Source organism: Micromonospora sp. ZG13 (assembly GCF_059359355.1).
This window is the reverse complement of the sequence record NZ_JCADBQ010000004.1, coordinates 227,400-341,522: the sequence shown is the minus strand read 5'-3', so window position 1 is coordinate 341,522 and position 114,123 is coordinate 227,400. Positions and strand designations below refer to the sequence as shown.

The following is a 114,123-nucleotide window of genomic DNA, read 5'->3' as shown; positions in this document are numbered from 1 at the left end:
GAGCCGCGCTCGTACACGCGCATGAGCACGTGGCCGTCGGTGTCGTCGACGGGCTCGCCGGGCGCCGTGAACTCCACGTTCACCCCGGCGGGGAAGACCGTCGCGTCGACCTCGGGGGCCCGGGTGAGGTCGAGCGCGCTCAGCTCCAGCCCGGCCGGCAACGCGCAGACCAGGTGCGGGTTGCCCACGTCCACCGCCGTACCGGGCAGCGTCAGCCCGCCGAGGGTGGCCGTCGCCGTGTCGTACAGCCGGGGGCGGCGCATCTCGACGGCGATGGCGTCGGCCGTGACCAGCGCGCGCACGACGCCGGCCCGGGTCGCCACGGGCAGCGCCCCCTCCGCCGGCTCGGCCAGCCCGGAGGCGACCAGGTAGCGGACGAAGACCCGGGCGCCGTTGCCGCACATCTCCGCGAACGACCCGTCGGCGTTCCAGTAGTCCATGAACCACTCGGCCTCGCCCGCTGTCGCGGCGCCCTCCGGGTGCGCGGCCGCCCGGACCACCCGCAGCACGCCGTCGCCGCCCAGCCCGCGCCGGCGGTCGCAGAGGGCCGCGACCAGCCCGGGTGTCAGGTCGAGCCGGTTCTCCGGATCGGGGAGGATGACGAAGTCGTTGCCGGTGCCGTGGCCCTTGGTGAACTGCACGCCCCCATCATCCCGCACCGGCGGGCAGCAGGCGCAGGGCGGCGGGGACCAGGTCCGGCGCGGCCGAGTCCAGCCAGTGGATCCGCGGGTCGCGCCGGAACCAGGAGCGCTGCCGCCGCACGAAGCGCCGGGTGGCCCGCACGGTCTCGTCGTGCGCCCCGGCCTCCGTCAGCTCCCCGGCCAGGAGACGCAGCACCTGCTGGTAGCCGAGCGCGCGGCTGGCCGTACGCCCCTCGGGCAGGCCCCGCCCGACGAGGTCCCGGGTCTCGGCGACCAGCCCGTCGGCCCACATCCGGTCCACCCGCAGGGCGATCCGCTCGTCCAGCAGCGCGGTGTCCAGGTCCACCCCGAGCTGCACGGACGGGTAGTACGGGGTGGGTTCGGGCAGCGCGGCCGTGAACGGCGCCCCGGTCAGCTCGATGACCTCCAGGGCCCGCACGATCCGCCGGCCGTTGCCGGGCAGGATCCCCGTCGCGGCGGCCGGGTCGGCCTCGCGCAGCCGGGCGTACAGGGGCGCGGGGCCGACCTCGGCGAGTTCCCGTTCCAGCCGCTCGCGCACCGCCGGGTCGGTGCCGGGGAACTCGAAGCGCTCCAGCACCGCCCGCACGTAGAGCCCGGAGCCGCCGACCAGCAGCGGCACCCGGCCCCGGGCCAGGACGTCGTCGACGGCGGCGCGGGCCAGCCGCTGGTACTCCGCGACGCTCGCCGGCTCGGTGACGTCCCAGATGTCCAGCAGGTGGTGCGGCACCCCCTCGCGCTCGGCCGGGGTGAGTTTGGCGGTGCCGATGTCCATGCCCCGGTAGAGCTGCATCGAGTCGGCGTTGACGACCTCGCCGTCGAGGGCGTGCGCGAGCGCGATGCTCAGCGCCGACTTGCCGGCCGCCGTCGGCCCGACCACGGCGACGACCGTCCCGGCGGGCGGGCGGGCGGTCACGCCGGCGCCCAGGAGGAGACGAGGTAGGCGACGCCGTAGGGCGCCGAGTAGTGGCGCAGCTCGCCGCGCCAGTCGCCGCCGGTCGCGCGGACCGCGCCGGCCAGCACCTGCCAGGGCGCGCGCCCGGCGACCTTCAGCTGCCCCGACAGGACCGGGTCCAGGTCGAGCAGGGCCTCGGCGTCCGCGTCGGCCAGGGCGCGGGCGACCGCGTCGTCGTACGCCTCGGCGCGCGGATCGTCGTAGCCGGGCGACTTCGGGCCCCGGCAGGCCGACCCGTCCCCCGTCACCAGCAGCGCGGTGCGCGGTTGCGTCGCCGCGCCGAGCGCCGCACCCAGCTCGGCGCACTGCGCCGGGGAGGCGTCGGCCGCGACGGACCGGGCCAGCCGGGGCAGCTCGGTGCGGGAGCGCCCGAGCAGCCACGCGCCGATGGTCAGGCTCAGCGGCAGCCGCTCGCCGCCGGCGCAGTTCACCTTCCACAGCCGCACCTGCCGGTCGAGGCCGTACGACCGCAGCGAGCCGTGGTCGGCCGCGTTGAAGCGGGTGGTCTCCGGCCCGCCGCCGACGAGGACGACCACCTCGGGGTCGGCGGCGAGCAGCCCGGCGACCGCGGCGTCGCAGGCGGCACGGAGCTCGTCCAGCTCGGGCGCGGCGGCGCCCGCCAACTCGGGGACGATCAGCGGCGGATGGGGGCAGACGGCGGCGGCGACCAGGGGCACCAGGCAACGGTATCGGCACGACGGCGCCCACCACCCCGCACCCGCCCCGGGAACGCCCGGCACGTCGCAAAGGCCGCACGGCGGATTGCGACACTCCCCCCAGGGAGCCCGTCCGCGGGCGGTAGGACACCGTATGGTCACGGTCGGCGATAGGCGCTCGACGGGAACGGGGTCGCACCTGTGACAATGCCGAGGGAAACTTTGCTGCGCCGTGGCGGCGATCGCGGGACTGCTCCCCGACGCCGGGAGAACGAGGATGGGCACATGAGCGACTGGACTGCCTTCGGACGGGTGGACGCGGACGGCACCGTGTACGTCAAGACCGCCGACGGCGAGCGGGTGGTCGGATCCTGGCAGGCGGGAGCGCCCGAGGAGGGGCTGGCCCACTTCGCCCGCCGCTTCGACGACCTGGTGACCGAGGTCAACCTGACGGAGGCCCGGCTCAACTCGGGTGCCGCGGACGCCGGCCATTCACTGACCACCATCCGGCGGATCCGCGCGTCGCTGGCCGAGGCGCACGTCGTCGGCGACATCGACGCGCTGGCGGCCCGGCTGGACCGGCTCGCCACGGTCGCCGAGGAGAAGGCCGGCGAGGCCAAGGCCGCCCGGGAGGCCGCCCGTGGCGAGGCGCTCGCGCGCAAGCAGGCCCTCGTGGAGGAGGCGGAGAAGCTCGCCGCCGAGTCGACCGGCTGGAAGACCGCCGGGGACCGGCTCAAGGAGATCCTCGACGAGTGGAAGACCATCCGCGGGGTCGACAAGAAGACCGACGGCGAGCTGTGGAAGCGCTTCGCCGCCGCGCGGGACGGCTTCACCCGCCGCCGGGGCGCCCACTTCGCCTCCCTCGACGCGCAGCGCAAGCAGGCGCAGACGGTCAAGGAGGAGCTGGTCGCCGAGGCCGAGAAGCTCAAGGACTCCACCGACTGGGCGGCCACCGCCAACCAGCTCAAGGAACTGATGAACCAGTGGAAGGCCGCGCCGCGGGCCTCCAAGGAGGCGGAGCAGAAGCTCTGGGAACGGTTCCGGGGCGCGCAGGACGAGTTCTTCACCCGGCGCAGCGAGGTCTTCTCCGCCCGCGACAACGAGCAGCGCGGCAACCTGGAGCGCAAGCAGGCGCTGCTCGCCGAGGCCGAGGCGCTGGACGTCGACGGCGACCCGAAGGGCGCACAGGCCAAGCTGCGCGAGATCCAGGCCCAGTGGCACGAGGCCGGTCGGGTGCCCCGCGAGGCGGCGGCCGGGCTGGAGCGCCGGCTGCGCGCGGTCGACGAGAAGGTCCGCGAGGTGATGGACTCCGCGTGGCGGCGCACCACCAAGGAGGACAACCCCCTGCTCGCCCAGATGCGGGCGCAGGTCGCCGAGGCCGAGGAGCGGCTGGCCCGGGCCCAGGCGGCCGGGGACGCCCGGCGGGTCAAGGAAGCCGAGCAGGCGCTGGCCTCGAAGCGGCAGTTCCTCCAGCTCGCCGAGCAGGCCGGCTGAGCCGTACGCCCCGGCTGGCGATCGCCGCCCTCGCGCCCGGGCGCCCGGCGAGCGCCACGCACCGAGTCGCCACGGAAGCCCCGGTCCACCACGGACCGGGGCTTCCGCCTGTCCGGCCCACTGCCCGGGCAGCGGGTGCGGCCACGGTGGTCGCCCGTCCGCCCGGGGACGGGGCGGTTGACGCATCGAGGCGGGCTGATCAGAATGAGCGGCGGAGCCAGGTCCGGCACCGGCGCGAGGGCGCCGACGGCGCACGCCGCGTCGTCGGGGGACGCCGGTGGTCCCGCGAGCGGCCGTATCCCACGTGGCACGTCCCGTCGCGCCCTGTCCGCGTACCGCTGAGGGCAGCCCGACGGACGTCGCCCGGTTCCCGCCCGCGCCGCCCAGGCGGCGGCGGGCAGTTCGAAGTGGAGCTCGCATGCACCGACGCAGCGCCCTCGGCGGCGCGATCACCGCGCTCGCCACCGCCGCGGCCGGCGTCCTCGTCGCCGCCGCCGTCAGCACCGCCCCGGCCGTCGCCGCCCCCGCCGGCACCGGCACCGGCTACCTGCACACCAACGGCAACAGGATCGTCGACAGCACCGGCGCGACGGTACGCATCACCGGCATCAACTGGTTCGGCATGGAGACCGACAACAAGACCTTCCACGGGCTGTGGTCCACCAACCCCTGGCGGGGCCAGATCGACAAGATGGCCAGTCTCGGCTACAACACGCTGCGCGTGCCGTACTCGAACGACGCGTTGAAGCCGGGCGCCACGGCCAGCGGCATCAACGACTTCGTCAACCCGGACCTGGTCGGGCTCTCCCCGTTGCAGATCCTCGACAAGGTCATCGGGTACGCCGGCGGCAAGGGGATGCGGGTCATCCTGGACCGGCACCGGCCGACGTCGGCCGGCCAGTCCCCGCTGTGGTACACCCCGACGGTCTCCGAGGCGACCTGGATCAACGACTGGAAGATGCTCGCCCAGCGGTACGCGGGCAACACCACCGTGATCGGGGCGGACCTGCACAACGAGCCGCACGCCGAGGGCACCAACCCGGCGGCCACCGGCGCGTGCTGGGGCTGCGGCGATCCGGCCCGGGACTGGCGGCTGGCCGCCGAGCGGGCCGGCAACGCGATCCTGTCGGTGCAGCCGAACTGGCTGATCTTCGTGGAGGGGGTGAGCTGCCCCAGCGGCGGCCTCTCCAACGTCTGGGACAACGACCCGAGCAACGACGAGGACTGCGGCTGGTGGGGCGGCAACCTGACGAAGGCCAAGGACTTCCCCGTCCGGCTCGACGTGCCGAACCGGCTGGTCTACTCGCCGCACGAGTACGCCACCTCGGTCTTCGAGCAGAACTGGTTCAAGTCCCCCGACTTCCCGGACAACCTGCCGGGCATCTGGGACAAGTACTGGGGTTACCTGCACAAGCAGAACATCGCGCCGATCATGATGGGCGAGTTCGGCAGCACCCTGGCCGATCCCCGGGACCGGGTGTGGCTGGAGAAGCTGATGGCCTACACCGGCACCGGGCTCGACGGGATGTCGTTCACGTACTGGTCGTGGAACCCGAACTCGGGTGACACCGGCGGCATCGCGCTCGACGACTGGACCAGCATCAACACCACCAAGCAGGCCATCCTCCAGCCGTACCTGATCCCGCCGGTCGGCGGCGGGGGCGGCCCGACGCCGACGGCGACGCCGACCTCGACGCCGTCGCCGACCGGGGGCTGCACGGCCGCGTACCGGCAGGTCAACGCCTGGCAGGGCGGCTTCCAGGGCGAGCTGACGGTGACGAACACCGGCACCGCGACGGTCAACCCGTGGCAGGTCACCTGGAGTTGGCCGACCGGAGTGAGCCTGGCCAGCGGCTGGAACGCCACGGTGACCCAGTCCGGCACCACGGTGACGGCGGCGGCCCCGACCTGGGCGGGGGCGCTGGCACCGGGCGCCTCGGTGACCGTCGGCTTCACCGCCAACGGCTCGTCCGCCGCGCCCGGCACGGTCAAGCTCAACGGCGCCGCCTGCTGATTCCACCTCCGGTCGCCCGGACGGCGGCCGCTGACGCTCCGGCCGGGGCCCGCGCGGGCGGGTCCCGGCCGGTCGCGGGTCAGTGCGCGGCGCAGCCGGTCGTCGGCGCGGGCGACGCGGCCGGCGCGCCGATCGTCGGCAACCCGAGCAGCACCCCGGGCGTACGCGGGGCGCGTCCCGCCTCGGCCGCGTCGCCGGCCCGGGTGCGCCGGTGCGACAGCGGCTCGCCGTCGGCGTTGAGGTGGTGCGGGGCGGCGTAGGTGACGGTGGTGTGCACGACGTCGCCGGGACGGATCAGCCCGGCGTCGCCACGCTGGCCGTTCGCGCCGGTGGCGAAGTGGACCAGGCGGCCGTCGCGGGCGCGGCCGGACATCCGGCCCGTGCGCTCGTCCTTGCGCCCCTCGCCGACAGCGACCAGCACCTCGACGGTCTCCCCCACGAGCTTCCTGTTCTCCGCCCAGGTGATCTCCTCGACGCAGGCGATCAGCCGCTCGTAGCGCTCCTGCACGACCTGCTTGGGCAGTTGGCCGTCCATCGTGGCGGCCGGCGTGCCGGGGCGCTTGGAGTACTGGAAGGTGAACGCCGACGAGAAGCGGGCCTCGCGGACCACGTCGAGGGTGCGCTCGAAGTCGGCCTCGGTCTCGCCGGGGAAGCCGACGATGATGTCGGTGGTGATCGCCGCGTCCGGCATCGCCGCCCGGACCTTCGAGATGATGCCCAGGTAACGCTCGGCCCGGTAGGAGCGGCGCATGGCCCGCAGCACGTCGTCGGAGCCGGACTGCAGCGGCATGTGCAGCGAGTGACAGACGTTGGGGGTCTCGGCCATCGCGGCGATCACGTCGTCGGTGAAGTCCTTCGGGTGCGGGCTGGTGAACCGCACCCGCTCCAGCCCCTCGACGTCGCCGCAGGCGCGCAGCAGCTTGCCGAAGGCCAGCCGGTCGCCGAACTCGACGCCGTAGGAGTTGACGTTCTGCCCGAGCAGGGTCACCTCCAGCACGCCCTCGTCGACGAGCGCGCGGACCTCGGAGAGGATGTCGCCGGGGCGGCGGTCCTTCTCCTTGCCCCGCAGGGAGGGCACGATGCAGAACGTGCAGGTGTTGTTGCAGCCGACGGAAATCGACACCCAGCCCGCGTACGTGGACTCGCGCCGGGTGGGCAGCGTCGAGGGGAAGACGTCGAGGGACTCGAGGATCTCCACCTCGGCCGCCGCGTTGTGCCGGGCCCGTTCCAGCAGCACCGGCAGCGACCCGATGTTGTGCGTGCCGAACACCACGTCGACCCAGGGCGCCTTGCGGACGATCTCGCCCCGGTCCTTCTGGGCGAGACAGCCGCCCACGGCGATCTGCATCTGCGGGTGCTTGGCCTTGACGGGGCGCAGGTGACCGAGGTTGCCGTAGAGCCGGTTGTCGGCGTTCTCCCGGACGGCGCAGGTGTTGAACACCACCACGTCCGGGTTGTCGTCGGCCTCGGCGGCGCGCACGTAGCCCGCGCCCTCCAGCAGGCCGGAAATGCGCTCGGAGTCGTGCACGTTCATCTGGCAGCCGTAGGTGCGCACCTGATAGGTGCGCGGGCTGCTCGCCGCTGCGGTAGTCATGACCCCGACAGCGTATCCGCCGCCCGCCGACCAACCCGAACGAGGAGGAGCCGTGTGCCGGAGCATCAAGACCCTGCGTGAGCCGTACACCGAGGAGGTGACCCCGGCCGACGTGGACGCCGCGGCGTTGCAGTACGTCCGCAAGATCTCGGGTTTCCGCAAGCCAGCCGCCCACAACGCCGCCGCCTTCGACGCGGCGGTCGCCGCGGTCGCGTCGGCCACCGCGACCCTGCTCGCCCAGTTGGAGGTACGCGGCGGCCGCTCCGCCGGCCCGGCGAGCTGACCCGCCGCCGGGCCCCGGGCCTTGCTGGCACCACGGCAACCGGCGGGTCAGGCGGCGGCGAGCGCCGGGAGCACCGAGTCCGGCGCCCAGCGCGAGCGGTGGCACTGCGACCAGCCGCGACAGCGGGGATCCGCCTCGGTGCACAGGCGCTGGTTGGTGAGCAGTTCGCCGTCGTCGGTCTCCCGGACGTCGAAGTGCACCGGCCGGATCGTGCCGTCGGGCGCGACGAGCAGGTGCCGCCCGGCGTCGAGCGTGTCGTCGCGCAGCAGGCAGTTGCGGTCCAGCAGCCGCGCCAGCGCGGCGACGCTGCCGTGCTCGGAGAGCCGTTCGGGCACCCCGTAGCAGTCCACGATCGTGGCGAACTCGCCCGGCGCCTGCCAGACGTCGCAGATCACCGCGTACGTCGGCAGGCGGGTGGGGTCCGCCGCCGCCAGGGGCATCACCACCCGGCCGAGCGCCTCGGCCAGTGCCGGGTAGACCTCCACCGGCCGCACCTGCTCGATTCTCCAGTTCCACAGCTCGGTCATGCCGCCTCCTCGCTGTGCTCGTCCCACCGGCCTCCGGATCGGGCCTTACTGACGATGGTGGGGGGCATATGACCTCAGCCGGGGGCAAGTTACCGGTCTGTGACCATTCCGGGCAAAATTTCCTCGAGCGCCATTGCTCGGAGTAGCGGGAAGGTGACAGTTTATCGGGTACGGTGGCCCGCTCCGTACGCCACACGCCGGCGGAAGAGATCCTTCCGCCCCGGCCCCGAAGACCGCCCCGCAGCCGACGACACGGGCGGGCGTCATCCGGTTGCCGAAGCCGCCGCCAGGAGCCGGGCGGGGCCGTCCTCAGCGCACGACCACGCGGTGCTCCCCAGGCGGCAGCAGCTCGCCGACCACGGTGGCGCCCGGCAGCTCGCCGGCGACCAGCAGGCCGCCCGAGGTCTGCGCGTCGGCCAGCAGCAGCCGGTCCTCCTCGGCCACCCGGCCGAAGTCGGTCCACGGCGTGACCCACTCCAGGTTGCGCCGGCTGCCGCCGCTGACGTGCCCGTCGCGCACCGCCTCCCGGGCGCCGGCCAGGTAGGGCACCCGGGCCGCGTCGATCGCCACCGTCAGCCGGCTCGCCCGGGCCAGCTTGGACGCGTGCCCGAGCAGGCCGAAGCCCGTCACGTCGGTGCCGCAGCGCACGCCGGCCGCCACCGCCGCGCGTGCCGCGTCCCGGTTGAGCGTCGTCATCGCCGCGACCGCCTCGGGGAAGCTCTCGCCGGTGGCCTTGTGCCGGGTGTTGAGCACCCCAACGCCGAGCGGCTTGGTCAGCGACAGCGGCAGACCCGCACGGCCCGCGTCCAGGGTGATCAGCTCCTCCGGCCGGACCACCCCGGTGACGGCCAGGCCGTACTTGGGGCCCTCATCGTCGACGCTGTGCCCGCCGGCGAGGTGGCAGCCGGCGTCGCGGGCCACGTCCTGCCCGCCGCGCAGCACCTCCCGGGCCAGCTCCAGCGGCAGCACGTCGCGCGGCCAGCAGAGCAGGTTCAGCGCGACGAGGGGGGTCCCGCCCATGGCGTACACGTCCGAGAGGGCGTTGGTCGCGGCGATGCGCCCCCAGTCGTACGCGTCGTCGACGACCGGGGTGAAGAAGTCGGCGGTGGTGACCAGGCCCGTGCGCTCGTCGAGCCGGACCACCGCGGCGTCGTCGCCGTGGTCGAGCCCGACGAGCAGCTCGGCGGTGCCGGTGGCCGGGCCGAGCCCGGCGACCATGGCCTCCAGCTCACCCGGGGGGATCTTGCACGCGCAGCCGCCACCCCGGGCGTACCGGGTCAGCCGTACCGGTTCCGTCATCCCCACATGATCTCCGGGCCGCCCCTCCCCCGCCATCGCAGGCGGGCCGCGGCGCGGTCAAAATCGGACTCTTGACCCTCATCCGAACTGGTGTTATCGCTCCGTGACCAACTGAGTTGCGTACCGCCACATCCCCCCGCCTACAGTTGCCCAACCGGGGGTCGTCCGACCCCGCGCGACGACAGGGACGGTGAACGACGTGACGACGGGCGAACCGCTCATCGTGCTGGACTCGGTCAACAAGTGGTTCGGGCCGCTGCACGTGCTGGACGACGTCTCGCTGTCGGTCGGGCGCGGCGAGGTGGTCGTCGTGATCGGCCCGTCGGGCTCCGGCAAGTCGACGCTGTGCCGCACGATCAACCGCCTCGAACCGATCAACTCCGGCACGATCACCTTCGACGGGCAGCCGCTGCCGGCCGAAGGCAAGGCGCTGGCGAAGCTGCGCAGCGAGGTCGGCATGGTGTTCCAGTCGTTCAACCTCTTCGCGCACAAGACGATCCTCGAGAACGTCACCCTCGGGCCGGTCAAGGTCCGCAAGGAGAAGCCGGCGGCGGCTCGCGAGCGCGGCCTGGCCCTGCTCGACCGGGTGGGCATCGCCAACCAGGCCGACAAGTTCCCGGCCCAGCTCTCCGGCGGCCAGCAGCAGCGGGTGGCGATCGCCCGGGCGCTGGCCATGCAGCCCAAGGCGATGCTCTTCGACGAGCCGACCAGCGCGCTGGACCCGGAGATGGTCGGCGAGGTGCTGGACGTGATGACGTCCCTGGCCAGCGAGGGCATGACCATGGTCGTGGTCACCCACGAGATGGGCTTCGCCCGGCACGCGGCGAACCGCGTCATCTTCATGGCCGACGGCCAGCTGGTCGAGGACGCGCCGCCGGCCGAGTTCTTCGCCAACCCGCGCAGCGAGCGGGCCAAGGACTTCCTCTCCAAGATCCTCACGCACTAGGCGTCCGTACCTGGAGCGCGCCGTCCCCCGGCGGTTCCGTCCACAAAGGAGATCAACATGCGTATCACGCGCGTAGCGGCGCTCGCGGCGGCCGCCACCCTGGCGCTCGGCATGACCGCCTGCGGTGGCGACGACGCCGACGAGGGCACCGGCGCCGGCAGCAAGTCCTTCGCCGCCGGCAGCACGATGGAGCGCCTGAACAAGGCCCAGGCCATCAAGATCGGCACCAAGTTCGACCAGCCCGGCTTCGGCCAGAAGGGCCTCTCGGGCAAGCCGGAGGGCTTCGACGTCGAGGTCGCGAAGATCATCGTCAAGGAGCTGGGCATCCCCGAGGACAAGATCGAGTGGGTCGAGGCCCCCTCGAAGGTCCGCGAGGACGTGATCGTGAACGGCACCGTCGACCTGGTCGCCGCCACCTACACGATCAACGACAAGCGCAAGGAGCGCATCGCGTTCGCCGGGCCCTACTACGAGGCCGGCCAGAACATCATGGTGAAGAAGGACGACACCACCATCACCGGGCCGGACTCGTTCAAGGACGGCGCCAAGAAGGTCTGCTCGGTCACCGGCTCCACGCCGGCCGAGGAGATCAAGAAGTACGTCAAGGACGTCGCCACCCAGCTGGTGCTCTTCGACACCTACGACAAGTGCCGCGACGCCCTCAAGGGCGGCCAGGTCGACGCCGTCACCACGGACAACGTGATCCTGCTCGGCTACATCGCCAAGGACGAGGCGTCGTTCAAGCTGGCCGGCGAGAACTTCACCAAGGAGCCGTACGGCCTCGGGGTGAAGAAGGAGGACACCGACTTCCGCAACTTCGTCAACGACACGCTGGAGAAGGCGTTCGCCGACGGCAGCTGGAAGAAGGCCTGGGACGACACCGCCGGCAAGTTCGGTGCCGAGCTGGGTTCCGCGCCGACCGTCAACCGCTACTGATCTGATCCGTTGATCTGGAGGGTGGGGAGGAAGACCGGCCCGTGAGTGTGCTCATCGACAAGTTCGACGTCTTCGCGGGTGGTTTCTGGCTCACCCTCCAGATCTGCGTACTCGCCGCGGTCGGCGCCCTGATCCTGGGCGCCGTCCTGGCGGTGCTGCGGATCTCCCCGGTGCCGCCGCTGCGCGCGGTCGGTACCGGCTACGTCAACGTCTTCCGCAACATGCCGCTGACCGTGGTGATGTTCTTCGCCGCGTTCGGCCTGCCGGCGCTCGGCTCCAACGCCGACTTCCTGCGGATCCCGGTGCTCGACTCGTTGTTCAGCCGGCTCGGCACGGATCTGCCGTACTTCCGCTTCGCGCTGGTCGCGCTGGTGCTCTACACCGCCGCGTTCGTCTGCGAGGCGCTGCGCTCCGGGGTGAACGCCGTGCCCGCCGGTCAGGCGGAGGCCGCCCGGTCGCTGGGGCTGACCTTCGGGCAGAACCTGCGGTACGTGGTCCTGCCGCAGTCCTGGAAGGCCTCGGTGGTGCCGCTCGGCTCGGTGATCATCGCGATGATCAAGAACTCGGCCCTGGTCGGCTTCTTCGGCGTCGTCGGCGACCTCTCGCAGACCGCCGACCAGCTCACCTCGGCCGAGGGCTACGCCTTCGTCCCCGTCGCCATCGGCATCTCGATCGGATACCTGATCATGACCGTCCCCCTCGGTGCGCTCCTCGACCGGATCGAGAAGCGGCAGGCGGTGGCCCGATGAGCCAGCAGAGCGTGCTCTACGACGTCCCCGGCCCCCGGCAGCGCCGGCTCACGCTGATCGGCAGCGTGGTGGCGACGGTGCTGCTGCTCGTCGCCGCGTACTTCCTGATCTACCGTCCGCTGGACGACAAAGGCCAGTTCTCGATGGAGCTGTGGGGGCCGCTGATCGACCCCTCCAACGAGAACTTCTCGCTGGTGTGGGACCGCATCGGCCTCGGCTTCAAGAACACCCTGACCGCCGCCGCGCTGGCGATCGTCTCCTCGCTGGTGGTCGGCACCCTGCTCGCGGTGCTGCGGATCCAGCTCAAGAGCCTGACCCGGCGCCGGTTCACCGGGCTCGCCACGCCGCTGTCGTACCTGCTGCGCGGGCTGAGCACGCTGCTGTCGGCGGTCACCCGGGTCTGCGTCGAGGTCTTCCGGGGCCTGCCCGTGGTCATCACGATCTTCTTCGTGGCCCGGGGCTTCCCCGAGTTCGGCGTCTCGTTCGACACGCTGTGGTACCTGGTCATCGGCCTGACCATCTACAACTCCGTGGTGATCGCCGAGATCCTCCGCTCCGGCATGGAGGGCCTGCCCGGCGGGCAGGCCGAGGCCGCAGCCGCGATCGGGCTCTCCCCGGCGCAGACCACCCGGATGATCCTGCTGCCGCAGGCGTTCCGGATCATGCTGCCGGCGCTGATCAGCCAGCTCGTCGTGGTGCTCAAGGACACCTCGCTCGGCTTCATCATCAGCTACGAGGAGACCCTGAACATCGGCAAGCAGATCATCGGCGTACTGGACAACCCGATCCAGGTCTACGTCGTGATCGCGGTCATGTTCATCGTGGTGAACTACGCGCTGTCGAAGCTGGCCCAGTACGTGCAGCGCCGGCTCTCCCGGGGCCGCAAGACCGCCGGCACCCCGGCCCAGAACCCGCCCCCAGCCGCGCTCAGCGCGCAGGCGGAGGGCACCGGCCGCGCCTGATCCACACCTGACGACGAAGGGCCGGCCCGATGATCGGGCCGGCCCTTCGTGTCGACGCCGTCAGCGGGCGATCTCGGTCACCCGGGACTCGCGGACCACGGTGACCCGGATCTGACCCGGATAGGTCAGCTCCTCCTCGATCTGCTTGGCCACGTCCCGGGCCAGCACGGCGGCGCCGATGTCGTCCACGTCGTCCGGCTTGACCATCACCCGGATCTCCCGGCCGGCCTGCATGGCGAAGACCTTCTCCACGCCGAGCTTGCCGGCCGCGATCTCCTCGATCCGCTCCAGCCGCTTGACGTACGCCTCCAGGCTCTCCCGCCGAGCCCCCGGCCGGCCGCCGGAGCAGGCGTCGGACGCCTGGGTCAGGACGGCCTCGATGGTCTGCGGCGGCACCTCGTTGTGGTGCGCCTCGATGGCGTGGACGACGTCCTCGCTCTCGCCGTACTTGCGGGCCAGGTCGGCGCCGATGATGGCGTGGCTGCCCTCCACCTCGTGCGTGAGCGCCTTGCCGATGTCGTGCAGGAACGCCGAACGCTTGATGATCGGCACGTCGAGCCGCAGCTCGGCGGCCATGATGCCGGCGATGTGCGCGGTCTCCACCAGGTGCTTGAGCACGTTCTGCCCGTACGACGTCCGGTAGCGCAACCGCCCCAGCAGGGTGACGAGCTCCGGGTGGATCTCGGTGATCCCGACCTCGACCAGGGCGTCCTCGGCGGCCCGCTGGCACAGCTGGTCGACCTCGTGGCGGGCCTGGTCGTAGACCTCCTCGATGCGGTGCGGGTGGATCCGCCCGTCCAGGACCAGCTTCTCCAGCGTCAGCCGGCCGACCTCCCGGCGCACCGGGTCGAAACAGGAGAGCAGCACCGCCTCGGGGGTGTCGTCGATGATCAGGTTGACGCCGGTGACCGACTCGAAGGCGCGGATGTTGCGGCCCTCGCGACCGATGATCCGCCCCTTCATCTCGTCGCCGGGCAGGTGCAGGACGCTGACCACGCTCTCCGCGGTCTGCTCGCTGGCGACCCGCTGGATGGCGTCGACGACGATGTGCCGGGCGCGCTGCTCGGCGGTGCCGCGCGCGTCGGACTCGATGTCGCGGACCAGCAGCGCGGCCTCCCGCTTGGCCTGGACCTCGATCGCCTCGATCAGCTCGGCCCGGGCCGCGTCGGCGGTCAGGCCGGCGATCCGCTCCAGCTCGCGGCGCCGCTGCTCCTCCGCCTCGGCGAGCTCGGCCTCGCGCTCGGCGAGCGCGGCCTCCCGGGCCGACAGGGCCGCGCTGGCGGCGGTGAGCTGCCGTTCCCGCTCGGCGAGGCGCTCCACCTCCTCGGTGTGCAGCCGCTCGCGCTCGTCCATCCGGGCGGCCCGCCGCTCCACCTCGGCGGCCTGCTCCCGGGTGGTGGCGGCGAGCACCGCGACCTCCCGCTCGCCGCTGCGGCGGGCGGTGGCCCGCAGCTGCTCCGCGTCGGCCTCGGCCTGCTTGTGGGCCCGTTCCAGGACGGTGTCGGCCTCCGCCCGGGCGTCGTCGAGCACCCGGCGCGCCTCCGCCCGGGCCGCCTTGGCCTCGGCCTTCGCGGCGGCGGCCTCGGCGCGCGCCGCCGCGGCGGCGGACTTCGCCACGTCGATCGTGCTGTTGGCCTCGTCGGCGGCGGTACGCAGGGCCGCGAGGGACTGCTCCTGCCGGTCCTTCTCGGCGATGAAGGCGGGATCCTCCGGTGCCGGCGCCGCACCGAAGCGGCGCAGCGCCCGTACGCCGAGCAGCACCGCCCCGAGCACGACCACGGTCAGGACCAGCACCACGGCCAGGATCACGACGTCGAACCCGCTCATGCCGGCGCCCCGTCCCGCGACGCGGCTGAAGCGGAAGGGCCGCGAAGCGGCCCGGAAGGCCGAGGCGCTCGGAGTGCCCCGACGGGCCCGGGCTCCTGCCCGGCGACCGGCCCGCTCATGTCGGCACCCCGATGCAACTGCGCCGCCTCGCCATGGCCGCCTCCCCTGAACGTCGGGACCGCAGCGACCGTGCCGATGGGCACGCACCCTGCGGCTGTGGACGCCCGACCGGAGCGACTGGCCGTGGGGTAGCTTCCGTCGACGGTGCCCGCACGGGAGCATCGCCGACGGCCGGGTGCAGTTGTCGCGCCAGCGTCGGACCGGCCAGTCCGAGCTGTCGCCGATGACCGATCGGATCGGTCAAAGTGATGCTGTTCCGTTACGCGATCTATGTTGTGCGCTTAGCCTGCGCTTGGTCGGGCAATGTGAGCCTGTATGGCGAGGCTAGGTCTCCCGGGGTGCTCCGGTCAAGAACTCATGATCAAACCCCCCGAACGGAGAGAAGTTGCCGCGTCACGCAACGCTGATGCACGCCCGGACACGGGCGGACAAAACGGCAGCCGGTCAGCTCGCGCGGCACGTCGGCCCAGCTCAGCCGGGCGCGGCCGCGTCCGCACCCGCCGAGGCCCCTGTGACGGACTGTGACGCACGTATCCGCGCCGACACACCCACCGGTCCCCGCCCCTCACCTCACGGCGCCGAGCCGGCTGGAAGGGGTCAGCGGGCACCCGCCGTCAGGGCCGCCGTCACCAGGGCGGCGTTGTCGGGGGCGGTCGAGCCGTCGGGCAGCGACAGCGTGTCCTCGAGCCCGACGCGGCTGTGCAGGCCCCGGCGTACCGCCTCGGTCAGCACCGACCAGGTCGCCGGCCCCTCGGCGTGCAGCAGGACCCGCGGACCCCCGGGCGCGGAAGGCAGCGCCGCCAGCATCGCGGCGGCGTCCGCCAGCGCCACGGCCGGGTCCTCGGCCATGCACTCGATCAGGATCCGCCCGGCCGGCACCCGCCACCGCGCGTACGCGGCGACGGCGTCCAGCGTCCAGAGCCCCGCCTCGACCATGACGCCCCGCTCGTGCAGCGCCTGCGCCACCGCCTCCGCGCCCGGCTCGTGCGCGTTGACCGAGGCGAAGTCGGGCAGCGCCGTCCAGGCCCGGACGGCGGCCACCCGGGCGGCCGGCTCCGGCTCGATCCAGGCCCCCGTGCTCACCCCGACGGGCAGCCCCGGCCGGGCGGCCCGGATCGCCTCCAGCGCGGCGGCGATCACCGACGGGTGCAGGGACTCCCGGCCGTCGGCGTCCCGGGGGTGCACGTGGACCGCGTCGGCGCCGAGGCCGGCGCAACGGGCCGCGTCGGCCGCCAGCTCCGCCGGGGTGACCGGCACCGCCGGGTGCTCGGCACGGGTGCGGGCCCCGTTGAGACACGCCTTCAGCATCGAAGTCTCCCCTCCGCCGTCGCCGGGCTCAGCGGGCTCGGCACCACACGCCCGCCGCCCCGCTCAACCGAGGGGGCGGCTGTCGCGGTCCAGCTCGCCCTCGGCGTCGGCGAGCGCGTCGGCGTCGATCTGCTCGGCGAAGTCGGCCGCCTCGGCGCTCTGTGCGGCGAGCGCGTCCTTCACCGCCCGGATCGCCACGCCCGGCGGGTAGCCCTTGCGGGCCAGCATGGCCACCAGCCGCCGGAAGACGGCGTCCGGCTCGCCCCGGGCGGTGCGCAGCTTCCGCTCGACCAGGACGCGGGCGGTCTCGGCCTCGGTCTCCTCGTCCAGCTCGCCGAGGGCCTCGCTCGCGACCTCGCCGTCCACCCCGCGCTGGCGCAGCTCGTTGGCCAGCGCCCGGCGGGCCAGGCCCCGGCCGGAGTGCCGGCTGGCCACCCAGGCCCGGGCGAACGCGGCGTCGTCGATGATGCCGACCTCGTCGTAGCGGTCGAGCACCTCCGCCGAGACCTCGTCGGAGACGCCCCGCTTCGCCAGCGCCCCGGCCAACTCGGCCCGGGTGCGGGGTCGGACGGCGAGCTGGCGCAGGCAGATCTCCCGTGCCAGCTCGGCCTCGTCGCGCGGCGGGGTCGGGGGCGCCTCGGGGTCGGTGTCGCCGGTCCGGCCGCGCCGGGCCCGGCGGGGCCGGGGCGTGTCGTCGTCACCCGCGCGGGCGGGACTGGCATCCCAGCCCCGCCCGGTGCGGGCGCGTCTTCCTGCCACAGGTCAGGGACCGGTCAGAAGTCGACCGGCGGCAGCTCCGGGCCGCCGGCGGCGTCACCCGCGCCGACCCCGACGCCGAGCTTCTCCAGGATCTTCTTCTCGATCTCGGCGGCCACGTCCGGGTTCTCCCGGAGGAACTCGCGGGCCTTCTCCTTGCCCTGGCCCAGCTGGTCGCCGTCGTAGGTGTACCAGGCGCCGGACTTGCGGATGATCGCCTGCTCGACGCCGACGTCGATCAGCGAGCCCTCGCGGGAGATGCCCTTGCCGTACATGATGTCGAACTCGGCCTGCTTGAACGGCGCGGCGACCTTGTTCTTCACGACCTTGACCCGGGTGCGGTTGCCGACCACGTCGGTGCCGTCCTTGAGGCTCTCGATGCGGCGCACGTCGAGCCGGACCGAGGCGTAGAACTTCAGCGCCCGACCACCCGTGGTGGTCTCGGGGCTGCCGAACATCACGCCGATCTTCTCGCGGAGCTGGTTGATGAAGATCGCCGTGGTGCCGGTGTTGTTGAGCACACCGGTGATCTTCCGCAGCGCCTGGCTCATCAGCCGGGCCTGGAGACCCACGTGGCTGTCGCCCATCTCGCCCTCGATCTCGGCGCGCGGCACCAGCGCGGCCACCGAGTCGATGACGATGATGTCGATCGCGCCGGAGCGGACCAGCATGTCCGTGATCTCCAGCGCCTGCTCGCCCGTGTCGGGTTGGGAGACCAGCAGGGCGTCGGTGTCGACGCCGAGGGCCTTGGCGTATTCCGGGTCGAGCGCGTGCTCGGCGTCGACGAAGGCGGCGATGCCGCCGGCCCGCTGGGCGTTGGCCACCGCGTGCAGCGCCACCGTGGTCTTACCGCTGGACTCCGGGCCGTAGATCTCGACGACCCGACCCCGGGGCAGACCGCCCACGCCGAGCGCCACGTCGAGCGCGATCGAACCCGTCGGAATCACCGAGGTCTGGACGACCGGCCGCTCTCCGAGCCGCATCACCGAACCCTTGCCGAACTGCTTGTCGATCTGAGCGAGAGCAAGGTCGAGTGCCTTCTCCCGATCGGGCCCTGCGGCCATGTTTGCCACCCCTGCCTTCGCCGGCGTCTTTCCTGAGCTTCGCGTCACGCGGACACGCTAGGCGCTGGGTCCGACAGAAAACCAGCCGACCGGCCGTGAGCTGTGGACGAGCGCCCCGCTGTGGACAATAGCCGAACAGGTGTACGAGTCGGCAAGCGACACGCGGAAGCGACGAAACGGCTGCTCAGCGTAGTCGCGCGGGCACCCGGTCGGGATAGGCGGCGCAGACCGCGCGCCAGACCACGTGGGTCTGCTCACCCGACGCCAGAGCCTGCTCGACGGTCCGCCCGCCGAGCTGCGCGAGCACCTGGTCGCGGGCGATGCTGGCCGCGTAGCCGGGCCCGAACGCCTCCTCCAGCCGGGACCAGAAGTCGGTCAACCGCACGTGATCATTCCTCCTCGTCCGGTGCGCCCACCGGCACCGGCCGCAACGCTAGCGTCACCAGGGGCACCACCGCGACCGCCGCGAGCCCGGTGAGCACCGGATAGCCGGCCGCCGCCACGACAAACCCGCTGACCGCCCCCGCGCCGGCGCCGGCCAGGCCCATCGTCAGGTCCGAGAGCCCCTGCACGCTCGGCCGGATCCCCACCGGCACCGACTCCGACAGCAGCGTCGAGCCCGCCACCATGGTCCCCGACCAACCCAGCCCGAGCAGGAACAGCCCGACCGAGAGCCGGGCCGTGTGGTGCCCTGCCGTGCCGGCGACCGCGCACGCCGCGAGCAGCAGCCCGACGCCGCCGAGGATCACCGCCCGGCGGCCGACCCGGTCGGTGAGCCAGCCCGCCACCGGGGCGAGGGCGTACATGCCGGCGATGTGCAGGCTCAGCACGAGACCGACCACCCGCAGCACGTCGGCGTCGTCGTGCCACTCGTGCAGGCGTACCGGGGTCATCACCATCACCGCGACCATGACCAGGTGGCCGACCGCCACCGCGACGATGCCGAGCCGGGCGGCCGGCCGCGTGCGTACCACCGACCAGGCGGCCCGCATGCCCGCGCTGTGCCGGGCGGTCGCCGCCGGCGTCGCGACGGGGGCCGGCGGGGTGGCGGCCGCCGCCAGCCGGCGCGCGGTGAGCAGCGGGTCCGGCCGCAGCAGCGCCAGGATCGCCCCGGCGGCCAGCGCGAGCGCGGCGGCGCTGAACGCGAACGGGCCGGCCAGCGGCGGCAGCCCCCAGCCGCTGGTGGTGCGGTCGGCGAGCGAGGCGAAGTTCGGCGCGGCGACCGCGCCGATGGTGGTGGCCCAGACGATCAACGAGAGCTGCCGGCCGCGGCGCGCGGGGACCGCCAGGTCGACCGCCGCGTAACGGGCCTGGAGGTTGGCCGCGCTGCCGCCGCCGAACAGGAGCATGCCGAGGAAGAGCAGCGGAACCCAGCGGGTCACCGCGGCGAGGACCACCAGCACGCCGCCGGCGGCGCCCGTCAGGTACGCCACGACCAGGCCTGGTCGCCGGCCCCGGACGGTCATGATCCGGGTGACCGGCACGGCCAGCAACGCCCCGCCGACCACGGCGGCGCTGCTGACCAGGCCCGCGACGGCGGTGCCGGCGACGTCGGAGGCGAGCAGCGCCCCGACGGCGACGCCGATGGTCACCCCGATCCCGCCGATGATCTGGGTGGCGAAGAGCAGCCGAAGCGTACGCCGCTGGATGGGCGCGACGTCGGGCGCGGCGAGCGGCGCGGCCAGGTCGGTGGCCATGGCGGCTCCTTCGAGGTAAGGGGCGAGATGCCGTCTCATCCTTGCGCACCCGCCCCGCCGCCCGGCAGCCGGTTGACGGGTTACAGCCCGAGGCCCCGACCGATGATCTCCTTCATGATCTCGGTGGTGCCGCCGTAGATGGTCTGCACCCGCCCGTCCAGCCAGGCCTTCGCCACCGGGTACTCCAGCATGTAGCCGTAGCCGCCGTGCAGCTGCACGCAGCGGTCGGCGACCCGGTTCTGCAACTCGGTGGTCCACCACTTCGCCTTGGCCGCGTCGGTGACCGAGAGCCGGCCGGCGTCGTACTCCGCGACGCAGTGGTTGACGAAGGTGCGGGCGATGGTGACCTCGGTGTCGAGCTCGGCGAGCAGGAAGCGGTTGTGCTGGAACGCGCCGATCGGCCGGCCGAACGCCTGCCGGGAACGCGCATAGTCGAGGGTGACGGCGAGCAGCCGCTCGGCGGCGGCCACCGCGGCGACGGCGATGCTGAGCCGCTCCCGGGGCAGGTTGGCCATCAGGTGGTAGAAGCCGTGGTTCTCGGTGCCGATCAGGTTCTCCGCCGGCACCCGGCAGTCGTCGAAGAACAGCTCGGCGGTGTCGTTGGCCTTGAGCCCGACCTTGGCCAGCCGCCGGCCCCGGGAGAAGCCGGGCGTACCGCTCTCCACGGCGATCAGGCTCACCCCGTGCGCGCCCTGGTCCGGGGCGGTACGCACGACCACGACCACCAGGTCGGCCATCTCGCCGTTGGTGATGAAGGTCTTCTGGCCGTTGAGCACCCAGCCGTCGCCGTCGCGGACCGCGCTCGTACGGATGCCGGCCAGGTCGGAGCCGGCGCCCGGCTCGCTCATCGCGATCGCGGTGACCAGGTCGCCGGAGCAGAACCCGGGCAGCCAGCGCTTGCGTTGCTCGTCCGTGGTGAGTTCGGTCAGGTACGGCGCCACCACGTCGTTGTGCAGGCCGAAGCCGAGCCCGGTGCAGCCGGCGGCGACGATCTCCTCGTCCAGCACGGCGTTGAACCGGAAGTCGCGCTGCCCGCCGCCGCCGTACTCCGTGTCGACGTCCATGCCCAGCAGGCCGGCGGCCCCGGCGCGGCGCCACACCTCGCGGTCGACGATCCCGTCGGCCTCCCAGCGCTCGTGGTGGGGCACCGCCTCGCGGGTCAGGAACTCGCGGCACAGCTCGCGGAACTCCTCGTGGTCGCGCTCGTAGAGATGCTGCTCCATGGCGGCAAGTGTGGCACCGCTCACCCGCCCTGCCCAGGGCCGCCGAGCGAGCGTTCCAGTCGGCGCACCCTGGCCAGGGTCAGGGCGGCGACGCCGAGCACGGCGGCGAGGACGGTGCCGAGCAGGCCGGCGGTCAACGGCCGGTCGAGCGCCGCCGCGAGCGCGGCCAGCCCGCCGAAGAGCGCGACGCCGCCTGCCAGGCCGAGCACCGCCCCGCGCCGGGCCACGGGCAGGTGGTCGACCGTAGCCGCCCGGGCCTGCTCGTCGGCCGGGAGCTGGCCCCGATGCAGCGCGCGGCGGGCCGCCTCCCACGCCGGATCACGGTCGGCCCGCACGACCCAGCCGAGGGCCAACGGGAACAGCCCCCAGGGCACGCCGCCCACCCCCGCGCCGAGCAGGGCCTCCGCCGGGGAACGACCGGAGCCATCGAGCAGCCGCGCCACGAACCAGGCGACGGTGGCGAGCGCGGCGGCCAGCACGTACGGGCCGGGCGCGCCCAGCCGGATCAGTGGCGGACGGCGGGTGCGGCGGGGGGACATGCCCGGAGCGGTACCCGGTCACCCCCGCAGGCACTCCCCGCGCCCGCCGATGCTGGCCGGTCCTGCCGCTGAGCCAGGGACGCGGGCTTCAGCGGGCGAAGAAGCGACCGGGGTGGGCCGGGCGCTTCCTTTGGAGCTGATGTCACAAACGCATCAGCGCTCCGGACGCCCTGATGTCGCAAACGACTCAGCTCGAAAGGGCCGGCGCGGCAATCCCAGCGCGGGCCTGCGCCCTCGCATCGACCGAAGCCCGGGCCGCCGAGAGCCTGCTGCGCGGTCGACGCCTCGCTACCGGCCGGCGAGGGCGCGGGCGGCCACGGTGAGGTCGGCGACCAGCCCCTCGTACGCCTTGTCCTGGTCGTCCGCGCGCAGCACGGCGGACGGGTGGATGGTGGCCAGCAGCCGGGCCGGCGGGGCGTCCGCGACGGCGCCCGTGGAATCCACCGGCACCCGCCGGAAGTCCTCCGGGTGCTGGGCCGACTCCGGCCAGGGCAGCAGCTCGCCGCGCTGGCGGGTGACCCGGAACGTCGGGCCGAGCAGGGCCTTGGCGGCGGTGGCGCCCAGCACCACCACGATCTCAGGGCGGAGCTGGGCGAACTCGGCCACCAGCCAGGGCCGGCAGGCGGTGACGTGCACCCGGTCCGGGGTCTGGTGGATGCGTCGCCCGCCGCGCAGCTCGAAGCGGAAGTGCTTCACCGCGTTGGTGAGGTAGATGTGGCCGGGGTCGAGCCGGGCGTCGTCGACCGCCTTGCGCAGCAGCCGGCCGGCGGGGCCGACGAACGGCAGGCCCTTCTGGTCCTCCAGGTCGCCGGGCTGCTCGCCCACGAAGACCACCCGCGCGCCGGCCTCGCCGCGACCGAAGACGGTCTGCGACGCGTCCCGGTAGAGCTCGCAGCCCCGGCAGCCGGCGGCGGCGGCGCGCAGGTCGTCGAGGGTGTCGGCGCGCGCCGGGATGAACTTCTGCGCGCCCGGCGCGGTCTCGGTCTGCTCGGCCATGACGACTGTTCTACCCGGTGCGGGAGGGAACACGCGCTCCCCCCTCACGCCGTGAAGTCGGCGGCGGGGGCGGGCCGGACCGCCCGGGCCACCGCCTCGGCCAGCTCCGGGATCTCCGCCTCGGCCAGCGAACTGACGGTGATCCGCAGCGCCGGCGGGCCGGCGATGCGGTGCAGCGCGCCGGGCGCGACCGCCCAGCCGGCGTCGCGCAGCGCGGTCAGCACGCTCGTCTCGTCGTCGACCGGCAGCCAGACGTTGATGCCGCTGCGCCCGTGGGCGGTCAGGCCGTGGTCGGCGAGCGCCCCGATCAGCGCCGCGCGCCGCCGCTCGTAGCTGCCGGCGGCCCGGTCCACCAGCGCGGCCACGGCGGGGTCGCGCCAGAGCGCCAGGACCAGCCGTTGCAGCACCGTGGAGACCCAGCCGGCGCCGACCCGGGCGCGCCCGGCCACCCGGGCCACGGTGGTCTCGTCGCCCACCAGCACGGCCAGCCGCAGGTCGGGGCCGAACGGCTTGCTCACCGAGCGGACGAAGGCCCACGTCGGGGTCGCCCCGGCGAGCGGGTGCAGCGGTACGCGGGCCAGTTCGGCGGCGTGGTCGTCCTCGATCAGCAGCAGGTCGGACCGCCCGGCGAGCAGGGCGCGCAGCTCGCCGGCCCGTTCGGCGGAGACCGCCGCGCCGGTGGGGTTCTGGGCCCGGCTCGTCACGATCAGCGCCCGCGCGCCGGCGGCGAGGGCGGCGCCGACCCCGGCGACGAGCGGACCGTCGTCGTCGACCGGCACGCCGATCGGCCGCAGTCCGAGCGCGGCGACCAGGTCGAGCAGGTTGGCCCAGCCCGGGTCCTCGACCGCGACCGCGTCCCCGGGGCGCAGGTGCGCGCCGAGCAGCCGCTCGATGCCGTCCAGCGCCCCGCCGGTGACGGTCAGCTCCGCTGCCGGTACGCCGTCGGCGGCCAGCCGCTCGCGGGCCGCCTCGGCCAGCTCGGGCAGCACCCCGGCGGCCGGGTAGCCGACCGGCTCGCCCGCAGCGGCGGCCAGGCCGGCGAGGTGTGCCCCGAGGGGTGGCAGCAACCGCACGTCCGGCTCGCCCCGGGAGAGGTCGCGCAGGCCGGCAGCGGGCGGCGGGCGCAGCGCGGAGCGGCGGGCCGCCACGGGCGGCCGGGGCCGGACCCGGGTGCCGTGCCGGCCGGCGGTGACCACCAGGCCCCGCTGGCGCAGCTCCTGGTAGGCGCGGGCGGCGGTGGCGGGGCTCACCGCGAGCCGGGCGGCGAGCTCGCGCACCGGCGGCAGCGCGTCGCCGGGGGCGAGGGCGGCGGAGCGGATGCCCGATTCGATGCTGGCCGAAATCTCGGCGGCCGTCGTACCGGCGAACTGATAGCGTGCTGACACAAATCATGGATTGTACTAGAACAAAGGTCGAGCCATGTACGCACCCACCGACCGGACCACCGCCAGCCGCTCCCGGGAGCGGATGAGCTACGACGAGGCCGCCGCGCACGCCGTCCTCGACGAGGCGTACGACTGCGCGCTCGGGTTCACCGTCGACGGCGAGCCCCGCGTGCTGCCCACCCTGCACGTGCGCATCGGTGACACCCTCTACCTGCACGGCTCCACCGGCAGCCGGCCGCTGCTCGCCGCCCGGGGCGAGGGGCTGCCGGTCTGCGTCGCCGTCACCCTGCTCGACGGCCTCGTCTACGGCCGCTCGCAGTTCCACCACAGCGCCAACTACCGCTCGGTCGTGGCGCACGGCACCGCGCGGCTGGTCGCCGACGAGCGGGAGAAGCTGCGGATGCTGACCGCCCTGGTGGAGAAGGCCGCCCGGGGGCGCAGCGCCGACAGCCGTCCGCCCTCGCGCCGGGAGCTGGCCGAGACGGCCGTGCTGGCCCTGCCGCTTCGGGAGGTGTCGGTGCGCGCCCGCGCCGGCGGCGTGCGCGACGAGGAGACCGACCTCGCCCTGCCGCACTGGGCCGGCGTGGTGCCGCTGCGGCTGACCGCCGGGGCGCCCGAGCCCGACGCCGGGGTGGGCGTGCCGGTGCCGGCGTACCTGCGGGAGCGGACCTCGCCGTGGCTCGATCCGGCGGTGCTGCGCGGGGAGCACGTGCTGCTGGAACCGCTCGACCTCGCGCACGCCGACGAGCTGCACGCCGCGACCGCCGACCCGGAGGTCTGGCGGCACCTCGGCAGCCCGCAGCCGGCCGACCCCGCCGGCACCGCCGAGGGGATCGCCGTCGCCCTGGCCGCCCACCGGCGGGGCGAGCGGGTGCCGTGGGTGCAGCGCTGCGCGGTGACCGGCGCCGTGGTTGGCACGACCTCCTTCTACGAGGTGGACCCGGAGCGCCGGGCGGTGGCGATCGGCTACACCTGGCTGGGCCGGCCCTGGTGGCGCACCGGGATCAACACGGAGGCGAAGCTGCTGCTGCTCGCCCGCGCCTTCGAGGAGCTGGGCGCGGTACGGGTGGTCTGGCACACCGACATCCGCAACGAGCGCTCGCAGCGGGCGATCGAGCGCCTCGGTGCGTCCCGCGAGGGGGTGCTGCGCCGGCACCGGCTCCGCCCGGACGGCTCCTGGCGGGACACCGTGCAGTATTCGATGACCGTCGACGAGTGGCCGAACGCACAGGTCACGCTGCGGGAAAGGCTTCGCCGGGCGGCACCCGTGGCCTCATGATGGCGGGCGTGCTGGGTATCACCGACATCTGGACGTACGTGCTGGGCACCGTGGCGATCGTTCTGCTGCCCGGGCCCAACTCCCTCTTCGTGCTCTCCACCGCCGCCCAACGGGGCGTGAGGGCCGGCTACCGGGCCGCCGGCGGGGTCTTCGTCGGCGACTGGGTGCTCATGGTCCTCTCCGCCGCCGGCGTGGCGTCGCTGGTCCAGGCGTACCCGCCGCTCTTCCTCGTGATCAAGTACGCCGGCGCCGCGTACCTCGGCTATGTGGGGTTGACGATGCTGCGCGGCGCGTGGCGGCGCTGGCGGACGCGCAACGACCCGGCCACCCCGCGGCTCATCGACGCCGCGGAGCCGGCGGCGCTGCGCAGCCCGTTCCGCAAGGCGCTGGTGATCAGCCTGCTCAACCCGAAGGCGATCCTCTTCTTCGTCTCGTTCTTCATCCAGTTCGTGGACCCGGGCTACGCCTGGCCGGCCCTGTCGTTCCTGCTGCTCGGGCTCATCGCCCAGGTCACCAGCGCGCTCTACCTGACCGCGCTGATCTTCACGGGCACGTTCCTGGCGGCCCAGTTCCGCCGGCGCCACCGCCTGGCCGCCGGCGCCACCACGGGTGTCGCCGCGCTCTTCCTCGGCTTCAGCCTCAAGCTGGCCACCGCCAGCGCCTGACCCGGCGGGGCCGCCGGCACGCCCTGGCCCTGCCGGGACGGTCGCCGCCTGACTCTGCCGGGGCGGTGCCTCGCCGCCCCGCTCGGGTCAGGTGCCGTCGCCGCCGCCGGAGCCGCCGCCGGCCGTGCCGCCCAGGCCGAAGCCGGGGTGGATCGGCTCGTCCGGCGGGCGGCTGACGTGCGCCGACTCGGAGATGGTCGCGGACCAGTCGGCGTGCGCGGCGGCCGCCGCGTGCCGGTTGATCGCCGCGCGCAGCCAGGCGTCCACGGTCGCGACCCAGTCCCGCTGCTCGGCGCCGGTGTGCCAGACCCGGAACCGGCTGATGCTCTGGTGGGTGATCCCGGCCAGGGCCAGCCGCCGGTCCAGCCAGAGGATCACCTCCAGGCCGGCCGGCTCGGCGATGAAGATCAGCTCCAGCTCGGTGATCGGTCCGGCGTAGAGCGGCGCCACCCAGTAGCCCAGCCGCTGGTGCAGGGGCAGGGTCTGCGCCACCCCCGGCAGCCGCACGTCGACCAGGCCGGCCTGGCGCATGCTGAAGCCGAGCGTGTCGAGGGCCGCCAGGACGTGCGCCTGGGTGGGCAGCGGGTGCACGAAGACCGGCACCATCGCGCCCTGGTCGAGCCCCGGCCCGACAGCCACCTCCGTACGCAGCCCCATCCGCAGGCTGAGCAGGGGCACCCCGCCGAAGACGGTCACGGGGGTCTCCCACGGCAGCGGGAACTCGAACGGGATCGAGCGGCCCCGCCCGGCGCGCAGCACGAAGGCGCCAGCCACCGTGGCCTGGTGGAACTGCACCAGGCGACGGGGCGCCTCCGGGTCGTCCGGTTCGGCCGTGGTGACCAGGCCGAGCCGGACGTGCAGGACGGGTACGTCGGTGGAGCCGGCGACGACGGTGACCCGCCCCGGCAGCCGGAGCCCGGGGCGGGTGCTCGGGTTGGCCAGGGCCGTGCGCACCGACAGTCCGGTCCCGCCGGACTCGGGCGACACCCCCGTCAACCGCACGGCACTCCCCCGTCCACGACCGGGCCGCGCCTGCCCGTCACCCCCCATGGTCGCGGACCTCGCCCGGGCCCCTCCATGGTCGCGGACCCGGCGGGTGGCCGCCCCGACTTCGGCGAACAGCGGCCACCCCTCCGGTCTCATCTCATGCGTCGCCCGCGCGGCACCGGGTCGGTCTCGTCGTCGAACTCGCCGATGACCTCCTCCAGCAGGTCCTCCAGCGCGACGAAGCCGACCGGCCGGGCCGGCCCGCCGCCGTTGCGCACCAGCGCGAGCTGGGACTGCCGGGCGCGCATCTCCGCCACCGCCTCGGTCACCGACGCCGTGGCCGGCAGGGTGAGGGCGTTGGTCATCAGGTCCCCGGCGGTGACCGTACGGCCCGTGGTGGTGGCCCGCACCGCCTCCCGGACGTGGACCAGGCCGCAGACGTCGCCGCTGGCGTCCAGCACGGCCAGCCGCGACCGGCCGCTGTCCCGGCTGACCTGCTCGATGCGGTCGGCTCCCTCGTCGCGGCGCACCGTCACCATCTGGTCGAACGGCTCCATCACCTGCGCCACCGTGGTGCCCTGGAGTTCCAGCATGCTGGTGAGCATCTCGTGCTGTTCGGCGCCCAACAGGCCGTGCTCGCGGGACTGCTCCAGCAGCATCCGCAGCTCGTCCGGGCCGTGCACCTGGGCGAGCTGGTCCTGCGGGTTGACCTTGACCAGCCGCAGCATCGCGTTGGCCAGCGCGTTCATCACCGACAGCACCGGCCGGGCGACCCGCGCGAAGGCGCGGAACGGCAACGCCAGCAGCACCGCCGAGCGCTCCGGGTGGGTGATCGCCCAGGACTTCGGCGCCATCTCCCCGACCACCAGGTGCAGGAAGGTGACGACGCTCAGCGCGAAGATCAGCGCGATCACGTGGCTCGCGGCGTCCGGCAGCCCGACCGCGTGCAGCAGCGGGCTCAGCAGGTGCTCGATCGCCGGTTCGGCGAGCGCGCCGAGACCCAGGGTGCACAGGGTGATGCCGAGCTGCGCGCCGGCGAGCATGAGCGACAGCTCACGTACGCCGTCCAGCGCGGCCCGGGCGGCCCGGCCGCCACCGGCGGCGGCGTGCTCCAGCCGGTAACGCTTGCTGGCCACCAGGGCGAACTCGGCGGCCACGAAGAAGCCGTTCAGCGCCAGCAGGATCACCGACGTGAAGAGCGCGATGCCGGGGCTCACGCGGACACCTCCCCGGGCTCGGCGATCCGCAGCCGGACGGAGTCGGCCACGTGCCGGTCGACGGCCAGCACCTCGACCAGGGCGCGCGGTCCTTCCGCGCCGTCCTCGCCGTCGGCCGGCAGGCTGATCTCCAGCCGGTCACCGACCTCGGGGACGCGCCCCAGCTCCCGCATGACCAGGCCGGAGAGCGTGTCGTACTCCGGGGCCTCGGGCAGTTCGATGCCGGTGCTGTCGGCGACCTCGTCGATGCGCCAGCGGGCCGGCACCACCCAGGAGCCATCCGCCTGGCGGGCCGGGGCCCGCTCCGGCGGGTCGTCCTCGTCCCGGATCGGGCCGACGAGTTCCTCGGCGATGTCCTCCAGCGTGATCACGCCGGCGAAGCCGCCGTACTCGTCGACCACGCAGGCGAGCTGCCGGTGGCCGGAGCGCAGGCGGTCCAGCACGGTCGGCAGCGGCAGCGTCTCCGGCACCAGGAGCGGAGGGCCGGCGACCGCGCTGACCGGGGTGCTCGCGCGCTTCTCCGGAGGTACGCCGAGCACGTCGGCGATGCCGACCACGCCGACGAGGTCGTCGACCCCCTCGGTACCGCGTACGGGGAAGCGGGACTTGCCGGTGTCCAGCAGCTCGACGACCCGGCTGAGCGGCTCGTGCGCGCGTACGGTGTGCACGTCGACGCGGGGCACCATGGCCTCGCCCGCGGTGAGCCCCCGGAAGTCGAGCCCCCGGTCGAGCAGCGTGGACATCTCGGCGGTCAGGTGCCCCTCCTGGCGGGACTCGGCGATGATCTGTTCCAGGTCCTGCGGGGTGGCGCCGCTGGGCAGCTCCTCGATCGGCTCGATGCCGACGCGACGCAGCAGCCGGACCGCGGCCCGGTCGAAGAGCTTGATCAGCGGGCCGGCGATCTTGAGGTAGAACAGGGTGGAACTGCTCAGGGCCTTCGCGAGGGGCTCGGCCCGGGCGATGGCGAGGTTCTTCGGGGCCAGCTCACCGAGGACCATCTGCACCACGGTGGCGAGGACCAGGGCCAGGGCGACCGAGAGCGGCAGGCTGACCGCCGTCGAGATGCCGGCGCCCCCGAGCAGCTCGGCCAGACCGGCGCCGAGGAACGGCTCGGCGACGTAACCGACCAGCAGGGCGGTGACGGTGATGCCGAGCTGGGCGCCGGAGAGCATGAACGACAGCCGCCCGGTCACCTCCAGCGCCCGGGCGGCGGCCTTGTCGCCGTCGTCGGCCAGCTGCTTGAGCCGGCCGCGGTCCACGGCGACGTAGCCGAACTCCTGGGCCACGAAGTAGCCCGTGGCGACGGTGAGAACGATGATGAGGAGAAGACCAACGACGATCAACACGGGTCGCTCAGGGCTCCCGGGGACGTCGGGGTCGGGATACGCCGGGCACGACCCGGCTGGCTACTGCTGCCCTCCTGGGCAGAAGAGTCGATCATGCGGCCCATTTTATCGGGATCGGCTGGATATCCGCTGAAGGTGTGCCGAAGGCCCCCGACACCGGCCGGTCGGGGGCCTCTTCCGGCGTCAGCTCTGGGTGATCTTCACGTCGTCGACGGCCGCCTCGACGAGGCTGGCGCCGCTGGCGTCGGCCGCGTCGATCACGATCCGTACGGTCTGTCCCCGCAGGGCGGAGACGTCGACGCTGGCGCTCTGCCAGACCGCCGCCCGGTTGGTCGCGGCCCCGGTCGCGTTCAGCGCCGTGACGGTGCCGCTGCCCACCACCCGTACGCGCAGGTAGTCGGCGCTGCTGGCGTTGTTCAGGTGGGCCAGGTACCAGGAGAACGAGAGGTTCAGGGTGCCGGTCGACGGCAGCGTGATGGCCGGCGACTGGATGGTGCTCACCCCGCCGTCGAGGTCGTACGCCCCGGCGCTGCTGCCGGCGAGCGGCCCGGTGACCAGGTCGTAGCTGCCGCTGACGGTCGTGCCGAGCTGGGTGGCCACGCCGGAGCTGGTGGCCGCCGGGTCGCCGCGCTCCCACCGGCCGAGGGTGGCGGTGTCCGTGCCCGCCGGGTCGGCGGTCCACCCGGTGGCGGTCTCGAAGGTGTCGCTGAAGACGGTGGTGCCCGGCGGGGTGCCGGTGCCGGCCAGCGCCCACACCGTGTACGCGATGGCGTCGGCGTTGCGGTCCAGCGCGGTGTCGTTGATGTTGCTGGTGGTGTCGCAGGAGCGGTGGTAGCACGGGTCGAACGCCTGGCCGGCCGTGCCGCCCCAGAGCGAGGCCTGGGCGCTGGACTTGGTGCCCTCGGCGCCGGTGAAGGTGCCGCCGGCCGGGATGCCGACGTTGATGAACGGCCCGTAGTCGCTGCGGCCGTCGAAGTCGGTGCCCCGGGTGGGCACGCCGATCGAGCTGAAGTACGCCTGGATGGTCTGCTCGATCTGCGCCGAGCCGGCCGGGCCGGGGCCGGAGCCCACCCCGTCGGAGTTGTCGCCGTCGTAGACGAAGTAGCCGGCGTTGGGTGAGCCGACCATGTCGAAGTTCAGGTACTGCTTGATCTTGGTGCGCTCGGTCGACGGCAGGTTGTTCACGTAGTACTGGGAGCCGCGCAGCCCGAGTTCCTCGGCGCCCCACCAGCCGAAGCGCAGGTGCTTGGTGGGGGTGAAGCCGCTGCGGGCCACCGCGAGCGCGGTCTCCAGGATCGCGGCCGAGCCGGAGCCGTTGTCGTTGATCCCGGGGCCGGCGGTGACGCTGTCCAGGTGCGCCCCGGTCATGACCACCTGGTTCGGGTCTCCGCCGGGCCAGTCGGCGATCAGGTTGTAGCCGGTGGCGCCGCCGTAGCTGAACGACTGCACCACGGTGGTGAACCCGGCGGCGTCGAGCTTGCCCTTGACGTAGTTGACCGAGGCGAGGTAGCCGGGGCGACCGTGCGCCCGGTTCCCGCCGTTGGCGGTGGCGATGGACTGGAACTGGGACAGGTGCGCCTTCACGTTGGCCAGCGGGATGTCCGGGGCCGCGGCGAGCGCCGCGGGGGCGGCGGGAACCGTGGTGGTGGGCGCGGCGGTCGCCGAGGAGGCGGTCACGACCGTCGCCGCCGCCACGGCCAGCGCGGCCAGCCAGGCGGAGCGGGGGGTGCGGGGTCTCATTGGTCCTCCGGGGTCCGGTGGTCCCGGTCCCGCCGGGTGGGCGGTGACCGGCGGACGGCCGTTGATCGACAGCCATCACTGCGAAAGCGTGCAGCGGGGCAGACCACCCGGCAAGACGCAAGACTCAGATTCGTCGCAGTCCCCGAATTGGGACGCCACCGATGCGATCCCCCGGAGGCCGCGGGTCAGGACGGATCGCCCCCGCCACCCGCACGGCGGTCGGCGGGCGCGAGTTCGTCGGCGTCGAGCAGGGCCGGCTCGACCCGGCCGGCGCGGTACGCGGCCCGGCCGATCATCTGCGCCGCCACGGGAGCGGTGGCCAACTGGAAGATCCCGACCAGCGCCACCATGCCCAGGTCGGCCGGGGTACGCAGCCGCAGCGCCACGCCGAGCAGAAGGAGCAGCACCCCGAGCACCTGCGGCTTGGTCGCGGCGTGCATCCGGTCCAGCGTGCCCGGGAAGCGCAGCACCCCGATCCCCGCGGCGAGGCTCAGCAGCGCGCCGGCCACCAGGCAGCCGCCGCCCAGCCAGTCGGCCAGCGTGCCCCACATCAGGCCTCCCCGTCCTCGCGGACGGCGAAGCGGACCAGCGACACCGACCCGACGAAGCCGAGCATGGACAGCGCCACCAGCACCGGCAGGGTGGTGGCGTGACGGTTCACCGCGGCCTCCGCGCCCACCGCGCCCACCATCGTGGCGAGCAGCATGTCGGCCGCGACCACCCGGTCGATCAGCGACGGCCCGCGGTAGAGCCGGATCAGGGCCAGCAGCGCGGTCACCGAGAACAGGAGGGTGAGGATGGCGGCGAGTAACGTGGTCACGGTTCGGGTCCCCTCTCGACGGGATCGGCGCTGACCCGACGGACCTCGGCGGCGGAGCCGACGGCGCGCACGAGCCGCCGCTCGACGGCGAGGATCCGCCGCCGGCTGCCCCTGAGGTCCTGCGGGCCGCGGGTGTCGAACACGTGCACGTAGAGGACCCCGGTGTTGCGGTCGACCTCGACGATCAGCGTGCCCGGCACCAGCGACAGCGCCTCGGCGGTGAGCGCCAGGTTCAGGTCGGTGTGCACCCGCAGGCGGACCGCGATGATCGCCGCCCGTGGCTGGTAGCCGGGCTGCACCGCGACCCGCGCGACGTGCGCGCTGGCGCTGACCAGTTCGCCGACGAAACGCACCACGAAGACCAGCAGCGGCCCGAGGCGCAACCGGCCGCCGAAGCTCACCGGCGGCAGCGGGAAGAACACCAGCACGGCGCCGGCCACCACCACCCCGCCCACGAGGTTGCCCCAGGAGAAGTCCCCCCACAGCAGGATCCATACCAGCACCAGCCAGCCGAAGGCGATCAGCTGGTCGCGCCGCCGCCCCCGCCCGCGCGGCGGTGCCTGCGGGCCCGGGGTCACGGGGCACCGGCCGGCAGCACGGAACGGATGTACGGGGTGCGCTCGCGCAGGTCGACCGCCGCGTCGGCGGTGACGTCGAACAGCGGCCCGGCGACGACGGTCAACGCCAGCCCCAGCCCGACCAGCGCGATCGTCGCGCCGACCATCAACGCCGGCAGGCGCACGACCGGCTCGGCGGTGGCCAGTTGCGGCGCGCGCCAGAAGGCGATGTTCCACACCCGCGAGGCCACGTAGAGGGTGAGCAGGCTGGTCACGGTCCCCGCCGCCACCAGCGCGCCGGGCAGCGGCTCGCCGGCCGCGACGCCGGCCTGGAGCAGGCCGAGCTTGCCGAGGAACCCGGAGAAGGGCGGAATCCCGGCGAGGTTCATGGCCGGGACGAAGAAGAGGACGCCGAGCAGCGGGGCCGCCCGGGCCAGCCCGCCGATGCGGCGCAGGTCGGTACTGCCGGCCCGCTCCTCGACGAGACCGGCGACCAGGAACAACGTGGTCTGGATGGTGATGTGGTGCACCACGTAGAAGATCGCGCCGGAGAGCCCGGCCACGGTGCTCAGCCCCACGCCGAAGATCATGTAACCGATGTGGCTGACCAGGGTGAAGGAGAAGAGCCGCTTCATGTCGGACTGGGCCACCGCGCCGAGGATGCCGACCAGCATGGTCAGTCCGGCCACCACCATCAGCGGCCCGGCGAGCTGACCGCCGGGGAACAGCAGCGTCTCGGTGCGGATGATCGCGTACACGCCGACCTTGGTGAGCAGGCCGGCGAAGACCGCCGTGACGGGGGCCGGGGCGGTCGGGTAGCTGTCCGGCAACCAGGCCGAGAGCGGGAAGACCGCCGCCTTGACCCCGAAGGCGAGCAGCAGCATCAGCTGGAGGGTCAGCCGTACGCCGTCGGGCAGCGCGTCCAGCCGGTGCGCCAGCTGGGCCATGTTCAGGGTGCCGGTGGCCGCGTACACCAGGCCCACCGAGGCGAGGAAGATCATCGAGGAGAGGATGCTGACCACCACGTACGTCGAGCCGGTGCGGATCCGGGTCTCGGTGCCGCCGAGGGTGATCAGCACGAAGCTCGCGGCGAGCAGGATCTCGAAGCCGACGAAGAGGTTGAACAGGTCGCCGGCGAGGAACGCGTTGGTCACGCCGGCGGTCAGCACCAGGTAGGTCGGGTGGTAGATGGTCACCGGCACGGTCTCGCCGAAGTCGCCCTGCCCCTGGCCGACGGAGTAGAGCAGCACGCACAGCGTCACCGCCGAGGAGACCACCAGCATCAGCGCGGCGAGCTGGTCCGCGACCAGCACGATACCCACCGGCGCCGGCCACCCGCCGACCTGGACCACCACCGGCCCGTGCCGGTACGCCTGCACCAGCAGCACCGCCGCCACCACCAGCGTGACCGCCAGGCAGGTGACGCTGACGACGCGTTGCAGCCCGGGCCACCGGAACAGCAGCAGGGTCAGCGCCGCGCCCAGCAGCGGCACCACCACGGGCAGCGGCACGAGCCGGCTCATCGGGCGCCCCCTCCCGCGTACCCGGTCATCCGGGGCCGCCCCCGCGCCGGCGCGGCGGCTCCGGGTCGACCTGCTCGGGGTCGGCGTCCGGGCCCTCGCCCCCGAGGTCGGCGGTGGCCAGCTCGTTGCGCTCGGCCGCCTCCCGGACCTGCCGGTCCTCGATGTCGTCGGGGACCTCGTCGTCGCCGGTGAGGTACCAGCTGCGGTAGCTCACCGCCAGCAGGAACGCGGTCAGCCCGAAGGTGATCACGATCGCGGTGAGGATCATGGCCTGCGGCAGCGCGTCGCTCAGCGTGCCGGCGGGCGCCGTGCCGACCACCGGGGCGGCCCCCGCGCGCCCGCCCAGCAGGATCAGCACGTTGACCCCGTTGCCGAGCAGGATGACGCCGAGCAGGATCCGGCTCAGGCTGCGTTCCAGCAGCAGGGTGACCCCGCAGCCGCACAACACCCCGGCGGCCACGACCAGCACCAGGGCCGGTCCCGCGACGCCGCTCCTCACGCCCGCTCCCCCCGCCGGTCGACCCGCAGCCCGCCCCCGGACTCGCCGGCCGCCTCGATGTGCCGGTCCACCTCGGCGCCGAGGCTGCGCAGGATGTCCAGCACCAGCCCGACCACGACGAGGTAGACGCCGACGTCGAAGAAGAGGGACGTGATCAGGTAGAAGTCGCCGATCACGGGCAGCCACAGGTCGATCCGGGCGCTCTCGAGCACCGACCCGCCCGCGAGCAGCGAGACAGTCCCGGTGCCGATCGAGACGAGCAGGCCGGCGCCGAGCACCGTGCCGGCGCCGACGGGGGCCGCCTCGGCCAGCTCGTAGCGCCCGCCGGCCAGGTAGCGCACGGCCAGCGCCAGGCTCGCCACCAGGCCGCCCGCAAAGCCGCCGCCCGGCGCGTTGTGGCCGGAGAAGAGCAGGAACAGGGAGAAGACCACCACCGTGTGGAAGACCAGCCGGGTAACCACCTCCAGCACGATCGAACGCTGCCGCTCGTGCAGGGTCGCCCCGCCGCGAAGCCAGACCCGGTGCCCCGGCCGCTGCACCCGCTTCGGCGGCTCGGGGCGACGTGGGCGGGGCCCGGTGCGGGAGCGCTGGAAGATCAGGCTGGCCACGCCGGTCGCGGCCACCACCAGCACCGACAGCTCGCCCATCGTGTCCCAGGCCCGGATGTCGACCAGGGTCACGTTGACCACGTTGCGGCCGTACCCCTGGGTGACCGCCAGATCCGGGAACGCGTCGGAGATGGTGGGCGCCTGGCGGGCCGCCGCGGCGGTCAGGGCCAGCCCACCGACCACGACGCCGACGGCCGCCCCGATCGCGCGGCGTACCCACCGCCTGCGTCTCGGGCGGGCCGAGAACCGCTCCGGCAGCCGGCGCAGCACCAGCACGAACACCGCGATGGTGGCGGTCTCGACGAGGAACTGGGTCAGCGCCAGGTCCGGCGCGCCGTGGGCCACGAAGAGCATCGCGGTGCCGTAGCCCGTCATGCCCACCAGCAGCATCGCCGTCAGCCGCCGGCGGGCGCCCACCGCGAGCACCGCCGCGACGGTCACCACCGTCACCACCAGGACCTGCAACGGGCTGTCCCAGAGGGCGATCCGGTCCCGCCACGGCCGGGTGGCCAGCATCGCCCCGCCGGGCACCACCGTGAGCACCAGCAGGATGACGCCGAGGTACTGCGGCAGCGAGCCGCGCTGGGTGGCTCCGGTGACCTCGATGGCCAGCCGGTCGAGGCGGCGGGTGGTCCACTCGTACCCCTGGTTGCCGGTGACCGGGACGTGCAGCCGGGCCAGCACCGGGGCGAGCGGTCCGCGCAGCGCGAACAGGACCGCGCCGCCGGCCACGGCGAGCGCGGAGAAGCCGAGCGCGGGGCTGAGGCCGTGCCACAGCGCCAGGTCCTTGCCGACCGTGCCGAACAGCTCGCCGTACGGGCGGAGCAGGCCGTCGAGGATCCCGGCGGCCGGGCCGGCGAGCAGCCCGACGGCGGCCAGCAGGGCCGGTGGGCCGAGCATCGACGCGGGAACCCGCCCGAGGACGGTCGGCGCCACGCCCGGCCGGGTGGCGAACGCGCCCCAGACGAACCGGGCGCTGTAGGCGACGGTGAGCGCGGCGCCGGCCACCAGTACGACGAGGACGGCGGGCCGGTCGGTGAAGGCGGCCAGCACGGCCTCCTTGGCGACGAAGCCGACCAGCGGTGGCAGCCCGGCCATCGACGCGGCGGCGAGCACCGTCACAGCGACGAGCAGCGGCGCGCCGCGCCTGAGCCCGGACAGATCCCGCAGGTCGCGGGTGCCGGCGCCGTGGTCGATGATGCCGACGACGAGGAACAGCGGCGCCTTGAACAGCGCGTGGGCCAGCAGCATCGCCGCCCCGGCCAGCGCGGTGTCGGGGGTGCCCGCCCCGATCGCCACCGCGATCAGGCCGAGCTGGCTGACCGTGCCGTACGCCAGCAGCAGCTTCAGGTCGGTCTGCCGCAGCGCCGCCCAGCCCCCGGCCAGCATGGTGGCCAGGCCCGCGACCACGACCACCGGCCGCCACGGGCCGACGGCCGCCAGCACCGGGGCGAGCAGCCCGATCAGGTAGACGCCCGCCTTCACCATCGCGGCGGCGTGCAGGTACGCGCTCACCGGCGTGGGGGCCGCCATCGCCACCGGCAGCCACGAGCTGAACGGCAGCAGCGCCGACTTGGACAGCGCCCCGGTGAGGATCAGCAGCACCGCCGTGACCAGGTACGCCCCGCCCGGCAGCGGGGCCGCGACGATCTCCGACCAGCGGTAGGTGCCGGCGTGCCCGCCCAGCATGATGAACCCCACCAGCATCGCCAGCCCGCCGAGCGTGGTCACGGTCAGCGCCTGCGCCGCCGCCCACCGGCTGGCACGCCGCTCGGCGCTGTGCCCGATCAGCAGGTACGAGAAGATCGTGGTGAGTTCCCAGCACACGTAGAGCAGCAGCAGGTCGTCGGCGAGGACGAGGCCGAGCATCGCCCCCGCGAAGGCCACCATGACGGCCGCGAAGCGGGCCACGCCGGTGGACTCCCGGCCGAAGTAGTGGGCGCTGTAGATCAGGACCAGCGCGCCGACGCCGCCGACGAGCAGGACCATCAGCCAGGACAGGGTGGTCAGCCGCAGCGCCAGGTCCACGTCGAGTTGGCCGATCCACGGGTACGTCTCGACCACCGCCCCGCCGTCGCGCACGGCGGGGGTGCGGGCCAGCGCCCAGCCGAACGCGGCCGCCGGCGCCAGCGCCAGCGGGTAGCAGGCGCGGGGACCCCACCACCGGACGAGCAGCGGCGCGACGAGGGCCGCCACGCAGTGGAGGATCAGCAGTACGAGCACCCGCGCTCCCGGTCGAGGTGGCTGCGGCGCGCGCCTGAGGTGGGACGGCACCTAGGTGCGATCACACGCCAGTTCGTCGCACGGCGGGCGTTTTTGCGCGAATTCGTCCCGGTTGTGGCGGACGCTCAGCCGACGATGACCTCGGCGGCGGGGGCGACGGGTTCGCGGGCGGGACGCTCACGCCGGGGCTCCACCAGCAGGTCGGGGCGGCCGAGCTGGACCACGACCTTGTTGACCACCCGCTGGGCGGCGGCGAGGGAGCGCACCGGCAGCAGCCGGCCCCGGCTCTCGCGCCGTAGCACGAAGTAGTGCACGGCGGCGCGGACCTGTCCCCGGTCGGCCGCGCTGGCCTGCGCGGTGGAGACGACCAGCTCCCGCAGCGCGGCGGCGAGCCGCTCGGCCAGCTCCAGCTCCGGGCCGGACAGGCCGGTGCGGACGGCGGCGAGATGACTGTCGACCTTGCGGATCAGCACGTCGGTGCTTGGCTCGAAGCTCCGCTGCTCGACGGTCAATCCGATCCCCTCCACCCCAGGCTGACGCTCCGAGTGAAGTTACTTTATGTTGTGGGACACAATCAAGCAGTTAAGTAAGACTTAATGGATTAAACGTGCAAACGGCGCGGTGGGGCCGGAGCGGGGCGCCGCGTCCCCGGCGAGGGCCTGAATGTCGGTCCGTCGGGGCAGGATGGACGGCGTGACGGATGCGATGGCGGGTTTCGGCGCGGCCACCCGGGAGTGGTTCGGCGCCGCCTTCGCCGCGCCCACCGCCGCCCAGACCGGCGCGTGGCATTCCGTCTCCGCGGGGCGCAACGCGCTGGTGGTGGCCCCCACCGGTTCGGGCAAGACGCTGGCGGCGTTCCTCTGGTCGCTCGACCGGCTGGCCCGCGAGCCCGCCCCGGCCGACCCCCGGCACCGGTGCCGGGTGCTCTACGTCAGCCCGCTCAAGGCGCTCGCGGTCGACGTCGAGCGCAACCTGCGCACCCCCCTGACGGGCATCCGGCAGGCCGCCACCCGGCTCGGCGTCGCGCCGCCGGAGATCACCGTGGGGATGCGCACCGGCGACACCCCCGCCGACGAGCGACGGGCCTTCGCGCGCACCCCGCCGGACATCCTCATCACCACGCCCGAGTCGCTGTTCCTGCTGCTCACCTCCGCCGCCCGCGACTCCCTGCGCGGGGTCGAGACGGTGATCGTCGACGAGGTGCACGCGGTCGCCGGCACGAAGCGCGGGGCCCACCTCGCGCTCTCCCTGGAGCGCCTCGACGAGCTGCTGCCCGCCCCGGCGCAGCGGATCGGCCTCTCCGCCACCGTCCGGCCGGTCGACGCGTGCGCCCGCTTCCTCGGCGGCGCCCGCCCCGTCGACGTGGTCGCGCCACCCAGCGCCAAGACGATCGAGGTCAGCGTCCAGGTCCCGGTGGAGGACATGACCCGCCTCGACGAGCAGGAGCCGCCGCAGGACGACCTCGGCGGTCTCGGCGCACGTCGGGCGTCCATCTGGCCGGCGCTGGAGGAGCGCGTCTTCTCCCTGGTCAGGGCGCACCGCTCGACCATCGTCTTCACCAACTCCCGGCGTTCCGCCGAGCGCCTCTGCGCCCGGCTCAACGAGCTGGCCGGCGAGGAGTCGGCCGGGCAGGAGTCGGCCGGCGGGTCCCCGCCGGCGGCCCGCGAGGGCGACGGGTGGGGCGGCCCCGCGGGGCCGGTGCGCGTCGGCCGTACGCCCGCGGAGCTGATGGCGCAGGCGGGCGCGGCGGCCGGCGCGCCGCCCGTGATCGCCCGCGCCCACCACGGCAGCGTCTCCCGCGAGGAGCGCAAGCACATCGAGGAGGCGCTCAAGTCCGGTCAGCTGCCCGCCGTGGTGGCCACCTCCAGCCTGGAGCTGGGCATCGACATGGGCGCCGTCGACCTGGTGGTGCAGATCGAGGCGCCGCCCAGCGTGGCCGCCGGCCTGCAGCGGGTCGGCCGGGCCGGGCACCAGGTCGGCGCGGTCTCCCGCGGCGTGGTCTTCCCCAAGCACCGGGGCGACCTGCTCTCCTGCACGGTGGTGGCCGAGCGGATGGCCGACGGCGCCATCGAGGAGCTGCACCATCCGCGCAACCCGCTCGACGTGCTGGCCCAGCAGATCGTCGCCATGGTGGCGTTGGAGCCGTGGCGCGTCGGCGACCTGGCCGTGCTGGTACGCCGGGCGGCACCATTCGCCGAGCTGCCCGACTCGGCCCTGCACGCCGTGCTCGACATGCTCTCGGGCCGCTACCCGTCCACCGCGTTCGCCGAGCTACGGCCCCGGCTGGTCTGGGACCGCGCCACCGACACGCTCACCGGCCGGCCCGGCGCGCAGCGGCTCGCGGTGACCAGCGGCGGCACCATCCCCGACCGGGGGCTCTTCGGCGTCTTCCTGGCCGGGGCCGAGCGGGCCGCCCGGGTCGGCGAGCTGGACGAGGAGATGGTCTACGAGTCCCGGGTCGGCGACGTCTTCCTGCTCGGCTCGTCGTCCTGGCGGATCGAGGAGATCACCCCCGACCGGGTGCTGGTCTCGCCGGCCCCCGGCCAGGCGGCGAAGATGCCGTTCTGGAAGGGCGACCAGCTCGGCCGGCCCGTCGAGCTGGGCCGGGCCATCGGCGCGCGGGTGCGCGCCCTGCTGCGGCAGGACGACGAGACGGCCGTGGCCGCGCTGCGGGCCGGCGGGCTGGACGACTGGGCCGCCGGCAACCTGATGGCCTACCTGCGCGAGCAGCGCGCCGCCACCCGGTCCCTGCCCGACGACCGCACGGTGGTGGTCGAGCGGTTCCGCGACGAGCTGGGCGACTGGCGGCTGGCCGTGCACAGCGTCCTCGGCGCCCGGGTCAACGGGCCGTGGGCGCTGGCCATCGGCCGCCGGCTCGCCGAGCGCTACGGCGTGGACGCGCAGGTGATGCCGTCCGACGACGGCATCGTGGTCCGACTGCCCGACACGGCCGACGAGCCGCCCGGCGCCGACGTGGTCGTCTTCGAGCCGGAGGAGATCGCCCAGCTCGTCGAGGAGTCGGTCGGCACGTCCGCGCTCTTCGCGTCCCGGTTCCGCGAGTGCGCCGCCCGGTCGCTGCTGCTGCCCCGGCGCGACCCGCGCCGCCGCCAGCCGCTGTGGCAGCAGCGCCAGCGCGCCGCCCAGTTGCTCGACGTCGCCCGCGAGTACGCCGACTTCCCCGTCACCCTGGAGGCCGCCCGGGAGTGCCTCCAGGACGTCTTCGACCAGCCCGCGCTGGCCGAGCTGATGCGCGACCTGGCCGCCCGCAAGGTGCGCCTGGTCGAGGTGGAGACCGCCCAGCCGTCGCCGTTCGCCCGGTCGCTGCTCTTCGGCTACGTCGGGGCGTTCCTCTACGAGGGCGACGCGCCGCTGGCCGAGCGCCGGGCCGCCGCGCTGGCGCTGGACTCGACCCTGCTCGGCGAGCTGCTGGGCCGGGTCGACCTGCGGGAGCTGCTCGATCCGGCGGTGCTGGCCGAGACCGAGCGGCAGCTGCGCTGGCTGACCGAGCAGCGCCGCCCGCGCGACGCGGAGGACGTGGTCGAGCTGCTGCGCGTGGTCGGCGACCTCTCCGAGGCGGAGCTGGCCGAGCGGGGTGCCTCACCCGGGTGGCTGACGGAGCTGGCGGCGGCCCGGCGGGTGCTGCGCGTACGCGTCGCCGGCGAGGAGCGCTGGGTGGGCGTCGAGGACGCCGCCCGGCTGCGCGACGCCCTCGGCGTGGCCCTGCCGGTCGGGGTGGCCGAGGCCTACCTCGCCCCGGTGGCCGATCCGCTCGGCGACCTCGTCGCCCGCTACGCGCGTACGCACGGGCCCTTCGCCGCCGCCACCTGCGCGGCCCGCTTCGGGCTCGGCGTCTTCGTGGTCGAGCAGGCGCTGCGCAGGCTCGCCGCCACCGGGCGCGTGGTCGCCGGCGAGTTCACCCCCGACACCGCCGGCAGCCAGTGGTGCGACGCGGAGGTGCTGCGGCTGCTGCGCCGCCGTTCCCTGGCCGCGCTGCGCCGGGAGATCGAGCCGGTGCCGCCCCGGGCGCTGGCCGCGTTCCTGCCCCGCTGGCAGCAGGTGGGCTCCTCCGCGCGGGGGGTGGAGGCGCTGGCCGCCGCCGTGGAGCAGTTGCAGGGGGCGGCGGTGCCGGCGTCGGCGCTGGAACGGCTGGTGCTGCCCGGCCGGGTCGCCGACTACTCCCCCGCCCAGCTCGACGAGCTCTGCGCCAGCGGCGAGGTGCTCTGGGCCGGCTCCGGCGCCATCTCCGGCGGCGACGGCTGGGTCACCCTCGCGTACTCGGACGTCGCGCCGCTGCTGCTCCCCCCGCCCGACGAGGCGCTCACCCGCACCCCGCTGCACGACGCGGTGCTGGACGCGCTCGGCGACGGGCAGGCGCTGTTCTTCCGGTCGCTGTCCGACCGGGTCGGCTCGACCGACGACGCCGCGCTGGCCGCCGTCGTCTGGGACCTGGTGTGGGCCGGTCACCTCACCAACGACACCCTGGCGCCGTTGCGCGCGGCGCTCGGCGGCGGCGGGGCGCACCGCTCCCGGGCCGCCGCGCCGCGCACCCGCTACCGACGCCCCGGGCGGGTGGCCCTGCCGACGCGGGGCGGCCCCCCGACCGTCGCCGGCCGCTGGTCCCGGCTGCCGGAACGCGACACCGACCCGACCCGCCGCGCCGCGGCCCTGGCCGACGTGCTGCTCGAACGGCACGGCGTGGTGACCCGGGGCGCGGTGCTGGCCGAGCAGGTCACCGGCGGTTTCGCCGCGGTCTATCCGGTGCTCTCGGCGCTGGAGGAGCGCGGCGCGGCCCGGCGGGGCTACTTCGTCGAGGGCCTGGGCGCGGCGCAGTTCGCGGTGCCGGGTGCGGTGGACCGCATCCGGGCGCTGGCCGAGCCGACCGACGGCGGGCGGGGGCGCGGCGGGCCCGCCCTGGTGCTCGCGGCCACCGACCCGGCCAACCCGTACGGTGCGGCGCTGTCCTGGCCGGAGCGGGCCGTCGACTCGGGCGACGGGGCCACCCCGGCGACCGGGCACCGGGCGGGGCGCAAGGCCGGTGCCGTGGTGGTGCTGGTCGCCGGCGACCTGGTGCTCTACGTCGAGCGCGGCGGGCGGACCATCCTCTCCTTCACCGACGAGGCGGACCTGCTGGCGGCGGCCGGTAAGGCGCTCGCCGACGCGGTGCACTCGGGCGCGTTGGGCGCGATGTCGGTGGAGCGGGCCGACGGCGGGGCGGTGCACTCCTCGCCACTGCACGACGCGCTCACCGCGGCCGGCTTCCGCGCCACCCCGCGCGGCCTGCGCCTGCGCGGCTGACCCGCCCCCGACAGGTCCGGGCGCCGCCGGGCCGAGCCGCGCCAGGCCACATCCGGTGAGCGAGCCGCGTCAGGCCGCGCCCAGTCGAGTCGGGTGGCGCCGAGGAGGGCAGGCCCGGGCGGTCAGCGCAGGCCCGTCAGGACCTTCTCGTAGCGGGCGCGGTCGGCGGTGGGGGTCTTCGCCTCCAGGTAGTTGAGCACCACCGTGCCCCGCCGGAACGACTGGCCGCCCCACGTCTCGGCGATCTCGCTGGCGCTGGTCTCGTCGGGGAAGACGTAGACGGTGACCGCGTCGGTGGCGATCAGCTCGGAGCAGCCCAGGCCGAGCCCGTCCGGGCCGCACTCGACCGACCGGTCCCGAGGGTTCGGCACCTTCAGCCCGGCGGCCTTGAACGCGTCCACGACCTGCCGCGCGCCGGGCGTACCGGTCGGCCGGGCCGGCAGCTTCACGGGCGGCGGGCTGGCGGGACGGCGCTCGGTCGCACCGCCGGCGCTCGGAACCGCCGGAGCCGCCCCGGTCGGCGAGGCGGCCGGCGGGGCGGGCCGCGTCGGCGTGGCGGCGGGCGCCTCGGCCGGGCCCGACGACGCTACGGCGGCCGGGGTCGACGCCGGGGCGGCGGAGGGCGCGGCGTGCCGGTCCTCCGCGTCGTCGCCGCAGGCGGCGGTGAGGGCGGCGGCGATCACGAGCACGGCGACGGCGGGCAGGCTCCGGTTGGTCACCCCTGGCAGTCTGCCCAACCGGGTCCCGTCCCGGCAGTGGCCGGTCGGTCAGTGCCGCTGTCCCATTTCCGCCAACCCGCCCCGGTCGGCCGGCACCGGTACGATCCCGACCGGTCGACGAGGGAAGCCGAGGACGACGGGAGTGGACGCGATGACCGGGATGACCGTCCGGCCGGCGCGGGCCGGGGACCGCGCGGCGGTCGACGCGCTGCACGAACGCGAGTGGGGCGGGCCGTACGTCGTCGCCCACGACACCCGCCACGACCTGCGTACGCTGCCGACGCTGGTGGCGGCCGACGGCGCGGGCGCGGTGGTCGGGGCGCTCGCTTACCGTGCCGACGCCGACGGGCTGGAGGTCGTCAGCGTGGTTGCCGCGGCGCCCGGCGGCGGCATCGGCACGGCCCTGTTGGCGGCGGCGGCCGAGGTGGCCCGGGCCGGGGGCCGGCACCGGCTCTGGCTCGTCACGACGAACGACAACCTGCGGGCGCTGCGGTTCTACCAGCGGCGCGGGCTGCGGTTGGTGCGCGTGGACCGGGGCGCGGTGGACCGGGCCCGCCGGCTCAAGCCGAGCATCCCGGTGGTCGGCGAGGACGGCATCGGGCTGCACGACGAGCTGGTCCTGGAGCTGCTGCTCGCTGCCGGCGAAGGGGTGCCCGACGGTAGTACGGAGCACGGCGCGGACCGCGCCCCGTGGATCTCGCTGACCACCGACTACGGCCTCGCCGACGGGTTCGTCGCCGCCTGTCACGGGGTGATCGCGCGGCTGGCGCCGCAGGCCCGGGTCGTCGACGTGACCCATCTGGTCCCGCCGGCCGACGTGCGCCGGGGCGCGGCGGTGCTCGCGCAGGCCGTGCCGCACCTGCCGGAGGGGGTGCACGTGGCCGTCGTCGACCCGGGCGTGGGTACGGCCCGTCGGGGCGTCGCGCTGGCCACCCCGCGCGGGCTGCTGGTGGGGCCGGACAACGGCCTGCTGGTCGACGCCGCCGAGGCGCTGGGCGGGGTGAGCGCGGCCGTCGAGCTGACCGATCCGGCCTGGCTCGCGCCCGAGGTGTCCCGCACGTTCCACGGCCGGGACGTCTTCGCGCCGGTCGCCGCTCGGCTGGCGCTCGGCGCGCCGCTGGCCCGGTTCGGCCCGGCGGTCGACCCGGGATCCCTCGTCCGGCTGCCGGCGCCGGTGCTCCGGCGGGAGGCGGACGGGTTCGCGGCCGAGGTGCTGACCGTCGACCACTTCGGCAACGTCCAGCTGGCCGCCCCGGGCGAGCTGCTGGCGCCGCTGCCGGCCCGGGTCCGGGTGGGGCCGGGCACCGGTTCCGCGTCCGGCCGGGAGGCCGTGCACGGGCGCACCTTCGGCGACGCCCCGCCGGGCGGGCTGGTGGTGCACGCCGACTCCGCCGGCCGGGTCGCCGTGGCGGTCAACGGCGGCCGGGCGGTGGACCTGCTGGCGGTGACGCCGGGCGACCTGCTGCGCATCGCGGCCGGCTGAGCAGACACGCCGCCGCCTGACCTGGCCGGGCACCGGAGCGGGCCGCCGCCGGGTGCCCGGCCGGACCAGTCCGGTCACCGCGCCGGGCCGGGCGGATTCCGCCGACCGGCCCGGCGGGCGTACGGGGTGGAGGGGTCAGCAGAGCGGCACGGTGCCGCCGTAGACCGCCGAGACGTACGCGTGGCTGACGTACTGGCCGCTGGCGAGGCGGTTCCACCGGTTGGTGGTCCGGTACGGGCCGACGACGGTCTGCCCGGTCACGTAGCACTGGATCGGCACGTTGGCGTACCGGGCGGCCAGGCCGCGCACCGCGTAGCCCGTACCGGCGCCGGTGCGGATGTTGAGCGGGCCGTCGCCCACCACGCCGCGCGGGCCGCTGCCGGTCCACAGGTACGCCACGTCCACCCAGGCGTTCGTGGTCAACTGCAACCCGTCCCAGAAGGTGCCGTCGGCGAGGTCGACGCCGGCCGGGTTCAGCACCACCCGGCCGAACTGGTCCCGCCCGCCGTTGTAGCCGGACTGGTAGGCCGCCTGTGCCTGCGGCCGGCCCCGCGGCAGGTCCTTCCAGTTCTCCCGTACCGCGCTGAGGTTCCAGTAGTCGTCGCGGGTGTTCCACGGGCCGACGTCCCAGACCGGGGCGTACTCGCAGCGGCTGCCGGTGGTGGTGCAGACCCGGACGGTGTAGTCGCCGGTGTTCGCCGGGGACAGGCCGCGCCGCGACGGCAGCGCGACGAAGTGGTCCCGCGCCACGATCGTGTGCCCGTTGGCGGTCACGTCGCCGACCAGCCCGATGCGGGTCGCGTACACCCGGTAGGTGAGGCCGGGCGTGGCGGCGGCGACGGCGGCGACGGTGTCGGCGGTGAGCCGCACGGCGCGCACCTCGGCGGTGGCGCCGGGCCGGCTCGCGGTGAGCACCACCCGGGTCTGCACGCGGGTGACCGGCCGGTCGAAGACCGTTCCGCCGGTGGCGTCGCGCCACTCGGTCCAGCCCGCCGCCCGCCACCCCCGCACCTGGGCCTCGGCGGTGCCACCGGCGGCGGTACGGGCGACGACGGTGGCGCTGACCCGGGTGGCGGGCCGGGTCAGGGTGCGCGGCGGCGCGAGGAAGATCCCCTCGGCGACCGCGCTGCGCGTTGAGCGGGCGGGCGCGGGGCGGGAGTCGGCCAGGCGGAGCCCCGCTCGGGTGTGCCGGACGTTGACGTCGTCGCCGTCGACGCGGGAGAGGTCGGCGCTCCACCGCTCGCCGTCGGCGGCGGCGGCGAGCGCGGGGCTCGGGGAGGGCAGGAGGGCGAGGGCGAGGATGACGGTCAGGGCGGTGGTACGGGCACGACGTTGGGGCAGAATCATGGGCATTCTCCTCAGAACCCCCTGATCGTGCCCTTGTGGGTAGATCGACAGGAACCTCCATACAAATGGCGACACATGCGAATTAGGCTCGGACGAGGAAGGATGGACGGGTGCCCGAAGGCGACACCGTCTGGAACACCGCCCGCGTACTGCACCGCGCCCTGGCCGGCGCCCGCCTCACCGGCAGCGACTTCCGGGTGCCGCAGCTCGCCGCCACCGACCTCACCGGCTGGACCGTGCGGGAGTCGGCCAGCCGGGGCAAGCACCTGCTGCTCCGTCTCACCGCCCCACCGAAGGCCGCGCCCCCGCCCACCGGGGCGACCTCGTCGACGAACGCGGGCGACGACGCCGGGGCGCGCTGGACGCTGCACTCACACCTGCGCATGGACGGCGCCTGGCGGGCGTACGCGCCGGGGGAACGGTGGACGGCCCGGCCGGCGCACCTGATCCGGGTGGTGCTGCGCAGCGCGCGGGCCGTCGCCGTCGGCTACCACCTGCACGACCTGGCGCTGGTGCCGACCGCCGAGGAGGAGTCCCTCGTCGGGCACCTCGGCCCCGACCTGCTCGGCGCGGACTGGGACCCGGCGGAGGCCGTACGCCGGCTGGCCGCCCACCCGGACGCCACCATCTCCGAGGCGCTGCTGGACCAGCGCAACCTGGCCGGCGTCGGCAACCTCTACAAGTGCGAGGTGCTCTTCCTGCGCGGCGTCTCGCCCTGGACCCCGGTACGCGCGGTGCCGGACCTCGCGGGCACCGTGGCGCTGGCGCGCAAGCTGCTCGCGGCCAACCGGGGCCGCTGGACGCAGAGCACCACCGGATCGCTGCACCGGGGGCAGACCAGCTACGTCTACGGCCGGCGCGCCCAGCCCTGCCGCCGGTGCGGCACGGCGATCCGCAAGGAGGAACTGGGCGAGCGGGTCACCTACTGGTGCCCGGTCTGCCAACCCGAACGCCAGGCGGACTGACGCCCGGGTCGGCGTGTCGGGCGGGACACTCCGGCGCTGCGGCGGCGAGTCGCATCCCCGCCACAGAAACGGACGATTGGGTACTTCCTAACCCCGCCGTCGAGGTCGCATGCTGCGGTTGACTCCTCACGCATCGTCAGCGACGCGCGACGGGTCCGCCACGTCGCGGTGGCGGCCGCCGCGCCCGAGACCGGGGAGAGCCATGGAGCTGTTCCGCAGACTCCGCGTCCCGTGGGCGCAGCGGGTGCCGGCCCGCCCCGACGGCGGGGCCGCCGACGGGGCCGGGGCGGGTCCCGTCCCGGCGGCCCGGCGCGCGACGGAGCCGGTCGCCGCGCCGGCCAGCCTCGATCCGGCCGCCGTCCCGCGCTACTTCGGCCCGGTGCCGAACCACGCGCGCAGCCCGCTGCCGGTCGTCGACGCCGACGGCTCCGTGGTGCCCGGCACCGGCATCCGCAAGTTCGTCGACGCGCTGCCGCGCCTCGGCACGCCCGGCCGCACCGAGCTGGGCGCCCGCCTGCCGGTGGCGGTGCCCGACACCGTCAGCTACCCGGGCTGCGACTACTACGAGATCGGCCTGGAGCAGTACGCGCAGCGGCTGCACCGGGACCTGCCGGCGACCCGGCTGCGCGGCTACCGGCAGCTCAACCTCGGCACGGACGCCCACGGGCACAACACGGTCGTGCCGGCGGGGCGGCCCTGGCACCTGGGTCCGTTCATCCTGGCCCGGCGGGGCCGGCCGGTCCGGGTCAAGTTCATCAACCAGCTGCCCACCGGCCGCTCCGGCGAGCTCTTCCTGCCGGTTGACGCGACCGTCGACGGCGCCGGTGCCGGCCCGCTCGACGGCCCGGCGCCCTACCCGCAGAACCGCGCGGTGCTGCGGCTGGCGGGCGCGCACACCGGCTGGACCAGCGCCGGCAACCCCTGGCAGTGGGTCACCCCGGCCGGTGAGATCACCCCGTACCCGACGGGGCCCGGCCTGACCCACGTGCCCGACATGCCGCCGCCCGGCGCGGGCGCCACCACGCTCTACTACCCGAACGAGCAGAGCGGGCGGCTGTGCTGGTTCCACGACAACACCGTGGGCCTGGCCCGGCTCACCGTCTACTCCGGGCAGCTCGCGCTCTACCTGCTCACGGACCCGGCCGAGGAGCGGCTCGTCGCCGACGGGGTGCTCCCCGCCGACCAGCTGCCCCTGGTGTTCGAGGACAAGACCTTCGTGCCGGAGGACGCCCAGCTCGCCGCGGAGGACCCCACGTGGGACCGGGACCGCTGGGGCTCCCGGGGCAACCTCTGGCACCCGCACGTCTACCAGCCCCGGCAGAACCCGCACCGGGCCGACGGGGCGAACCCGACCGGCCGGTGGGACTACGGCCCCTGGTCGCGTACGGCCGACGACACCGGGCAGCGGGAGCAGCCCGCCACGCCCCACCGGGCTGACCCGGTGCCGAACCCGCACCACGATCCCGTCGCCGAACCCGACGAACCGCCGCTGGCACCCGGCGTACCGCACCCCTCGGCGGTGCCCGACGCGTTCGGCGACACCGTGCTGGTCAACGGGATCGCGTACCCGTACCTGGAGGTCGAACCGAGGACGTACCGGTTCCGGATCCTCAACGCCTGCCTGGACCGGGCCCTGAACCTCCAGCTCTACCGGGCCCGCTCGGACGGGCCGATGTGGGACGCGGACGGCGCGCTGACCGACGCCGACGCCGGGGAGGTGCCGATGGTGGAGGCGGTACGCGCGCCGGACCGGCCGGCCGGCTGGCCGACGGACGGGCGCGAGGGCGGGGTCCCGGACCCGCGCGCCGCCGGCCCGCGCCTCGTCCAGATCGGCAACGAGTGCGGCCTGCTCCCCGCGCCGGTGCCGGTGCCGAACCAGCCGGTCGGCTACCGGTACGACCGGCGCGACCCGACCGTGCTCAACGTCGACGCGCACGCGCTGCTGCTCGCCCCGGGAGAGGTCGCCGACGTGCTGGTCGACTTCTCCACCGTCGCGCCCGGCGGCACGCTGATCCTCTACAACGACTGTCCCGCCCCGCTGCCCGGCTTCGACCCGCGCGCCGACCACTTCACCGGTGGCCCGGACCGCACCGCCGAGGGCGGGGCGCCGCCGACCCGCCCCGGGTACGGGCCGAACACCCGCACCCTGCTCCAGTTCCGGGTGGCGGGGACCCCGGCGCCGCCGTACGACCTGGCGCGGCTGCGCGAGCGTCTGCCCGCCGCGTACGCGGCCAGCCAGCGGCCGCCGATCGTGCCGCAGCCGGCGTACGACGCCGCCCTCGGCACCCGGACGGCGCGCGACACGGTGGTGCCGGTGCACGCCGCGACGGTCAGCTTCGTTCCGGCCGACGCTGCCGCCCCGGTGCTCCTGCCGATCGAGGTCAAGTCGGTGCAGCAGGTCTTCGAGCCGGAGCACGGCCGGCTCGTCGGCCGGCTCGGCGTCGGGCACCCGCACGCCGGACCGCTCTCCCCCACCGTCCTGCCGCTCGGGCCGAGCGACCCGGCCACCGAGGTGCTGCACGTCAGCGACCCGGCCGTCGCGGTGGGTGGGCCCACCGACGGCACCCAGATCTGGCGGATCCGCGGCAACAGCCGGCAGACCCAGCCCGTGCGGTTCACCGGCTGCGACGTGCAGGTGATCGGCCGGGTCGGCTGGGACGGCGCCACCCGGGCGCCACACCCGGCGGAGCGGGGCTGGAAGCAGGTCGTCCGGGTCGACCCGCGCGAGGACGTGATCGTCGCGCTCCGGCCGGTCGCGCCACCCCTGCCCTTCAAGATCGGCGACAGCGTACGGCTGCTCGACCCGCTCCGGCCGGCCGGCGCCCGGACCGGCTCGACCCCGGTCAGCCCGGTGGACGGGCGGCCCGCGCTGGTCGTCAACCAGCTCGTCAATCTGGGCTGGGAGTACCACTGGCACAGCCAGCTCGGCGGCCACCGGGACCAGGGCATGATCCGGCCGCTGGTGCTACGGATGTCGCCCCGGGCACCGACCGGGCTGACCGCGACCCCGGCCCCCGGCTCGGCCACCGCGCTGCCGGCGATCGCGTTGACCTGGACGGGCAACGGCAGTCGTCCCCCGGCCACCAGCCACCTGCTCCAGCGGGCCACGGACGCCGCCTTCACCGACCGGCTCACGTCGATCACCGTGGCGGCCACGGCGACCCGCTACACCGACGCCACCGTCACGCCCGGGGTGACCTACCACTACCGCATCCGGGCGGAGAACGCGGTGAGCTGCTCCACGTGGTCCAACAGCGTGCCGGCCTCGGTGCAGCTCGCCGCGCCGGCCGGACTGACCGCGACGATCCCGCCCGCCGCGCCGCTGCGGATCGCGCTGCGCTGGGCCAACCGTTCCTTCGCCACCGGGATCGACGTGCAGCGGGCCACCAATCCGACGTTCAGCAGCGGGCCGGGCACCACGGCCATCGGGGTCGGCGACAACCACCTCGACGCCGCCGTGGCCCCCGACACCACGTACTACTACCGGGTGCGGACCACCTACCTCGGCGCCGCCTCGGCCTGGTCGACGGTGGCCCGGGCGACCACCCCGCCGGCGCCGGGCCCGCCGACGGGGGTGACCGCCACCGCGACGGCCCCCGGGCCGGACACGGCGACGGTCATCCTCGGCTGGGCGGCGAGCACCCCGGCCGCGCCGGGCGCGGGGTTCATCGTGCAGCGGGCGCTGGACCCGGCGTTCAGCCGGGAGGTGGCGACCTTCACCGTCACCGGCCGGGGCTTCACCAACACCGGCCTGGCGCGCGGCGTCACCTACCACTACCGGATCCGGTCGTTCAACGTGGTCGGCGCCTCCCCGTTCACCGGCCCGATCCCGATAACCACGCCGCCGTGACCGGCCCGCGCCGGATCGTGAGGCGGGGCGGCGTCAGGGGGTGCGGAGCGGGGCGTTGACGGCGCGGAGTTCGGTCAGGGCCGAGGCGACGCCGTGCAGCAGGTCGGTCGCCTCGGTGAGGCGCGAGGCCGCCGGGTGCGCGGCGTCGGGGTGCGCGTCCCCGGCGACGTAGCCGGCGGCGGCCACGACCAGCCGCTCGTACGCGGTGACGCCCTCCTCCAACTGCGCGGTCAGGGCGCGGTGCGCCTCGGCCAGCGGCGGACGGGACTCGGCCGGGGCGAGCCGCAGCGTGCGCTCGACGCTGGCCACCCGGTCGGCGAGGTCGCGCAGCGACCGGTCGGCCTCGGCGGCCTCCAGCACGGCCGGCGACGCCAGCCCCGTCAGCCGCCCGGTCATCCCGGCGAGGGTGAGGGCGGCCCGGTCCAGCCGGGCCCACGGCTCGGCGGCGCTGGTGCCGCGCAGCGCCACCCGCGAGCGCACCCGCCGGACCTCGGCGAGCACCCCCGGGCCGACGGGCAGCCGCTCCACGGCGGCGACCAGCTTGGCGCGCGACCGCGCGGCGGCCTCGGCCGGATCGAGCGGCGGCGGCGCCGGCTGGGCGGCCAGCGCCCGCAGGTCGATCCAGCGCCAGGCGGCGAGCACCAGCGCGCCGCCCGCGCCGGCCGCCCACGCCGCGTCGGGCAGCCCGAGCCCGGCGTACGGGGTCAGCACGGCGGCGGCACCGCTCAGGCCACCGGCCGTGACGCTCCACCGGCGTGCGGACCCCCGCAACCTGCTCAGGCGCCGGAAGTACCGCGTGCGCTCGTCTGCCACCTCTGCCTCCTCGACCCGGCCGCTCAGCCGGCGGCGGTGGTGTCCCCGGTGCCGCGCTCGCGGCCCATGCTGGCCCGGATCTCGTTCAACCGGGCGGCGGCCGCCGGGTCGGCGGCCGGCGCGGCGGGCTGGGCCTGCTCCACACCCGGTCGTTCCTGTTGGGCGCCGAGCTGCTCGCCGGCCATGCTCGACCGGATCTGCTCCAGCCGGGAGGAGCCGGCCGAGTCCAGGGTCGACTTCTGGATCTCCAGCATGCGGCCCTCGACGGAGTTGCCGGCCAGCTCGGCACGGCCCATCGCCGTGGCGTAGCGCTGCTCGATGCGGTCGCGCACCTCGTCGAGCGAGGGCGTGTTGGCGGGAGCGGTCAGCGACGACATCGACTCCAGCGAGCGGGCCACGCTCTCCTGCATCTTGGCCTGCTCCAGCTGGCTGAGCAGCTTGGTGCGCTCGGCGAGCTTCTGCTGGAGGATCATCGAGTTGTTCTCGACCGCCCGGCGGGCCTGGGCGGCGGCGCCGAGCGCCTGGTCGTGCAGGGTCTTGAGGTCCTCCGTGGCCTGCTCGGCCGAGACCAGCTGGGTGGCCAGGGTCTGCGCGGACTGCTCGTAGCGGCCGGCCTCGGTCTCGTCGCCCCGGGCGCGGGCCTGGTCGGCGAGGACCAGGGCCTGGCGGGCGTTGGCCTGCAGCCGCTCGACCTCGGACATCTGACGGGACAGCTTCATCTCCAGCTGCCGCTGGTTGCCGATCACGGCGGCGGCCTGCTGCACCAGCGCCTGGTGCTGGCGCTGAGCCTCCTCGATGGCCTGCTGGATCTGCACCTTCGGATCGGCGTGCTCGTCGATCCTGGCGCCGAAGAGCGCCATCAGGTACTTCCACCCCTTGACGAACGGGTTCGCCATCTTTGCGTTGTCCCCTCAGTAGCGTCGCTCCGCCTCGACCGCGCCGGATGCTCCCGGCCGGCTCCGGCGCGGCAGTGGCTCCATCGTCCCAGCCGGACGCCACCCGGGCACCCGTACCGGCGAGCGAAGCGAGCGCCGACGCCGTCCGCGATCAAGGGTACGCGGCCCCGTCGAGGCCGACCACGTGGCGCGAGAGCGGAAGGTGGATCAGGCGGCGCAGACCACGTCGCGCTCGCTGCCCCGGACCCGGGAGCTGCGCAGGGTGGCCTTGAGCGGGGAGTCCTGACGGACCTGGACGGCGACCGTGCCGTCCGAGCTGACCTGGTGCACGCCCCGACCCGTGCTCCTGCGCACCGCGACGGGGGCGGCGGGCACGGCCGGCTCGTCCTGCACCGGCACCAGCACGCCGGGCATCTGCTCGGCGAGGGCGACCGTGTCGCTGACCTCGCGCAGCAGCTCCGACAGGCGCGCGCCGAGCGCGTCGCAGATCGCCGCCAGCAGCTCGCTGGAGGGCTCCTTCTGGCCGCGTTCGATCTCGGAGAGGTAGCCGAGGCTCACGTTGGCGGCGGAGGAGACCTCCCGCAGGGTGCGGTGCTGCCCCTGCCGGCGCGCCCGCAGTGCGTCACCGATCACGCGGCGTAGCAGGACCATTCGCACCTCCCCCTGAGGGACACCACTCTTTCACGCGGCCCGTCCGGCGCGTCGAGCCGCACCGGTCGCCGGAGCCTTCCCGCAACCGTACCCGTTGCGGGCCCTCACGACATCCCACCCCGCCCCTCGGATCCGGGGAGAACCGTCACCGGCGACCCGCGCCGGCCGCGTCGGTCCGCCCGCCGTGGGCCCCGGCCGCCCGGGTGTCGGACTCCGCCGCCGCGGCGGCGTCGGTCTCGTGGATCCGCCCGGCGAGCAGCCGCAACGCCTCGACGACCGCGGCCGAGCGGATGTGGTCGCGACCGCCGGCCAGGTCGAGCTGCCGGACCTCGGTGCCGGACGGCCCGGCCACGGCGACGTAGACCAGCCCGACCGGCTTGCCGTCCTGCGGTTCGGGACCGGCCACCCCGGTGGTCGCCAGGCCCCAGTCGGCCCCGCAGCGTCGCCGTCCGCCCTCCGCGAGGGCCACCGCCACGTCCGGGTCGACCGGCCCCCGGTCGGCCAGCAGATCCTCCGGTACGTCGGCGAGCAGCGACTTGAGTTCGGTGGCGTAGACCACCAGGCCGCCCCGGTAGATCCCGCTCACCCCGGCGATCTCGACGATCGAGGCGGCCAGCAGCCCGCCCGTGAGCGACTCGACGGTGGCGAGGGTCTCGTGCCGCTCCGAGAGGCTGTGCACCACGCCGGCCGCCGGGCTTCCGACCGGCCGTACTCCGTCCGCGTCACTGTCCATGTCCCGGATCCTTTCCCCGCCCGGCCCGCCCTACGCATCCTCCCCGACCGGCGCGGGGGTACGCCCCCGGAGCCGTCGACATCCGGGCGTGCGGCGGCTCAGGTGGTGGGGCGGCGGAGCCGGAGGGCCTGGGCGACGTAGTCGAAGCCGGTGACCACCGTGACGCCGACGGCGGCGGCCATGATCCACGGGCCGACGGCGGCGAGCACGGCCGGCATCGGCCACAGGTACCACGTGATGGCCAGGATCTGGAGCGCAGTCTTGATCTTGCCGCCCCGGCTGGCCGCGATCACGCCGTGCCGGATCACCCAGAAGCGCAGCGCGGTGATGCCCAGCTCGCGGGCGAGGATCACGGCGGTCACCCACCAGGGCAGCTGGTCGTACCAGGAGAGCAGCAGCAGCGCCGCCCCGGTGAGGGCCTTGTCCGCGATCGGGTCGGCGACCTTGCCCACCGAGGTGACCAGGGCGAACCGGCGGGCGATCCAGCCGTCCACCAGATCGGTCGCCGATGCGACGACGAAGATCAGGCAGGCGACCATCCGCCAGCCGGCGTGGGTCATCGCCGAGGCGACCACGGACGCCCCGAAGACCGGCACCAGGACGAGGCGCAACGCGGTGAGCGCGTTGGCCGCGTTCAGCACGGGCACGCCCGCCACCACCGGCGCGGGAGTCGAGTCCGTCGCCCCGGTCACCGCCGCGCCCCGCTCCGGCCGCCGTGGCGCACCTGGCACCCCACCACGTGGCTCCCCCGCTCCGTCCGGGCCCGCCGTCACCGTGTTGCGCCGGGCGCAGCCGAGATCATCTCATCCGGGACCGCGACCAGGTCCACCCCTTCGGTGCCCGTGACCGTCGCCCGCACCAGGTCGCCCGGGCGCAGCGCGGCCAGGTCCACCCCGCCGTCCGACGGGGCCACGAGGGTGGTCGAGCCGTCGACCTCGGGGGCCTGGTGGGCCGCCCGCCCCTCGACCACGCCGTCGTCGACCGAGTCGACCAGCACCTCGACCGTGGAACCCAGGCGCTCCTCGGCGCGCTGGGAGCAGAGCTCGTCGGCGAGCGCACTGAGCCTGTCGTAGCGGCGCTTGACCGTGGCGGCGGAGACCTTGCCCGACAGCCCGGCGGCCTCGGTGCCGTCCTCGTCGCTGTAGTCGAAGACCCCGATCGCGTCCAGCCGCGCCTCGGTCAGGAACCGGACCAGCTCCTGGTAGTCGGCGCGGGTCTCGCCGGGGAAGCCGACGATGAAGTTGCTCCGCGCGCCCGCCTCCGGGGCCAGCGCGCGGGCACTCGCCAGCAGCTCCAGGAACCGGTCGGTGGAGCCGAAGCGGCGCATCCGGCGCAGCACCGGCTCGCTCGAGTGCTGGAACGACAGGTCGAAGTAGGGCGCCACGCCGGGCGTGGTGGCGATCGCCTCGACCAGGCCGGGCCGGGTCTCGGCCGGCTGGAGGTAGCTCGCCCGCACCCGGACGATGCCGTCGATCGCGGCGAGCTGGGGCAGCAGCTTCTCCAGCGCCCGGGGGTCGCCCAGGTCCTTGCCGTAGGAGGTGGAGTTCTCGCTGACCAGCACCAGCTCGCGTACGCCGGTCTTGGCCAGCCACTCCGCCTCGGCGAGCAGTTCGTCGGGCGTACGGGAGACGAAGGCGCCGCGGAAGGCGGGGATGGCGCAGAACGCGCAGCGCCGGTCGCAGCCGCTGGCGAGCTTGAGCGAGGCGACCGGGCCGGTGTCGAGCCGGTGGCGCAGCACCTGGCGCAGGTGGGCCGGGGTGTGCTCGTCGGTCTCGGTGACGCCCCGGACCGGGGTGCCGTGACCGGGCAGCGACACCGCGCTGTCGCGCCGCGAGACGGGGGTGAGCGGCAGCAGCTCACGCCGGTCGCGCGGGGTGTGCGCGCCGATCCGCTCGCCGGCGACCACGGCGTCCAGCCGGGCGGCGATGTCCGGGTAGTCGTCGAAGCTCAGCACCGCCTGCGCCTCGGGGAGGCTGTCGGCCAGCTCGCGGCCGTACCGCTCGGCCATGCAGCCGGCGGCGACCACCTTGGCACCGGTGTCGGCGGCGGCCAGCAGGGTCTGGATGGAGTCCTGCTTCGCCTTCTCCACGAAACCGCACGTGTTGACGACCACCACGTCGGCGCCCTCGCCGTCGGTGGTCACCTGCCAGCCGTCGGCGTGCAGCCGGGCGGCCAGCTCCTCCGAGTCGACCTCGTTGCGGGCGCAGCCCAGGGTCAGCAGGGCGACCCGACGGCCGTCGGACGACGACTCCACGTCGTGGCGCGGCGTCGCCGGAGCCGTTGAGCCGGAGTCGTTGGACGACGACTCCAGGCCGCGGCGCGGCTCCAGACGCGCCGAGCTGGAGTTGTCGGAGGAGGAGGTGGCAGACACCATCCGAGGGTACCGGGCCGGCGGGCGGCGACCGTCAACGGCGGGCCGCCGCATCGACCGCCTCACACTCCCCCGCCGTCACGGCCGGCTCAGCCCACCGCCGCGCCGACCCGGACCAGCCGGTCGAGCAGGAAGACCTCCGTGCCGGCCAGGCCGGTCGAGCAGAAGACCGAGACCTGGTCCGCGTCGGTCCGGCCGGGGACCGCGCCGGCCAGCACCGCGCCCAGGTCGCGCAACCGCCCGGCGTACGCGGGCAGCGCCGCCAGCATCGGCGGGTCGTACGCGGCCGCCTGCGCGGGCGAGTCGGTCACCAGCAGGTCGGCGGCGTCCAGCAGGTCGGCGCCGAACTCGTGCCGGTCGACCTGCTTGAAGCCGACCGCGTTGACGTGGGTGCCGGGGGCCAGGTCGGCGGCGTCGAGCACCGGGGTGACGGCGGTGGTGGCGAGCACCACGACGTCGCGGTCGCGGACGGCGGCGCGGGCCGACTCCACCGCCCGCGCCGGCACGCCCAGCTCGGCGCGGACCCGGGCGGCGAACGCCTCCCGCCGGGCGACGGAGCGGCTGTGCACGGTGACCTCGCGCAGCGGGCGGACGGCTGCGGCGGCCCAGAGCTGGGTCCACGCCTGCCCGCCCGAGCCGATCACGCCCAGGGTGGCGGCGTCCGGTCGGGCCAGGGCGTCCACGGCCACCCCGCCGAGCCCGCCGGTACGCCGGGAGCCCAGCTCCTCGCCGACCGCCACCGCCCGGACCGCCCCGGTACGCCCGTCGTGCAGCACCACCACCTGCTCGCTCCCCGGGTGCCCGAACGTGTCGTACGAGCGGTAGCCGTACCACTCGCCGGTGAGGTGCCCCGCGGTGAGCACCATCCGTCCCCCGCCCAGCGGCGCGGCGGCCCGGGGCGGGGCCACCAGGCGGCCGGCGTACGCGGCGAGCACGGCGTCGCGCATCGCGGCCACCGTGGTGGGTGCGTCCAGCGCGGCGGCGACGTCGGAGTCGGCGAAGAGCAGCGGCATGATCCGATACTGCAAGTTGAAGCGAGGTTCACGTCAAGTCGTGGTGGCCCGGCTCACCCGGGCCGCCGCCCGGCCGGTGCTAACGTCGGACGTGGCGGCCACGGTCGCCCCGGACGAGTGGTGGGCGTACCCGGTCAGGCCAAGACGCCCCGCGTGTGTGTACCGACCCACTCGTCCCGGCCCGACGGTCCGGGCGCCGACGCAGAGGTGATTCCCCATGGCCTGGATCGTGCTGGTGATCTCCGGACTTCTCGAGACCGCGTGGGCGATCGCCCTCGACCGCAGCGCCGGCTTCACGCGGCTCGTCCCGTCGCTGGTCTTCGGGGTGACCCTGGTGCTCAGCATGGCCGGGCTGGCGTACGCGCTGCGCGAGATCCCGGTCGGCACCGGCTACGTCGTGTGGGTCGGCATCGGGGCGGTCGGCACCGCCCTGGTCGGCATGCTCGCGCTGAACGAGCCGGCCAGCCTGCCCCGGATCGCCTGCCTGCTGCTGGTGGTCGCCGGCGTCGTCGGCCTGAAGATCTTCCACTGACCGGCCTCTTCCGGGGCGAGGCGTGACGGAAGGCCACAGTGGGTAGAGCTGTGCCTGGCACCGGAAAGGCTCTCACCCACGGAGGCAGACAATGGCCAACATGCACTCGACCGCCCGCCCGCGCACCAACGCCGCCCGCATCTGCACGATCCTGGGCTTCGTGTTCGCGGTCCTCGCGCTCCTGCTCAACCCGCTCGTCTTCGGCGTGATCGGGCTGGTCCTGGGCATCGTCGGCGCCGTGCTCGGCGACAAGCCGCTCGGCTGGTACGCCGCCGCCGCCAACGTGGCCGCCATCGTCATCAGCCTGCTGATCATCAACGCGCTCGTCAACAACTGACCCCCGCTCCCCCGGGCGAAGACCGGGCCCGCCGGCGTGCCGGCGGGCCCGTCGCCTGTGCGCCCTGTGGGGCGGTTGCCGGGCTCAGCCTCCGGCCGGTGACGACCGGGAACGCCCCCGCGCCAGCAGCGGCCGGCCGGTCCTAGTCCTCGCCGCCGCGCAGCCCGACCAGGACCTCCTCCAGCTCGTCCGGCTTGACCAGCACGTCACGGGCCTTGGACCCCTCCGACGGGCCGACCACGCCCCGGGTCTCCATGAGGTCCATCAGCCGCCCGGCCTTGGCGAAGCCGACCCGCAGCTTGCGCTGGAGCATCGAGGTCGAGCCGAACTGCGAGGTGACCACCAGCTCGACCGCCTGCACCAGCAGGTCGAGGTCGTCGCCGATCTCCTCGTCGATCTTCTTCTTGCCGGCGTCCGGCGCGACGAGCACGTCCGGGCGGAACTCCGGCTCGCGCTGGTCCTTGCAGAACTTCACCACGTCGGCGATCTCGCGCTCGGTCACCCAGGCGCCCTGGATGCGGATCGGCTTCGAGGCGCCCATCGGCAGGAAGAGGCCGTCGCCGCGGCCCAGCAGCTTCTCCGCGCCCGGCTGGTCGAGGATGACCCGCGAGTCGGCGAGCGAGGAGGTGGCGAACGCCAGCCGCGACGGCACGTTCGCCTTGATCAGGCCGGTGACCACGTCGACCGACGGGCGCTGGGTGGCCAGCACCAGGTGGATGCCGGCCGCGCGGGCGAGCTGGGTGATCCGGACGACCGAGTCCTCCACGTCGCGGGGGGCGACCATCATCAGGTCCGCCAGCTCGTCCACGATCACCAGCAGGTACGGGTACGGGCGCATCTCCCGCTCGCTGCCCGGCGGCGCCTTGATCTCGCCGTTGCGGACCTTGCGGTTGAAGTCGTCGATGTGCCGGACCCCGTTGGCGGCGAGGTCGTCGTAGCGCATGTCCATCTCGCGCACGACCCACTCCAGCGAGTCCGCCGCCTTCTTGGCGTTGGTCACGATGGGGGTGACCAGGTGCGGGATGCCCTCGTAGCCGGTCATCTCGACCCGCTTCGGGTCGATCAGCAGCAGCCGCACCTCGTCCGGCGTGGCCCGGGTGAGGATGGACACCAGCAGCGAGTTCAGGCAGGACGACTTGCCCGCACCCGTCGCGCCGGCGATCAGGATGTGCGGCATCTTGGCGAGGTTGGCCACCACGTAGCCACCCTCGATGTCCTTGCCGAGCGCCACCACCATCGGGTGGTGGTCGCTGGTGGCGGCCCGCGAGCGCAGCACGTCGCCGAGCGCCACGTTCTCCGGGTCGGTGTTCGGGATCTCCACCCCGACCGCGCTCTTGCCCGGGATCGGGCTGAGGATCCGCACGTCGGGCGACTTCACCGCGTACGCGATGTTGCGGGAGAGCTGGGTGATGCGCTCGACCTTGACGCCCGGACCGAGCTCCACCTCGTAGCGGGTGACGGTCGGCCCGCGGGTGAAGCCGGTGACGGCGGCGTCCACGCCGAACTGCTCGAAGACGCCGGTGAGCGCGACGATGACCTCGTCGTTGGCCTTGCTCCGGGACTTCGGGGCCGCGCCGCTGCCGAGCATGTTGGCCGGCGGCAGCGTGTAGTCGCCCGACAGCCCGGTCAGCGCGAGCTGCTCGGCCCGGGTCGGGGCGGGCGAGTGCTCCGGCGGCTCGGCCGGCTTGCGGGTGGCCGGGACCCGGCCCGGGGGCTTGCGGGGCAGCACCAGGGTCTCCTGGAGGTCCACCCCGTCGAGGTCCTCGTCGAACTCCGCCGGGTCGAGCGGCGGTGGGGCGGCTCGCTTCGCCGGACGCTTACGGCGCGCGGGCTTGGCGGGCGCCTCGTCGGTCTCCTCCGGCCCGACGGGCGGGGCGATCCGGGTGCCGAACAGCAGACCGAGCCGCTCGGGCACCTTGTTGATGGGGGTCGCGGTGACCACCAGCAGGCCGAAGACCAACAGCAGGATCAGCAGCGGCACGGCCACCCAGGCGGTGACCGCCCGCTCCATGAGGCTGCCGACGCCGGCGCCGACCAGGCCGCCGGCGAAGTCGCGCTGGCCCGCGTCGGCCGGTTCCTGTCCGATGTGCAGCATCGCGGCGGTGGCGACCAGCATGGACGTCCAGCCGACCAGCCCCCGGCCGCGGTGCTCGGGATCGACGGGCTCGCGCATCAGCCGCCAGGCGCCGATCATCAGCAGCACCGGCACCACGACCGAGATCGCCCCGAGGAAGAGCCGGACGGTGTCGGCCAGCCGCGCGCCGACCGGACCGGCGCCGGAGAACCAGAGGGCCACCGCGCTGAGCAGGGCGAGGCCGAAGACCAGCAGGCCCGCGCCGTCACGACGCTGCTCCGGGTCGAGCCCCCGGGCGGAGCCGGCCTGCCGGAACGCCCAGCCGACGCCGTGCGCCATCCCCATCCACAGTGCGCGGACCGCCTGCCCGACGATCGGGCCCGGGCCGGGCCGGGCCGCCGGCCGCCGCCGGGGCGCCGCCCGGCCGGCCTTCTTCGCCGGCTGACGGGCACGACTGTTCGTGGTGCCACGCGGCGACGCGCCGCGCCGCCGGCTCGCCTGAGAGGTACGGCCCGCCATAGCATCAACCTAATGGCGTGACCCGGCAGAACGCCGCCTTTCCGGGTCGTGTCCGCGTGTCGCAGCGCGGGCCCGCCGCGTCACGTGATATCTGCCTCAGAAGGGATGCCCCCATGCCGTCGCCGGAGACCGAGGACGGCCGGGACGGCCCCCTGACCGGACACCCGGGGGCGCTGGAGCCGCTGACCGGCGAGCTGATCGCCGCCGTGCTGCGCAGCCGGGGATACCACGTCGGGGCCGACGCCGACGGCGACCTGGTCGGCCGCTGGGACGACAGCCTGATCTGGTTCCTGCGCCCCGGCACCGCCGGGGAGCTGCTCCAGGTCCGCACCCTGACCGCGCCGACGTTCCCCATCGAGTACGTACCGGCGCTGCACGCCTTCTGCAACGCGTGGAACCACGACCGGCTCTGGCCGAAGGCGTTCGTGCACGTCGAGGACGACGGGCGGGCCCGAATCTGCGGCGAGGTCATCACCGACCTGGAGCGCGGCGTCACCGCGCACCAGCTCGACCAACTGCTCGACTGCGGCATCGCCACCGGCTGCCAGCTCGCCACCGAGGTGGCCCGGCTGCCCGGCGGGGTGGTGGCGTGACGGGTCAGGGCGGGGGCCTGGCCGGCCGCGGCCTCGACCCGTTCGGACTGCCCGGCTGGTGGAGCGGGCTGCGGCGCGGGGGCCGGCGGCCCGACCCCGCGCTGGCCGGCGCGCTCGCCGACGCCCGCGACACCCCAGACGGCGAGGCCCGCAGCACCGAGCTGGAGCGGATCGCCGCGCACGCCGACGCCACGGGCGACGACCGGACGGCGCTCGCGGCCCGGTTCGCGTTGATCGAGGCGTACCTCCTGCACGGGGAGCGGTGGCGGCTGGTCGAGCCGCTGCGCCGCTGCCTCGCCACCGCCCAGCGTCACCCCGAGCTGCTGGCCGGCGACCAGGCCGAGCTGCTGCGGCGCCACCGGCGCTACGCGGTCGAGGCCCTGCTCGGCTCGCCACGGGTCGGGCTGGACCAGGCCCGGGCCATGTTGGACGACCTCGCCGCGTGTGCCGCCGACGACCCGGCGGTCGTCGCCGAGCTGCGCTGCCGCATCGCCGACCACCTCGGCGACGAGCCGACCGCCCGGCGGTGCTACGAGCGCTGGGCGGCCGGGGATCCGGGACCGGTCGGCGGCTGCCCGGACTGCGCGGCGGCCCGGCGGGCGGACCTGCTCGCCGGGTGGGGCGACCATCCGGCCGCGCTGGCCGCCCTGGGGGACGTCGCCGACGGCGCGGACGGCTGCACCGAGCAACCGGAGCGGGCGCTGGCCGCCGGAATGCTGTCCTGGCTGCGGGTCGGCCAGCCGGAGCGGGCGGCCGAGGCGCACGTGCGGGCGTACCGGCGCCACCGGCGGGAGCGGGCCGCCTTCCCGCTGCTCGCCGCGCACCTGCGGTGGTGCGCGCTGGCCGGGCACCCCGCCCGGGGGCTCGACGTCCTCGCCGAGCAGTTGCCCCGGCTGGACCAGCCGCACGACGACCTGTCGGCGATGGAGTTCGCCGCCGCCGGGGCGCTGGTCTGCGCCCTCGCCGTGCAGGCGGGGCTCGGCGGCCGGACGGTGCACCGCCCCGCGTACGGGGTGCGGCCGGCCGCCGACCTGGACGTGGCCACGCTGGGCGCGACCCTGCTGGGCGTGGCCACCGCGCTGGCCGGCAGCTTCGACGCCCGCAACGGCACCGGCCACCAGTCCGGCCGGATCGCGTCCTGGCTGGCCGAGCGGCCGGCCGCCGCGCCGGTGCCCCTGCCGTCCGACGACGGCCCCGACGACGTCGACGACCCGGCCGAGGAGGCCCCGCCGCCGGACGACGAGCCCCGCCCGCTGAGCGTGGCGATGATCACCGCCGCCCTCGACCGACGCGGGGACCGCTACGAAGTGGACGACCGCGGCGGCGTGACGGGCCGGTGGGGCGAGGCGCTGATCCAGTTCCGGCGCGGCGGCGAGCGGGGCGAGATCCTCCAGGCCCGGTCCGTGGCGAGCCGCCGGCTGCCGGCCGACCGGCTCGCGGAGGCGTACGCCTTCTGCAACGCCTGGAACCACGACCGGCTGCTGCCGAAGGCGTACGTGCACGAGCAGGACGGCGAGCTGATGCTGGCCGGCCACGTCGCCACCGACCTGGCGCACGGGGTGGCCCCCGCCCAGCTCGCGGTCCTGCTCGACGCGGCCGTGCAGACCTGCGTCGCGTACGCCGACGCGGTGGCCGCCCTCCCCTGACCGGCCGGCGGCCCACGGGTGGTGTCCGAAACCCGCCGGACGATCTCCTCGCGCCCTGGTGGACTGGTGCCCATGACGACGACGCACCAGCAGCACGCCGCCCAGCTCCTGCACTCCCTGCACCGCCCCGGCACCCCGCTCGTCCTGCCCAACGCCTGGGACGTGGCCAGCGCCCGGATCGTGGCCGACTGCGGCGCGGCGGCGGTCGCCACGACCAGCGCCGGCGTCGCGTGGAGCCTGGGCGCCCGGGACGGCGACGAACTGGACCGGGAGCACGCCCTGGCGGTGGTGGCCCGCGTCGCCGCCGCCGTCACCGTCCCCGTCACTGCGGACATCGAGAGCGGGTACGCCGCCGACCCGGCCGGGGTCGCCCGCACCGTGGCCGGCGTGCTGGCCGCCGGCGCGGTCGGCGTGAACATCGAGGACGCCCCCGCGGCCGGGACGTCGGCGCTACGGCCGGTCGACGAACAGTGCGCCCGGATCCGGGCGGCCCGGGACGCCGCCGACGAGGCGGGGGTGCGGCTCTTCGTCAACGCCCGCACCGACGTCTACCTGCGGGCGGTGGGCGACCCGGCGGACCGGTTGGCGGAGGCGCTGCGCCGGGCGGAGGCGTACCGGGCGGCGGGCGCGGACGGGGTCTTCGTGCCGGGCGTCGTCGACGCCGAGACCATCGGCGCGCTGGTCGCCGGGATCGACGGGCCGGTCAACGTGCTCACCGGGCCGGGTGGGCTGCCCGTCGCCACGCTGGCCGCGCTGGGGGTGGCCCGGGTCAGCCTCGGCTCGGCCGTCGCCGGGGCGGCGTACGGGCTGGTCCGGCGGGCCGCCGAGGAGGCGCTGCGCTCCGGGTCGTACGACTCGCTTGCCGGCGCGATCAGCTACGGCGAGCTGAACGCGCTGCTGGCCTGATCGGCGGAGGCCGGTCCTGTGCCCCCACGACGACGCCCGCCGGCACACGGGGTGCGGGCGGGCGTCGTCGGCGCGGGTCAGACCTCGACGACGGTGGGAACGATCATGGGTCGACGCCGGTACGCGTCGTTCACCCACCGCCCCACGGTGCGCCGGACGATCTGCTGGAGCTGGTGCGGGTCGGTGATGCCGTCGGAGGCCGCGCGGTTCAGGGCCTCGGTGACCAGCGGGATCACCGGGCTGAACGCCTCCGGGTCCTCCGAGAAGCCCTTCGCCGAGAGCGTCGGGCCACCCACCACCTTGCCGGTCACCGAGTCGACCACCACCGTGGTGGCGATGAACCCGCCGTCGCCGAGGATCCGGCGCTCGGTGAGCAGCGACTCGCTGACGTCGCCGACGGCGAGGCCGTCGACGTAGACGTAGCGGCTCTTCACGTGCCCGACCAGGCTGGCCCGGCCCTCGACGAGGTCGACGACGTCGCCGTCCTCGCAGAGCACCACCCGGTCGGGGGCGACGCCGGACTCGATGCCGAGCCGGGCGTGCGCGCGCAGGTGCCGCCACTCGCCGTGCACCGGCATCAGGTTGCTGGGACGGACCACGTTGAGCAGGTAGAGCAGCTCGCCGGCGGGCGCGTGGCCGGAGACGTGCACCTTGGCCACGTCCTTGTGCACCACCACGGCGCCGGCCCGGGCCAACCGGTTGATCACCCGGTAGACCGAGGTCTCGTTGCCGGGCACCAGCGACGAGGCCAGCACCACCGTGTCGCCGGGGGCGATGGTGATGTGCCGGTGGTCGCCGCTGGCCATCCGGCCCAGGGCGCTCATCGGCTCGCCCTGCGAGCCGGTGGACATCAGCACGATCTGCTCGGGCGGCATGTTCGTCGCCTCTTCCAGCCCGACGACCAGCCCGGCCGGGATGTTGAGCAGCCCCAGGTCGCGGGCGATGCCCATGTTGCGGACCATGGAGCGGCCGATGAGGGCGACCTTGCGGCCGTGCTCGGCGGCGGAGTCGAAGACCTGCTGCACCCGGTGCACGTGCGAGGCGAACGACGCGACGATGATCCGTCCCTTGGCCTTCGCGAAGATCGAGTCGAGCACCGGCCCGATCTCCCGCTCGGGGGTGACGAAGCCGGGGATCTCCGCGTTGGTGGAGTCCGAGAGCAGCAGGTCCACGCCCTCGGCGCCGAGCCGGGCGAACCCGGCCAGGTCGGTGATCCGGCCGTCCAGCGGGAGCTGGTCCATCTTGAAGTCGCCGGTGTGCAGCACCAGGCCGGCGGGCGTACGGATGGCCACCGCGAGCGCGTCGGGGATCGAGTGGTTGACCGCGAAGAACTCGCACTCGAACGGACCGAGCCGCTCCCGGCCCCCCTCCCGCACGGTCAGCGTGTAGGGCTGGATCCGCCGCTCGGCCAGCTTCGCCTCGACCAGGGCGAGGGTGAACTGGGAGCCGACCAGCGGGATGTCGGGCTTGTGCGCGAGCAGGTACGGCACCGCGCCGATGTGGTCCTCGTGGCCGTGGGTCAGCACGATCGCCTGGACGTCGTCGAGCCGGTCCAGGATCGGACCGAAGTCGGGCAGGATCAGGTCGACCCCGGGCTGCTCCACGTCGGGGAAGAGCACCCCGCAGTCGACCACCAGCAGCTTGCCGTCGTACTCGAAGACGGTCATGTTGCGACCGATGGCGCCGAGCCCGCCGAGCGGGATGATCCGCAGCCCACCCTCCGGCAGCGGCGGGGGCAGTTCCGTCTCGAAGTGCGCCTCGGTCACGCGTCCACCTCATTCTGGGACGCCGTCACTCGGCGTCCGTCGTGTCGTTCGGTCATTCGGGCAGTTCCAGGCCCGCCGCCGCGCTGTCGGCGCGGAGCTGGGCGATCTCGTCGTCGGTCGCGTCCACCAGCGGCGAACGCACCGGTCCGGCGGGCTTGCCGGCGGCCGCCAGGCCCGCCTTCACCAGGATCACGCCCTGGGTACGGAAGATGCCGGTGTACAGCGGCAGCAGCCGCCGGTGCAGGCTCAGCGCGGTGGCGGTGTCCCCCGCGTCGTACGCCTCGATCATCTGCTTGGTGAGCGCGCCGGTGAAGTGGGTCGAGGTGCCGACCACGCCGACGCCGCCCACGGCCAGCGCGGGCAGGGTGAGCGAGTCCTCGCCGCTGTAGAAGGCGAGGTTCGTCCGGCTGGTCACCCAGCTCGTGGCGGTCAGGTCGCCCTTGGCGTCCTTGACCGCGACGACCCGGGGGTGCTCGGCCAGGCGCACCATCGTCTCGGTGGCGATCGGCACGCCCGCCCGGTGCGGGATGTCGTAGAGCATCACAGGCAGGCCGGTGGCGTCCGCGACGGCGGTGAAGTGCCGCAGCAGGCCGCTCTGCGGCGGCTTGTTGTAGTAGGGGGTGACCACGAGCAGGCCGTGGGCGCCGGCCTTCTCGGCGGCCACGGAGAGCTCGATGGTGTGCCGGGTGTCGTTGGTGCCGACCCCGGCCACGACCTTGGCGCGGTCACCGACGGCCTCCACGACGGTCCGGATGAGCTGTTCCTTCTCCGCCTCGGTGGTGGTCGGCGACTCGCCGGTGGTGCCGTTGACCACCAGCGCGTCGTTGCCCTGCTCGTCGACCAGGTAGCTGGCGAGCTGCGCGGCGCCGTCGAGGTCGAGCGAGCCGTCGGCGGTGAACGGGGTCACCATGGCCGTGAGCACTCGCCCGAAGGGGCGGGACACCGCCCGGGCGGGCGTGTCAGGGTGGTCGTGCGTCATGCCACCAACCTAGCGGACGACCACCGGCGCCCCGCCGGGGAAGGCCTCAGGACAGCTCGGCGTGCGGGCTCGCCGCGACCTCGGTGCCGTCGGGCAGAGCCGAGATGACGAAGTCGGCGAAGACGTTCGGGGCGACGCCCTGGAGCTGCCGCAGGCACTCCACCGCCAGCTCACGGATCTCCACGTCGGCGTGCTCCGTCGCACGCATGGCGATGAAGTGCCGCCAGGCCCGGTAGTTGCCGGTGACCACGATGCGGGTCTCGGTGGCGTTGGGCAGCACGGCGCGGGCCGCCTGGCGGGCCTGCTTGCGCCGCAGCGTGGCGTTCTCCACGTCGGCGAAGCGCCGCTCCAGCCCCTCCAACAGCTCGTTGTACGCGCGCACGCTCGCCTCGGCGGCCTCCACGAACCTCTTGTGCAGCTCCGGATCGTCGGCGATCACCGAGGGCTCGACCATGGCGGCGTCGCGCTCCGGCACGTACCGCTGCGAGAGCTGCGAGTACGAGAAGTGCCGGTGCCGGATCAGCTCGTGGGTGAAGGAGCGGGACACCCCGCTGAAGTAGAAGCTGACCGAGCCGTGCTCCAGCACGCTCAGGTGCCCCACCTCGAGGATGTGCGCGAGGTAGCCGGCGTTGGTGGCGGTGGCGGGGTTGGGCTTCTTCCAGCTCTGGTAGCAGGCCCGGCCGGCGAACTCCGCGAGCGCCTGGCCGCCCTCGGCGTCGGTCGACCACGGCACCTCGTCGGGGGCCTCGAAGTGGGTCCACGCGATGAGCTTGACCTGGGGCTGCACCATCTCCGGCATTCCTCGGACTGTAGCGGCGGCGCCCCGGGCCGCCCAAGCCAGGCTCGCCGGGTGCAATGTCGGTCACCGGCGGACGGACGGCACCGACGGGCGGATCACGGTCGACCGGCCGGGTGAGCGGGGTGGCGGCAGGGTTCGTACGTGCCCTTTCGAGCTGAGTCGTCTACGACATCACGCGCGCCGGCGCTCGAACCCGACGCGGGCGGCCGGCGGCACGACGGGAGGGACCCACGCGGACAGCCGGCGGCGGGACCCCACGCAGGCGGCCGGGCGGAGGACCTCGCGCCGGCGGGACGCGCACCGGTCGCCCGCGCACACGCCGCCTGCGCGACCGGCGTGGCTGCCCACGACGTACGCCGGACGGGCGCACCGCCGCCGGGATGCCGGACGGGCTCCATCGCCCGTGGCCCCACGGGGAGGGAGGTCGCGGCTGCTGATGTCGTAGACGATTCAGCTCGAAAGGGCGCGTGCGGCGATCGGTCACCGGGCGGACGGACGGCACCGGCGGCCGGATCACGGTAGCCCGGCGGAGTGGGCGGGGCGAGCGGGGTGGCGGCAGGTTCGTAGGCGCGACCGGCCGGCGAAGGCGCGGACGTCGGGCCCAGCGCCACCGCCGGCCGGCAGGCGTGGACGTCGGGCCAGGCGCGGGTCGAGGGTCAGACGTAGAGGGAGGTGAAGGGCGCCCAGGGCAGGTTGCGCAGGATCGTGAACGCGAGCCAGGCGGCCAGGAAGACGCCGATCACCCGGGAGCTGATCCGCAGCTCGGGCAGGCGCCAGCCGAACGCCTGCTTCCCGGCCCAGGCGACGAAGAGGTAGGCCAGGAAGGGCAGCGCGAAGACGAAGAGGAAGTGGTGCCGGGCGGCGGCCGGCAGGTCGCCGTGCAGGACGTACCAGAGCGCGCGGGTGCCGCCGCAGCCCGGGCAGTCCAGCCCGGTGGTGAGCTTGAGCAGGCAGGTCGGCGCGGCGTCCGACGCGGAGCGCGTGGGGTCGCTGATCAGCGCGTAGCCGATGCCGGCGGCGACGCAGCCGAGCGCGGCGAGCGGCACGGCCCAGCGCGGTGAGCGGTCGTAGAGGCGGACGACGAAGCGGGTGAGCCGGTCGGGCTCGGCGACGGGGTAGGCCGCCCCCGGGTAGGCCGCCCCGGGGTGGGGCGAATCCGGATAGGGCGAACCCGGGTGGGGCGGCGCCTGGTCCGTGGGCCGTCCGCCGGCCGGTGCCGCCTGGCCCGCCTGGGGCGGGGCGTCGAGCCCGCCCGTCTGCGGATGCGACGGGGAGGCCGGTCCGTCAACGCTCGTCACGTCGCTCACCGTACACCGGCCACGCCCACCAGCGCGGCGGCCAGCGGCGCGGCCAGGTCGCCGGCGGCGGGCGGGGCCACCGCGTCGAGCCCCAGCCAGCCAGCGAGGCGGTGCAGCTCGGCGGCGAGCGCCAGGGCGGTCTCGCCCCGGTCGACGCCCGGCTCGCCCCATGCGGCCGGCACCAGCAGCACGCCGGCCTTCCGGTCGGCCTTCAGGTCGACCCGGGCGGTGAACCGCTCCCCCTGAAGGAAGGGCAGCACGTAGTAGCCGTGCACCCGCTGCGCCGCCGGCACGTAGATCTCGATGCGGTAGCTGAAGTCGAAGAGCCGCTCGGTGCGCGCCCGCTCCCAGACCAGGGGGTCGAACGGGCTGACCAGGGTGTTGCCGCGCACCCAGCGGGGCAGGCGCACCCCGGCGTGCAGCCAGGCGGGCCGCCGCCAACCCTGCACGGCGACCGGCAGCAGCTCACCCGCCTCGACCAGCTCGGCGATGGCCTGCCGGGCGCCGGCCACCGGCAGCCGGAAGTAGTCGCGCAGCTCCGGCTCGGCGGCCACCCCCAGCGACCGCGCGGCGATGCCCACCAGCGCGCGGTGGGCCTCCGCGTCGGTCGGCGTGGGCGCGTCGAGCACCGCTGCCGGCAGCACCCGCTCCGGCAGGTCGTAGCGGCGGGCGAACGACGTGGTGCGGTCGGCGGCCGTCACCTCCCCCGCCCAGAACAGGAACTCCAGCGCCCGCTTCACCGCCGACCAGTTCCACCCCCAGTTGCCGGTCTCCCGGGGCGCGTCGTGCTCGATGTCGGCGGCCGTGAGCGGCCCCCGGGCGGCCACCTCGTCGCGGACCCAGGCGACCAGGTCGGGCTGCTCCTCGACGATGCGCCGCATCCCGCCCCAGGCCTCCGCGCGGGCCCGGGCCATCCGCCAGCGCAGCGCGGGGTGCAGCCCGACGGGCACCAGCGACGCCTCGTGCCCCCAGTATTCGAACAGCTCCCGGGGGCGGCGGTAGGCGGCGGCGTCGAGCAGCGACGTCGGGTAGGGCCCGAGACGGCTGTAGAGCGGCAGGTAGTGCGCCCGTTGCAGCACGTTGACCGAGTCCATCTGGATCAGCCCGACCCGGTCGAGCACCCGGCGCAGGTGCCGGCGGGTGGGCACCCCGGTGGGCGCGGGGTCGGCGAAGCCCTGGGCGGCGAGCGCCACCCGGCGTGCCTGGGCGAGCGAGAGCGATTCCGGTGCGGTCATCGTCGGGCACCCTAATCCAGACGTACGACACCGGTGCGGACGCTGGACCGGTGTCCCGCCGGGGCATACAACGGACGCATGCTCACGATCCGTCGCGAGGAGCCCGACGACGCCGAGGCGGTCGCCCGGGTGCACATCCACGGCTGGCAGGCCGGCTACGCCGGCATCATGCCCGAGGAGGTGCTGCGGCGGCTCAACGTCACGGCCTGGGCACAGCGCCGCCGGGACGTCGGCACCGCCGACCCGGAGCACCCGTTCACCACCCTGCTCGCCGAGGTCGACGGGGCGCTGGTCGGGTTCACAACGTTCGGCCCGTACCGCAACAACCAGGACCGGGGCGACCTCGACGCCGCGCACGGCGAGGTGGTGGCGATGTACGTCGAGCCGGCGTACTGGGGCGACGGCACGGCGCGGGCGCTGCTGACCGCCGCGCGGGCCGGGCTGGTCGCACGGGGCTGGTCGGACTACCGGCTCTGGGTGCTGGAGGCCAACCACCGGGCCCGCCGGTTCTACGAGCGGGCCGGGCTGTCACCGGACGGTGAGCGCTCGACCTATCCGGTGCCGCTGGCCGGCGGGGCTGCGCCGGTCGGACTGGTCGAGCTGCGGTACGCCGGCCGTCTCGACGGCTGACCCGGCCGGCTCCGCCCGGCGACGGCTGAGTCGGCTGCCGTCGCCCGGCGACGGATGGGCAGGAACGCCAGCAGCGCCAGGCTGATCCAGACGTAGGTGTTGCTGCCGAGGAAGCCGTCGAGGCCCGTGAAGTCCTTCTCCCAGGCCCAGACGATCCGACTGATCAGGAAGCCGTACCCGACGATCGAGGCGCCCAGCAGGACGCGGCGCCGGCGGCTGCCCGCGGACGCGGCCATCCCGTTGTCCACCAGCAGGATCAGCGCGGGCAGCAGCCAGACCAGGTGGTGCACCCAGGTGACCGGGCTGACCAGGCACATCACCGCGCCGGTGAGCGCCAGGCCGGTCGCCTCGTCGCCGGCGGCCACGGCGGCGCGGGAGCGCCAGGCCCACAGCGCCAGGGTGGCGAGCACCAGGGCCAGCCAGGCCAGGGTGCTCGGGTGTTCCGGGTTCAGCCGGGCGACCACGCCGCGCAGCGACTGGTTGGAGACGAAGGCCAGCTCACCGACCCGGCCGGTGTTCCACAGCGCCTCCGTCCAGAACTCCCGCGAGGCGTCCGGGAAGAGCGCGGCGGCCAGCAGCGTCGTGCCGGCCGCGGCGGCCATCGAGGTGACCGCGGCCCGCCAGCGGCGGGTCACCAGCAGGTAGACGATGAAGATGCCCGGGGTCAGCTTGATCGCGGTGGCCAGGCCGATGCCCACGCCCGCCCACCGGCTGCCGGCCGGCAGCAGCCGAAGCAGGTCGATCGCGACCAGGAAGAGCAGCAGCATGTTGACCTGGCCGAAGTTGACCGTCTCGCGCATCGGCTCGTACGCGGCGGCCAGGCAGAGCGCCACGGCGAGGGCGAACCAGCGGGTCCAGCCGCAGCGGCGGGAGATCGGGTCGACCAGCCACCAGAACAGCACGGCGGTCACCACCACGCTGGCCGCCACGCTGACCGCGATCGCCGCCGTCCACGGCAGGTACGCCATGGGCAGCATCACCAGGGCGGCGAAGGGCGGGTAGGTGAAGCCGTACTGGGTGCCGGGCTTGAGGAAGTCGTAGATCTCGCCGCCGTCGTGCACCCACCACGTCAGCGCGCCGTAGTAGACCTTGAGGTCGAAGAAGCCGTGCCGGACGGCGGCCACGGAGAGGAAGGCGCTCACCGCGGCGGCGAGCCCGACGACGCCGGTGACCTGCCCGATCGTCCTTCTGGCACCCTGCGCCACCATCGCCTCCCTGGCCCTGCGTAGGCTTCCGTCCCATGGCTCTCGGGTACGTCCGCCCGGCGCGTCCGGAAGACGCCGGCGAGATCGCACGCATCCAACTCGCGACCTGGCGGGTCGCCTATCGCCGGATCCTGCCCCGGCACGTGCTCGACAACCTGGACGAGGCGTGGCTCGCCCGTCGGTGGAGCGCGGCCGTGCAGGAGCCGCCCTCCGGCGCCCATCGGGTGCTGGTCGCCGTCGAACAGGCCGAGCAATCGTATCTGGTGGGGTTCGCCGCCTCCGGTCCGGCCGACGCCGAGGCGCTCGCGCCGGGCGAGCCGGCGGAGGTCCTCGGGCCGGACGTCGCGGCGGTGACGGACCTGCTGGTGGAGCCGCGCTGGGGCCGGCGGGGGCACGGCAGCCGGCTGCTCGCCGCGACCGTCGACCTGTGGCGTGCCGACGGGTTCACCCGCGCGCTGGCCTGGGCCTTCGACGGCGACGCGGCGACCCGGAAGTTCCTCACCAGCACCGGCTGGGAGCTCGACGGGGCGGCCCGCGCGCTGGACGTGGAGGACATGCTCGTCGGGCAGGTGCGCCTGCACGTGGCGGTGCCCGGTGACGCGGACCCGGCGGACGCGACGCCCGCCGAGGCGACGCTGCCGGACCTGCGGCCCGACGAGTCGTCGCCCGCGACGCCCGGGGACTGACCGACCGGCGTTCCCGGAGCACGCCACGCGGTGCCCACGTTCCGCCGGAAACCGTCGGGGGCGTCGCCTACGGTGACCTCATGGTCGCGGTGACGGCGTCCACGACAGGGAGGCATCGGGCATGTTCACGGACACGAGGGCGTGGAGCAGTTTCTCGGTGGACGACGCCGGGCAGGCCGAGCGGTTCTACACCGACACGCTCGGGCTGCGGGTGTCGCGCGACGACGCCATGGGCGGCCTGCTGACGCTGCACCTGGCCGGCGGCCGGGACGTCATGGTCTATCCGAAGGCGGACCACACCCCGGCGGCCCACACGGTCCTCAACTTCCCCGTCGAGGACGTCGACCGGGCCGTCGACGAGCTGACCGCGCGCGGGGTCCGGTTCGCGCGCTATCCCGGGATGCCCCAGGACGAGCGGGGCGTGATGCGCGACAACGGGCCGACGATCGCGTGGTTCACCGACCCGGCCGGCAACATCCTGTCCGTGATCGAGGAGGGCTGACCCGCCGTCCCGGGCGGGCGAGGCCGGGCCCGGGCGGTCAGGGCGAGGCCAGGCCGGGTCGGGCCAGGTGCGCGGTCAGCTCAGCCCCGCGCGGACGGCGGGAACTCGACGACCAGCTCGTCGTCCTCCACCGCCCCCGTGGGCACGAAGCCGAGACTCGTGTAGAGGCGGGCGGCTTGGGCGTTGTCGGGATGGTAGGAGAGCCGGACGGGGTGTCCGCCGTCCTGGTCGCCCAGCCACGCGGCCAGGGTGCGCACGACCGCCCGGCCGACGCCCCGGTCCTGCTCGGCCGCGTCGATCACCATGCCGCCGATCCAGCGCGACCCGTCGTCGTCGACGCCCCACATGACGTGCCCGACGACGGTGTCGTCCGCGTACACCGCCAGCGAGTTCCACACGTCGGAGCGCGTGGTCAGCAGCAGGTAGCGGGCGGCCAGCGCCGCGCCCCACGCCCGCTGGTCGTCACGCGGGGCGACATCGGCCACCGCCCGCCAGTTGTCGTCGTCCACGGGGCGCAGGGTGACCCGGCGCCCGGCCCGGTCGGAGAGTCCAGATTCGATCACCCGGGCAGCCTAGGGACGGCCCGGGTGCTCCGCGAAGGGTTTACCGTCAGTCGAGCAGGGCGTCCAGGCCGACCGTCAGCCCGGGCCGGGTGCGGACCGCGCGGACGGCCAGCAGCACGCCCGGCATGAACGAGACCCGGTCGTACGAGTCGTGCCGGATCGTCAACGTCTCCCCCACGGTGCCGAAGAGCACCTCCTGGTGGGCGACGAGCCCGGTGGCGCGCACGGCGTGCACGCGTACCCCGTCGATGTCGGCGCCCCGGGCGCCCGCGACCTCGTCCTTCGTGGCGTCCGGGACGGGGCCGAGCCCGGCCTCGGCGCGGGCGGCCGCGACCAGCCGCGCGGTGTGCGTGGCGGTGCCGCTCGGGGCGTCCAGCTTGCGGGGGTGGTGCTGCTCGACGATCTCGACCGACTCGAAGTGCCGGGCGGCGCGGGCGGCGAACTGCATCATCAGCACCGCGCCGATGCCGAAGTTGGGGGCGATCACCACGCCCACCCCGGGCTTGTGGGCCAGCCAGCCGCGCACCCGCTCCAGCCGCTGCTCGGTGAAGCCGGTGGTGCCGACGACGGCGTTGATGCCCTGGTCGATGCACCAGTGCAGGTGGTCCATGACGACGTCGGGGGTGGTGAAGTCGACGACCACCTCGGCCCCGGCGTCGGACGCGGCGAAGAGGCCGTCGCCCTGGTCGACCATGGCCACCAGTTCCATGTCGGCGGCGGCGTCCACGGCCCGGCACACCTCGACGCCCATGCGCCCCCGGGCGCCCAGCACGCCGACCCGGATCAGCTCGTCCGGGCTCTTCTCCTGCTCGTCACTCACGGGGCACAACCTATCCCAATCGGGACGCGCGCATCCGGGCGGACCGTCAGCCGCCGGCACGCACCCACCCGCGATCACCGTCAGCCGCCGGCACGAACCCACCCGGGCCGACCGTCAGCCGCCGGGGACGCGCATCCGCGCGGGCCGGTGCCGGGCAGGAGCGCGGGACGGGTCAGCGGGTGGCGAAGTCGTTCGCGCCGAACGGGCCGACCACGGCCAGCGACATCGGCCGGCTCAGCAGCTCGGCGGCCAGGGTGTTGACGTCGGCCACGGTGACCGCGTCGACCCGGCCGAGCAGCTCGTCGACCGGCATCAGATGGCCGTAGAGCAGCTCGCCCTTGGCGAGCCGGCTCATCCGCGAGCCCGTGTCCTCCAGGCCCAGCACGAACGAGCCCTTGCTCATACCCTTGCCCCGGGCCACCTCGGCCTCGGTCAGGCCGTCGGCCGCCACCCGCGCGAGTTCCGCCCGGGTCAGCTCCAGCACCTCGTCGACCTTGCCGGGCGCGCAGCCGGCGTAGACGGCGAAGAGGCCGGTGTCGGCGTACTGGCTGGCGTAGGAGTAGACCGAGTAGGCGAGGCCGCGCCGCTCGCGGATCTCCTGGAACAGCCGGCTCGACATGCCGCCGCCGAGGATGTTGTTGAGCACGCCGAGGGCGAAGCGCCGCTCGTCGAGCCGGTCGATGCCGGGGCAGCCGAGGATGACGTGCGCCTGCTCGGTCTCCTTCGGCTCCACCAGCGTGGTGGCGGGCTTCGTGCGTACGGCCGGGGTGGCCGACCGGTGCGACGCGGGCGCCGCCGGGTCGGTGTCCAGCGGGGTGCCGCGCAGCGCCTGACGGACCAGCTTGACCACCGTGGCGTGGTCGAGGTTGCCGGCAGCGGCGATGACGATCCGCGACGGCGTGTAGTGGCGGCGGTAGAAGCCCTGGATCTGCCGCCGGGTCATCGGCGTGACGGTCTCCTCGGTGCCGGAGATCAGCCGGCCCAGCGGATGGTCGCCGTAGGCGGCGCGGGCGAAGAGGTCGTGCACCTCGTCGCCGGGCTCGTCGTCGTGCATGGCGATCTCCTCGAGGATCACACCCCGCTCGGTCTCCACGTCGGCCGGCTCCAGCAGCGAGTCGGCGACCGCGTCGCACATGACGTCGATGGCCAGCGGCAGGTCCTCGTCCAGCACGCGGGCGTAGTAGCAGGTGTATTCCTTGGTGGTGAAGGCGTTGGTCTCACCGCCCACCGCCTCGATCTCGGCGGAGATGTCGAGCGCGCTGCGCTTGTTGGTGCCCTTGAACAGCAGGTGCTCCAGGAAGTGCGCCGCGCCGGCCTGCGGGCCGGTCTCGTCGCGCGAGCCGACCGCGACCCAGACGCCGAACGAGACGCTGCGCATCGCCGGGATCGCCTCGGTGAGCACGCGCAGCCCACTGGGCAGCACGGTACGTCGTACCGTGCCGCCCAGCGGGTCGTCGCTGATCGTGCGGGTCACCGCCCGGGCGGCGCCGCCGGAGCGGGCCGCCCCGGTGCTGCGGCGCAAGGCCCCCGCGGGGCCCGGGACGGACGCCACCCCCCGTCGATCCGGCGGAAACGGCGCGCTGACGGCCCGACTCACGTGTTGCTCCCAGATCGACGAGGGGTGGGTGATGCGATGGTGCGGTGGGTCAGCTGCGTCGGGTGCGGCGGCGCGGACGCTCGCCGCCCTCGCCACCCTCGCCGCCGCCCTCGCCGCGCTCGCCGCCGCCCGGGCCACGACCGCCCCGGTCGCCGCCGCGCTCCCGGTCGCCCCGGTCACGCGGAGCCCGGTCGTCGCGGTCCCGGCCGGCCGGACGCTCGCCACCGGCGGCCTCGCCGGCGGCCGGCGCCTCGGCGCCCTCCGGGCGGACCTTGTCCAGGTAGATCTTGCCGCGGGCGTCGATGTCCGCGATCTCGACCTCGACCCGGTCGCCGACGTTGAGGAAGTCCTCGACCTTCTCGACCCGCTTGCCGTCGCCCACCTTGGAGATGTGCAGCAGGCCGTCCCGACCCGGCAGCAGCGAGATGAACGCGCCGAACGCGGCGGTCTTGACCACCGTGCCGAGGAACCGCTCCCCGGCCTTCGGCAGCGTCGGGTTGGCGATCCCGTTGATCCGGTCCACCGCCGCCTGGGCCGACGGGCCGTTGGTGGCGCCGACGTAGATGGTGCCGTCGTCCTCGATGGAGATCTCGGCGCCGGTCTCGTCCTGGATGGCGTTGATGGTCTGCCCCTTCGGGCCGATCACCATGCCGATCTTGTCGACCGGGATCTTGACGGTGGTGACCCGCGGGGCGTACTCCGACATCTCGGCCGGGCCCTCGATCGCCGCCTGCATCACGTCGAGGATGGTCTGCCGGGCCTCGTACGCCTGCTGAAGCGCGGCGGCCAGCACGTCCGACGGGATGCCGTTGAGCTTGGTGTCGAGCTGGAGCGCGGTGACGAACTCCGGCGTGCCGGCGACCTTGAAGTCCATGTCGCCGAACGCGTCCTCGGCACCGAGGATGTCGGTCAGCGTCACGTACTGGGTCTTGCCGTCCACCTCGTCGGAGATGAGGCCCATGGCGATGCCGGCCACCGGCGCCTTCAGCGGCACACCGGCGGAGAGCAGGCCCAGCGTCGAGGCGCAGACCGAGCCCATCGAGGTGGAGCCGTTGGAGCCGAGCGCCTCGGAGACCTGCCGGATGGCGTACGGGAACTCCTCGCGCGACGGCAGCACCGGGATCAGCGCCCGCTCGGCGAGCGCGCCGTGGCCGATCTCGCGCCGCTTCGGCGAGCCGACCCGGCCGGTCTCACCGGTCGAGTACGGCGGGAAGTTGTAGTTGTGCATGTAGCGCTTGCGGTTCTCCGGGGACAGGGTGTCCACCATCTGCTCCATGCGCAGCATGTTGAGGGTGGTGACGCCCAGGATCTGGGTCTCGCCACGCTCGAACAGCGCCGAACCGTGCACCCGGGGCAGCACGCCGACCTCGGCAGTCAGCGGGCGGATGTCGCGCGGGCCGCGGCCGTCGATGCGGACCTGCTCGCGCAGCACCCGGTTGCGCACCTCGGACTTGGTGAGCGACCGGAAGGCGGCGCCGAGCTCCTTCTCGCGGCCCTCGAAGCGACCGCCGAGCTCCTCGGCGACCTTGGCCTTGATCCGGTCGAGGGCCTCCTCGCGGTCGGCCTTGCCGGCGATCTGGAGGGCCTCGGCGACCTCGGCGCGGGCCAGGTCGGCCACCGCCTCGTAGACGTCGTCCTGGTAGTCGAGGAAGACCGGGAACTCGGCGACGGGCTTGGCGGCCACCTCGGCCAGCTCGGCCTGCGCGCGGCACAGCTCGCGGATCGCCGGCTTCGCGGCCTCCAGGCCGCTGGCCACGATCTCCTCGGTCGGCGCGGTCGCGCCGCCCGCGATCAGGGTCACGGCGTTCGGCGTCGCCTCGGCCTCGACCATCATGATCGCGACGTCGCCGTCCGGCAGCGAGCGGCCGGCCACGACCATGTCGAAGGTGGCCCGGGCCAGCTCCTCCAGGGTCGGGAAGGCGACCCACTGGCCATCGATGTGCGCGACCCGGGTCGCCCCGATCGGGCCGGAGAACGGCAGGCCGGAGAGCTTGGTCGACATCGAGGCGGCGTTGATCGCCACGACGTCGTAGGGGTGCTGCGGGTCGAGCGCGAGGATGGTCTCGACGACCTGGACCTCGTTGCGCAGGCCCTTGACGAACGACGGGCGCAGCGGCCGGTCGATCAGCCGGCAGGTGAGGATCGCGTCCTCGCTGGGGCGACCCTCGCGGCGGAAGAACGAGCCGGGGATGCGGCCCGCGGCGTACATCCGCTCCTCGACGTCGACGGTCAGCGGGAAGAAGTCGAACTGCTCCTTCGGCTGCTTGCCGGCGGTGGTGGCGGAGAGGACGACCGTCTCGCCGAGCTGGGCGACGACGGAGCCGGCGGCCTGACGGGCAAGCCGGCCGGTGGAGAAGGTGATCTCACGGGTGCCGAAGGACCCGTTGTCGATCACGGCGGTGCGGGATTCGGTGCCGAGGTTGGTCTCGGTCATGGTGCTGTCGTGCTCCTTCGCATCGGGGGCCCACGACGCGGGAAGCTGCTCAGACGGCCGGTCTTCGATCGAAGCGCCCGGGTGGCCGGCGCGAGGCCGGGGTGCCCGGGGGCCACTACCGGAGACCGGTACGCTGACCGGCTCCCTTTTCAGGTGGTCGCGCGGCCCGGTTTTCGTGTGGCGGCGAAGCGGGGGAGCGGCCCGGTCGGGCCACTCCCCCGTCACGTCACCGGCGCAGACCGAGCCGCTCGATGAGCGACCGGTAGCGGTTGATGTCCTTCTTCTGGACGTAGTTGAGCAGCCGACGGCGACGGCCGACCAGCAGCAGCAGCCCACGGCGGCTGTGGTGGTCGTGCTTGTGCACCTTCAGGTGCTCGGTCAGCTCGGCGATCCGCTTGGTGAGGACCGCGACCTGCACCTCCGGCGAACCGGTGTCGCCCTCGGCGGTCGCGTACTCCGCGCGGATCTTGGCCTTGGCTTCCTGGTCGAGCGCCATGTTCTCCCTGTTTCGTGGGTTGTTCGATGATGTCCGTCGGCTCGGTCAGTGGACCGGAAACGGACCGGTACCTCGCACCCGCGGCGTCGTGCAGGCACGCGAGGCCCCACGTCGGTCAGCCGACGTCGCAGCCAGACTACCAGCCCGGCCGGATGGCGGCCTGTCAAGGGCCGCGACGCGGTCAACCGAGCACGCGCCGGGTCCGCTCGACGTCCTGGTTCATCTGGGCGATCAGGGGCTCGATCGCGTCGTAGCGGATCTGCCCGCGCAGGTGCGCCACGAAGTCCAGCGCCAGCCGCTCGCCGTACAGGTCGCCGGTGAAGTCGAGCACGTACGCCTCCACCCGCCGCTCCCGTCCGGAGAACGTCGGGTTGGTGCCGACCGACACCGCCGCCGCCAGGGGCTCGGGGTGGCCCCGGCGCACCAGCCGGGCGGCGTAGACGCCGTCGGCGGGGATCGCCGCGTACCGGTGGCAGAGCAGGTTGGCGGTGGGGAAGCCCAGCTCGCGGCCCCGCTGGTCGCCGCGGACCACCACGCCCTCCACCCGGTGGGGGCGGCCGAGCGCGGCGGCGGCGGCCGTCACGTCCCCGGCGTCGACGCAGGAGCGGATGTACGTGGAGGAGAAGACGGTGCCCGCCTCGGCGACGAGCGGCGCCCCCTCCACGCCGAAGCCGAAGGTGCGCCCGAGCCGCTCCAGCAGCGCCACGTCGCCGGCGGCCTTGTGCCCGAAGCGGAAGTTGTCGCCCACCACGACCAGGGCGGCGTGCAGGTGCTCGACGAGGATGTCGTGCACGAACGCCTCGGCGGGCAGCCGGGAGAACTCCGGGGTGAACGGCACCACGCAGAGCACGTCCACGCCGAGCGCCTCGATCAGCTCCGCCTTGCGGGCGGTCTCGGTGAGCACCGCCGGGTGCGAGCCGGGGCGCACCACCTCGGCCGGGTGCGGGTCGAAGGTGACCACCACCGACTGCACGCCCAGCTCGCGCGCCCGGGACACGGCGTGCCCGATGGTCGCCTGGTGCCCCTTGTGCACGCCGTCGAAGACGCCGATGGTGACGACCGACCGCCCCCAGCCACCGGGCGCCGCGTCGTACCCCCGCCACCGCTGCATGCCGCTCCTCCCCTGCCTCCGCGGCGGCCCGCGCCGGCCGCCGGTCCTTCGCCCCGTGCCCGTCAGGCGGGGGCGAGCACGATCTCCGCGCGGGCCCGGCCGTCCCGCTCGCTGACGATAGCGATCAGCCCGCCGTCGGGGCCGAAGACCGCGTACGGGCCGGCGATGCCCGCCGGGTCGAGCGGCCCGCCGTGGGAGAGCACCTTCGCCTCGTCGGCGCCGGCGTCGCGGCGCGGGAAGAACCGGTCGGCCGCCGCGGCCAGTGGCAGGTTCACCACCTCGGGGGCGCGCTGCTCCAGCTCGTCGAGGGTGGCGGCCTCCGCGAGGGCGAAGTTCCCGACGGCGGTACGGCGCAGCGCCGTCAGGTGGCCGCCCACCCCGAGCGCCAGGCCCGCGTCGCGGGCGATCGCCCGGATGTACGTCCCCGAGGAGCAGGTCACGTCGATGTCCACGTCCACGACGTCCGGCGCGTCGCGGCGTACCGCCAGCAGTTCCAGCCGGGACACGGTGACCCGGCGGGCGGGCAGCTCGACGCTCTCCCCCTCGCGCACCCGCTTGTACGCCCGCTGCCCGTCGATCTTGATGGCGCTGACCGCGCTCGGCACCTGGTCGATCTCCCCGGTCGACGCGGCCAGCGCCGCCCGGATCGCCTCGTCGGTGACCGTGCCGGCGGGCGTGGTGGCGATCACGTCGCCCTCGGCGTCGTCGGTGACGGTGGCCTGGCCGAGCCGGACGGTGGCGGTGTAGCTCTTGTGCGCGCCGATCACGTAGGTGAGCAGGCGGGTGGCCCGCCCGACCCCGATCACCAGGACGCCGGTCGCCATCGGGTCGAGGGTGCCGCCGTGCCCCACCCGGCGGGTCCGCGCCAACCGGCGGATGCGCGCCACCACGTCGTGCGACGTCATGCCGCCGGGCTTGTCGACCACGATCAGACCGTCTGTGCTCACGACACCCAAGCCTGCCAGACCGGGCCGGACGCCCCGCCGCCGCCGTACGGGGTCGGGCGGACGGCCGTCGCGGCGTCCACGTCCTGGACGCCCGTCCTGGTCGCCGGGGCGCGGCTCAGCGCACCGCGCCGACCACGACCCAGCCCCCGGAGCGCAGCCGCAGCAGCAGGGCCACCAGCCGGATCACCACGAACAGCGTGAGCCCCGCCCAGATGCCGCCGAGGCCGAGGCCGAGCCCGTACGCCAGCCAGATGGCGGGCAGGAAGCCGCCGAGCGCGGCCACGATGGTGAGGTTGCGCAGGTAGCGGACGTCCCCGGCGCCGATCAGCACGCCGTCGAGGGCGAACACGACGCCCGCCAGCGGCTGCATCGCCACGAACCACGGCCAGGCGAGCATGGCCTGCTCGCGTACCTGCGGATCGGAGCTGAACCAGCCGGGGACCACGCCGGCGCCGGCGGCGATGAGCACGGCGAACGCCACGCCGCAGACGCCGCCGAGCAGCCCGATCCGGCGGGCGACGTCCCGGGCCGCGGCGGCGTCGCCGGCCCCGAGGGCCGCGCCGACCAGCGACTGGGCGGCGATGGCGAGCGCGTCGAGCACCAGGGCGGTGAAGAACCACAGTTGCAGGGCGATCTGGTGCGCGCCGACGGCGGCGGCCCCGAAGCGGGCGGCGACGGCGGTGGCGGAGAGGAAGCTGGCCTGGAACGCGACGCCCCGGATCAGCAGGTCCCGGCTGAGCGCCAGTTGCTGCCCGATGAGCCGGGGCCGGGGCCGCAGCGACACCCGTTCGGCGACCAGCGCCCCGGCGAAGAGCGCCCCGCAGATGGTCTGCGCGATGACGTTGGCCACGGCGGAGCCGACCAGGCCCAGCCCGGCCGGATAGACCAGCAGCGGGCAGAGCACGGCGGAGAGCAGGTTCGGGCCGAGCACGAACACCAGCGGTCGGCGCATGTCCTGCACGCCGCGCAGCCAACCGTTGCCGGCGGCGGCGAGCAGCAGGCCGGGCGCGCCGAGCGCCGCGACCCGCAGCCACTGCGCGGCGGCGTCGGCCACCTCGCCGGGGCCTCCGGCGAGGGTACGCGCCAACGCCCCACCGCCGACCTGCATGCCGAGGGCGACGAGCACCCCCACCGCCAGGGCGAGCCACGACGCCTGGACGCCCTCGGCGACGGCGGACGCCCGGTCACCCGCCCCGAAGCGTCGGGCCGAGCGCCCCGTGGTGCCGTACGCGACGACGGTGCCGAGCCAGGCGATGAGCGTCAGCACCGTCCCGCCGACGGCGAGGGCGGCCAGCGGCACCCGACCGAGATGCCCGACCACCGCCGTGTCCACGAGCACGTAGATCGGTTCGGCGGCCAGCACCACCAGCGCCGGCAGGGCCAGCGCGGCGATCCGGCGGGGCGCGGCGGCCCGGTCGAGGGCGACGGATTGGCTCATCGCCGCCGATCCTGGCACGGCACCGGTAAGGATCGCAAGCTAGCCGATCACTTACCGGGAGCCGGCCCGTCCGGAGCCGGCTGGACGCCCCTCCACGGCCCGAATTGGACGCGCTCCCCCGACGAGCCACCGGCACGGGCGACGGCTCCCCGACGAGCCAGCCCGCGAGCAGTAGGGCGGCGCGCGGCTCCGCCTGGGTACCGCTTCACCGACTCCCCGTCTCCCCGTCTCCCCGGGCATCTGCGCCGATGAGACGACGCGGCGGCACCGCCGCCGGCGACGACCGGCGTGCAGCAGGACGGGACGGTGCCGCCCTGGGTGCCTGCGCCCCCGCCGTGGTACGGGGCGGACCAGGGGCCGACGGGCACGGCCGGGCCGCCGACCCCGTCGCTGTGTCGCGTGACGCGGACGGCAACCCGACCAGCGCGACCAGGGCCGTCCTGGGACCCCTCACCCGACCCGAGCCCCACCGCCCCGCCTGACACCGCACGAGCGCCCCCGTGATCAGGACGCCATGGACGTTACCCGGCCTCCTTCAGGTCCATGGCGTCCTGATCACGGGGCGTTCCAGCGCTCTCGACTGCGCCAGCGCCCAGCGGGCGGACATTCCACCCGGCCCGCAGCAGGCGGGTGGCGGCAGCGGCGGGCAGGCGGCCAGCCGACGACCGGCGGGCATGGGACGGGCAGCAGGCGGCAGGCGGCAGGCGGCAGGCGGCCAGCCGACGACAGGCAGGCATCGGACGGCAGCGGGCGGCGGCCAGCAGACGGTGGGCGGCGGCCAGCGGGCAGCGGGCAGCAGGCGACGGGTGGCAGAGCACCGAGCAGGTGGTGACCGCGCTCTACGCCGAGTTCGTCCGCCGTCGCAGACGTGGCTCAGCCTCAGACGGGGCGTGTGGCATAGCGGCAGGGCACCAAGCAGGCGGCAGGCCGTCGGCGCAGCCCCGGTGCCGGGCTACCAGAAGGCGCGGGCTTCCGTGGCGGGCACGCGGGCCGGGCCACCAGGAGGCGCGGGCTCCCGTGCTGGGCATGCGGGCGCCGGGACGGGCACGAAGGGTGTGGGACGAGGTGGCCCGGAGTGGGGCGGGGATGGCGCTCAGGGCCGGTGCGGGGTGACGCTGTCGGCGCGGCAGGCCGGCAGCGTCACCGCCGGTCGGCGTATGTCACTGACGGGTGTCCATGGACGTCTGCAGTGCGCGGCGCATCTGCTCGCGGGCCTCGTCGGTGGTCTGCGGCTTGGGCTTGCTGGGCATGGTGGTCCCCTTCCAGGGCGCGGGCAGCCGTCGGGCGGCAGCCCTCACGGGCGGTCGTGCTCTGCGCCCGGCAGCGGCCCGGGGTCACCGGAGCGGCTGGTGGGCAGCGTTAGCCCGGGTCGGTCCGACCCTGGAGGGAGGCGCCGCCGGGTGTGGCGACACCGCCCACGGCCAGCGCCGCCATACGACGCCGGCCGATTCCCAAGCTATCGTTCAGTTCCACATACTGCCCGGTGTTCCCGCGATCTGGACTCATGTTCGCCCGGAGCCGGCGCGCGGCACGGCACTCCCACGGGACGCGGAGCCGGCTCAGCGAGCGCGGAGCCAGGTCAGCGAGCGCGGAGCCAGGTCAGCGAGCGCGGAGCCGGCTCTTCCGGGACGCGGAGCCAGGCCGGCGAGCGCGCAGGCGGGGGCGGCCCGCGCGGCGCCGGCCGGCAGGGTGGAGCCGGGTCAGCGGGCCAGGAAGTGCCAGCCCAGCCACCACCAGAAGCCGAACAGGCCGATCCGGCCGACCGGCACCGGGCCCACCTCGTAGCGCATCACGTAGGCGCAGACCTCGCCGAGCGTGGGGATCCGGGAGCCCTCGCGGCGGGCGGCCCACTCGACGGCGGCGAAGAGCACCAGGGAGACCAGGAAGCCACCGATGGCCAACATCCGCATCATCGCCGCACCAGTCCCCAGAACGCCGCCAGCCAGCCCAGCCAGGCCGCCGAGCGGACCAGGCGGTCCTCCAGCAGCGGATCGGCCAGCCGCGAGAAGGTGGGGAAGTCGTCCCCCGCCGCCAGGACGAACGTGGTCCCCTCGAAGACCCCGAAGACCACCACCGGCAGGGCCCACCAGGCGGCCGGGGCGCCCAACCGGCGCGGCGCGGGCCGCCGGGGCACCCGGTTGCTCAGGCCCAACCAGATCAGCACCCCGCCGGTGCCGAGGGTCCAGAGATTGGCCTCGGTCGAGAACGACGGGAACCGGCCGCCGACCAACGAGAGGCAGACGAGCACCGGCACGGCGACGGCGGGACGGTCCCAGGCGCGGGGCGCCTCGACGGTGAGGTCGTGGGGCTGTTCCATCCCGCGATTCTCCCCGTACTCGCCGCAACCGGGAAGACGGACACTCCCCGGGCTCACCCTGATCTTCCCGCGCCCGCCTGTCCGGGTCAGTGCCGGCCGGCGCCGGTCAGCGCGCCGTCGAGTTCCGCGCGGATCCGGCCGACGACCTCGTCGAGCGTGCCGGAACCGGTGAAGCCGGCGGCGAAGCGGTGCCCGCCGCCGCCCAGGGCGACCGCCACCCGGCTGACGTCCACCGCGCCCTTGCTGCGCATCGACACCGCCCAGTCTCCGGTCGCGGTCTCCTTGACCACACAGCTCACGTCGGCCTCGGCGGTGCACCGGACCGAGTCGATGAGCGGCTCCAGCACGTACGGGCGCTGTTCGTGCCGGGCCAGGTCGTCCTGGGTCGCGTACGTCCACACCAGACCGTGCCCCGCGGCCACGGCGGGCTCCAGGCGGGCCCGGCCGAGCACCTCGCCGAAGAGGCGGACGGCGCCGAACGGCCGGGTGTCGAAGACCCGGCGGGAGATGTCACCGGGCCGGATGCCGGTGGTCAGCAGGCGTGCCGCCAGCTCGTGCACCGCCGGGGTGGTCGCCTCGAACCGGAATGAGCCGGTGTCGGTGCTCAGCGCGACGTAGAGGCACTCCGCGATCCCGGCGTCCAGCTCGACGCCGAGGCGGCCGAGCAGCCCCTCGGCGACCACCGAGGTGGCCGCCGCGTGCGGGTCCACGAGGTTGATCCGGCCGAAGTGGGTGTTCGACGCGTGGTGGTCGAGCACCAGCGCGGCGCGGGCGGTCTCCAGCCGGTCGACCAGCTCGCCGAGGCGCGACCCGCTGGCCGCGTCGAAGCAGATGACCAGGTCCGGGTCCGGGTACGCCTCGGTCGCCGGCACCAGCAGGTCGAGCCCGGGCAGCCCCCGGAACGGCTCCGGCACCTCCGGCGGGCCGGGAAACGTCGCCTGCATCCGCCGCACCCCGAGCCGGCGCAACCCGAGCCCGAAGCCCAGCATGCTGCCCAGCGCGTCCCCGTCCGGGTTGACGTGGCAGATCAGCAGCACCCGCCCGTCCGGCGGCAGGTCCCGCACGGCCGCGACGGCGGCGGTCCAGTCCGCCTCGGTCGGGCCGGCGTCGAGCGGTGGCGCCGCCTCGGCGAGGGCGCCACCGGCCGGGCCGCCGGAGGGCTCGGTCACCGCGCTTCCCCGCCCCGCGAGGGGGTCTCGTCGGCGTCCTCGGCGGTCGCCTCGTCGGCGTCCTCGTCCTCGTCCAGCCGGTACGGCTGGGGCTCGCCCGCGTACTCGGCCCGGGCGGCGATGCGCTGCACCTCGGCGTCGGCGCTGCGGGCCTGGGCGAGCAGGTCGTCGATGTGCTTGACCTGATCCTGCACGTCGTCCAGGACGAAGGTCAGCGTCGGCGAGTGCCGCAGACCGAGCGCCTTGCCGACGGTGCTGCGCAGCATGCCCTTGGCGCTCTCCAGCGCCGCCGCCGTGCCCGCCTGGGCCGCCGCGTCGCCGAGCACCGTGTAGAAGACGGTGGCGTCGCGCAGATCGGCGGTGATCCGGGCGTCGGTGATCGTGATCATGCCGAGCCGGGGGTCCTTGATCTGGCTACGCACCACCGACGCGACCAGTTCACGCACCCGCTCCGCGTGCCGGCGTACCTTGGCCGGATCCGACATCTCGCCACCTCCACGGCGTCCCGCTCCCGGCCGCCGTCCGGCGACGCGGAGCGCCCCGGAGCCGACGGCCCAACAACTCGAACACTACCCGCGCGGCCACCCGCGTCGCGCGGCGCCGGCTCCGTCCCGGCTTCGGCGGACAGCGCCGCCGGTCAGTCCTCTTCGCCGTACAGCCGCCGGCGCACCGAGAGCAGCTCGGTCTCCGGCCGGCCGGCCACCAGGCGCTCGCAGGAGTCCAGCACCTCGCGGACGTGCGACGCCTCGGCGGCCACCACGGCCACGGCTATCTCGGCCCGACCGTGCAGGTCGAGCGCTCCCACTTCGGCGGCCGACACCTCGAAGCGGCGCAACGCCGCGACGATCGGCCGTACGTATGATCTCTTGGCCTTGAGCGACCGGGAGTCGCCCGGCAGCAGCAGGTCGAAGACCGCGGTTCCGGTGAACATCGCCCCGGACGATACCCGTACGGACCCCCACATGATCAAGGGGTTTACGCCCTGCGGCGTAAACCCCCCGATCAGTGGTTCACCGGATCAGGCGCGAACCTTCTCCCGCATCTCGAAGGTCTCGATGATGTCGCCGACCTGGACGTTGTTGTAACCACCCAGGGTCAGACCACACTCGAAGCCCTCGCGCACCTCCGTGGCGTCGTCCTTGAACCGCTTGAGCGAGCTGACGGTGAGGTTGTCCGCCACCACCGAGCCGTCGCGCAGCAGGCGCGCCTTGGCGTTGCGCCGGATGATGCCCGACCGGACGATGCAACCGGAGATGTTGCCGATCTTGGACGAGCGGAAGACGTCGCGGATCTCCGCGGTGCCCAGCTCGACCTCCTCGTACTCCGGCTTGAGCAGGCCCTTGAGCGCCGCCTCGATCTCCTCGATGGCCTGGTAGATCACGGTGTAGTACCGGATCTCCACTGCCTCGCGGTCGGCAATCTCGCGGACCTTGTTGGCGGCCCGCACGTTGAAACCGATGATCGTGACCGGCTCGGACGACGCGCTCGCGAGCATGACGTCGCTCTCGGTGATCGCGCCCACGCCCCGGTGGATGATCCTGAGCTGGACCTCCTCCGGGATGTCGAGGTTGAACAGCGCGTCCTCGAGGGCCTCCACGGAACCGGAGACGTCGCCCTTGAGCACCAGGTTGAGCGAGGTCTTCTCGCCCTCCTTGAGCTGCTCCATGAGCGTCTCGAGGGTGGCCCGGCCGCGGGAGTTGGCGAAGGACGCCGCCCGCCGCCGTGCCTGCCGCTGCTCGGCGATCTGGCGCACCGTGCGGTCGTCCTCGGCCGCCAGGAACGTGTCGCCGGCACCGGGCACCGCGGTCAGACCGAGCACCAGGACCGGACGCGCCGGACCGGCCTCGGAGACCTGGTTGCCGTTCTCGTCGAGCATCGCCCGGACCCGGCCGTGCGCCCCACCGGCGACGATGGAGTCGCCCGCCCGCAGGGTGCCCTTCTGCACCAGCACCGTCGCCACCGCACCGCGCCCCTTGTCCAGGTGCGCCTCGATGGCCACACCCTGGGCCGGCCCGTCGATCGGAGCGGTCAGCTCCAGCGACGCGTCGGCGGTCAGCAGGACCGCCTCGAGCAGCTCGTCGATGCCGATGCCCGGCTTCGCCGCCACGTTGACGAACATGGTGTCGCCGCCGTACTCCTCGGCGACCAGGCCGTACTCGGTCAGCTGCTGGCGGACCTTGTCCGGGTTCGCCTCCGGCTTGTCGACCTTGTTGACCGCCACCACGATCGGCACGTCGGCCGCCTTGGCGTGGTTCAGCGCCTCGATCGTCTGCGGCATGACGCCGTCGTCGGCCGCGACGACCAGCACCACGATGTCGGTGACCTGGGCACCACGGGCACGCATGGCGGTGAACGCCTCGTGACCCGGGGTGTCGATGAAGGTCACCGCGCGGTCCTCGCCCTCGTGCGGCACGTGGACCTGGTAGGCACCGATGTGCTGGGTGATGCCACCCGCCTCGCCGGCCACGACGTTCGCCTTGCGGATCGCGTCGAGCAGCTTGGTCTTACCGTGGTCGACGTGACCCATGACGGTCACGACCGGCGCACGGCTGACCAGGCGGTCCTCCGCGACCTCGGCGTCGAGGTCGATGTTGAACTGCGCGAGCAGCTCGCGGTCCTCGTCCTCCGGGCTGACGATCTGCACGTTGAAGCCGAGGTGCTCACCCAGCAGCAGCAGGGTGTCGTCGGAGCACGACTGGGTCGCCGTGACCATCTCGCCCAGGTTGAACATCTCCTGGACCAGCGAACCCGGGTTGGCGTTGATCTTGTCGGCGAAGTCCGACAGCGAGGCGCCACGGGAGAGCCGGACGACCTGACCCTGACCCCGGGGAGCACCCGAGCTCATGGTCGGGGCCGACAGGTTGTCGAACTCCTGTCTGCGCTGCTTCTTGGACTTGCGACCACGCGTCGGCCGGCCACCCGGACGCCCGAAGGCACCCGCGGCGCCGCCGCCACGGCCACGACCGCCGCCACCGGGGCGACCGCCGCCACCGGCCGGAGCGCCCGGACGGAAACCGCCGCCCGGAGCACCGCCGCCGCCACCGGGACCGCCACGGTAGCCACCGCCACCGCCGCCGCCACCGGGACCGCCGCGGAAGCCACCGCCACCGCCGCCGCCACCGGGACCGCCGCGGAAGCCACCGCCACCGCCGCCACCGGGACGACCCGCGCCGCCGCCGGGACCGCGACCGGCACCACCGGGGCCGGGGCGACCCGTGGCGGGGCGCTGGCTCGGCATGGAGGCCGGGCTCGGACGGGGCGGCATGGAGGCCGGGCTCGGACGCGGCGGCATGCCGGCCGGGCTGGGCCGGGGACCACCCGCACCGGCGGCCGGGGGCCGCTGCTGCTGCTGGCTGCCCTGGATGCCGAACGGGTTGTTACCGGCGCCGCGCGCCGGCGGACGCCCGCCCGGACGGCCACCCGGGCCCGGCGTCGGCGCGCCGGGACGACCGGCGGCCGGGGAACCCGGGCGGGGCGGCATGGCACCCGGACCCGGTCGGGGACCGGGACGGTTGCCACCGTCGGCCGGGGGCTCCCGGCGGACGTTGTCACGCTGCTGCTGCCGAGCGGCCTGGGCGGCCTTGACCGCCGCCTCCTGCTCGGCCTTCAGCGCGGCGGCACGCGCCTCGGCGGCCGCCACCTCGATGTCGTGGGCACTCGCCGGCTTGGCGACCGGGGCCGCGGGCTGCGGCGGACCGGGCACCGGGCCCTTGGGCTTCGGGCCGGGCGTCGGCGCGGCCGGCCGCCGGGGCGGCATCGGCTTGGCCGAGACCCGGGGCCCACCGGGGGCCGGGGAGGGCGTCGGGGTCGGGGTCGGCGCCGGGGCGGCCGCCGGCGGGGCGGCCGGTGCCGGAGAACCGGCGGAGGCGACGAACGCGCTGCGCAGCCGTCGGGCGACGGGCGCCTCGACGGTGCTGGACGCGGACTTCACGAACTCGCCCATCTCCTTGAGCTTGGCGAGAACGGTCTTGCTTTCGACCCCGAGCTCTTTTGCAAGCTCGTGTACGCGGGCCTTACCTGCCACTGCACTCCTCACTCCGAGGTCGTGCGGGCAGCACCCGCAGCGACCTCACTCGTGCACTTGAAGCCTGGTCATTTCAGGGACTTCATCGTGTGCTCATGTCGGTCGTCCTACCCTGCTAGCGACCCTCGTCCGATCGGGCTGACCGGACGTAGTGGTTGGCGCATCGACGTGCTCCGCGAGCTCACCGTGGTCGGGGACCCCGGTGATGCGCAGCGCACGCCCGAAGGCGCGTCGCCGCACCGCTTGCGCGAAGCAGGCCGGATCCGGGTGCATGTTCGCTCCCCGACCCGGCAGCCTGCGGGCCGGATCGGGCCGAAGGCTGTGACCAGCCTCGTCGCCGACCGCGACGATCCGCAGCAATTCGCTGGCCGGCGCACGTCGCCGGCAACCCACACAGGTGCGTTCCGGCAGCGCGCGTCGTACCACTGGAGAAAGTCTACCCCTAGGCGCCCGAGATCGCGCCGCCCGGCTCCGGGACGTGATCAGCCCCGGCCCGGCCGGAGCCGCCAGCCTGCTCGGCGTCGGACCGGATGTCGATCCGCCAACCGGTCAACCGGGCCGCAAGTCGGGCGTTCTGCCCCTCCCGGCCGATGGCGAGGGAGAGCTGGAAGTCCGGGACGGTGACCCGGGCGGTGCGGCTGGCCAGGTCGACCACCTCGACCCGCAGGGCCTTGGCCGGCGACAGGGCGTTGCCGACGAAGGTCGCCGGGTCGTCCGACCAGTCGATGATGTCGATCTTCTCGCCGTGCAGCTCGCTCATCACCGCGCGGACCCGCTGCCCCATCGGCCCGATGCAGGCGCCCTTGGCGTTGACGCCCTGGGTCGTGGAGCGGACCGCGATCTTCGTGCGGTGACCTGCCTCACGTGCGATCGCGCCGATCTCGACCGTGCCGTCGGCGATCTCCGGCACCTCGAGCGCGAAGAGCTTCTTCACCAGCGCCGGGTGCGACCGGGAGAGGGTGATCTGCGGGCCGCGCATCCCCTTCGCCACGTGCACCACCACGCAGCGGATCCGCTCGCCGTGCGCGTAGCGCTCGCCGGGGACCTGCTCGGACTGCGGCAGGACGCCCTCCAGCTTGCCGAGATCGACGCTGACGATGCCCTTCTCGCTGCGCGCCTCGTGCGCCTGCACCACGCCGGTGACCAGGTCACCGTCGCGGCCGACGTACTCGCCGAAATGCACCTCGTCGGTGGCTTCCCGCAGCCGCTGGAGGATCACCTGCTTGGCGGTCATGGCGGCGATCCGGCCGAAGTCGTGCGGGGTGTCGTCCCACTCCCGCACCACGGTGCCGTCGTCGTCCAACTCCTGGGCGTAGACCAGGGCCGCGCCGGACTTGCGGTCGATCTCTACCCGGGCGTGCGACTCCGCCCCCTCGGTGTGCCGGTAGGCGGTCAGCAGCGCGGTCTCGATCGCCGCGAGGATCGTGTCGAACGGGATCTCCCGCTCGCGCTCGAGTGCGCGCAGCGCCGCGAGGTCGATGTTCACCTCTCCTCGTCCTCCACATCATCTTCGTCGTCGAAGTCGTCGGTGTCGTCCATGTCGTCGGGTTCGTCCGTCTCCTCGATCTCGTCGAGGCGGTGGAACTCGACCTGCACCCGGCCGGGGCCGAGCTCTGCGTACGTCCAGGTGGCGCGGCCGGCGTCGGTCTCCAGCACCACGCGCTCGTCGTCGGCCTCGACCACCCGGCCGGTGACCTGCCGGTCGCCGGCGGCCTGCTCGGCCTGGGCGCCCGCGCCGCGCGCGGTCACCTTCACCAGCCGACCGACGTTGCGCCGCCAGTGCCGGGGCAGCGTCAGCGGCCGGTCCACGCCCGGGGAGCTGACCTCCAGCTGGTACTCCCCGGCGACGATGTCGCCCCCGGACTCCTCGGCCGCGTCGAGGGCCGCCGAGACGGCCCGGGACACCTCGGCGACGGCGTCCAGCCTGATCCCGCCGTCGGCGTCCACGATCACCCGCACCACGTGCCGTCGGCCGGCCCGGGAGACGGAGAGCTCCTCCAGGTCGTAGCCGGCGGCGGTGACCACCGGCTCGATCACGTCACGCAGCCGGGCCCGCCGGGCGGCGAGGTCGCCGCGCGGGCCGCCGGCACGCTCCCCGCCCCGGGGGGCGTCGGCGCGTCGGGGCCTCCCCGCCGGACCCGTCGACCTCGTGGCACGGCCACGCTGCGTCATCTCCGCACCCTCCTGCTGATCGACGGCACCCGGTCGGCCGCCATGCCGGCACGCCACCGGAGCTGACGCGCCGGTGGCTGCGCAGAGCGTAACGCGCCTACCGGGCGCCGGGCCGGGCGGCGCACCGACGCCGGTGGCCCACGTACGGCCGGTGATGGTGTTGACTTGTCCGGTGGCGAGGGGCAGAACGACACGACGCGGCGAGACAACCGGGCATTCCCGGCGCAACGTGCTGCGCGCCGGGGCGCTCCTGGCGCTCGGCGGGGCTGCGGCGCCGCTGACCGGCTGCGGTCTGCTCGACCGCGGCGACGAACCCGCCCCCGAGCCCGACCCGCTCACGCCGCTGCTCGACGAGTCGCTCCGGCTCGCCGCCGGGCACCGGGACGCCGCCGCCGCGCACCCCGCCCTCGCCGCCCTGCTCACCCCGATCGCCGAGGCGCACCGCGCGCACGCGGCGGAGCTGGCCCGGCTCGTCGGCGTACCGCTGCCCTCGGGATCCGCCCCCGCCACGACCGCCACGCCGGGCGACCCGGCGGCGGCGCGGGCCGCCCTGCGCGAGAGTGAACGGGCCGGCCGGGAGACGGCGACCAGGGCCTGCGCGGCGGCCCCGGCGGAGCGGGCCGCGCTGCTCGCCTCGATCGTCGCCGCCCGGGCCACGCACGTGGAGGCGTTGAAGTGACCACACCGACACCGGCCGGACCCGCCGGGGCGCTCGCCGCCGCCCTCACCGCCGAGTACGCCGCGATCTGGGCGTACGGGCCCATCGGGGTACGTCTCACCGGCGCCGCCCGGACCGCCGCGAGGGAGGCGGAGGCCGCCCACCGGCGCCGCCGCGACGAGCTGATCGTGCAGTTGAGCACCGGCGGCGGGAGCGTCCCGGCGGACCGGGCCGGTTACACGCTGCCGTTCCCGGTCACCGATAAGGCGAGCGCGCTGCGGCTGGCCGTCGAGGTGGAGGAGCGCACGGCCGCGTTCTGGCGGGCGGCGGTGCCGGCCACCACCGGCGCCGACCGGGACCGGGCCCTGGCCGCCCTGGTCGAGTACGCCCTGCGGGCCACCCGGTGGCGACGGATGGCCGGGATCACCCCGCTGACGGTGCCGTTCCCGGGTCGCCCGGCCTGACCGGCCCGACCCCGTCGACCCCGCTCCGGTTGCGGGTCGCATACCAGGTATGCATACTCCGTTGCCATGTCCATCCGTCACGGGCTGCTCGCCCTGCTCGAACGCGGCCAGATGTACGGCTACCAGCTGCGCGCCGCGTTCGAGGAGTCGACCGGCTCGACCTGGCCGCTGAACATCGGGCAGGTCTACACCACGCTGTCCCGTTTGGAGCGGGACGGGCTGGTCCGGTCGCTGCCCGAGAGTGAGGCCGGGCAACGCCCGTACGAGATCACCGACGCCGGGCGGGCGGACCTGGCCCTGTGGTTCGCCACACCGATCAGCCGCACCGACCGGCCCCGGGACGAGCTGGCGATCAAGCTGGCCCTCGCCCTGACCACCCCCGGCGTCGACGTCCGGTCGGTGGTGCAGACCCAGCGCAGCGCGACCATGCGGGCGTTGCAGGAGTTGACGCGGTTGAAGTACGCCAGCGACCGCCCCGAGGACCTGCCGTGGCGGCTCGTGCTGGACGCCATGGTCTTCCAGGCCGAGGCCGAGGTGCGCTGGCTGGACCACTGCGAGACCAGCCTCGTGCGCTACCGTCCGGCGCAGCCCGGGCGCGTCCCGACGACGCCTGCCGAGGCGGTGGACCGGGCCGACGAGGAGGCGCGACGGTGACCACGGGGAACGGGCCCGCGGCCGGAAGCCCGACCACGCCCGTGCTCGACGTACGTGACGTGCACCGCACCCACGGCGCCGGCGCGGCGGCCGTGCACGCCCTGCGCGGGGTGAGTCTCGCCGTGCGCGCGGGGGAGCTCGTCGCCGTGATGGGCCCGTCCGGCTCCGGGAAGTCGACCCTGCTCGCCCTGGCCGGCGGGCTGGACGGCCCGACCGCGGGCGAGGTGTACGTCGAGGGCGAGCCGCTCGGCGCCCTGGACCGGCGGCGGCTGGCCCAGGTGCGACGACGGCGGATCGGCTACGTCTTCCAGGATCTCAACCTGCTCGGCAGCCTGAGCGCCGTGGAGAACGTCGCCCTCCCCCTCGAACTCGACGGCACGGGCGTACGGCGGGCCCGCCGCCTGGCGCTCGACGCGCTGGCCGAGGTGGGTCTGCCCGAGCTGGGCGACCGGTTCCCCGACCAGCTCTCCGGCGGGCAGCAGCAGCGGGTGGCGATCGCCCGCGCGCTCGTCGGCGAACGGCGGCTGGTGCTCGCCGACGAGCCGACCGGCGCGCTGGACTCGCAGACCGGTGAGGCGGTGCTGCACCTGCTGCGCCGGCGGGTCGACGCCGGGGCCGCCGCCGTGCTGGTCACCCACGAGGCGCGGCACGCCGCCTGGGCCGATCGGGTGGTCTTCCTGCGCGACGGGGTGCTGGTCGACACGACGGCCCCGCTGGGCAGCGTGGAGCAACTGCTGAGCGGCAGCGGTCGGTGAGCACGGGCCGGGGCGGCCGGCTCGCCCGGGCGGCCGGCTCCTGGTGGGCGGCGCTGCGGATCGCCCGGCGGGAGGCCCGGCGGGCCCGGGGGCGTACGGCGCTGGTGCTGGCGATGATCACGCTGCCGGTGCTGGTGCTGACCTTCACCGCGGTGAGCTGGCGGATGTCCGAGCTGACGCCGGTCGAGCGGGCCGACCGCCAGCTCGGCGCGGCCGACGCGGAGCTGAGCTGGGTGGTGCGGGTCCCGATCGTGCAGAGCGCCTGGGCCGAAACCTGGCGCTCCGACCCGGAGGACGTTCCCTCGGCCGGACCCGTCACCGCCGGGCAGGTGACCGCCCTCCTGCCGCCCGGGAGCCGGGTGGTCCCGCTGCGCCGCTGGGTGTCGTTCGACGCCCGGGTCGGCGAGCGGGTCGACGACGGCCTCACGGGACGCGCCGTGGACCTCGGCGATCCGCTCGGCCGCGGGCTGGTCCGGTTCCACTCGGGACGGGCGCCGGCCGGGCCGGACGAGATCGCGGTCAGCCCGGCGGCCCTGCGCCGCCTCGACGCCCGCCTCGGCGGCAGCGTCACCTCCGGCGACGGCACCCGCTCCTGGCGGGTGGTCGGCGTGGTCGAGTACCCCGACGACCTGGGCCCGGTGGTGACGCTGCACCCGTCGGAAGGGCGGATGGAGACCGAGCCGGGCACGAGCTGGCTGGTCGACCTGCCCGGGACCGCCGACGAGGCGCTGTTCCGCCGGCTCAACGCGCACGGCGTCGTGGTGCACGCCCGTGTCCCCGCCCCGGCGTCGGACACCGTCACGTTCGCGCCGTACGGCCGCTCCGCCATGGACGTGGAGGGGATGAGCGTCTCGGTGCTCGTCGGCGGGCTGGGGCTGCTGGAGGTGGTGCTGCTCGTCGGGCCGGCCTTCGCGGTCGGCGTACGGCGGCGGCGCCGGGACCTCGCGCTGGTCGCCGTGGCGGGCGGGGACGACGCCCACCTGCGCCGGATCGTGCTGGCCGACGGCGTGGTGCTGGGTGCCGTCGGCGCCGCCGTCGGGGTCGCGCTGGGCGTCGCCGCCGCGTTCGCCGGCCGCCCCCTGGTGGAGCAGCACCTCTTCGGCGCGCGCTTCGGCGCGTACCGCTGCTGGCCGGAGGCGCTCGCGGCGATCGCCGCCGTCGCGGTGCTGGCCGGGGTGCTGGCCGCGCTGGCCCCGGCCTGGACGGCCGCCCGGCAGGACGTGGTGGCGGGGCTGGCCGGCCGGCGTACCCCGCCGGCACACCGGCGGCGCTGGCTGACCGTCGGGGCGGTCCTGGCCGTCGGCGGGGCCGCGGTGGCCGCGTTCGGGGCGGCCCGGACGGCGCCGGCGGTCATCCTGGCCGGCCTCGTCCTCGGCGAGCTGGGCCTGGTCTTCGCCACCCCGACGCTGGTCGGCGTGCTCGCCCGCCTCGGGCGGTCGCTGCCGCTGGCGCCCCGGATCGCGCTGCGCGACGCCAGCCGCAACCGGTCGTCGACCGCGCCGGCGATCTCCGCCGTGATGGCGGCGGTCGCCGGCAGCGTCGCCGTCGGGGTGTACCTGGCCAGCGACGACGCCCGGTCGGCGACGATCTACCTGCCGACCCTGCCGTCCGCCACGGTGCTGGTCACCGGGTCGGACCCGGACCGCCCACCCGACCTGTCCCGGGTCAGCGAGGCCGCGCGCGACCACCTGGGGGCCCGCACGGTGGCGCCGCTGGTGGAGCCCCGGTGCGGGCCGGACACCGGGCTGTGCATCGTCTCGCCGGTGCTGCCCGCCGAGCGCGTCTGCCCGTGGACGCCGGGCGACCGGCTCACCCCGGCGCAGCAGCGTCGGGCCCGCGCGGACGCCCGCTGCGCGGAACCCGAGGACCATCTCGGCGGGACCTTCCACGTGCTGGTGGACGACGGGACGGCCCTGCCGGTGCTCACCGGCGCCGCCCCCGCCGACGTCGCCGCCGCCACCGCCGTGCTGCGGGCCGGCGGCGCGGTGGTGACCGATCCGCGCTACGTGCGCGACGGGCGGGTCGATGTGCGGGTGACCCGCCCCGGGCAGGCCCGGCCCCACCCCCCGGCCGTCACCGCCGTCGCCGGGTATCCGCTGCCCACCGGGCTGGAGGCGGACCGGCTGCTGCTCTCCCCGGCGGCCGCCCAGCGGCTCGGCCTGAGCGTCCAGCCGCGCGGCTGGGCGATCGCCGCCGACGGCGTGCCCGACGAGGACCGGCAGGGCCGGTTCGTCGCCGCCGTACGTCCGCTCCGCGCGTATGTCGAGATCGACCGGGGTACCCAGCGCGACGCGGGACGGCCGCTGCTGCTCCTGCTGGCCGTCGCCGCCGGGGTCGTCACGGTGGGCGCCGCCGGCATCGCCACCGGGCTGGCCGCGGCCGAGGGTCGGGCGGACCTGTCGACCCTCGCGGCGGTCGGCGCCGGGCCGGGGCTGCGCCGGCTGCTCTCGCTCTGCCAGTCCGGGGTGATCGCCGTGCTGGGCTCCGTGCTCGGCATCGCCGCCGGCCTCGGCTCCGCGTTGATCATCCTGACCGCCCTCAACCGCCGCTACGCCAGCCTGTGGCCCGTCCCGGAGCCGTACCCGGTGGTGGTCCCGTGGGCCACGCTCGGCGTCCTGGTGGTGGTGCCGCTGGTCGCGATGCTCGGCGCGGGACTGTTCACCCGCTCCCGGCTGCCGGTCGAGCGACGTCTCGACTGACGGACGGGCAGGGGGCACACTGGTTGCCGTGCCCGTACTGGGAGCCCTCACCCGCCGGGTCGGCCACCACCGCTGGTTCGGCGCCGCCGTCCGCCTGCTCGTCCCCGCCGACCGGATGGTCGGGCGGCTCACCCGGGGCCGGGTGGTCGCGCTCGGGCTCATCCCGTCGCTGGTCATCACGACCACCGGCCGCCGCTCCGGCAGGCCGCGCAGCAACCCGCTGCTCTACGTGCCCGACGGCGACGCGTACGTGGTGGTCGGCTCCAACTTCGGCCAGGCCCACCAGCCGGGCTGGGCGATGAACCTGCGCGCCGATCCCGCCGCCGAGGTGGCCGTCAAGGGTCGCCGCGTGCCGGTGCGCGCGGAGGTCGCCACCGGCGCCGAACGGGACCGCCTCTGGCGCCTGCTGGTCACCGAGTGGCCCGCCTACCGGGCGTACGCGCGGCGGGCCGGCGGTCGGGAGATCCTCGTCTTCCGGCTGGTGCCCACCGGGCGCGGCGTGCCGGGCGGGCCGGGCGCCCCCGCATAGGCTGGCGCGGTGACCGGCGCCGACGGCGAACCCCACCCCGACGATCCACGGTGGGCGGTGGCCGGGCGGGTCGCCGACGCCGTGCGCCGACGGTTCCCGGCCGACGTGCTGGCGGTCGCGGTGCACGGCCCGCTGGCGCACGGCGACGACGACGGCGGCGGAGACGGCGAGGTCGGGCTGCTGGTGGTGACGTACCGGCCCGGCGGCGGTCCCTCGCCGGCGACCCGGCGCGTCGACGGCGTGCTGGTCGACCTGACCGTGGCGGGCGCGGACGACTACCTGCGCCAGGCCCGGGTGATCTCCTCGCTCTGGCCGCTGACCGCCGACCGGTACGTCAGCACCCGCGCCCTGCACGATCCGACCGGCTGGCTGCGCACGCTGCGCGACGAGCATCTAGGCCGGCTGGCCCGGGCCCGGCCGGGCGAGTTCAGCACGGCGGCCCGCCGGGCCTGGTACCGGGGCGGCGCGGCGCACGCCCGGGCCGCCCGGCTGGCCGAGTGGTACGAGACCGACCAGGCGCTGCTGATGCTCGGCGAGGCGCGACTGGCGGCGGCCACGGTCAACGGCCTGCTCAGCCGCACCTACTTCCGTGACCCGGGCGACGCCGTACGCCGCACCGGCCTGGCGGGCGCGGACATGACGGAGGTGGGCGCCGTCCTGGCCCGCCAGGCGGACGAGCTGGCGGCCCGGGGCCGCCCCGTCGACGGCACGGTCGACGACCTGCTCGCCGGCTGACGGTGCCGGGCGGACGGGACGTGGGATCGGACCCCGGCCCACGCGCACGAACTGGTGCTTGCATGTCGCACCCACGCGGCTTTGGCAGGAACGCATCCTTGCCTCTCATGGGAATGGGGTCACGGTGACGACAAGTGACTACGACAGATTTGCGAACGCCTATTCGGCGGAGAACGAGTCCAACCTCTTCAACGCGTACTACGAGCGACCTGAGATGCTCCGTCTCGCCGGCGACGTACGAGGCCGCCGGATCCTCGACGCGGGCTGCGGTACCGGCCCGTTGTCAGCCGCGCTGCGCGCCAAGGGGGCCGTGGTCACCGGCTTTGACGCGAGTGCGGCCATGGTCGACCTGGCCCGCCGGAGGCTGGGTGAAGACGCCGACCTGCACGTGGCGGACCTGAGCGCGCCACTGCCGTTCGCAGACGCCGAGTTCGACGACGTCGTCGCGTCCCTGGTCCTGCACTACCTGGAGGACTGGTCCGGTCCCCTCGCCGAACTGCGTCGCGTGCTGAAGCCGGGCGGTCGCCTGATCCTCTCGGTCATCCACCCCGCCGTCTATGCGATCGCGTATCCCAAGGCCGACTACTTTGCGCTGACGAAGTACTCCGAGGACTACGTCATGGACGGCCAGACCGTGTGGCTGACCTACTGGCACCGGCCGCTGCACGCCATCGCAGATGCTTTTGCTGCTGCCGGCTTCCGCATCGCGACGATCAGCGAGCCGCCCCCTTCTCCGGACACTCCCGCGGAACTGCTCCCACCCGACATGAACTCCGGGTCCTTCATGTGTTTCCTCTTCTTCGTCCTCGAGTCCGCCTAGGGCCCGTCCTGTCGACCATGGCAGCCAGATGAGGACGGTGATCCCGCCCCCGCGCACCGCCCGGCTCGGGAAGCAGCGGCAGGGGACGCCCGGCCCGGCCGACCGGGCTCCACGCTCAGCCGAGGCCACCCTGGACGCCGATGAGGGCGCCGATCAGGTATGTCGCGCCGGCCGCCGCCGCGCCGAGCAGGAGCTGACGCAGGCCCCCGGACCACCAGGAGCGCGCGGTGAAGCGGGCGACCACCGCCCCGGCCAGGAAGAGCCCGAGCCCGCCGACCGCGAGTGCCAGCCACAGGCTGGTCGCGCCGAACAGGTAGGTCAGCAGCGGCACCAGCGCCCCGACCGAGAAGAACAGGAACGACGAGATGGCCGCCGCCCAGGGGCTCGGCTGGTCGTCCGGGTCGACGCCGAGTTCCTCCCGGACGTGCACCCGCAGGGCCTCGTCCGGGTTGCGGCGGACGGCCTCGGCGACCTGCATGGCGAGATCGGGGGCCAGCCCCCGGGCGACCCACGCCGCGGCCAGTTCGCGTGCCTCGGCCTCGGGGTGCCGCTCCAGCTCGCGGCGTTCCTTGGCGACCTCGGCGGCGACCTGTTCGTTGGCCGAGCGGACGCTCGTGTACTCCCCCAGCCCCATCGAGATGGCGCCGGCGACCAGGCCGGCCACGCCGGTGAGCACGACGCTGCGGGGCGACACCCCGCCACCCGCCACGCCGGCGATCAGGGCGATGTTGGTGACCAGACCGTCCATCGCCCCGAAGACGGCCGGACGCAGCCAGCCGCCGGAGACGTCCGCGTGGTGCGCCTCACGCAGCGCCGCCGGAGTGTCCGTCACGGCAGGGTGAGGATCTCGTGACCGTCCTCGGTCACCACGATGGTGTGCTCGAACTGGGCCGTCCAGCGGCGGTCCTTCGTCACCACGGTCCAACCGTCGTCCCACATGTCGTACTGGTGGGTGCCGAGGGTGATCATCGGCTCGATGGTGAAGGTCATCCCCGGCTCCATCACGTCCGTGGGACGCGGGCTGTCGTAGTGCGGCACGTAGAGCCCGCTGTGGAAGGCCTCGCCGATGCCGTGGCCGGTGAAGTCGCGTACGACGCCGTAGCCGAAGCGCTTCGCGTACGACTCGATGACCCGGCCGATCACGTTGATCTGGCGGCCGGGGGCGACCGCGCGGATGCCGCGCATCATCGCCTCGTGGGTCCGCTCGACCAGCAGCCGGGCCTCCTCGTCGACCTCGCCCACGCAGAAGGTGGCGTCCGTGTCGCCGTGCACGCCGTCGAGGTACGCGGTGACGTCGACGTTGATGATGTCGCCGTCGGCCAGCACCGTGGAGTCGGGGATGCCGTGGCAGATCACCTCGTTGAGGCTGGTGCAGCAGGACTTGGGGAAGCCCTTGTAGCCCAGCGTCGAGGGGTAGGCGCCGTGGTCGCAGAGGAACTCGTGCACGACCCGGTCGATCTCGTCGGTGGTCACGCCGGGCTTGCAGTGCTCGCCGGCGAGCTGGGTGGCCTGCGCGGCGAGCCGGCCGGCGACCCGCATCTTCTCGATCGTCTCCGGTGTCTGCACGTGCGAGCCGCGCCATTCCTGGGGACGCTTCTTGCCCACGTACTCCGGGCGGACGATGTGGGCGGGCACGGGCCGCAGCGGGGAGAGCGTGCCTGGGGTCAGCGGCGCACGGACGGTCATGGCCCGAGTTTATCGCCGCGACGATGGTGACCCCCGCCACCGCCCGCCGGGAACGGTTGTTGCCGTGCAAGGTTCGCTGTGCCATTGTGGCTCCGTGGATCAAGGGGGCGGCACGTCTCCCGTCTTCTCCGCCAGCGCGGAGATCGACGGCGCCCACCTTCGCGTCCTGGTGACCGGCGAGGTCGACATGGCCACCGCCGACGTCATGTACCAGACCGCGCTGCGGGAGCCGGCCGAGCGGGTGACGCTCGACCTGCGGGCGGTCACCTTCTTCGACTCGGCGGCGATCCACGCGGTGGTCCGGCTGGCCCAGCAGTTCCCCGGCACGCTCGCCGTGCTGCCGTCGCGGCAGGTCCACCGGGTGCTGGAGATCTCCGGCCTGGGCGACCAGGCCTGGCTCCGACCGGCCTGAGCCCCGCGCCGGGCGACGCCGTCGGTCGCGCGCTCAGTCCGACAGCCGCCGGCGCAACGTCACCTCGGTCCCCTCGGCGGTACGGGTCACCGACAGCTCCCCCAGCGCCTCGATGAGGGACAGCCCCCGCCCCCGGAAGCCCGAGCCGGTCGACTCCCGCCACCGGCCGCTGTCGCGCACCGAGGCCACCACCGTGCGGTCGTGAATGGTCACCTCGACGCTGATCGTCGGCTCGGCCGGCTCGACGGGGTGCTCGATGGCGTTGGCCGCCGCCTCGGAGATGGCGACGGTCAGGTCGAACAGGTCCGTCTCGGTGACCTGGTGCGCGACGAGGAAGTCCTCCAACCGCTTGCGCAGCACGCTGAGCCGGGTGGGATCGGCCGGCAGCCGCAGCGCGAACCGGTTGAGTTCCGCCGCCTCCAGGGCGAGCACCGCGACGTCGTCGCGCAGGGGCCGGCCGGCGACGCGCTCCACCACGGCGTCGATCAGGTCGGTCACGTGCTCGCCGGGGGTGGCCGCGTCCTGCCGCAGCAGGTCCAACGAGGCGTCGATGCCGAGTTGCCGGTCCTCGATGAGCCCGTCGGTGTAGAGCAGCAACCGGCTCCCGGCGGTCAGCTCCCCCTCGACCGTCCCGTAGGTCGTGTCGGGGATCGCCCCGACCGGCGGCCCGAGCGCCCGGCCGTGCAGGAACGCCACGTCGTCTCCTCGGATCAGCAGGGGGGACGGATGACCGGCGCTGGCGTACCGCATCCGGCCGGTGCGCGGACTGAACCACAGGCAGAAGACGGTCGCGAAGGACCGCCCCTCGGTCGTGCCGACGAGCCGGTTGAGCCGGGTCAGCGACTCACCGGGGTCGAAGCCCTCCAGCAGGTACGCCCGCAGCCCGTTGCGCAGCTGGCCCATCGCCGCGGCGGCCGGTACGCCCTTGCCCACCACGTCGCCGATCGCCAGCACCAGCTCGTCGTCGCCGAGCGCGATCACGTCGTACCAGTCTCCGCCGACCTCCACGTCGGCGCTGCCCGGCAGGTAGCGGCTGGCCACCAGGGCGCCCGGCAGCTGCGGCAGCGACCGGGGCAGCAGGCTGTGCTGGAGCGTGGTGGCGATGCGGTGCTCGGCCTCGTAGAGCTGGGCGTTCTCCAGCCGCACCCCGACCAGCCGGGCGAGCTGGGTGAGCGCGGCCTCGTCGGTGTGGGCCCCGTCGCCGTCCGGGCGCCAGACCCGCAGCTCGCCGAGCCGTTCGCCGGCGGTGCCGGTCAGCGGCAGCACGAAGGACGGCTCGATCGAGGCCAGCCCGCCGCCGTCGGCCTCGAAGCGCATCCCGGTGGCCGAGACCACCACCCGGGCGGCCTCGGCGAGGCTCAGGGCGTGCCGCGCGGCGACCTGGAGCACGTCGGCCGTGGAGCGGGCGGTGTTGACCGCCACCGCCGCGTCGGCCAGGGCCCGCAACCCCCGGATGATCTGGCCACGGAGCTGGCCCAGCTCGACGTTGGCCCGCACCCGGGCGGTCAGCTCCTGGCCGGAGAAGGGCTTCGTCAGGTAGTCGTCGGCACCCACCGCCAGCCCGGCGACCTCCTCGGCGGAGCCGGCGCGGGCGGAGAGCAGCACGATCGGCACGTGGCGGGTACGCGGATCCGCGCGCAGCGCGGCGACCAGGCCGAACCCGTCCAGCCGGGGCATCATCACGTCGGTCAGCACCAGGTCGAACGAGCCGTCGACGGCCTGCCGCAGCGCCTCCACTCCGTCGGTGACCGCGACCACCTCCCAGGACGGCGAGAGCAGCCGGGTGACGTGCTCGCGGAGGTCGGCGTTGTCGTCGGCGACCAGGATCCGCCCGGCGGCGCCGGTCCCCCGCGTCCCCCCGGCCCCGTCGACGGGGCCGGCGGCGCTCGTCCAGAGCCCCGTCTCCGCGACGTAGAGGTCGGCGTGCGCCAGATCGAGCCGCGCCGTCGCCTCGGCGTGGGCGATCCGCTCGGCCGGCAGGTGCCCGGCGCCGAACGGGACGGTCACCGTGAACGTGCTGCCCTCGTCGACGCGGCTGCGCACGGCCACCTCGCCGCCGTGCATCTCGACCAGCTCTCGGACCAGCGCCAGGCCGATGCCGGTGCCCTCGTGGCTGCGTGAGCGCATCCCGGGCACCCGGTGGAAGCGCTCGAAGATCTGCGGCAGCTCCTCCGGCACGATGCCGACGCCGGTGTCGGTGACCTCCAGCCGCGCGGCCCCGTCGACGGCGCGGACCCGTACCCGGATCTCGCCGTCGAAGGTGAACTTCACCGCGTTCGAGATGAGGTTGAGCACGACCTTCTCCCACATGTCCCGGTCCACGAAGACCGGCGCCGGCAGCGGTGGGCAGTCCACGACCAGGCGCAGCCCGGTGCGCTCGGTGGCCGACCGGAACGTGCTGGCCAGGCGGGCGGTGTAGTCGGCGAGGTCGGTGGGCTGGTAGCGGGCGGTCAGCCGCCCGGACTCCAGCCGGGAGAAGTCGAGCACCGTGTTGACCAGCTTGAGCAGCCGCAGCGCGTTGCGGTGCATGGTGGTGAGCCGGTCGGTGTAGGCCTCGGGCAGCGCCGGGTCGGCCAGCAGGTCCTCCAGCGGGCCGAGCACCAGGGTCAGCGGGGTGCGGAACTCGTGGCTGACGTTGGCGAAGAAGTTCGTCTTGGCCCGGTCGAGGGCGGCCAGCTCGGCGGCGCGGGCGCGTTCCTGCTCGTACGCCCGCTGCCGCCCGACGGCCCGGGAGATCTGCGCGGCGACCAGGTCGAAGAAGTCCCGGTACTCCTCGGTGAGCGGCTGCCGGCGGGCCACGCCGACCGCCAGCGTGCCGACGGTCTCGTTCCCGGCGGTGACCGGCAGCACCAGCGCCTCACCGGTCGCGTCGTCCGGGGCCTCGGCGAGCAGGTCGGTCACCGCGACGGTGGTGGCGGTGCCGGAAGCGACGACCTCGGCGAGCCGTGCCGGCGGGGACGTGACGACCGCCCCGGGATCGACGCCGCTGCACCCGGCCAGCACGACGTCGCCAGTTCCGCCGGGCAGGTGCACCAACGCGAACGGCACGTCCGACCGGTGCCGGTCGAGCACCGCCGTGGCCGCCCGGCCCAGCGCGGGGCTGCTGTCGACCTCGGCCAGCACGGTGCCCAGCTCGGCCAGCAGCCGCAGCCGACGCTCCCCGACCACCCGGCCGGTGGTCTCGTTGACGATGCAGAAGACGCCGTCGACCGTGCCGTCGGTGCCCAGGATCGGGTCGTAGGAGACGTCGAAGTACGTCTCCTCCAAGAAGCCGCGGCGGTCGAGCGGGAAGGGGTGGTCCTGCGCGCGGTACGACCGGCTGACGCGCCGGACACCCTCCAGCAGGGGCCCGAGCACGCTCCAGGTCTCCACCCAGTGCTCGCGGGCCGGCCGGCCCAGCACGTCGGGGTGCTTGTCGCCGATCGTGGGGCGGTAGGCGTCGTTGTAGAAGGCGAGTTCGTCCTCGCCCCAGAAGATGACGATCTGCGCGCTCGAGGCGAGCATCAGGCCGATCGCCGAGCAGAGCGTCGCCGGCCAGCGGTCGGGCGTGCCGAGCGGATGGGCCGACCAGTCGACGCGGCGCATCAGCTCGCCCATCTCGCCGCCGCCGGCGAAGGCGGCGGCCAGCATCGGGGGGAACTCGGCGTCCTGCCCTCCCTCGGCCGGGCAACCCTCGTCCACGCCCCCCTGGGCCGAGCTCATAGTTCCTCCCGCTCCGGCCATCACCGCCTCGGCCCGGTGATCCAACCGGCCGTGCCCCGCTTGGTACCCCGACGGACGAGCAACGTAACGCATACCGCCCGCCGTGCGCTGGTTACGTCCGCCGCACCGGGCTGTCGGCCCCTCGCGGCGGCGTCGCGCGGCCCGATCCACACGCGACGGCGCTCGCCCGAATCCCCGCCAGCGCGGCATTTCAGTCCCGCCGACGGGACCACACCGGGACCACCCCGCACCCCTCGACACGCGGCTGTGATCTGCGACACCTACCTGCGTGCTGGCGTCCCGCGCCGGGCCACCATCGACGGCCCACCGCGCTGAGGAGGAACGTCGCCGACGGCCCACCACGCCGTCGAGGGACGTCGCCGGCGGCACGCCCGGCCGGGCAGGGACGTCACCGAAGGGCCGGACCGGCCCGGTGCTCCCGGGCCGACCGGTGCTCCCCGGCCGCCTGGACCAGGGCGGCGATCGGCCGGGGGTCGGGCTCGTTCTCCGGGTGCCACTGCACGCCGAGCAGGAAGGGGCGGTGCGGATCCTCGACCGCCTCGACCACCCCGTCGTCGGACCAGCCCGTCGCCGTCAGCCGGCCCGGGTCGGCCACCGCCTGGTGGTGGTACGAGTTGACCCGGACCACGCCGGCCAGCACCGTCGCGGCCAGGCTGCCGGGGGCGAACCGCACGCCGTGCCCGCCGTAGACGCCGGGGGCGGGACGGTGCAGGTCGTGCCCCAGGACGTCCGGCAGGTGCTGGTGCAGCGACCCGCCGGCGGCGACGGCGAGCAACTGCATCCCCCGGCAGACGCCGAGCACCGGCAGGTCCGTGTCGAGGGCGGCGGTGAGCAGGGCCAACTCGCCCGCGTCGCGCCCGGGGCGGCTCTCGGTGCGGGGCGCCGGCAGCTGGCCGTACCGGGCCGGGTCGACGTCCGCGCCGCCGGCCAGGAGCAGCCCGTCGAGCACCCGCAGCACGTCGGCGTCGCGGTCGTCCGGCGGTAGCACCACCGCCCGGCCGCCGGCCGCGGTGACCGCCCGGACGTACGCCTCGGGCAGCAGCACCGCCGGCACGTCCCGCCACACGCCCCAGCCGACGGGCTCGACGTACGCGGTGATCCCGATCAGTGGCCGGCTCACAGCGGCGTGACGTACGCGCCGGTGATGCCGCCGTCCACGACGAACTGCGCGGCGGTCATGAAGGACGAGTCGTCGCTGGCCAGGAACGCCACCGCGGCGGCGATCTCCTCCGGTTTCCCGAACCGCCCCATCGGCACGTGCACCAGCCGGCGGGCGGCGCGCTCCGGGTCGGCGGCGAAGAGTTCCAGCAGCAGCGGGGTGGCGACCGGGCCGGGACAGAGCGCGTTGACGCGCACACCCTCCCGGGCGAACTGCACGCCCAGCTCCCTGGTCATCGCCAGCACCCCGCCCTTGCTCGCCGTGTACGCGATCTGCGAGGTGGCCGCCCCCATCAGCGCCACGAACGACGCGGTGTTGATGATCGAGCCCCGGCCCTGCCGGCGCATGTGCGGGATGACGTACTTGCAGCAGAGGTAGACGCTCGTGGTGTTGACCCGCAGCACGCGCTCCCAGGCGTCCAGGCCGGTGGTCAGGATCGAGTCGTCCTCGGGCGGGGAGATGCCGGCGTTGTTGAACGCCACGTCGATGCGCCCGTGCCGCTCGGCCACCCCGTCGAAGAGGTCCCGCACGGCCGACTCGTCCGCGACGTCCGTGGCGACGAACTCCCCGCCGATCTCCTCGGCGGCCCGCCCGCCCGCCTCCGGGTCGACGTCCACGCAGACCACCCGGGCCCCCTCGGCGGCGAAGCGCCGCACGGTGGCCAGCCCGATCCCGCTGCCCGCTCCGGTGACCACCGCCACCCGGTCCTCAAGTCGACCCCGCACCTGATCACTCCTCCGTCGCGATGAACACGTTCTTGACGTCCGTGAAGGCGTGCAGCGCGTCCGGGCCCAGCTCGCGGCCCAGCCCGGAGCGCTTCATCCCGCCGAACGGCGTCCAGTACCGCACCGAGGAGTGCGAGTTGACGCTGAGGTTGCCCGCCTCCACGGCCCGCGCCACCCGCACCGCCCGGCCCACGTCCCGGGTCCAGACCGAGCCGGACAGCCCGTACTCGGTGTCGTTGGCCAGCCGGATCGCGTCGGCCTCGTCGTCGAACGGCAGCACCGAGACGACCGGGCCGAAGATCTCCTCGCGCCAGTGCCGGTCCGCGGGCGAGTCGGCGAGCAGCACCGTCGGGGCGTACCAGAAGCCGGGGCCGTCGGGGCGGGAGCCGGCGAAGGCCACGTTCGCCCCGTCGACGTAGCCGGCCACCCGGTCGCGCTGGGCGGCGGAGATCAGCGGGCCCATCTCGGCGGTCTCCCGGGCCGGGTCCTCCACCCGCAGCGCGCGCACCGCCGGTTCGAGCAGTTCCAGGAACCGGTCGTACGCCGGGCGCTGCACCAGGATCCGCGAGCGTGCGCAGCAGTCCTGCCCGGCGTTGTCGAAGACGGCGTACGGGGCGGTGGCCGCCGCCCGCTCCAGGTCGGCGTCGGCGAAGACGAGGTTGGCGCTCTTGCCGCCCAGCTCCAGCGTCAGCCGCTTCACCTGCGCGGCGCAGCCGGCCATGATCCGGGTGCCCACCTCCGTGGAGCCCGTGAAGCAGACCTTGCGTACGGCGGGATGGGTGACGAAGCGCTCCCCCACCACCGACCCGGCGCCCGGCAGCACGGTGAACACGTCGTCGGGCACCCCCGCCTCGCGCGCCAGCTCGGCCAGGCGCAGCGCGGTCAGCGGGGTCAGCTCGGCGGGCTTGAGCACCACGGTGTTGCCCGCCGCGAGCGCCGGCGCGAAGCCCCACGCGGCGATGGGCATCGGAAAGTTCCAGGGCACGATCACGCCGACCACGCCGAGCGGCTCGTGGAACGTCACGTCCAGCCCGCCCGGCACCGGGATCTGCCGCCCGGTCAGCCGCTCCGGCGCGCCCGCGTAGTAGTCGAGGACGTCGCGGACGTTGCCCGCCTCCCACCGCGCGTTGCCGATGGTGTGCCCGGAGTTGCGTACCTCCAGCCGCGCCAGTTCCTCCAGGTGCGCGTCGACGACCGCCGCGAAGCGCCGCAACACCCGCGCCCGCTCCCCCGGCGCCACCGCGCGCCACCGTACGAAGGCCGCGTCCGCGCGCGCGATGGCCGCGTCGACCTCCTCGGCCGACGTGGCAGCCACCCGCCCCACGACCTCCCCGGTGGCCGGATCCACCACCTCACTCACGTACCCACCCCTTCGCGGCGTCGATCATGCAGTTGTGCCTCGTCAGAGCCGCCCATCATCCTCGATCGCCCACCGGAACTCCATGATCGACCGCCGGAGGGGGCGGGGTCAGAGGCGTTCGAAGCCACGCTGGAGTTCCCAGTCGGTCACGGCGGCGTCGAAGGCCGTCAGTTCGACCCGCGCCTGGTTGGCGTAGTGGGCCGCCACCTCGTCCCCGAACGCCTCGGCGGCCAGCGTCGAGCCCTCCCAGAGAGCCAGGGCGTCGCGCAGCGTGCCGGGGACCCGTTCGGCGGTGGCGTCGTCGTACGCGTTGCCGGTGCACTCCTCGCCCAGCTCCAGCTCCCGCTCGATGCCGTGCACCGCGCCCGCGACCAGCGCGGCGATGGCGAGGTACGGGTTCACGTCCGCGCCCGGCACCCGGTTCTCCACCCGCATGCCCTGCCCGTGCCCGACCAGCCGCAGCGCGCAGGTGCGGTTGTCCGTGCCCCAGCGCAGCGCGGTGGGCGCGAACGACCCGGGCTGGTAGCGCTTGTACGAGTTGATGTTCGGCGCGAACAGGAGGCTGAACTCGCGCATGGTCGCCAGCAGCCCGGCCAGCACCCGCTGCCCGGTCGTCGACAGATGCGCCGGCCCGTCGCCGAGCATGGCCGAGCGGCCGTCGGCGTCGCGCAGCGAGAAGTGGATGTGGCAGGAGTTGCCCTCGCGCTCGTTCGGCTTGGCCATGAAGGTGATCGACATGCCCTCCTGGGCGGCGATCTCCTTCGCCCCGTTCTTGTAGATCACGTGGTGGTCGGCGCAGGCCACCGCCTCGTCGTAACGGAAGGCGATCTCGTGCTGACCGAGGTTGCACTCCCCCTTGGCGCTCTCCGGGGTGAGCCCCGCCCCGGCCATCTCCCGCCGGATGCGGCGCAGCAGCGGCTCGACCCGGGCGGTGCCGAGCAGGGAGTAGTCCACGTTGTACTGGTTGGCCGGGGTCAGGTCGCGGTAGCCGCGCCGCCAGGCCTCCTCGTACGAGTCGCGGAACAGCACGAACTCCAACTCGGTGCCGGCGTACGCGGTCAGCCCGTGCGCGGCCAGCCGGTCGAGCTGCCGGCGCAGGATCTGCCGGGGCGAGGCGACGACCGGGGAGCCGTCCAGCCAGGCCAGGTCGGCCAGGAGGAGCGCGCTGCCCGGCTGCCAGGGCACCCGGCGCAGCGTGTCGAGGTCCGGCACCATGGCGAAGTCGCCGTAGCCGCGTTCCCAGCTCGACATCGCGTACCCGTCCACGGTGTTCATGTCGACGTCGACGGCCAGCAGGTAGTTGCAGCCCTCACTGCCGTGGGCGGCCACCTCGTCGAGGAAGTAGGGCGCGTGGAACCGCTTGCCCTGCAACCGGCCCTGCATGTCGACCAGGGCCAGCACCACGGTGTCGATCTCACCCTCTGCGACGGCGACCCGCAGCTGTTCCAACGTGAGCGGAGCTCTTCTCATCGGCGGGCCTCCATCACCAAGGTCTACTGGCTTACCGGATGCCCGTCAATGCCCCGCCCGGCGTCCCGGCAACCGCGCCGGGGGCCGCCGGGTGTGACCGCCGGACGCCTCCGCCGACGCGGTGCCCGTCGCGCGCCGTCGTCCCGCCCGGCGGCCGCCACCGACAGGCTCGGCAGCGGCCCACCGGTCGGCCCGGCGACCGGGCAAATTGCGTTGCCGTGGCGGCGCGTGCGCCGCATGCTTGAGCCCGTGACCAGGCCCGATCGCGACGGGCCACCGCCGGGCGCTCGGACCGCCCGGCACGCGGCGGCGCGGGGCACGTCACCTCTCTCTCACCCGTACGGCGCTGCGCCGTACCCGACGCCCGCCCCGCGCCGTCGCCGCACCGCGTTGCGCCCGCACCGCGCCGGCTCAGGTGAGCAGCAGGCCCGCCACCCAGAGCCCGGCGACGAGCAGGCCGGCGAGGAACTCGACCAGCATGGACAGGCCGGCCGCCGCCACCGCCTGCTTCGTCGCGGGCCAGGCCAGCCGGGAGTCGCCCAGGCGCAGCCGCTCGGCCGCCCACACCCCGCCGACGAAGCCGAGCACCAGCCCGAGCACCGGGATCACGAAGAAGCCGACCAGCCCCAGCAGCCCCCCGGCGAGCAGCGAAGAGGTGGGCACGCCGGTACGTTTCAGGTTCCGCCCCGGCCAGGCGTACTTGACGACGGTGCCGCCGGCCACGACCACGGTCGCGGCGGCCAGCACCGCCCAGCGGCCGGGCCCGGCGCCGCCGAAGACCGCCCAGATCAGCACCCCGCCCCAGCACAGCGGCAGCGCCGGCAGGCCGGGCACCACCACGCCGGCGAGCCCGGCGAGGATCGCGATCCCGGCGAGTACGCCGACCGCCGCCTCGCTGTCCGTCAGGCTCATGCCGTCGCTCCCCGGTCCTCGGCGCGCAGCCGCTCGGTGATCTCGTTCGCCGGGGCGGGTGGGCCGAAGAACCGTCCCTGCCCGGTGTCGCAGCGCAGCGCGCGCAGCCGCTCCGCCTGCGCCCCGGTCTCCACCGCCTCGGCGGTCACCCACAGCTCCAGCGCGTGCGCCAGCCGGACCAGCGCGTCCACGATCCGCTCGTCGCGGTGGTCGGCCGTCGCGTCGGCGTCCTCGCCCCGGATGCCCTCGACGAACGGCCCCGCCAGCTTCAGGCAGTGGATCGGCAGCCGGCGCAGGTACGCCAGGTTGGAGTAGCCGGTGCCGAAGTCGTCGATGGCCATCCGTACGCCGAGGGTGGCCAGCCGGTGCAGCGACCGCAGCGGCTCCCCGGCGGTGCCCATCACCGCGCTCTCGGTCAGCTCCAGTTGCAGCAGGTCCGCCGGCAGCCCGGTGGACGTCAGCGCGTCGGCGACGGTGTCGACGATCCCCGGGTCGTCGGCCTGCCGGGCGGCCAGGTTGACGCTGACGACCAGTTGGGCCCGGGGGAACTCGCGCCGCCACGCCTCGGCGTCCCGGCAGGCCTGCCGCAGCACCCACTCGCCGAGCCGGACGATGAGGCCGGTCTCCTCGGCCAGCCCGATGAACCGGTCCGGCCCGATCAGCCCCAGCTCGGGGTGCTGCCAGCGGACCAGCGCCTCCACGGCCAGCATCGAGCCCTCCAGCAGGGACACGATCGGCTGGTAGTGCACCACGAACTCGCCCCGGTCCAGCGCCGCCGGCAGCCCGGCGGCGAGGGCGGAGCGCGCGATGTCGCGGGCGCCGCGCTCCGGGTCGTAGACCGCCCACCGGCCGCGCCCCTCCGCCTTGGCCCAGTAGAGCGTGGTGTCGGCGGCCTTCATCAGCTCCGAGGCGCTTGTCCCGCCGACCGGGCACTCGACGATGCCGACGCTCGCCGACACCGCGAGCTGGTGCTCGCCGATGCGGACCGGGGCGGACACCGCGGCCAGGGCCACCTCGGCGACCTGCACCGCGTCGTCGATCCCGGCGCCGTCGTCGACCAGGATGACGAACTCGTCCCCGCCCATCCGGGCGACGAGGTGGCCCCGGCCGGCGACGCAGTCGGCCAGCCGCCGGGCGATCACCACGAGCAGCCGGTCGCCCAGGTCGTGGCCGAGGCTGTCGTTGACCGCCTTGAAGCCGTCCAGGTCGAGGAAGCAGACCCCGACGCGCTGGGTCGCGTCGGCGACGTCGAAGACCCGGCCCAGGGTCTCGAAGAACAGGGTCCGGTTGGGCAGCCCGGTGAGCGGGTCGTGCAGCGCCTGGAAGCGCAGCCGCTGTTGGAGCTCGTACCGCTCGGTGATGTCCTCGATCATCGCGACCGTGAACCGGGGCCGGCCGTCGTCGTGGCGGATCAACGAGACGGACAGGTCCGTCCAGACCACGCTGCCGTCCTTGCGGTAGTAGCGCTTCTCCACCCGGGCCCTGTCCTGCTTGCCCTCGGTCAGCTCCTGGTAGAGCTCCCACATCCCGGCCGCGTCGTCGGGGTGGAACAGCGCGGCCACGTTGGTCTGCCTCAGCTCCTCGATGGAGTAGCCGAGCATGTCCGCGAACGCCTGGTTGACGTCGATGATCCGACCGTCGACCCCGGCGATGCCGATCCCCGTGGCCGCGCCCACGAAGACCGCCCGGAACCGGGCCTCGCTGTCGCGCAGGGCCTGCTCCACGTCGTCGCGGGCCTGCCAGGCGGAGCGGGCGATCCGCTCCTGCTGGGCGAAGGTACGGTCGCGCAGCGCCCGGGCGAAGCCGGCGGCGAGCCCGCCCTGCAACGCCGCGACCCGTTCCGCCGTCTCGTCCCGGTGGGCCCGGCCCGACAGCACCCGGGCGGCGAACCGGTCGCCGAGGGCCCGCACCGACCAGTCGAGCACCCGGGGCTCGGTCAGGTGCTCCTCGACCAGCGCGCGCCCCACCTCCTCGGCCGGCAGGGCCGAGAACGGCTCGGCCAGCAGGGCCTGGGCGAGCCGGACGGTGTGCAGGTGCAGCAGCCGTTCGGTCTCGGCCGCGCTGAGCGGCACGAAACCGAGTCGGCGCACCGTCCGGGCCCACTCGGCCGCGTAACGCTGGGCGCCCGACCGGCTGAGGTCGTCGCCGCCGGGCTCCGGGACGGCGGCCATCGGATCAGGCGGTGGGCTGGTCGTACCGGGCGACGCCGCCGAAGGCGCCGAACCGCTCCGGGTGCTCGTCCACGTCGGAGGGCGAGTCGGGGCGCCACAGCGGCATGTGCACCACGCCCGGCTCCAGCAGCGTCCAGTCGCCGAAGAAGCTCGTCACCTCGGCACGGGAGCGCAGCGTGATCTCGGTGTCGGTACGCGCGGAGAGGCGCTGCGCGTCGAGCATCTCCTGCGGCTGGTCCTCGAACGTGGAGTGCGAGACGACCAGGTGGCTGCCCGGGGCCGCGGCGGCCCGGAGGGTGGCCAGGACGTCGCCGGGGCGGTCGGCGTCGGGGATGAAGTGCACCACCCCGGCGAGCAGGATGCCCAGCGGCCGGTTGAAGTCGAGCAGCCCGAGGTCACGGGCCCCCGCCAGGATCCGCTCCGGCTCGCGCAGGTCGGCGTGGATCACCCCGGTCAGGTCGTCGCCGGCGAGCAGCTCGCGGCTGTGCGCCACCGCGACCGGGTCGATGTCGACGTAGACCACCCGGGCCTTGGGGTTGGCCGCCTGCGCGACCTCGTGCACGTTGCCGACGGTGGGGATGCCGGAGCCGATGTCGAGGAACTGGTCGATGCCGGCGTCGAGCAGCGTCCGTACGGCGCGGCGCAGGAACTCCCGACCGGCGCGCATGGTCGCCGCCAGGTTCGGGGTCATGCTCGCGATCTGCTCGGCGAGCTGCCGGTCGATCTCGAAGTTGTGCGCTCCGCCGAGGAAGTAGTCGTAGACCCGGGCCGCGCTCGGCCGGGACAGGTCGATCTCGGCGGGAAGTC

101 protein-coding genes, 1 pseudogene and 1 riboswitch (2 of these 103 running past the window's edge) are annotated in these 114,123 nt (G+C 74.6%); of the genes and pseudogenes, 31 read left to right on the top strand and 71 right to left on the bottom strand.

The window, feature by feature from the left end:
* The 3 genes in view from dapF to AC5L34_RS12010 are tightly spaced (at most 7 nt apart) and all read right to left on the bottom strand, a layout consistent with a single transcriptional unit that may run on beyond the window.
* A protein-coding gene (dapF, locus tag AC5L34_RS12020; RefSeq protein WP_494824863.1) for a diaminopimelate epimerase crosses the window boundary here: on the bottom strand, positions 1-641 show its 5' portion. The gene continues 208 nt to the left of window position 1, outside the view; 641 of the gene's 849 nt are visible here — the first part of the coding sequence; its start codon is at positions 639-641; the stop codon falls past the left edge of the window.
* A 7-nt stretch (positions 642-648) separates the two neighbouring features.
* Positions 649-1,575 (bottom strand): tRNA (adenosine(37)-N6)-dimethylallyltransferase MiaA, encoded by a 927-nt coding sequence (gene miaA / locus AC5L34_RS12015; RefSeq protein WP_441175260.1) that lies wholly within the window; start codon positions 1,573-1,575, stop codon positions 649-651.
* The gene (locus AC5L34_RS12010; RefSeq protein WP_494824861.1) at positions 1,572-2,291 is read right to left on the bottom strand and encodes a class III extradiol ring-cleavage dioxygenase family protein; all 720 of its coding nucleotides are present in this window, start codon (positions 2,289-2,291) and stop codon (positions 1,572-1,574) included. Before AC5L34_RS12010 ends, miaA begins: the two co-directional genes overlap by 4 nt.
* 264 nt (positions 2,292-2,555) lie before the next feature.
* Here AC5L34_RS12010 and AC5L34_RS12005 point away from each other — a divergent pair, with 264 nt between their 5' ends.
* Together AC5L34_RS12005 and AC5L34_RS12000 are read left to right on the top strand one after the other, a co-directional pair.
* Entirely contained in the window at positions 2,556-3,764 is a 1,209-nt protein-coding gene (locus AC5L34_RS12005; RefSeq protein ID WP_101414689.1) for a DUF349 domain-containing protein, read from the top strand.
* A 418-nt stretch (positions 3,765-4,182) separates the two neighbouring features.
* Positions 4,183-5,778 (top strand): cellulase family glycosylhydrolase, encoded by a 1,596-nt coding sequence (locus AC5L34_RS12000; RefSeq protein WP_441175262.1) that lies wholly within the window; start codon positions 4,183-4,185, stop codon positions 5,776-5,778.
* 79 nt (positions 5,779-5,857) lie between these two features.
* On the opposite strand, the gene miaB is transcribed toward AC5L34_RS12000, so the two are convergent.
* Entirely contained in the window at positions 5,858-7,372 is a 1,515-nt protein-coding gene (gene miaB / locus AC5L34_RS11995) for a tRNA (N6-isopentenyl adenosine(37)-C2)-methylthiotransferase MiaB (protein WP_441175263.1), read from the bottom strand.
* 52 nt (positions 7,373-7,424) lie between these two features.
* Here miaB and AC5L34_RS11990 point away from each other — a divergent pair, with 52 nt between their 5' ends.
* Positions 7,425-7,655: a DUF2277 family protein gene (locus tag AC5L34_RS11990; protein WP_089001425.1), complete on the top strand. Its 231-nt coding sequence runs from the start codon at positions 7,425-7,427 to the stop codon at positions 7,653-7,655.
* 47 nt (positions 7,656-7,702) lie between these two features.
* Here AC5L34_RS11990 and AC5L34_RS11985 read toward each other — a convergent pair whose 3' ends face one another.
* Entirely contained in the window at positions 7,703-8,182 is a 480-nt protein-coding gene (locus tag AC5L34_RS11985) for a hypothetical protein (protein ID WP_441175265.1), read from the bottom strand.
* A 309-nt stretch (positions 8,183-8,491) separates the two neighbouring features.
* Positions 8,492-9,487 carry a selenide, water dikinase SelD gene (gene selD, locus AC5L34_RS11980; RefSeq protein WP_435871725.1) on the bottom strand — a complete coding sequence of 332 codons (996 nt, stop codon included), beginning with the start codon at positions 9,485-9,487 and terminating at the stop codon, positions 8,492-8,494.
* A gap of 184 nt (positions 9,488-9,671) precedes the next feature.
* Between selD and AC5L34_RS11975 the strand changes: the two genes are divergently transcribed.
* The 4 genes from AC5L34_RS11975 to AC5L34_RS11960 are packed head-to-tail and all read left to right on the top strand — an operon-like array spanning position 9,672 to position 13,074.
* Positions 9,672-10,427: an amino acid ABC transporter ATP-binding protein gene (locus tag AC5L34_RS11975; RefSeq protein WP_089001428.1), complete on the top strand. Its 756-nt coding sequence runs from the start codon at positions 9,672-9,674 to the stop codon at positions 10,425-10,427.
* Positions 10,428-10,484: 57 nt separating this feature from the next.
* Positions 10,485-11,363 carry a glutamate ABC transporter substrate-binding protein gene (locus AC5L34_RS11970; RefSeq protein ID WP_089001429.1) on the top strand — a complete coding sequence of 293 codons (879 nt, stop codon included), beginning with the start codon at positions 10,485-10,487 and terminating at the stop codon, positions 11,361-11,363.
* Positions 11,364-11,404: 41 nt separating this feature from the next.
* Positions 11,405-12,112 (top strand): amino acid ABC transporter permease, encoded by a 708-nt coding sequence (locus AC5L34_RS11965; RefSeq protein ID WP_494824859.1) that lies wholly within the window; start codon positions 11,405-11,407, stop codon positions 12,110-12,112.
* Complete coding sequence (locus AC5L34_RS11960; RefSeq protein ID WP_494824857.1) at positions 12,109-13,074, top strand: amino acid ABC transporter permease; 966 nt, start codon at positions 12,109-12,111, stop codon at positions 13,072-13,074. Before AC5L34_RS11965 ends, AC5L34_RS11960 begins: the two co-directional genes overlap by 4 nt.
* Positions 13,075-13,134: 60 nt before the next feature.
* Here AC5L34_RS11960 and rny read toward each other — a convergent pair whose 3' ends face one another.
* The 10 genes from rny to AC5L34_RS11910 form a co-directional block, all read right to left on the bottom strand.
* Positions 13,135-14,901, bottom strand: a complete 1,767-nt coding sequence (gene rny, locus AC5L34_RS11955; protein ID WP_441175268.1) for a ribonuclease Y — start codon at positions 14,899-14,901, stop codon at positions 13,135-13,137.
* A gap of 717 nt (positions 14,902-15,618) precedes the next feature.
* Positions 15,619-16,329, bottom strand: coding sequence for a 3-keto-5-aminohexanoate cleavage protein (locus AC5L34_RS11950; protein WP_441175269.1), 711 nt, complete (start codon positions 16,327-16,329; stop codon positions 15,619-15,621).
* Between the two features lie 63 nt (positions 16,330-16,392).
* The gene (locus AC5L34_RS11945; RefSeq protein ID WP_494824856.1) at positions 16,393-17,088 is read right to left on the bottom strand and encodes a regulatory protein RecX; all 696 of its coding nucleotides are present in this window, start codon (positions 17,086-17,088) and stop codon (positions 16,393-16,395) included.
* Between the two features lie 14 nt (positions 17,089-17,102).
* Complete coding sequence (recA, locus tag AC5L34_RS11940; protein ID WP_089001435.1) at positions 17,103-18,149, bottom strand: recombinase RecA; 1,047 nt, start codon at positions 18,147-18,149, stop codon at positions 17,103-17,105.
* Positions 18,150-18,333: 184 nt separating this feature from the next.
* Positions 18,334-18,534 (bottom strand): DUF3046 domain-containing protein, encoded by a 201-nt coding sequence (locus tag AC5L34_RS11935; protein ID WP_089001436.1) that lies wholly within the window; start codon positions 18,532-18,534, stop codon positions 18,334-18,336.
* A gap of 4 nt (positions 18,535-18,538) precedes the next feature.
* Entirely contained in the window at positions 18,539-19,846 is a 1,308-nt protein-coding gene (locus AC5L34_RS11930; protein WP_494824854.1) for an MFS transporter, read from the bottom strand.
* A gap of 80 nt (positions 19,847-19,926) precedes the next feature.
* The gene (locus tag AC5L34_RS11925) at positions 19,927-21,069 is read right to left on the bottom strand and encodes an acyl-CoA dehydrogenase family protein (protein WP_089001438.1); all 1,143 of its coding nucleotides are present in this window, start codon (positions 21,067-21,069) and stop codon (positions 19,927-19,929) included.
* A gap of 20 nt (positions 21,070-21,089) precedes the next feature.
* The gene (locus AC5L34_RS11920; protein ID WP_441175272.1) at positions 21,090-21,608 is read right to left on the bottom strand and encodes a hypothetical protein; all 519 of its coding nucleotides are present in this window, start codon (positions 21,606-21,608) and stop codon (positions 21,090-21,092) included.
* 288 nt (positions 21,609-21,896) lie between these two features.
* Entirely contained in the window at positions 21,897-22,604 is a 708-nt protein-coding gene (locus AC5L34_RS11915) for a UdgX family uracil-DNA binding protein (RefSeq protein ID WP_494824853.1), read from the bottom strand.
* Positions 22,605-22,648: 44 nt separating this feature from the next.
* Positions 22,649-23,989 carry an aminotransferase class I/II-fold pyridoxal phosphate-dependent enzyme gene (locus tag AC5L34_RS11910; RefSeq protein WP_494824851.1) on the bottom strand — a complete coding sequence of 447 codons (1,341 nt, stop codon included), beginning with the start codon at positions 23,987-23,989 and terminating at the stop codon, positions 22,649-22,651.
* Positions 23,990-24,023: 34 nt separating this feature from the next.
* Here AC5L34_RS11910 and AC5L34_RS11905 point away from each other — a divergent pair, with 34 nt between their 5' ends.
* Entirely contained in the window at positions 24,024-25,268 is a 1,245-nt protein-coding gene (locus AC5L34_RS11905) for a bifunctional pyridoxamine 5'-phosphate oxidase family protein/GNAT family N-acetyltransferase (protein WP_494824849.1), read from the top strand.
* Positions 25,265-25,933: a leucine efflux protein LeuE gene (gene leuE / locus AC5L34_RS11900; protein WP_441175276.1), complete on the top strand. Its 669-nt coding sequence runs from the start codon at positions 25,265-25,267 to the stop codon at positions 25,931-25,933. Before AC5L34_RS11905 ends, leuE begins: the two co-directional genes overlap by 4 nt.
* Before the next feature lie 87 nt (positions 25,934-26,020).
* Here the strand turns inward: leuE and AC5L34_RS11895 are convergent, their stop codons facing one another.
* The 11 genes from AC5L34_RS11895 to AC5L34_RS11845 form a co-directional block, all read right to left on the bottom strand.
* Positions 26,021-26,935, bottom strand: a complete 915-nt coding sequence (locus tag AC5L34_RS11895; protein ID WP_494824847.1) for a sporulation protein — start codon at positions 26,933-26,935, stop codon at positions 26,021-26,023.
* Between the two features lie 137 nt (positions 26,936-27,072).
* Positions 27,073-28,137, bottom strand: a complete 1,065-nt coding sequence (locus tag AC5L34_RS11890; RefSeq protein ID WP_441175278.1) for a hemolysin family protein — start codon at positions 28,135-28,137, stop codon at positions 27,073-27,075.
* Positions 28,134-29,483, bottom strand: coding sequence for a hemolysin family protein (locus AC5L34_RS11885; RefSeq protein ID WP_441175279.1), 1,350 nt, complete (start codon positions 29,481-29,483; stop codon positions 28,134-28,136). Before AC5L34_RS11885 ends, AC5L34_RS11890 begins: the two co-directional genes overlap by 4 nt.
* 183 nt (positions 29,484-29,666) lie before the next feature.
* Positions 29,667-31,223, bottom strand: a complete 1,557-nt coding sequence (locus AC5L34_RS11880) for a M28 family peptidase (protein ID WP_494824845.1) — start codon at positions 31,221-31,223, stop codon at positions 29,667-29,669.
* 185 nt (positions 31,224-31,408) lie between these two features.
* Positions 31,409-31,774 carry a monovalent cation/H(+) antiporter subunit G gene (gene mnhG / locus AC5L34_RS11875; protein ID WP_441175281.1) on the bottom strand — a complete coding sequence of 122 codons (366 nt, stop codon included), beginning with the start codon at positions 31,772-31,774 and terminating at the stop codon, positions 31,409-31,411.
* Positions 31,774-32,043 (bottom strand): MrpF/PhaF family protein, encoded by a 270-nt coding sequence (locus AC5L34_RS11870; protein ID WP_441175282.1) that lies wholly within the window; start codon positions 32,041-32,043, stop codon positions 31,774-31,776. The genes mnhG and AC5L34_RS11870 overlap by 1 nt, the downstream gene beginning before the upstream one ends.
* A complete protein-coding gene (locus tag AC5L34_RS11865; protein ID WP_441175283.1) occupies positions 32,040-32,621 on the bottom strand; it encodes a Na+/H+ antiporter subunit E in 582 nt (193 codons plus the stop codon). Before AC5L34_RS11865 ends, AC5L34_RS11870 begins: the two co-directional genes overlap by 4 nt.
* Positions 32,618-34,123 (bottom strand): Na+/H+ antiporter subunit D, encoded by a 1,506-nt coding sequence (locus AC5L34_RS11860; RefSeq protein ID WP_441175284.1) that lies wholly within the window; start codon positions 34,121-34,123, stop codon positions 32,618-32,620. Before AC5L34_RS11860 ends, AC5L34_RS11865 begins: the two co-directional genes overlap by 4 nt.
* Positions 34,124-34,148: 25 nt before the next feature.
* Positions 34,149-34,622, bottom strand: coding sequence for a Na(+)/H(+) antiporter subunit C (locus AC5L34_RS11855; protein WP_441175285.1), 474 nt, complete (start codon positions 34,620-34,622; stop codon positions 34,149-34,151).
* The gene (locus tag AC5L34_RS11850; RefSeq protein ID WP_494824842.1) at positions 34,619-37,453 is read right to left on the bottom strand and encodes a Na+/H+ antiporter subunit A; all 2,835 of its coding nucleotides are present in this window, start codon (positions 37,451-37,453) and stop codon (positions 34,619-34,621) included. The genes AC5L34_RS11855 and AC5L34_RS11850 overlap by 4 nt, the downstream gene beginning before the upstream one ends.
* 125 nt (positions 37,454-37,578) lie before the next feature.
* The gene (locus tag AC5L34_RS11845; protein WP_231925748.1) at positions 37,579-37,980 is read right to left on the bottom strand and encodes a hypothetical protein; all 402 of its coding nucleotides are present in this window, start codon (positions 37,978-37,980) and stop codon (positions 37,579-37,581) included.
* Positions 37,981-38,137: 157 nt separating this feature from the next.
* Between AC5L34_RS11845 and AC5L34_RS11840 the strand changes: the two genes are divergently transcribed.
* Positions 38,138-42,748 (top strand): ATP-dependent helicase, encoded by a 4,611-nt coding sequence (locus AC5L34_RS11840; protein WP_494825012.1) that lies wholly within the window; start codon positions 38,138-38,140, stop codon positions 42,746-42,748.
* Positions 42,749-42,870: 122 nt separating this feature from the next.
* On the opposite strand, the gene AC5L34_RS11835 is transcribed toward AC5L34_RS11840, so the two are convergent.
* Positions 42,871-43,467 (bottom strand): hypothetical protein, encoded by a 597-nt coding sequence (locus tag AC5L34_RS11835; RefSeq protein WP_441175287.1) that lies wholly within the window; start codon positions 43,465-43,467, stop codon positions 42,871-42,873.
* A gap of 151 nt (positions 43,468-43,618) precedes the next feature.
* Between AC5L34_RS11835 and AC5L34_RS11830 the strand changes: the two are divergent.
* Positions 43,619-43,966 (top strand): annotated as a pseudogene (locus AC5L34_RS11830) (GNAT family N-acetyltransferase); the annotation flags it as partial.
* A gap of 150 nt (positions 43,967-44,116) precedes the next feature.
* Positions 44,117-44,950, top strand: a complete 834-nt coding sequence (locus AC5L34_RS11825; protein ID WP_494825010.1) for an SAM hydrolase/SAM-dependent halogenase family protein — start codon at positions 44,117-44,119, stop codon at positions 44,948-44,950.
* 135 nt (positions 44,951-45,085) lie between these two features.
* Here AC5L34_RS11825 and AC5L34_RS11820 read toward each other — a convergent pair whose 3' ends face one another.
* Positions 45,086-46,297: a DUF8814 domain-containing protein gene (locus AC5L34_RS11820; RefSeq protein WP_494824839.1), complete on the bottom strand. Its 1,212-nt coding sequence runs from the start codon at positions 46,295-46,297 to the stop codon at positions 45,086-45,088.
* Positions 46,298-46,407: 110 nt separating this feature from the next.
* Between AC5L34_RS11820 and AC5L34_RS11815 the strand changes: the two genes are divergently transcribed.
* The gene (locus AC5L34_RS11815) at positions 46,408-47,262 is read left to right on the top strand and encodes a zinc finger domain-containing protein (protein ID WP_441175289.1); all 855 of its coding nucleotides are present in this window, start codon (positions 46,408-46,410) and stop codon (positions 47,260-47,262) included.
* Between the two features lie 202 nt (positions 47,263-47,464).
* Positions 47,465-51,112, top strand: coding sequence for a hypothetical protein (locus tag AC5L34_RS11810; protein ID WP_494824837.1), 3,648 nt, complete (start codon positions 47,465-47,467; stop codon positions 51,110-51,112).
* Positions 51,113-51,145: 33 nt separating this feature from the next.
* Here AC5L34_RS11810 and pspM read toward each other — a convergent pair whose 3' ends face one another.
* From pspM to AC5L34_RS11775, 7 genes are all read right to left on the bottom strand, one after another.
* Positions 51,146-51,925 carry a phage shock envelope stress response protein PspM gene (pspM, locus tag AC5L34_RS11805; protein WP_089001459.1) on the bottom strand — a complete coding sequence of 260 codons (780 nt, stop codon included), beginning with the start codon at positions 51,923-51,925 and terminating at the stop codon, positions 51,146-51,148.
* A gap of 23 nt (positions 51,926-51,948) precedes the next feature.
* On the bottom strand, positions 51,949-52,821 hold the full coding sequence (locus AC5L34_RS11800; protein WP_441175291.1) for a PspA/IM30 family protein: 873 nt from the start codon (positions 52,819-52,821) through the stop codon (positions 51,949-51,951).
* Positions 52,822-53,028: 207 nt separating this feature from the next.
* Positions 53,029-53,472, bottom strand: coding sequence for a helix-turn-helix domain-containing protein (locus AC5L34_RS11795; protein WP_089001461.1), 444 nt, complete (start codon positions 53,470-53,472; stop codon positions 53,029-53,031).
* Positions 53,473-53,617: 145 nt separating this feature from the next.
* Positions 53,618-54,205 (bottom strand): CinA family protein, encoded by a 588-nt coding sequence (locus tag AC5L34_RS11790; RefSeq protein ID WP_441175292.1) that lies wholly within the window; start codon positions 54,203-54,205, stop codon positions 53,618-53,620.
* 98 nt (positions 54,206-54,303) lie between these two features.
* On the bottom strand, positions 54,304-54,897 hold the full coding sequence (pgsA, locus tag AC5L34_RS11785; RefSeq protein WP_441175293.1) for a CDP-diacylglycerol--glycerol-3-phosphate 3-phosphatidyltransferase: 594 nt from the start codon (positions 54,895-54,897) through the stop codon (positions 54,304-54,306).
* A gap of 77 nt (positions 54,898-54,974) precedes the next feature.
* Positions 54,975-56,459, bottom strand: a complete 1,485-nt coding sequence (rimO, locus tag AC5L34_RS11780) for a 30S ribosomal protein S12 methylthiotransferase RimO (protein ID WP_494825008.1) — start codon at positions 56,457-56,459, stop codon at positions 54,975-54,977.
* A 206-nt stretch (positions 56,460-56,665) separates the two neighbouring features.
* Entirely contained in the window at positions 56,666-57,589 is a 924-nt protein-coding gene (locus AC5L34_RS11775; protein ID WP_441175294.1) for an ornithine cyclodeaminase family protein, read from the bottom strand.
* Positions 57,590-57,678: 89 nt separating this feature from the next.
* Positions 57,679-57,743, top strand: a riboswitch (guanidine-III (ykkC-III) riboswitch).
* 63 nt (positions 57,744-57,806) lie between these two features.
* On the opposite strand from AC5L34_RS11775, the gene AC5L34_RS11770 reads away from it, so the two are divergent.
* Together AC5L34_RS11770 and AC5L34_RS11765 are read left to right on the top strand one after the other, a co-directional pair.
* Positions 57,807-58,121, top strand: a complete 315-nt coding sequence (locus tag AC5L34_RS11770; protein WP_101414654.1) for a DMT family transporter — start codon at positions 57,807-57,809, stop codon at positions 58,119-58,121.
* Between the two features lie 91 nt (positions 58,122-58,212).
* Positions 58,213-58,458, top strand: coding sequence for a hypothetical protein (locus AC5L34_RS11765; protein ID WP_121396024.1), 246 nt, complete (start codon positions 58,213-58,215; stop codon positions 58,456-58,458).
* Between the two features lie 142 nt (positions 58,459-58,600).
* Here AC5L34_RS11765 and AC5L34_RS11760 read toward each other — a convergent pair whose 3' ends face one another.
* Positions 58,601-61,051, bottom strand: a complete 2,451-nt coding sequence (locus tag AC5L34_RS11760) for an FtsK/SpoIIIE family DNA translocase (protein WP_441175295.1) — start codon at positions 61,049-61,051, stop codon at positions 58,601-58,603.
* A gap of 113 nt (positions 61,052-61,164) precedes the next feature.
* Between AC5L34_RS11760 and AC5L34_RS11755 the strand changes: the two genes are divergently transcribed.
* From AC5L34_RS11755 to AC5L34_RS11745, 3 genes are all read left to right on the top strand, one after another.
* The gene (locus tag AC5L34_RS11755; RefSeq protein WP_089001469.1) at positions 61,165-61,644 is read left to right on the top strand and encodes a type III secretion system chaperone family protein; all 480 of its coding nucleotides are present in this window, start codon (positions 61,165-61,167) and stop codon (positions 61,642-61,644) included.
* Entirely contained in the window at positions 61,641-63,290 is a 1,650-nt protein-coding gene (locus AC5L34_RS11750) for a YbjN domain-containing protein (protein ID WP_494824832.1), read from the top strand. The genes AC5L34_RS11755 and AC5L34_RS11750 overlap by 4 nt, the downstream gene beginning before the upstream one ends.
* A gap of 72 nt (positions 63,291-63,362) precedes the next feature.
* A complete protein-coding gene (locus tag AC5L34_RS11745; RefSeq protein WP_441175297.1) occupies positions 63,363-64,196 on the top strand; it encodes an isocitrate lyase/PEP mutase family protein in 834 nt (277 codons plus the stop codon).
* A gap of 77 nt (positions 64,197-64,273) precedes the next feature.
* Here the strand turns inward: AC5L34_RS11745 and AC5L34_RS11740 are convergent, their stop codons facing one another.
* The 5 genes from AC5L34_RS11740 to AC5L34_RS11720 form a co-directional block, all read right to left on the bottom strand.
* Complete coding sequence (locus tag AC5L34_RS11740) at positions 64,274-65,962, bottom strand: ribonuclease J (protein ID WP_089001472.1); 1,689 nt, start codon at positions 65,960-65,962, stop codon at positions 64,274-64,276.
* A gap of 52 nt (positions 65,963-66,014) precedes the next feature.
* On the bottom strand, positions 66,015-66,941 hold the full coding sequence (gene dapA, locus AC5L34_RS11735; protein WP_441175298.1) for a 4-hydroxy-tetrahydrodipicolinate synthase: 927 nt from the start codon (positions 66,939-66,941) through the stop codon (positions 66,015-66,017).
* 46 nt (positions 66,942-66,987) lie between these two features.
* The gene (gene thyX / locus AC5L34_RS11730) at positions 66,988-67,731 is read right to left on the bottom strand and encodes an FAD-dependent thymidylate synthase (protein WP_494825006.1); all 744 of its coding nucleotides are present in this window, start codon (positions 67,729-67,731) and stop codon (positions 66,988-66,990) included.
* Positions 67,732-68,396: 665 nt separating this feature from the next.
* A complete protein-coding gene (locus AC5L34_RS11725; RefSeq protein ID WP_494824830.1) occupies positions 68,397-69,047 on the bottom strand; it encodes a DUF2752 domain-containing protein in 651 nt (216 codons plus the stop codon).
* The gene (locus AC5L34_RS11720; RefSeq protein ID WP_494824828.1) at positions 69,044-70,273 is read right to left on the bottom strand and encodes a winged helix-turn-helix domain-containing protein; all 1,230 of its coding nucleotides are present in this window, start codon (positions 70,271-70,273) and stop codon (positions 69,044-69,046) included. Before AC5L34_RS11720 ends, AC5L34_RS11725 begins: the two co-directional genes overlap by 4 nt.
* A gap of 78 nt (positions 70,274-70,351) precedes the next feature.
* Here AC5L34_RS11720 and AC5L34_RS11715 point away from each other — a divergent pair, with 78 nt between their 5' ends.
* The gene (locus AC5L34_RS11715; protein ID WP_494824826.1) at positions 70,352-70,903 is read left to right on the top strand and encodes a GNAT family N-acetyltransferase; all 552 of its coding nucleotides are present in this window, start codon (positions 70,352-70,354) and stop codon (positions 70,901-70,903) included.
* Here AC5L34_RS11715 and AC5L34_RS11710 read toward each other — a convergent pair.
* Positions 70,825-72,108, bottom strand: a complete 1,284-nt coding sequence (locus AC5L34_RS11710) for a glycosyltransferase 87 family protein (RefSeq protein WP_494824824.1) — start codon at positions 72,106-72,108, stop codon at positions 70,825-70,827. The genes AC5L34_RS11715 and AC5L34_RS11710 overlap by 79 nt on opposite strands.
* A gap of 35 nt (positions 72,109-72,143) precedes the next feature.
* Between AC5L34_RS11710 and AC5L34_RS11705 the strand changes: the two genes are divergently transcribed.
* Together AC5L34_RS11705 and AC5L34_RS11700 are read left to right on the top strand one after the other, a co-directional pair.
* Entirely contained in the window at positions 72,144-72,794 is a 651-nt protein-coding gene (locus tag AC5L34_RS11705; protein ID WP_441175303.1) for a GNAT family N-acetyltransferase, read from the top strand.
* A 121-nt stretch (positions 72,795-72,915) separates the two neighbouring features.
* Positions 72,916-73,296 (top strand): VOC family protein, encoded by a 381-nt coding sequence (locus AC5L34_RS11700; RefSeq protein ID WP_494824822.1) that lies wholly within the window; start codon positions 72,916-72,918, stop codon positions 73,294-73,296.
* 80 nt (positions 73,297-73,376) lie between these two features.
* Here AC5L34_RS11700 and AC5L34_RS11695 read toward each other — a convergent pair whose 3' ends face one another.
* The 18 genes from AC5L34_RS11695 to rimP all read right to left on the bottom strand — a co-directional run bounded on the left by AC5L34_RS11695 (position 73,377) and on the right by rimP (position 92,384).
* Positions 73,377-73,859: a GNAT family N-acetyltransferase gene (locus tag AC5L34_RS11695; RefSeq protein ID WP_494824820.1), complete on the bottom strand. Its 483-nt coding sequence runs from the start codon at positions 73,857-73,859 to the stop codon at positions 73,377-73,379.
* A 46-nt stretch (positions 73,860-73,905) separates the two neighbouring features.
* Positions 73,906-74,679 carry a 4-hydroxy-tetrahydrodipicolinate reductase gene (gene dapB / locus AC5L34_RS11690; protein ID WP_089001479.1) on the bottom strand — a complete coding sequence of 258 codons (774 nt, stop codon included), beginning with the start codon at positions 74,677-74,679 and terminating at the stop codon, positions 73,906-73,908.
* Between the two features lie 172 nt (positions 74,680-74,851).
* Positions 74,852-76,276, bottom strand: a complete 1,425-nt coding sequence (locus AC5L34_RS11685; protein ID WP_441175306.1) for a M16 family metallopeptidase — start codon at positions 76,274-76,276, stop codon at positions 74,852-74,854.
* 49 nt (positions 76,277-76,325) lie between these two features.
* Positions 76,326-78,710 (bottom strand): polyribonucleotide nucleotidyltransferase, encoded by a 2,385-nt coding sequence (locus AC5L34_RS11680; protein WP_441175307.1) that lies wholly within the window; start codon positions 78,708-78,710, stop codon positions 76,326-76,328.
* A gap of 226 nt (positions 78,711-78,936) precedes the next feature.
* Complete coding sequence (rpsO, locus tag AC5L34_RS11675) at positions 78,937-79,206, bottom strand: 30S ribosomal protein S15 (RefSeq protein WP_043962418.1); 270 nt, start codon at positions 79,204-79,206, stop codon at positions 78,937-78,939.
* 181 nt (positions 79,207-79,387) lie between these two features.
* Complete coding sequence (locus AC5L34_RS11670) at positions 79,388-80,317, bottom strand: bifunctional riboflavin kinase/FAD synthetase (RefSeq protein ID WP_363621189.1); 930 nt, start codon at positions 80,315-80,317, stop codon at positions 79,388-79,390.
* 62 nt (positions 80,318-80,379) lie between these two features.
* A complete protein-coding gene (gene truB / locus AC5L34_RS11665) occupies positions 80,380-81,222 on the bottom strand; it encodes a tRNA pseudouridine(55) synthase TruB (RefSeq protein ID WP_494825004.1) in 843 nt (280 codons plus the stop codon).
* Positions 81,223-81,379: 157 nt separating this feature from the next.
* A complete protein-coding gene (locus tag AC5L34_RS11660) occupies positions 81,380-82,702 on the bottom strand; it encodes an MATE family efflux transporter (RefSeq protein WP_441175308.1) in 1,323 nt (440 codons plus the stop codon).
* Positions 82,703-83,862: 1,160 nt separating this feature from the next.
* Complete coding sequence (locus AC5L34_RS11655; RefSeq protein ID WP_494824816.1) at positions 83,863-84,000, bottom strand: hypothetical protein; 138 nt, start codon at positions 83,998-84,000, stop codon at positions 83,863-83,865.
* Positions 84,001-84,402: 402 nt separating this feature from the next.
* The gene (locus AC5L34_RS11650) at positions 84,403-84,612 is read right to left on the bottom strand and encodes a DUF6186 family protein (RefSeq protein ID WP_207913944.1); all 210 of its coding nucleotides are present in this window, start codon (positions 84,610-84,612) and stop codon (positions 84,403-84,405) included.
* Complete coding sequence (locus AC5L34_RS11645) at positions 84,612-85,019, bottom strand: hypothetical protein (RefSeq protein WP_441175309.1); 408 nt, start codon at positions 85,017-85,019, stop codon at positions 84,612-84,614. The genes AC5L34_RS11650 and AC5L34_RS11645 overlap by 1 nt, the downstream gene beginning before the upstream one ends.
* A gap of 86 nt (positions 85,020-85,105) precedes the next feature.
* The gene (locus AC5L34_RS11640) at positions 85,106-86,083 is read right to left on the bottom strand and encodes a DHH family phosphoesterase (RefSeq protein WP_441175488.1); all 978 of its coding nucleotides are present in this window, start codon (positions 86,081-86,083) and stop codon (positions 85,106-85,108) included.
* A gap of 101 nt (positions 86,084-86,184) precedes the next feature.
* On the bottom strand, positions 86,185-86,673 hold the full coding sequence (gene rbfA / locus AC5L34_RS11635) for a 30S ribosome-binding factor RbfA (RefSeq protein ID WP_441175310.1): 489 nt from the start codon (positions 86,671-86,673) through the stop codon (positions 86,185-86,187).
* 152 nt (positions 86,674-86,825) lie between these two features.
* The gene (locus AC5L34_RS11630; RefSeq protein WP_101414636.1) at positions 86,826-87,119 is read right to left on the bottom strand and encodes a DUF503 domain-containing protein; all 294 of its coding nucleotides are present in this window, start codon (positions 87,117-87,119) and stop codon (positions 86,826-86,828) included.
* An 87-nt stretch (positions 87,120-87,206) separates the two neighbouring features.
* Complete coding sequence (gene infB, locus AC5L34_RS11625) at positions 87,207-90,212, bottom strand: translation initiation factor IF-2 (RefSeq protein WP_441175311.1); 3,006 nt, start codon at positions 90,210-90,212, stop codon at positions 87,207-87,209.
* Positions 90,213-90,305: 93 nt separating this feature from the next.
* The gene (locus AC5L34_RS11620; RefSeq protein ID WP_363621200.1) at positions 90,306-90,638 is read right to left on the bottom strand and encodes a YlxR family protein; all 333 of its coding nucleotides are present in this window, start codon (positions 90,636-90,638) and stop codon (positions 90,306-90,308) included.
* A gap of 16 nt (positions 90,639-90,654) precedes the next feature.
* On the bottom strand, positions 90,655-91,698 hold the full coding sequence (gene nusA / locus AC5L34_RS11615) for a transcription termination factor NusA (protein WP_357719650.1): 1,044 nt from the start codon (positions 91,696-91,698) through the stop codon (positions 90,655-90,657).
* On the bottom strand, positions 91,695-92,384 hold the full coding sequence (rimP, locus tag AC5L34_RS11610) for a ribosome maturation factor RimP (RefSeq protein WP_441175312.1): 690 nt from the start codon (positions 92,382-92,384) through the stop codon (positions 91,695-91,697). The genes nusA and rimP overlap by 4 nt, the downstream gene beginning before the upstream one ends.
* Before the next feature lie 229 nt (positions 92,385-92,613).
* Between rimP and AC5L34_RS11605 the strand changes: the two genes are divergently transcribed.
* The 8 genes from AC5L34_RS11605 to AC5L34_RS11570 all read left to right on the top strand — a co-directional run bounded on the left by AC5L34_RS11605 (position 92,614) and on the right by AC5L34_RS11570 (position 99,698).
* Positions 92,614-93,063: a hypothetical protein gene (locus AC5L34_RS11605; RefSeq protein ID WP_441175489.1), complete on the top strand. Its 450-nt coding sequence runs from the start codon at positions 92,614-92,616 to the stop codon at positions 93,061-93,063.
* Entirely contained in the window at positions 93,060-93,506 is a 447-nt protein-coding gene (locus AC5L34_RS11600; protein WP_441175313.1) for a ferritin-like domain-containing protein, read from the top strand. The genes AC5L34_RS11605 and AC5L34_RS11600 overlap by 4 nt, the downstream gene beginning before the upstream one ends.
* 66 nt (positions 93,507-93,572) lie before the next feature.
* A complete protein-coding gene (locus tag AC5L34_RS11595; protein ID WP_363897347.1) occupies positions 93,573-94,160 on the top strand; it encodes a PadR family transcriptional regulator in 588 nt (195 codons plus the stop codon).
* The gene (locus tag AC5L34_RS11590) at positions 94,157-94,915 is read left to right on the top strand and encodes an ABC transporter ATP-binding protein (RefSeq protein WP_441175314.1); all 759 of its coding nucleotides are present in this window, start codon (positions 94,157-94,159) and stop codon (positions 94,913-94,915) included. Before AC5L34_RS11595 ends, AC5L34_RS11590 begins: the two co-directional genes overlap by 4 nt.
* Positions 94,912-97,614 (top strand): FtsX-like permease family protein, encoded by a 2,703-nt coding sequence (locus tag AC5L34_RS11585; protein WP_441175315.1) that lies wholly within the window; start codon positions 94,912-94,914, stop codon positions 97,612-97,614. The genes AC5L34_RS11590 and AC5L34_RS11585 overlap by 4 nt, the downstream gene beginning before the upstream one ends.
* A 28-nt stretch (positions 97,615-97,642) precedes the next feature.
* On the top strand, positions 97,643-98,143 hold the full coding sequence (locus AC5L34_RS11580; protein WP_441175316.1) for a nitroreductase/quinone reductase family protein: 501 nt from the start codon (positions 97,643-97,645) through the stop codon (positions 98,141-98,143).
* Between the two features lie 9 nt (positions 98,144-98,152).
* Positions 98,153-98,878 (top strand): nucleotidyltransferase domain-containing protein, encoded by a 726-nt coding sequence (locus tag AC5L34_RS11575; RefSeq protein ID WP_441175317.1) that lies wholly within the window; start codon positions 98,153-98,155, stop codon positions 98,876-98,878.
* A gap of 124 nt (positions 98,879-99,002) precedes the next feature.
* Positions 99,003-99,698 (top strand): class I SAM-dependent methyltransferase, encoded by a 696-nt coding sequence (locus tag AC5L34_RS11570; protein WP_441175318.1) that lies wholly within the window; start codon positions 99,003-99,005, stop codon positions 99,696-99,698.
* Between the two features lie 115 nt (positions 99,699-99,813).
* Here AC5L34_RS11570 and AC5L34_RS11565 read toward each other — a convergent pair whose 3' ends face one another.
* Together AC5L34_RS11565 and map are read right to left on the bottom strand one after the other, a co-directional pair.
* The gene (locus AC5L34_RS11565; protein ID WP_089001501.1) at positions 99,814-100,530 is read right to left on the bottom strand and encodes a VIT1/CCC1 transporter family protein; all 717 of its coding nucleotides are present in this window, start codon (positions 100,528-100,530) and stop codon (positions 99,814-99,816) included.
* Positions 100,527-101,384 (bottom strand): type I methionyl aminopeptidase, encoded by an 858-nt coding sequence (gene map / locus AC5L34_RS11560; RefSeq protein ID WP_101414626.1) that lies wholly within the window; start codon positions 101,382-101,384, stop codon positions 100,527-100,529. Before map ends, AC5L34_RS11565 begins: the two co-directional genes overlap by 4 nt.
* A 94-nt stretch (positions 101,385-101,478) precedes the next feature.
* On the opposite strand from map, the gene AC5L34_RS11555 reads away from it, so the two are divergent.
* Positions 101,479-101,796 (top strand): STAS domain-containing protein, encoded by a 318-nt coding sequence (locus AC5L34_RS11555; RefSeq protein ID WP_441175319.1) that lies wholly within the window; start codon positions 101,479-101,481, stop codon positions 101,794-101,796.
* 33 nt (positions 101,797-101,829) lie between these two features.
* Here the strand turns inward: AC5L34_RS11555 and AC5L34_RS11550 are convergent, their stop codons facing one another.
* The 8 genes from AC5L34_RS11550 to AC5L34_RS11515 form a co-directional block, all read right to left on the bottom strand.
* Positions 101,830-105,498: a SpoIIE family protein phosphatase gene (locus AC5L34_RS11550; protein WP_494824812.1), complete on the bottom strand. Its 3,669-nt coding sequence runs from the start codon at positions 105,496-105,498 to the stop codon at positions 101,830-101,832.
* Positions 105,499-105,907: 409 nt separating this feature from the next.
* Positions 105,908-106,639, bottom strand: coding sequence for a gamma-glutamyl-gamma-aminobutyrate hydrolase family protein (locus AC5L34_RS11545; RefSeq protein ID WP_494824811.1), 732 nt, complete (start codon positions 106,637-106,639; stop codon positions 105,908-105,910).
* Entirely contained in the window at positions 106,636-107,403 is a 768-nt protein-coding gene (locus AC5L34_RS11540) for a 3-oxoacyl-ACP reductase (RefSeq protein ID WP_441175322.1), read from the bottom strand. The genes AC5L34_RS11545 and AC5L34_RS11540 overlap by 4 nt, the downstream gene beginning before the upstream one ends.
* A gap of 4 nt (positions 107,404-107,407) precedes the next feature.
* Complete coding sequence (locus AC5L34_RS11535; RefSeq protein WP_357662312.1) at positions 107,408-108,763, bottom strand: aldehyde dehydrogenase family protein; 1,356 nt, start codon at positions 108,761-108,763, stop codon at positions 107,408-107,410.
* A 108-nt stretch (positions 108,764-108,871) separates the two neighbouring features.
* The gene (locus AC5L34_RS11530) at positions 108,872-110,233 is read right to left on the bottom strand and encodes a glutamine synthetase family protein (RefSeq protein WP_494824809.1); all 1,362 of its coding nucleotides are present in this window, start codon (positions 110,231-110,233) and stop codon (positions 108,872-108,874) included.
* A 411-nt stretch (positions 110,234-110,644) separates the two neighbouring features.
* Positions 110,645-111,145, bottom strand: coding sequence for a DUF456 domain-containing protein (locus AC5L34_RS11525; RefSeq protein ID WP_441175325.1), 501 nt, complete (start codon positions 111,143-111,145; stop codon positions 110,645-110,647).
* The gene (locus tag AC5L34_RS11520; protein ID WP_494824807.1) at positions 111,142-113,316 is read right to left on the bottom strand and encodes a putative bifunctional diguanylate cyclase/phosphodiesterase; all 2,175 of its coding nucleotides are present in this window, start codon (positions 113,314-113,316) and stop codon (positions 111,142-111,144) included. Before AC5L34_RS11520 ends, AC5L34_RS11525 begins: the two co-directional genes overlap by 4 nt.
* A 4-nt stretch (positions 113,317-113,320) precedes the next feature.
* On the bottom strand, positions 113,321-114,123 hold the 3' portion of the coding sequence (locus AC5L34_RS11515) for an SAM-dependent methyltransferase (RefSeq protein ID WP_441175327.1). The gene runs 16 nt beyond the window's last position; the window shows 803 of its 819 coding nt (coding positions 17-819); its start codon lies beyond the right edge, outside the window; it ends in the stop codon at positions 113,321-113,323.

What these genes read in the sequence shown, in the direction of transcription:
- AC5L34_RS11860 (WP_441175284.1), bottom strand. Translation starts at nt 34,123, where the DNA reads ATGAGCCGGCTCGTGCCGCTGCCCGTGGTGGTGCCGCTGCTGGGCGCG.
- AC5L34_RS11680 (WP_441175307.1), bottom strand. Translation starts at nt 78,710, where the DNA reads ATGACCGAGACCAACCTCGGCACCGAATCCCGCACCGCCGTGATCGAC.
- AC5L34_RS11795 (WP_089001461.1), bottom strand. Translation starts at nt 53,472, where the DNA reads ATGGTCCTGCTACGCCGCGTGATCGGTGACGCACTGCGGGCGCGCCGG.
- dapA (WP_441175298.1), bottom strand. Translation starts at nt 66,941, where the DNA reads ATGACGCACGACCACCCTGACACGCCCGCCCGGGCGGTGTCCCGCCCC.
- AC5L34_RS11705 (WP_441175303.1), top strand. Translation starts at nt 72,144, where the DNA reads ATGGCTCTCGGGTACGTCCGCCCGGCGCGTCCGGAAGACGCCGGCGAG.
- rny (WP_441175268.1), bottom strand. Translation starts at nt 14,901, where the DNA reads ATGAGCGGGTTCGACGTCGTGATCCTGGCCGTGGTGCTGGTCCTGACC.
- AC5L34_RS11775 (WP_441175294.1), bottom strand. Translation starts at nt 57,589, where the DNA reads ATGCCGCTGCTCTTCGCCGACTCCGACGTCGCCGCCGCGCTGGACGCA.
- AC5L34_RS11800 (WP_441175291.1), bottom strand. Translation starts at nt 52,821, where the DNA reads ATGGCGAACCCGTTCGTCAAGGGGTGGAAGTACCTGATGGCGCTCTTC.
- AC5L34_RS11715 (WP_494824826.1), top strand. Translation starts at nt 70,352, where the DNA reads ATGCTCACGATCCGTCGCGAGGAGCCCGACGACGCCGAGGCGGTCGCC.
- AC5L34_RS11745 (WP_441175297.1), top strand. Translation starts at nt 63,363, where the DNA reads ATGACGACGACGCACCAGCAGCACGCCGCCCAGCTCCTGCACTCCCTG.
- AC5L34_RS11630 (WP_101414636.1), bottom strand. Translation starts at nt 87,119, where the DNA reads ATGTTCACCGGAACCGCGGTCTTCGACCTGCTGCTGCCGGGCGACTCC.
- miaB (WP_441175263.1), bottom strand. Translation starts at nt 7,372, where the DNA reads ATGACTACCGCAGCGGCGAGCAGCCCGCGCACCTATCAGGTGCGCACC.
- AC5L34_RS11930 (WP_494824854.1), bottom strand. Translation starts at nt 19,846, where the DNA reads ATGGCCACCGACCTGGCCGCGCCGCTCGCCGCGCCCGACGTCGCGCCC.
- AC5L34_RS11880 (WP_494824845.1), bottom strand. Translation starts at nt 31,223, where the DNA reads ATGAGACCCCGCACCCCCCGCTCCGCCTGGCTGGCCGCGCTGGCCGTG.
- rimP (WP_441175312.1), bottom strand. Translation starts at nt 92,384, where the DNA reads ATGACGCAGCGTGGCCGTGCCACGAGGTCGACGGGTCCGGCGGGGAGG.
- AC5L34_RS11810 (WP_494824837.1), top strand. Translation starts at nt 47,465, where the DNA reads ATGGAGCTGTTCCGCAGACTCCGCGTCCCGTGGGCGCAGCGGGTGCCG.
- AC5L34_RS11530 (WP_494824809.1), bottom strand. Translation starts at nt 110,233, where the DNA reads ATGAGAAGAGCTCCGCTCACGTTGGAACAGCTGCGGGTCGCCGTCGCA.
- AC5L34_RS11905 (WP_494824849.1), top strand. Translation starts at nt 24,024, where the DNA reads ATGTACGCACCCACCGACCGGACCACCGCCAGCCGCTCCCGGGAGCGG.
- AC5L34_RS11790 (WP_441175292.1), bottom strand. Translation starts at nt 54,205, where the DNA reads ATGGACAGTGACGCGGACGGAGTACGGCCGGTCGGAAGCCCGGCGGCC.
- AC5L34_RS11755 (WP_089001469.1), top strand. Translation starts at nt 61,165, where the DNA reads ATGCCGTCGCCGGAGACCGAGGACGGCCGGGACGGCCCCCTGACCGGA.
- truB (WP_494825004.1), bottom strand. Translation starts at nt 81,222, where the DNA reads ATGACGTCGCACGACGTGGTGGCGCGCATCCGCCGGTTGGCGCGGACC.
- leuE (WP_441175276.1), top strand. Translation starts at nt 25,265, where the DNA reads ATGATGGCGGGCGTGCTGGGTATCACCGACATCTGGACGTACGTGCTG.
- AC5L34_RS11970 (WP_089001429.1), top strand. Translation starts at nt 10,485, where the DNA reads ATGCGTATCACGCGCGTAGCGGCGCTCGCGGCGGCCGCCACCCTGGCG.
- AC5L34_RS11520 (WP_494824807.1), bottom strand. Translation starts at nt 113,316, where the DNA reads ATGGCCGCCGTCCCGGAGCCCGGCGGCGACGACCTCAGCCGGTCGGGC.
- map (WP_101414626.1), bottom strand. Translation starts at nt 101,384, where the DNA reads ATGACCGTCCGTGCGCCGCTGACCCCAGGCACGCTCTCCCCGCTGCGG.
- AC5L34_RS11960 (WP_494824857.1), top strand. Translation starts at nt 12,109, where the DNA reads ATGAGCCAGCAGAGCGTGCTCTACGACGTCCCCGGCCCCCGGCAGCGC.
- AC5L34_RS11595 (WP_363897347.1), top strand. Translation starts at nt 93,573, where the DNA reads ATGTCCATCCGTCACGGGCTGCTCGCCCTGCTCGAACGCGGCCAGATG.
- AC5L34_RS11985 (WP_441175265.1), bottom strand. Translation starts at nt 8,182, where the DNA reads ATGACCGAGCTGTGGAACTGGAGAATCGAGCAGGTGCGGCCGGTGGAG.
- AC5L34_RS12005 (WP_101414689.1), top strand. Translation starts at nt 2,556, where the DNA reads ATGAGCGACTGGACTGCCTTCGGACGGGTGGACGCGGACGGCACCGTG.
- AC5L34_RS11820 (WP_494824839.1), bottom strand. Translation starts at nt 46,297, where the DNA reads ATGATTCTGCCCCAACGTCGTGCCCGTACCACCGCCCTGACCGTCATC.
- AC5L34_RS11670 (WP_363621189.1), bottom strand. Translation starts at nt 80,317, where the DNA reads ATGCAGCGGTGGCGGGGGTACGACGCGGCGCCCGGTGGCTGGGGGCGG.
- AC5L34_RS11660 (WP_441175308.1), bottom strand. Translation starts at nt 82,702, where the DNA reads ATGAGCCAATCCGTCGCCCTCGACCGGGCCGCCGCGCCCCGCCGGATC.
- AC5L34_RS11645 (WP_441175309.1), bottom strand. Translation starts at nt 85,019, where the DNA reads ATGGAACAGCCCCACGACCTCACCGTCGAGGCGCCCCGCGCCTGGGAC.
- AC5L34_RS11840 (WP_494825012.1), top strand. Translation starts at nt 38,138, where the DNA reads ATGGACGGCGTGACGGATGCGATGGCGGGTTTCGGCGCGGCCACCCGG.
- AC5L34_RS12000 (WP_441175262.1), top strand. Translation starts at nt 4,183, where the DNA reads ATGCACCGACGCAGCGCCCTCGGCGGCGCGATCACCGCGCTCGCCACC.
- mnhG (WP_441175281.1), bottom strand. Translation starts at nt 31,774, where the DNA reads ATGTGGGGCACGCTGGCCGACTGGCTGGGCGGCGGCTGCCTGGTGGCC.
- rpsO (WP_043962418.1), bottom strand. Translation starts at nt 79,206, where the DNA reads ATGGCGCTCGACCAGGAAGCCAAGGCCAAGATCCGCGCGGAGTACGCG.
- AC5L34_RS11720 (WP_494824828.1), bottom strand. Translation starts at nt 70,273, where the DNA reads ATGACCGCACCGGAATCGCTCTCGCTCGCCCAGGCACGCCGGGTGGCG.
- AC5L34_RS11650 (WP_207913944.1), bottom strand. Translation starts at nt 84,612, where the DNA reads ATGCGGATGTTGGCCATCGGTGGCTTCCTGGTCTCCCTGGTGCTCTTC.
- AC5L34_RS11925 (WP_089001438.1), bottom strand. Translation starts at nt 21,069, where the DNA reads ATGGAGCAGCATCTCTACGAGCGCGACCACGAGGAGTTCCGCGAGCTG.
- rbfA (WP_441175310.1), bottom strand. Translation starts at nt 86,673, where the DNA reads ATGTCGGATCCGGCCAAGGTACGCCGGCACGCGGAGCGGGTGCGTGAA.
- thyX (WP_494825006.1), bottom strand. Translation starts at nt 67,731, where the DNA reads ATGGTGCAGCCCCAGGTCAAGCTCATCGCGTGGACCCACTTCGAGGCC.
- AC5L34_RS11700 (WP_494824822.1), top strand. Translation starts at nt 72,916, where the DNA reads ATGTTCACGGACACGAGGGCGTGGAGCAGTTTCTCGGTGGACGACGCC.
- AC5L34_RS11770 (WP_101414654.1), top strand. Translation starts at nt 57,807, where the DNA reads ATGGCCTGGATCGTGCTGGTGATCTCCGGACTTCTCGAGACCGCGTGG.
- AC5L34_RS11760 (WP_441175295.1), bottom strand. Translation starts at nt 61,051, where the DNA reads ATGGCGGGCCGTACCTCTCAGGCGAGCCGGCGGCGCGGCGCGTCGCCG.
- AC5L34_RS11550 (WP_494824812.1), bottom strand. Translation starts at nt 105,498, where the DNA reads ATGAGCTCGGCCCAGGGGGGCGTGGACGAGGGTTGCCCGGCCGAGGGA.
- AC5L34_RS11920 (WP_441175272.1), bottom strand. Translation starts at nt 21,608, where the DNA reads ATGTCCCCCCGCCGCACCCGCCGTCCGCCACTGATCCGGCTGGGCGCG.
- AC5L34_RS11765 (WP_121396024.1), top strand. Translation starts at nt 58,213, where the DNA reads ATGGCCAACATGCACTCGACCGCCCGCCCGCGCACCAACGCCGCCCGC.
- AC5L34_RS11525 (WP_441175325.1), bottom strand. Translation starts at nt 111,145, where the DNA reads ATGAGCCTGACGGACAGCGAGGCGGCGGTCGGCGTACTCGCCGGGATC.
- AC5L34_RS11915 (WP_494824853.1), bottom strand. Translation starts at nt 22,604, where the DNA reads ATGGCCGAGCAGACCGAGACCGCGCCGGGCGCGCAGAAGTTCATCCCG.
- AC5L34_RS11950 (WP_441175269.1), bottom strand. Translation starts at nt 16,329, where the DNA reads ATGCTGAAGGCGTGTCTCAACGGGGCCCGCACCCGTGCCGAGCACCCG.
- recA (WP_089001435.1), bottom strand. Translation starts at nt 18,149, where the DNA reads ATGGCCGCAGGGCCCGATCGGGAGAAGGCACTCGACCTTGCTCTCGCT.